The organism is Candidatus Methanoplasma cognatum (assembly GCA_009777615.1).
Taxonomy (GTDB): Archaea; Thermoplasmatota; Thermoplasmata; order Methanomassiliicoccales; family Methanomethylophilaceae; genus Methanoplasma; species Methanoplasma cognatum.
Map to the genome: position 1 here is coordinate 1 of WRLM01000004.1, position 115,343 is coordinate 115,343.

A 115,343-nucleotide genomic window follows, 5' to 3' on the forward strand; every position below is an offset into this window, starting at 1 on the left:
ATATCCTCATAGTAGAGTTCTGCTTCCCGGGAAGTGAACTCTACTATGAGGATATCGGATACCAGAGCTTCGCTTGCGAAGGTGAGAACTCGTTCCACTGGGGCGAGGAAGTGATGAAGTTCTTCAAGGCACACCCGAAGAATGAGGTGAAGACGACTGGATCTGTGCTCGCAGGCACATCACCCGGACACCATCTCTACACCTATGAGGGAATGCTGTTCGATCTGGAGATTCCGGAGCAGATACTTGACCGCCCGGTTGGACTTGTCATAGATCAGCACGGATACACCATGGACGCGGTACAGCAAAACAACGGAACCGACATGCAGAGGCTCGGACGGGAGTACGGATATGCAATACTCCAGCCGTCCATCCCCACAAGGAACGTTACCGTTGACTGGGATGAGCCCATATTCGAAATGGTCACCATCATCATGGAAGGGCTGAACATCGATACGGACCGCATACATGTGACCGGATTCTCTCAGGGAGGAAGGTTCTCATGGAGGTTCATAAGCGACCACTCTGATCTGTTGGCATCGGCAGCACCCGCGGCAAGCGGCATATCCCTCACGAATGCTGTACCCGGATGTAACTTCGTTGAAGGAGACATGCCTGAATTCGAGATACCCATCCTGCACATAGCCGGATACAGGGACAGTCTATACCAGGACTCTCTCCGCCAGATCGCTGCGATAAAGGATGCGTGGAACCTTGGGGATCCATACACTATCTCTGAAGATGACAACTACAAACGCACACGCTACTACAACGACAACGGCATCATAGTTGAGTTCATAGAGCACGACTATTCATCCAGCGCACCGTTCCTTGGCGGATCTGTGGGCGGCCACTGCTTCCCCGGAAGCACAGTGTTTTACGAGGATTATCAATCTCAGACATTTGCCTGTGAGGACGACGATATTGCGTTCCACTGGGGAGAAGAGGCGATGAAGTTCTTCGTGGCACACCCGAAGGGAACCGTACACGAGCAACCGACGTTTGTGGGCATAAACGTGTCTCAGGAACCGGACAAGGTCTCCTATGAAGTAGGCGAGGCTCTTGATCTGACCGGCATGACCGTTACCGCCATATACAGCGACGGAACCTACAGGATGGTCTCGAACTACTTTACGACCCCGGCAAGCGGCAAGATCTTTGACACTGTCGGAACAGAGACCATACTGGTGGCATATGTTGAGAACGGAGCACTCTTCGTTACGAACTTCAATGTCACAGTAAGCCTCCCGGCAGTGCTGGAAAGCATAGCCATAAGCGAAAATCCGGATAAGATGTCCTACTACCCCGACGAGTCCCTCGACTTGACGGGTATGGTCGTTACCGCCACATACAGCGACGGAAGCACCAAGGCCGTCACGGATTACTTCGCATACCCGGCTGAGGGAACGGTCTTTGACGCACTCGGAACAGTGATCATATACATCGCATACGCCGAGGATGACATTACCAAAATGACGGCTTTCGAGATCACGGTCGTCCCTGTCCCCGTATTCGTGGAAGGTATAGTCGTGAGCACGGACCCGGATAAGATGTCATACACTGTTGGCGAGACCCTCGACTTGACGGGTATGGTCGTTTCCATGACGTACAGTGACGGAAGCGCGGAGGCCATTGTAGGCTACGGATCATTCCCTCAGGACGGATCTGTCCTGGACAGCATCGGATCGGTGCCAATAGTGATCATGTATGTCAAAAACGGACTCCCCTATATAACGAGCTTTACCGTCACGGTGAGCCCGCCGGTAGTGCTGGAAAGCATCTCCGTGAGCGGATACCAGAATAGGATATACATTGTAGGGGATCAGTTTGACATGACAGGCATAGTCGTTACCGCCAAATACAGTGACGGAAGCACGAAGCCTGTTACCGGCTACATGACAAGCCCCGCTCAGGGTACGGTCTTGAACAATGCCGGAACACAGACGATCTACGTTGCATACTCTGAAGGCAGTGCCATGACGTTGGACTTCTTCAACATAACTGTAAGTGAGACCTTCCTTCCCGGTACTGCTCCCGGACACTACAACTATGCCTATGGCGGAATGATCTACGATCTGGAGATCCCTGAAGAGATCCTAGAGAGGCAGGTCGGACTGATCATAGACATGCACGGCGGCGGAATGACTGCACAACAGCAGGATTATGGGTCCAACATGCGCGCCCTAGGTCAGGAATATGGCTATGTCATACTCCAACCGTCGGCACCGAGAGGGATGATGGGCCTTGAGTGGGACGAACCGGTATGGGCGATGGTCAACGCGGTCATCGATGAACTGAACATCGACGAGAAGCGCATCCATGCGATGGGCTTCTCGGCGGGCGGAGCATGGACATGGCGCACCCTGCGCGACCACTCCGATGTGATCGCATCGCTGGCTCCTTTGAACAGCGGATATGGGACCGAAGCGATCAGATACGTCCCGAGCGAGGAAGACCCGCCTAAGGCGGAGATCCCGGTCTTTATCTCGTTCGGACTGAACGACCCGATAGTGCCGATGGATACCCGCGCGTGGCCAATACTGAACCCCTTGCTGGAGGTATGGGACATGGATGTGAACGCAGGCGTGGTGATCGCCGGAGATGATACTTACGAACGCGTTCGCTACACGAATGCGAACGGGAACGTCGTGGAAGTGATCTTCCACGAGTATGTCTCAACCGGTACCATGCCGAGTTCATCGACAGGCATGGCCGGCGGCCACTGCTTCCCGGGTGCAGATCCGCAATATGCACAGTACACCCCATACGGCTGCGAGGGCGTGAGCTCATTCCACTTAGGTGAGGAGGTCATTAAGTTCTTCATCGAACACCCGAAGCCCTGAGATCGAGGAGTACCCCTAACAAACCTCTTCCATAAACTTCTTCCATAAACTTCTTACAAAAACACTTCCATAAACTTCTTACAAAGAGGAGTGAATCATAATGAACAAGAAGGTCATAATAGCCGTCTTAGCAATATTAATTATCGGCGCCGTCTTAGCGGCGGCCTATTTTGTCCTATCGGACAATGAAAAGAATGAACCCGAGTTCACCGAAGAAGAACTGATCGCTTTCGGTGTCACGGTGTATGACGAAGAAATGAGGATCGTTCTTCATGATGTGACCACATTGGAGGGCGTTCCTTTTGACAGCGGCGACATTCCCAAGAAGTACGTCCTGCTGACCTTTTGGGCCACCTGGTGCCCTGATTGCGATGTGGAGAACCCGTCCTTACAGCGATTATACGACGAACGCGCAGACGATAAGTTCACTGTCCTGACGATCTCCATTGATACGTCTTTGAGTGCAGTAAAGAACTATCTTGAAGATAATGAGTACGATTTCCCGGTTCTGATCAATCTCAAGAACAACCTCTGGGAGGAGTACTTCCCTACGATACCCACAAGCTTTTTGCTAAATCCTGACGGGAAAGTCATCGCGAAGATAGTCGATAGCACAGACTGGGACAGTGAGGAAGCATCGCGGATACTGGACTATCTGATGAGCTTGTCATGATGCGGGAGATCTAAGCATATAGAAAAAACGCACAAACGGTCACAATAAGGACGTCGCGTCCAAGAAGGCGTCCTTATAATCTTACTTTAAGTAGTGTAGATGATGAACAGTAGGAGGTCCGAACCCCCTGCGGTGAGGTAAGGAGCCCATAGTGTTGTTCATAACAGTTAGGGATCATTTCCTATAACTTATATCATTGAAACTCCAACTCGCAAGTCGGAAGTATTTGTCTCCGCACGTCCGGACCCGGAGCAATGGCATGGGATCAAGATCGACATTCCTGTTCCAGGCCGTTATCCTTTATCCCCTGTCTGCATCTCATACATGCTCAGGACCTCGTTTGCCGTCATGCACTCTTCCGGACCCTTGTCGTCCCTTACGCGGCCGGTGAATCTCGGGAACCTGAGGCCGAGGCCCGCATCCTCTTTGACGATGTCCCTTGCCGCCGTATGAATCGGGCTCAGGCTGATCTCCGCGGCGACGACCTCAAGCACTATCGTAGGCAGGAACCAGACATCCGGTATCATCTGGGCATCCACCGTATGCGGGCGCCCTTCGCTGAGGTATCCGTCGAGCAGGTCCGGCAGACCGGCAAGGAACGCGTCGTCGAATCCCGTTCCTAATTTGCATACGGTGCAGTAATGTCCGGTCTCCTCATCGAACACCGCCATCAGAAGAGCGCCGTATTTCCCCGCTCTTTTACCCCTGCCGTGGAAGGCGCCCACTACCGCAAGGTCGAAGGAATCTGTCAACGCTTCCTCGTAATCCTTTTTGTATTTTATCCAAAGGAATCCTCTTGACCCAGCCCTGTATTCCGAGGACAGCGACTTTGACATTATCCCCTCGCATTTTTTGCCCAGCGCCCGGTTGAAGAAGTCCTCTCCCCCTTCCGGGGTGCTGATGATCTCCATCGTTGTGAGCTGCACCTTCTCCGACATGCCGAAGATCTCGGCAAGTCTCGACCTTCTTTCCTCGAACGGCCGGATGGTCATATCCTCACCGCCGGCAAGAAGCATGTCGAACATGAACATCTTGACCGGATGGTCCTCCACCGCCTTGTCCATGCCGTGCTTCTTCCTGCGGTGAGTGACATTCTGGAAAGGAAGCATTCCTCCCTCATTATCCACGGCCACGCACTCCCCTTCCACAATGGCCTCGTCCGCTCTGCATTGTTTTCTTAATTCCGCGGCGATGTCGGGGAAGTTGGAGGTAAGGTCCTCCATGCGTCTTGAGTATAACTTAACGGAATCTTTGCCGATGTGGGCCTGCACCCTTATTCCGTCGTATTTGAACTCCATAGCGCACTTTCCGCCCATCCGCTCCAGTATCATGGGTATAGACGGCAGGCGCTCGGCTAGCATGACCTTTATCGGGCTGCCGACGGCAACCTTCATTTCCCTCACGGCACCGACTCCGCCGACGGCGAGGGTCTCCGCAACGAGACCCAGGTCGCATGTTATGTTGAACGCCCTCTCTATCTCCGGGCGGTCCTCTTTAGTTCCGAAAGCATCGGCCAGCGCTTCAAGCATGGTCATCGACCCGGCCCCGATCCTCATTCTCCCGGTGACGATCCTGCACAGGTACCTTGCCTCGACCGGACCGGAGTCCATCAGAAGGTTCGATAGATATTTCATCTTCTTATCCTGCGAGTCCCGGCCTTCGGCGTTCTCTATGAGCGTCAGATTCTTAAGGACCTTCTCAAGGGTCAGAGGCTCTGAGAACAGCGCCGCCTGCTTCCGCTCCTTTATCAGAGCTTCGGCGATCGCTCCCGGGTCCCCCTTCTCTTTCCAAAGGCCGTCTATCTTTTTCTCCGACGCGCCGGACACGAATGCGATGGATCTCAGGACAAGCTTATCGGCCATGCCGAGCTCCGCGGCGAAGAAGTCCGGGTGCAGTTTTCCCTGTGAAAGGTACACAGTGTTCCTCAGCGAGGCCGGGTCGAGCTTTTTGAAGAAGTCGGAGAATATAGATGTCATCTCAAGACGGCTGCTCGTCCCTTCCAGCCTGTCGAACACATCCGCGATCTCAGAGAACAGCATGGCATCATCCGTATGTTATCGGCCTATTAGAAGTCTCCCAGTTTCATCTGGCCTTCTTCCGCTGATAGTGATAATTCTTTATTCAGCTTCTCCAGCCTTGAGCGCATTTGATCTTCCTTCCTCTTGCTGGAGCTTTCGAACACCTCGTCCATCGTCCCCTTCGCGACGAGGACGAACACTTCCCCGTCATTCTTTCTCCCGGTACGTCCGCGCCTTTGTATGGTCCTGATCTCCGACGGCACTGGTTCATAGAAGATCACGGCGTTCGTACTTGCGACGTCCAGCCCCTCCTCTCCGACGGAGGTCGCCACTATGACGTTCCTGGCGCCGCTCCTGAATTCTTCCAGGACTCCCATCTGCTCCTTCTGCCGGAGGCCGCCGTTGGATTGTCCGATAAGCTTCCCTACCTTTGCCCCCCCTATGGATGACAGTTTCTCCACCAGGATGTCGCATGTGTCTCGGTACTGAGTGAAGACCATGACCTTGGACGAAGGATCGGAACTCAGTATCTGGCTCACAAGACTCATGAGCTTCGAGACCTTGGGGTGCTCTGTCTTGCTCCCGGAGACCATGTCCCAGGCGTCAAGATATTCCTTTCTGGCGACAAGTTCCTTTCCGCCTTTGTTCCCCTTCTGCGCTTGCCCCTCCTCTATCAGTTTCGCCATGTACGACCTAAGCGAGCTCATTCCCTGGGTCTCGGCCAGATTGATCGCATGCAGTATCTTTATGCAGATCGATTGGACAGTGAGGCCGCGGTACAGGGTGGCGGATCTCTCCCCCCTTCTCAACCTTTTCTGGAGGCTCTCCCCGATCATCAGCATATGCGTTGTGGATGGAGGCCAATTCTCTTTTGTAAGTCTAAGGTCGGTGAGCTCCAGGAAATAGTGGTCAAGCAGCCTCTTTAAGAGATCGGATATGTCCAAAAGCTCCCTGGGCATGTTTACTTCTATCTTTTTGACGTATGTGTCGTGTATGTACGGCGCGACGTCCGGGTCCTCCTCGGTCCTGATATCGATCCGAACGAACCCGAGGTTCCTGCAGACTTCCTCCACCTTCTTGATGTCGCCGCCGGGCGACGCCGTGAGCCCGACGGACCGATTATCTTTGGTGCAGTGTTCCGCGACCGTCACATAGGCGTAGTTCCCCGTGCCCCTGTGCGCCTCGTCGTATATCACCAGTCCGAAATCCCCCATGTCGTACCTCCCGTTCTCCAGATCGTTGGCTATGCACTGGGGGGTGGATATGATCAGATCGTTCTCGTCCGCCATCTTCTTCCTCGTATCGGCTTTCATGAGGCCGTTCATGACGCCGATCTTCGTCTCGGCCAGAAGGTTAGAGAACACGGACGCATGCTGATCCACAAGAGGCTTCGTCGGTGCCATCAAAAGGACCTTTTTACCTTCCTGAAGCACCATGGCCGTCACGTAAAGGGCTATGATGGTCTTTCCGAGGCCGGTGGGGAGGACCACAAGCGTGTTGGCATTCAGGCAGTCCCTCGCCAGGGTCATCTGATACTTTCTTTCTTCCACCGTATCCGGGATTATCTTCGGATGAGAGATGTAGCCCATACTGAACCGCATTCGGAATAGAATAATAAAAAGTTGTTTGGGAGGTCGCCGAAAGTGACGCTTAACGGCAGCCGCCGCCGCAGGAGGAGCAGCCGCTGAAATTGGGGTCGCGTATGGTCAGGCCGGTCCCGAAATTGGGGTCGTCCACGAACTCTATGACGCAGCCCTCAAGCGCCTGCTGGGTGTCGCCGTCGTAGTATATCTCGAAGGCAGAGGCGCTCTTGTCGACGATGTCCCCGTCGGCGGTGCCCTGCTGGAAGGACATCCCGAACTGAGGCCCGGAGCATGCGATCCCGGAAAGGTAGATCTTGATACCGTATCCGGTTTTCTGGTTTTTCTCCAGGAGATCGGTGATGAACTTCTCCGCATCAGGTGTGATTTGTACCATAATGATCGCCACTGAATGGGACACGGGGTATAAATAATCAATCGGGCGGTAATATTTTGAGTAGAATCGACCGGCGGCGGTCATTTCTCGTCTGAAAACATCTCCGCATATTCCCTTAGCGCATACGACTGGGAACGGGTCATTGCCATGTAAGATCCTATGAGGATGCTTTCCAGTATCTCACCCTTCGTGGCTCCTGCCTGCGCGGCATGATGCATCTGGACCCTTACGCAATGCTGTCCGCCCAAAGCGGCCGCCGCGGAAACAGCGGCAAGATATCTTGTTTTCTGGTCGAGTTCCCCCCTTCCCTCCAGCACAGCTTTTCCGAGGTTCGCAGCGGGTATGAACATGTCCGGGCGTTCGGACAGGACCTGGTTCACGACCGGTATGAAACCGTACTGTTCCTCAATGGCCTTCAGTATCTTCTCGGTGATCTCCTTTTCTTTAAGATCTTCCTGCATGGTGCTTCATGGTGTTTGGTATTAACATACTTTGTCCGTTTGCTGATGCGCTGTTATTGATCAAGGCGCTCTTTCAGATCCATGATCCTTTTTTCTATTTGTCTTATTATTTTGATGAATTCCTCATCGCTCTTTCCGGCGGGGTCGTCAATTCCCCAATCCTCGCTGTGTTCGCAGGGGAGGAAAGGACATCGGACATCACAGCCCATTCTGACCGCAATATCCACGGTTGGAATGTCGGTCATCAGTTTCGGACATTGCGTTTTTTCCATATCGATATCGTACATATGTCTCATCAGCCGGACAGCGTCGCGATCGATATGCGGTCTGATCTCCGTTCCCGCAGAATATGCGTCGATCACACCTCCGGCAAGATGTCCGCAAAGGGCCTCCGCTATCTGAGAACGGCAGGAATTATGCACGCAGATGAACGCAACCCTGGTCTTTCTTGGCCTTGTGGCCATAGGGAGTTTTGGCGACTCAATTCCCATCGGGGACCCCTCTTTGCCTGTTGTCAAAGTACTTGCGCTTAAAGTACAAAGCGAGAGTGACCAGGGAGATCATCACAGGCACTTCTATCAGCGGACCTATCACCGCCGCGAACGCCTGAGCGGAAGCAATACCGAAAACCGCGACAGCTACCGCGATGGCAAGCTCAAAGTTGTTGCTTGCGGCCGTAAATGACAAAGTGACGCTCTGCTCGTAATTTATCCCCTGCCTATACGACATGAAGAAGCTGACGAGGAACATGATTGCAAAATAGATCAGCAACGGAATGGCTATCCTCACGACATCTAACGGCAGCTCGATAATGTACTCCCCCTTGAGCGTGAACATCACTATGATCGTGTACAGTAGCGCGATAAGTGCGATCGGTGAGATCCGAGGTATGAACTTCTCTTCGTACCACTCCTTTGATTTTTTCTTCACTATGATGTACCTCGTAAAGAATCCTGCAGCGAAAGGGATGCCTAAGTAGATCAACACGCTCTTCGCAATGCTCCAGATGGAAATGTCCAGCACTTGGCCGCCCCACGACAGGCCGAGCCATTCCGGGAGCACGGTGATGAAGATGTAGATGTAGACCGAATAGAATATGATCTGGAAAATGGAATTGAGGGCGACCAGAGCCGCGCAGTACTCATTGTCGCCTTTGGCCAATGTGTTCCATATGATGACCATAGCGATGCATCTAGCCAATCCGATCATGATGAGTCCCACCGCATAATCCGGCATATCCGGTAGCAGCAGCACCGCGAGGATGAACATGAGGACCGGACCTATGATCCAGTTCTGGACCAGCGAGAGGCCCAGCACCTTTTTGTTCTTTGCGACCTTGCCGATCTCCTCGTACTTTATTTTACATAAAGGAGGATACATCATCACGATCAGGCCGACAGCGATCGGCCAAGAGATGGCGTCCGAACTCATACCTTCCAACGCCTCAGAGAGGCTCGGTATCAAATATCCGAGAAGAACTCCCACACCCATCGCAATAAATATCCATACGGTAAGGAAACGGTCTAAAAACGACAAGCCTGTTTCGTTCTCTGTACTGTTCATTTCAGCACCTCGTAAAGCTGCGGACCTCACAGGCCTCACTTTTGTATAGATCTCTGCGGGACAAAGTATCTGGTATTATGTGCCCGTTCCTCTCTGAAAAAGTTTTGAAAGATCCTGTACTCTCAATGTATCTGCCACTCAAGCGATATCACAACACATAGATGATTGTCTATATGATATATATGTATTTAGGTGCCGATGCTTCCGCGAGCCAGTAGCATCGTGCAGAGGATTAGTGCCGATTTTTAAGTATGGTTTAGATATGATTCCTCTTGTTATTCACAACGATAATAGATTGTATTCCAGAAATGATCATCATTAAGCAGGCGGAAACAGCGAATGAGTTCTCTTTCGAAGAGCTACACGATATAGTTGCACTAATAGCTATGAAGCACGGGATGCTCGCATATACCTGTGCGGACCCATGGCGCACGGGAACAGCAGGAAAGACAGAGACTATGACTTCTGCAAACCGCTCCAAGAAATATGGACTGATCAGAACAGGGTCATTCTGCAGTGATCGACTAACTACCTAACTGTACTCTCCGCTTTTTATTGCGAATCTGTCCCGTCATTCAACCATACGATGGATATCGTTGGGAGAATAAGAGATGGAAACAGAAGGTGTCTTAAGGACCAAGTTCAAAGAGATTGGAAAAGAGTACGGTTTTGATAAAGTCGAGGCGGAGTTCGTCGCGTTCAAGGAATTCAAGGTAAGGTGGCAGAGGAGCTACAAATGGGCGGACTTCAAGGTCTCAGATTATCTGGCGGACGCGCCTCCGGAAGTGATCGAAGGGTTGTGCAATTCGCTGTTCTCGAAGATAACAGGAGAGGACGAAGGATATTCCGAGGAAATGTGCAGGTGGATAACCTCGCCGGAGTTCTCGGAGTATAAGCAGCCGGTGTACCTGAAGAGGAGCAGGAACCTCACGAGGTCCCCGAAGGGGGAGGCCAAGAGCCTTGATGCCGCATACGGGAGGCTTATTGAGATGGGGCTGACGGAAAAGGATCCGGCGCTCCATCTTACGTGGACGAAAGAGTCCAACGTAAGGAAGATCGGGCACTGTTCCGTTCTGATGAAAGTGATCTCGATATCGAGCGTGCTAGACACCGACATGATCCCGGACTTCGTCCTCGATTTCTGCTTGTACCATGAGCTGTGCCACATGAAGATAGGGTTCGACCCGTCCGCGAAAAGGCACGGGGAGGAGTTCTCGAAACTGGAGGCGAAGTATCCGAAAAGGGACGAGGCGGAAGAGTGGCTGAAGAGGCTCTGCCTTTACTTGTGAGCAGAGTCTGCGGAGGGGGCCGGAGTAAACAGAGCCGATAGCTCATGAACAGGCGTTCCTTCCGAGCCCTATTTTTTCAGTAATGATCGCGGACAGCAAATAGCGAATGAAGAAACCGCAAGGTGCTCAGAACAAGAAATATCGGATGTGCTACAATGACAAAGGAATCGGATAAACATCGTGTCGAAGGTTTCAAAGAGATCTTGGATATAATCGAAAGTGCAAAACTCAACGCATATCGCGCGGTCAACAGAGAGCTTATAAACATGTATCGGGCGGTCGGCGAATATGTTTCAAAGAAGGTCGAAACAGGCGCATGGGGGAAGGGAATCGTAAATGAAATCGCCGCATACATTCAGCAGAACAACCCCTGTATCTCGGGGTTCTCTCCGCAGAATCTTTGGCGGATGAAACAGTTCTATGAGACCTACAAGGATGACGAGATTCTCTCAACACTGTCGAGAGAATTAAGCTGGACCGTCAACACAAGGATAATGGCAGGCAAGACCGCCGAGGAGCGCGAATTCTACCTGAGAATGGCGACGAAGAATAATTATTCCTATCGGGAACTGAACAGGCAGATGAATAGCTGTCTGTATGAGCGCACGGCGCTTTCCAGGAATTCCTTCACAAACGCTTCATTCGTCGACAGGTACGATGGGCTGGCCGCGCTTAGGGACAGTTACGTTTTGGAATTCCTAGATATGCCGAAGAATTACAAAGAGAAAGATCTGCGGAAAGCAATAGTAGACAACCTCAAAGAATTCATACTGGAATTTGGAAGGGATTTCAGCTTTATCGGTGAAGAGTACAGGATTCAAGTAGGCGACAGCGATTTTTACATTGATCTGATATTTTATAACCGTGAGCTCAGCTGCCTCGTTGCTGTGGAACTGAAGACCGAACCTTTCAGGCCCGAGCAGGTCGGGCAAATGCAGTTTTACCTGGAGGCACTGGACAGAGATGTGAAAAAGAACAGCGAGAATCCGAGCGTCGGCCTGATACTTTGTACCGACAAAGACGATATGGTCGTTGAATATACACTTGCGAAAAGTTCAGCCCCAAGTCTGATCGCCGCGTATGAACTCGCGCTACCAGATAAAAAATTACTTCAGCAGAGGGTAAAGGAACTCACACTTCTCGCAGGGCGCGCAGAGGGCAGCGAAAGATCCGACAGGGCATATTGAAAAAAATCATGTCGCAGTATAATCCTAGTAAAAACTCTAACCTTCTGATGGCATCCGCGTGCAGGTTGAAAACGGGTGTCTCCCAGCGTTAACACACTTTTTCACGGTCCGGCGATGACGCCGGTCTCGAAGCACTGACTTACGCTGGGAGTATGTGTCGGACCCTGCGTTGGCTTCCGGTCACGGCCGCGATGACACATCGCTGCTACCGCAAGAGCCCCTTTTCAGGGACAGGGTCTCTGTAAGCCGTTCCGTGCACATAGCAATCACGAGTTCATGCTCCTACGCCGTCCCGGCTGCTGATTGGTATTATCTTGATATTCTTATATTTTCCACTCCCAAAATATCTAAAGCGAAGTGCTTATACGTCAATCAACGTACTTTATGGTATAAACCTCATACAATATCAAAAAAACATCTGTTTATTGTCGAAAATTTCCGAATTTCGTTAAAAATAAGTGAAAAAATACGAATATCGCAGTCGGATTGACGGGAAAATCATAGGCTTTACGAATTCTATGGTTAGCTTTATCTAAGAAGATTTAATATCGGCTCGTATGAAAGCATATTTCAGGCCGGACTCCGTTGCGATACTCGGCGCATCGGAGGACACGACAAAACTGGGCGGCATGCTTCTTAAGAACATGATTGACGCAGGTTATAAAGGAAAACTCTACCCGATAAACCCCAAAGGCGGGATTATACAGGGAGTAAAGGCTTACAAATCCATCACAGAGGTCGGCGAGCCGATCGAACTCGCGGTCGTTGCGATAAAGAACGTGCAGGCGGTCGAAGAGATGAAAGAGCTCGGCGCGGCCGGAGTCAAATATGTTTCGATGCTGACGGCAGGGTTCAAAGAGACGGGGCATGAGGGCGCCGTGCTTGAAGAGAAACTCATGGCCGAGGCGGAGAAGTACGGGATCAGGATCGCCGGTCCCAACTGTTTCGGCAACATGAACATAAGCCACGGGATGAACTTCACATTCACGCACATCCTGCCTCCGGTGGGAAACATATCCATGATATCTCAGTCCGGCGCGCTCGGATCGTCCATTCTGGAATGGTCCAAACACATCGACATCGGAATGGCCAATTTTATGACATTCGGGAACAAGTCAGATGTTGACGAAGCGGCGGTCATAGAGGAATTGGTCAATGACCCCAACACCAAGGTCATAGGCATATACTGCGAGGGCATATCCAACGGCGACAGGTTCGTCAAAGCGATCGAAGCGGTAAAATCCAAGAAGCCGATCGTAATATTCAAATCGGGGAAGACCGAGGCCGGCTCGGCAGCGGCATCATCCCACACCGGATCCCTGGCGGGTTCCGATGCCGTGAACGACGTCATTTTCAGCAAGCTCAATCTGCACAGGGCCCAGGACCTGGACGAGATGCTTGACGCGCTTTCAGTGTTCAGCACATGCAGTCCCATGAAGAAGGACGGCATAGCCATAATCACGAATGCCGGAGGGCTCGGCGTCATGTCCGCGGATGCGACGTTCGAAGCACCTTACATAGAGGCGGCGAAGCTGTCCCAGGAAACGCTGGATAATATAACGAAATCGGTACCCAACGTCGCCGGGCTGACCAACCCCATCGATGTGAGAGGGGATGCGAAAGCGGAGTACTTCAGAGGCGCCATAGAGGTAGTCATAAAAGATCCGTCTGTGGGCGGCCTGGTAGTTATGGGATCGCCCCTTGACACCGCCGACCTCGAAAGCATAGCCAAGATCCTCGTCGAAATGAGGGATGACATCCCCGTTCCGACAACATGCTGCTTCCCAGGCGGGGACAAATGCGAGAGGGCGAACAAGATCCTCCGGGAAGGGAAGATACCCTGCTACTCCACGCCGGACAGGGCGGTCCGCGCGCTCTCCATACTGAGGAAATACACAGTGAGGAGCCAGGAGAAGCACGACCCGATGATACAGCCCTCAGTTTCCGGAAAGGCAGTGGCACAGAAGATAATCGCGGACGCGAAAGCCGAGGGAAGGAAAGCCCTTACCGAAGCGGAGGGAAAGAAGATCTTCGCCGCATACGGTATGCCCACTCCCGGAGAAGCGACCGTTAAGAGCGCCGACGAGGCGGTAAAGGAATGCAACAGGATCGGGTATCCGGTCGTCATGAAGATCCTCTCCCCCGACATCGCTCACAAGACGGACGTAGGCGGTGTGGTGGTCGGAGTGAAGAACGCCGACGAAGCGAAAACGGCATATGATAAGATCATGGCAAACTGCAAAGCGGCAAAGCCCAACGCAAGGCTCGACGGCGTATCGATACAGCAGATGGTCTTCGGACAGGAGGTCATACTTTCAATGATAAGGGACGTTCAGTTCGGCCCCATCGTGTCCTTCGGGCTCGGAGGCATCTATGTGGAGATACTTGCGGAGATATCCCAGGCCCATGTTCCCATGAGCGAGCAGCAGCTTGACAAGATGATCACCTCCACCAAAGCATACAAACTGCTGGCCGGAGCGAGAGGCCTTCCGGTGGCAGACATCGATGCTATGAAGGATATGATCAGAAGGATCGTGATGGTCGCCGTGGAGAACCCCGAGATCTATGAGCTGGAGATAAACCCTGTCATAGTGGGAAAGAAAGGCCTCGGCTGCTGGGCGGTCGACGCCCTCTGCACCCTGAAATAAACACAACCGCCGGGGCAACCCGGCATATTTTTAATTCATTGGTTCTGAAAAGACGCCTATTCCGCAACCTGAGTGGAAACCGGTGCGCTCTGCCTGCGCCGGGATCGAAATGGGTCCGCCTTCGGCACAGGCTCGGAGCTCCGTCACCCGTTGTTCCCGAACGTTCGCTCACGCATCAGCATATCCCTTTCCGTCGAAAGCTCAAGGGCAAGTTCTTCCTCGGTCGGCAGATGAAGTTTGTACTTTGACGCGAATATCTGCTTATTTCCTTCTTCAGGGAATGTATACTTCACGACGCTTTCGTTCTTGTCCGCGCACAGTATTATGCCTATCGGCGGACCATCGCCCTCATTCATAAGTTCTCTTGTATGGTAGTTCACATACATCTGCATCTGTCCGATGTCCTGATGCGTAAGCTTACCTGCCTTGATGTCTATCAGGACGAAACATCTTAGGATGTAGTTGTAAAAAACAAGGTCTATGTAGAAATGGTCCCCATCGAGCGATATCCGCTTTTGACGCGCTTCGAAGGTGAATCCCTGTCCTAGTTCCAGCAGGAACTTCTGCATATGGTCGATAAGCCCCTGCTCAAGTTCAGTCTCGTAGTATTTAGTGTTAGGCCGCAGCCCAAGGAACTCCAACACATAAGGATCCTTTATGATATCCTCAGTCTTTTTCGGAGGTTCCTTTTGAACGGCCTCCTCGATAACACCGCCATCATCGCGGCCCGCCAGAAGCCTTTCATAGCAAAGGCTGTTGATCTGCCGCTCCAGTTGCCGGGTACTCCAAATTCCCTTGATGCACTCTTCCAGGTAGTATTCGCGCGCCTGTGGTTTTTCTACGCGCATGATCAGGCGGTAATGGGTCCAAGACAATTCGGTACGCAGTGCGTTCCGATTTGGCAATGTTATGTAAAACTGGCGCATGAACCGTAAATTACGTTCGTCAAACCCCCGTCCGTATTCGGATACAAGATGTTTTGACAGGCTTTTGATCAGGCCGTCCCCATAGGTGGCGCGTTCGGCACCGCCCTGTTTTTCTACTATTATTCTCCCGACGTCCCAGTACGCCTCGACCATTGAACTGTTGATAGCGGCGAATGTCTTTTTCCGGGCGTTATCCAACACATTTCGTACGTCGTTATAAAGCACCATGTCGACTGTTTCGTTCTTGCCCGCCGGTAAAATCTCTTTCTCACTCATCAGATCACATCCATAAATACAAAACAAATCCTCGTTGTCATCTGGGTGATTCAAGTATCGCAGAAGGTAAAAAGTCCGCACACTACATGTATACTACATATTCCTCGGCAGGGCATGCAAGCATTGAGCGGATGTCTTCTGACATTCCGAATTATGCCCGGCCGCATTGTCCTCACGGCCGTAATAAAGAGGCGGAAATCCAGGCTCGGTCTGCATAACCGTTTAATCCGATGATATCCATCATTCGCGCATGGTATCGGAGATCGTCTTCGTCGGGCTGGGGCTCAGCGGAACGGACGGGATGACCGTCAAAGGGCTGAACGCTCTGAAAGAATGCGATAAGATATACGCAGAGTTCTACACTTCCGCACTGATAGGCGCCGGCATAGGGGATCTAGAGTCCGTCATCGGAAAGAAGATCAGCATAGTGCACAGGTCGCAGGTGGAGGAAGACGATATCATAATCTCTGACGCGAGAACGATGAGGGTGGGGTTCGTCGCCGCGGGCGACACCATGCTCGCAACGACCCATGTGGACCTCAGGATACAGGCGGCAGAGGAGGGGATACCCGTCAGATTGGTGCACGGGGTATCCATATTCGGGGCATGTCCCGCATCACTGGGCCTTCAGCCGTACAAGTTCGGAAGGACAGTGACCCTTCCGTTCCTGGAAGCGGATTATCAGCCAAAGTCCCCCTACGATAACATCAAGCAGAACAAGGACCGGGGACTCCATACGATGATCCTTCTTGATATAAGAGCCGACGAACTCAGATACATGACCGCCCACCAGGCCCTGGAGTGGCTGATGGAAGGAGAAAAGAAATGGGCGGAAGGCCTGATCACCGACAGGACCGTTATCTGCGTCGCATCCAACGTCGGGTCGAAGGATGAGAAAATATTCGCGGGATATCCCCAGGACCTTCTGAAGAAGGACCTGGGAGCGCCGCTGCAGACACTGGTGATCCCCGGCGACCTGCATTTCATGGAAGCCTATGCGTTAGTGGATTTCGCAGGAGCCCCTAAAGAAATAATCGACGAAGAGGACAGATGATGACCAGGTGTATCAGGGTCCCAAAGAGAGAAGGGGAGCGCGTGAGAGCGGACCTGCTGTCCGAAGGGATACTGGACACAACAAGGAAGATAGGTTCCGACGAACTTTTCCTTTTCATTCCCATACTGACAGACAGATACGGCAGCTACGAAGCGGCCGATGTCGATTTGGAGATCATCGAACAAACGCCGGCCGACTACAAAGAGGTACTGGACATACCGGAGGAGTTCAGGCGGGAACTGCCCACCTCCTTTGACATCATCGGCGACGTGGCCATAATAAAGATCCCGGATGTCCTTGTGCCGTACAAGGACCGGATCGGCGGGGCGATGATGTCCGTAAACTCATCGATAAGGACGGTGATGATGGACTCCGGGGTCAAAGGGGACCTGAGAATAAGGGAGCTTGAACAGATAGCCGGCGAGGGAAGCTCCGAGACGGTGCACAAGGAATTCGGGGTCAGGATGATAACGGACCCGTCGAAAGTATACTTCAATCCGAGGCTCGCAACGGAAAGGGCAAGGGTGGCGTCCCTGGTAAAGGACGGGGAGACGATAATTGACATGTTCGCAGGGGTAGCCCCATTCGGATTGGTCATAAGCAAAAGAGCCAGACCGAAGATAATATACTCAATTGATATCAATCCCGATGCGGAAAGGTTCGCCAGAAGGAACACCGAGATCAACCGCATAGAGAACATAATCTCCATAACAGGCGACGCCGCCGAGGTCATGATCGGACTTCCCGAAGCGGACAGGGTGATCATGAACCTGCCCCAGACAGCCGACTCCTTTCTCGCGAACGCGCTTTCTAAGACAAGGGTCGGCGGCACGATCCATCTTCACAAAGTGATCGAAAGAGCTGAGCTCGATGATCTTATATCAAAGATAAAGGAAGGCGCCGGCTCCCTTGGGTTCGGGATATCCGTCGGCTGCATATCGGAACTGAAGACATATTCGCCTACAATGAGCGTCTATGTCCTTGATATCAGAAGAGAAGTTTGAATCACTTCTTCACGGGGTCAAGCGTAACGCCGGTCTGCCCCTGATAGTTACCGCTCCTTTGGGCATAGTCTTTTTCCGAAGCGCCGGTCAGCGTTTCGAATATCATCTGGCAGAACCTTTCTCCTATAGGTATCTCCACGATCTCATCGGTCGCGTTGTACGCACCGAGGGTCAGCGTTCCTTCGAAGCCCGCGTCTATCTTCCCAAACGCGCCGATGCACCCTTTCCTGATCCATGTGGTCCTCATCCACAGCTGTGCGCAGATGTCCTTGGGCATACGCACCCTTTCTATGGTGGAGACGTAGAACATCGTCCTCGGAGGTATCCTGACGACGCCTTCTTTCTTGGTCTCCGGATCTCCCCTTATCGATATCTCCGATATCCTGAGGTCGTATCCGTTAGGGGTCAGCCCCCTCTCGTGGTAATCGCTGATCCCCAGGTATCCCGATCTCATTCCGTCAAGTATGTCCTTATCTGAAAGTATCGCCATGTTGCTGAATATGTCATGTCGTTTATAATGTTTATAGAACGGGCGGGACGCCTGAATATAGGCCGCAGATATTCTTTGGGCAAAGTTTAAAAGAAATTGAGATTCATTTGGCATGCATATACTTATATATATCCCGCTCGACCTTATATTTCTTTAAGGGAAGACCCCTTTAGGTGATGAAAATGGCAAAAAAGACAGTCGCATTCCCAGCGGTCATCGTTGCCGTCTTTGTTATCTGCGCGGCGACCGGGTATATCGTATGGAGCAATGACAGAAACAGCACGTCCAGTGTAAATGAATATTGGTTCTATGTGGATTACGGGGGCGAAGCACCGAACGGGTGGATCTCCGCGAAAAGCGACAATGCGTACAGAGGGTTCATCAAAGCCTTGGATGAAAATGAGATCAAGTGTGACTTCGATGAAGACCACGATAAGTTCATAATCTCTATCAACGGCGTAAGGCCGGACACCGCGGCCGGTAAAAGCTGGTATGTTTGGGAGTGGACAAAGGTCGGCGGTTCAAATGCGGAATGGCGCGACAAGAACAGGATACTGGAACATTCGACGGAAACAATATTCTATCTGGGCGTGACTGGGTTCGTCTTCATCGAACATGAGATCAAGTTTGTTGTGCTTCTAGACCCTAATGTGCAGTCGGGGTGGCAGAACGGAGGCCCCTTTGCCTCATAAATGACAATGCCTCTTCGGCGTCAGCTTTATTTTTTCTATATAGGGGTAATAACATCGACTAATTGATCATGCAATGCTTAGGTAATAGCCAGATCATATGCCGATCTTCCAGGGGTTCAAAAAATACAATAGAAGTTACTATTATGAACTAGAAATGAATTTTTTAACGAGTTCAAAGTTAAATAAACAATTTGGCGTACCTACCAAAAACATTGTTGGATATATGGTACAAATTATATACCAATTGTGACACTTTTGTCCAGCAGGATAAATTATTCCTAGGTGATAAACATGGCAGGAAAAAGCAACATGCTTTTGTTCATTGTTGTAGCTATCGTGGCAGTTGTGGTAGTATGCGCGGCAGCTATTTACTTCCTGAACAAAGATAGTGATGACAAAGACGGTGATAATGGATCCGAAGTGACCACATATTGGTTATATGTCGATTATGGGGCCAATGAGACAACCACAGTGACCAATGGATGGATGTCCGGAGAGGGCAGCAATGCGTATGAAGGAGTCTGCGCAGCGCTAGAAGGAAAAGGAATACCATATAACATAACATCAGGCGGAGGCATGGATGGACTTATAGTTGAAATCAACGGTGTCGAACCTGATTGGAATGCTACCGGGGAAAGTTGGTCACAGTTCATATGGACAGGAGATACAGACAGTACGATTTCTGACGGTTGGGAAGCGATGGGAACAGGTATAACGGGCGTGACAACGTCACAGAATATATTCTACTTTGGCGTGACAACATTTGATCCAGATACTTATGAGCCAGACCTGGACCCGAATGCCAAGTCTGGTTGGAAAAATGGAGGGCCGTTCGCTTAAATAGCATAAAAACAGCCGCTTCGGCGGCTTTTTCTTAAATATGGAGGGCGGATATTGGAAGCTATCAGGTTGAAAACAGCACTTTCTCTTCTGATAGTGGCCGTTGGCGTTCTGACCGTCCCCTTTATTACATCAAATACAGAAGCACCTCATCCCCAGGCATCCGGATTCTTGATCGATTTTGGGGATTGGAATGTAACTTGGACAGAGATGGATATGCAGAAAGATTCTGACCCATACGATGCGCTGAGCACCGCCTGCGAAAATAATGGTTTTACATACACAGTAGACGGCGGAACAGTTGAAGAGATCAACGGCGTATCGTCGAACTATGCGTATACCTGGAATCTATGGACGATATCTAACCACAGCGTTATGTGGGTAAAGGAACAAGATCCAGAGAGCGTGGACCTCTCCCGTTACACAATAGCCGCATGGGCATATACCGACGAGAACGGAACGCCGACGGTAGCCGTAGATGAATCAGGAAGGTCGGTATACGGATATCCGCAGGCGCAGAGGGTCATAACCCTTTCTCCCGCGATGACGGAGATAATGGGCTCTCTCAGGGCGGTAGACGCCATTGTGGGGACGGATATGTACAGCATATATCCGGACTCGGTCGTTTCAGGTCAGAACAACGGCAAGATAAAGATAGTGGGGGACTACCTTAACCCAAGCTTTGAGCAGATCGCTGCCCAGAGGCCGGATATTGTGTTCTGTGACGGTTCTCTTTACACTCACCACTTGATTACGGACAGGCTTAGGAACATAGGCATCAACGCAGTGCTCATGTACGGCGGTGGCAATGTTCAGGAAATAATGTACAATATTTACATCGCAGGAGTGGCCATCGAGTACGACATGCGTGCCGCCGAGGTCATAAACTCCATCGAGTATGCGGTAAGTGAGATGACGGAAATGTTCTCCCTATCGCCGCAGACCAGAGATGTGAATGTGATGCTCGCACTGGCTCCGGATAAATCTCCATGGGTCTCAGGCTCATACACATATGTCAGCGATCTCACGTCCATCGTAAACGGGAACAACGTCTTTTCATCGTTGTCCGGCTGGGCACAGATAAATTCGGAGCAGATAATATCGGCGAACCCTTCTTTCATTGTCCTGCTAACAGTGGACTACATGTCCACATCGCAAGAATATGATTCGATGATCAGCTCGCTTCCGGCGGAATGGAAGACCACCGATGCATATAAAAATGGGAATATATACCTAGTAAGCGAGGCTGCAGGATATATGTCCACTCTTCCCGGGCCAAGGTTCATTCAGCTGATGGAGATAATGGCGCGCATACTGCACCCGAATGTTTTCACGGACCTTGAAATCCCGAAACATATTGGGAATGATTACGGGGACTTCCTCACCTTTACAAAAGATCTTGACTTTAAACAATAACTGGGGGATAAATATTAGGAACTACGTTCGAAAGACCGCACTGTTGGCCGCTGCGGCGTTGCTTATGATAACTCCTTTGATGGTCGTCTTTGATGCCAATGCCGACGAACCAAGCAACGAAAAGGTCCTTTTCGACATGGGGAACGGAAACACGGTCTGGTCGGACATCAATGCCGGAGGCACAATAGACGACGTGCTCCGTAATGCGGCATCAGGCTGCGGACTCGATTACAGTTCGTCTGCAAGCAAGATCACGCTGAACGGGGTATCTGAGACAACGATAGGATCGTCATCTACAGGAGGAAGCCTAAGCGCATCTGGCGCTACAGGGGTGAAGGTAACATCGAAATGGATCCCATATAAATGGGATGGCGGAAGATGGATAGCGATATCCGACACGTCCTCTCAATACACCGGCGGATATCTCGCTCTCGGATTCTATCCAAATGGACAGGTGCCCGTTGAGACGCCGGAAAACCCATCCGCTTGGACAATGATAAGAGGCAATTCTCAACAGAGCGGCGCTCAGGATACCGCTGCTCCTGGAGGAGAGGCGGAATTGAAATGGTCACGTCAGGATGGGGGCGGAGATGCGGGCGTTCAGGCAGGAGTTTTATTGGCACACGGCTACGTTTTTGTAAAGTACAACTCATCAAAATCTCCAGCGCATGCTACGGTCGCCTGTTATGATATGGAGGGGGCAGAGGTATGGGAGTTTAACTTCATGTACCCCAGCGTGGTGAATTTCGATCTGTCTACGCCGGTCATTGTCGGGGATTACATCTACATCCCCGCTTCATACGGATACATATTCAAGGTCCCTCTGAAAGAAGGTCCTGGACCCGGTAACGCAAACGTAATGACATTCAACAATAAAACATACGGCAGTTTAGACATAGCGAATCGACAGGGGGCGATTCCCAACACGACCGCGTCTCTTGCAGGAAGTACCTACAACACTGGTCCAGGCTCGCTTATATGTGATTCCGGCGTAATATACTGCGGCTCAACCAATGGAATGATTTACTGTTTCGATCTGGATCTAAATCTGATATGGTCGAGACAGATGGGAGGATCGGCATATTTCTTCTCTCACACAGTTTACGACGACTACATCTTTGCAGGTGCGTTGAATGGAACGCTGTATGCGATCAACAAGGTCAACGGGTCAATAATCGACCAGGCGTCTGTGTATACAAGAGTGGTCAACGGAAGAGATTATGGATCCGTTCAGCAGGTATCGGTGTTCGAAGAGAACGGAGGTTATGTGCTGATTTTCGGCGTGTCTGATGGGAGAGGCCTGAACGCAATGGTCGGAGGTATCGGCATATATACGTTCGACGGGAGCAAACTTTCGGAAAGGACACTCAATACGGATATGTTCGGCCTGGTTGCAAACTATGTTCTTCCCGTCGATAGCGATGGATTCAAGGGAGTTTATATCACGGCAACAAATGGTCTGGCAAGGGTTGATTTGAATGGGAATTATGAGCTGCTTAACACTGAGATTACCAATGTAAAGGCCCCGATGGTGCTGGTCAATGGCGACACGATCTACATACAAGGCTATTCCCTTAAGGAGCCTGTTTATGTGGTCTCTCTCGATGGAAATATAAAAGGAACGTTCATGATGCCTGATACGGCCCCGACGAATTACAGCATGGCTCCGCCGTTGGTGATCGACGGCTGGGTGTACGCAGGGAACGACTCTGGAGTTAATGCTGTGTACGGGAATTTCCCCTCATACGGAGGCATCGGAGGGGCGGAGAAACCTCTGATCTACGCTCTGGCTATCATACTTGCAGTGATATTGCTGATACTCGCCGCAGTATATCTGCTGATCAGGTTCGTTAAAAAAGAGGACAAACCGTTCAATTATATCTCAAAGAGCGTGAGGCATTACCTCGGCGGAGAGGACCTGAGGCATAACAAGCGCAGCAAGAACCGTCTTTTGGTAGTGCTGGTTTTTGGCATAACGGTCACGATCGCAGTTTTTATTACATGTCTATGTGTAGGTTATAACGCAACCATGTCCATAGGGGAGATGTTCTCGTCTTTGTTCTCAGCAATATCGCACGGCGGAGCGGATCCGTCGAACCTCAACGAAATAAGGGTGTTCGAATCCAGGCTACCGAGGACGCTCGCCGCGCTCGGCGTCGGGATAGGATTATCGGTCGCCGGGAGCATGTACCAGGCAATAATAAGGAACCCTCTCGTAGACCCGTATATAATGGGCGTATCTGCGGGAGCGGGGACGGCAGCCGTCGCCGTCATAGCATTTGATTTCACATTCTTCGGACTCTTTTCGTCGCATTCGATATATGCGACGGCTATAACGGCAATGATCGGAGGCCTGGTCGCGTTTGCAATAACCATGTTCATAGCAGAAAGAGCAGGCAGATCATCGATCAATTACGTTTTAGCCGGCGTGGTGGTCGGTTTAGCATTCTCCGCCATACAGACGCTGATGCTGTCTATGGCCGGTCAAAGCGTGAGCAACGCCCTGACATGGCTGTTTGGTTCATTTGCGAATGTTTCATGGAATCAAGTATGGCTTATTTTGTTGCCTGGGTTCGCAATGTCTCTCGTCCCGCTGATATGGGCGAAAGAGTTCAACCTAGTCTTATTAGGGGAAGATCAGGCGCAGCAGATGGGCCTCAATGTCCGAAGATTCAACAGACTGATGCTGATAATGGCGTCCGTACTCACGTCACTTTGCGTGGCGTTCGTCGGGATAATTGGATTCGTCGGATTAGTGATACCGCATCTCTGCCGCATGATGCTGGGAGGCGACCATAGGCTGGTGCTTCCGGCGTCTATCGCCTTCGGCGGGGCGCTGATGATGCTTGCCGACCTTGCATCAAGGACGCTCTATCTGGGCTTGGAACTGCCGGTCGGTGCCATAACAACGATGATCGGTGTGCCGGTCTTCGCATATTTACTGATAAGAAGGGGGAAGATGTATGAAGGATGATGCCCCTCTTTTAGAGCTCAAAGACCTGAACAAGGTATATGAGGACGGATTCCACGCGGTGAAGGATGTTTCATATTGCATAGAGCCGGGCATGCTTGTCGGACTGATAGGTCCGAACGGCTGCGGGAAGACGACGATGATGAGATGCATCAATCATATGCACAAGATATCGTCGGGCGATGTGCTTATTGACGGAGAGTCCGTTCTGAGCAAGACCCCGGCGGAGATAGCCCGAAAGGTATCCAATGTTCCAGCCGAGCTGAGGGCAAGCTTCGGTCTCACCGTCTATGAAACGGTGATGCTGGGACGTTACCCTTATCTGAAGAACGTCTGGTGGGAGACCGACGAGGACGAGACGCTCGTGGAAGAAGTTATGAAGAAATTCAGCGTATTCCATCTGAGGGACAGGCCCCTGAACATGCTGTCTTCGGGAGAGAGGCAGCGTGCCCTCATCGCCAAAGCCTACGTCCAGGAGCCTCGGCTTATGCTCGTGGACGAACCCACCTCCCATCTGGACATGAAATACAAGCTGGAAGTGATGGAGTATCTCACGGCCATGGTCAAGAAGGACATGTCGGTACTTGTCGCAGAACATGACATATCGCTTATGGCCAGATACTGCGACATGTGCATAATAATGAAACAAGGCAAGGTCTATGCCATAGGGGACCCGAAGGAAGTGATCACCGAAGAGCTTCTGCAGGAAGTGTACGAAGTGAGCGCGTCTGTCGGTCTCGACAAGGACGGAGAGCTCTTCGTGCTTCCCAAAAGGTACGCCGGAAGGTATTATTTCTGAGTCAGGGCCGCCGACCCAAACTGCCCGATCTCAGAGGAATAAAATATATAACACACGGCCAATGTGGATTAAGGAAGGTGCGAGTGACGGCCCCCGAAGGGACCGGGTTCTCAACGTGAACCGCTCGGTTGCCCTTTAAGGAATATCAAGATCGAGAATGATCTCAATATCTCTGAGGATGACAACGATCCTGATCCGGATCACACCGGACGGACGTCGCATAAATACGCACCTCCTACCGGGTCGGTTCCGGATTCGCCGGGGTAGAAAGGTCGGCGAATCCGAACTTCCCAACAACCGGTAATCTCAGCAAAACCAAGCTGGCATAATAAACCCTCATGCTACATGTATGCAGTTAGTGCGGCCAGCAGCAGCCTAAGGCGGGACGGCCGCCGGCACAACCGGAGATAGAAATGGAGAGCCAGATCTCAGAATTAAGATCCGTCATCAATGATTCAGACAATATCGTATTCTTCGGCGGTGCGGGCGTTTCCACAGAAAGCGGCATTCCGGACTTCCGCAGCACAGACGGACTGTATAATCAAAAGTATGCATACCCGCCTGAAACCATGCTGTCGCACAGCTTCTTCATGGAGAATACCGCCGAATTCTATCGTTTTTACCGGGACAAGATGATATATCCGGACGCAAAGCCGAATGCGGCACATTTCAAGCTGGCCGAGCTGGAGTCGCAGGGAAAACTGAAAGCGGTGGTCACACAGAACATCGACAGTCTGCACCAGACGGCCGGAAGCAGATGCGTTCATGAGCTGCACGGCTCGGTCCATCGCAACTTTTGTATGACATGCAAAGCGGCACATCCGCTGGAGCATATTTTGGAAAGCGGAGGCGTTCCCCGATGCGTATGCGACGGGATTGTCAAACCGGACGTGGTCCTGTACGAGGAGCCCCTGGACCAGAACGTGTTGGAGGAGGCCGTCAGCGCGATACGGGACGCCGACGTTCTGATAGTGGGCGGGACCTCGCTGAACGTGTACCCAGCGGCCGGACTTCTTCAATATTACCGCGGCAATAAACTGATCCTGATCAACAAATCGGAATTGTCCTGCGAGCGCAATGCCGCGCTTGTCATCCGCGGCAAGATCGGGGAGGTGCTGGAGCGGGTGTGATCATATGAGTGTTCAGAAACGCATCAGGGATCTGCTCGAGCCTCTTTTTATGGAATATGGGAAAGAAATACGCCCTGCGGACAAGACCGCGATCGATATACTCAAACGTCGCACCGCCGAAAGGAACATACCTGCGGAGGTCACGGAACAGCTCGTTGAGTTCTACATGATAACGAACGGCGTCCCTTGTCTGGACAGTTTTGAACTTCACGCATGCGACGATGAGATGATCTTCGAGTGGTGGGAATACGGAGAACTGTGGATAGCCCGGCGTGATATGGATGTTCTGCGGTGGGCGGGCGGCATATTCTGCCTCGGAGACGCAAGCAATGTCAGCTTTGGTGCGGAATACGAATTCGGGTCATTGGCAGAACTCTTGGAAGCCGCTTTCGTCTATCGATATCACTCCGGCAATGATGATTGAAAGGCGGCATTCTCGTTAAAAAAGATGAGGGATTTTATAGTAAACAATGGAATTATGTAACATAGGATTAATAATCCAACCACGATACAGCAGTGATATCAGATGAGGCGCGGAAGAGAGGCTCTGGGGGGGATCCCGAAGACCGTCCACGGCGGACAGGCATGGAAGATGGAGGGAATAGAGGATTACAGCCACAATCTGAACCCTTTCGGGCCTCCCGAATGCCTCCCGGAGATAATCGCGACGGCCATGGATGACATCGGACACTATCCGGATGACAACTGTACCGAGCTGAAGGATGCTCTCTCGAAGATATTCTCTCTCAAAGAGGAGAACATCGCAATAGGCGCGGGGTCGTCGGAGATCATAAGGAATTTCCCCAACGCATTCATTGAAAGGGGAGAGAGAGCGGTCATCAACAGACCGTCGTTCGCGGAATATTCCCAACAGTGCAGAGTAGCAGGCATTGATGTGGTTTACAACGAGCTTGCCGAGGAAGAGGACTTCAGAATGAACGGGGAGCGCATATCCTCCCTGCTGAAAAGCGGGGCCAGGGCGCTGTACATCTGTAACCCGAACAATCCGACCGGAAGGATCGAGCCGAGGCGGAAGATATTGGAGATGGTCAAAGAATGCAGTGACGAAGGCGTGCTGGTATTCCTTGACGAGACGCTCCTGGAACTCGTTCCTGACCACGAGGAGATATCATGCATGAAGTATGTAAGGGAGTACGACAACCTCGTCGTCGCAGGCTCCCTTACTAAATCCTTCGCAATACCCGGCATAAGGATAGGTTACGGCGCCGCATCCGCTCCCTTGATAGAAGAGATGGACAAGATAAGGATGACCTGGAACGTCGGCCAGATAGAGCAGAATGTCGCGAGGATCCTTATGTCTGAACACACAGGATACGTGAGGAAAGCCGCCGCGGTGATGGCTGAGGAATCAAAAGTGATGAATTCCCGTCTGAACGAGATAGGATTCCCGGCCGGGAAGATATCGGACTCCTTCTTTTACTTCTGCTCCCTGAAGGAACTGGGGATAAGATGCTCGGAGTTCCAAAAGCTCATGCTGAAAGAGAAAGTAATGGTAAGGGACTGTGCGTCCTTCGGCGGCAGATTCGATCATTACGTGAGATTCAGCGTTAAGGACAGGGAGCGCAACGAGATGTTCGTTAAGGCCGTCGGGAATTCCATGAGGCATTTGGAGTGAGACGATGGAGCTGTGGCTGTCCGCGGTACTGATAGTCGTCATCGCATTGGTCATCGACAGAGTGGGGGAATTGCCGAACAGGTATCACCTCCTAAGGTGGATAGGCAACTTCGTCGGCTTCCTGGATAAGAGGGTGAAGAACAGAACTTCCAAATGGACGAAAGCGAAAGGGTTCTTCTCATACATGCTGGTGTTCTTTGTTTTCTGGTTTGCCATCATGGTGATATGCAGCCTCGTCCGCAACTGCCTTGACGGATACCAGTGGGAGGCCGTCGGCATAACAGCGACCTTGGGGGAGATCGTTTGGATAATCGTCATCGCATTCATGTTCAAGATAACGTTTGCGGTGTTCTCTTTCCGCCACCACTGCGCTCCGATACAGAACGATCTGAGAATGGGAGACATCCGATCCGCAAGGGAGAAAGTGCAGATGATAGTCAGCAGGGACGCCGGCAGTTTGGATGAGGAGCACATAACCTCCGCATGCTGCGAGACCATATCCGAGAACCTGGTGGACAGCGCTATGTCCCCTGCGTTCTATTTCGGATTGTTCGGGATGACCGGAGCGGTCATGTTCAGGTGCGCGAACCTGATGGATGCGATGTGGGGCTATCTGAATGACAAGTATGGGAACCTTGGATTCTTCGTCGCGAAGTTCGACGATGTCCTCGGATTTCTGACGTCGAGGATATCTCCGGCGTTCGTCGCGTTGGCAGCCTGGATATTCGGTTATGATCATAAAGGAGTGTTCAAGGCAGCAAAAGAGGAACACTCAAAGACCCCCAGCCCGAACAGCGGATGGCCGATGACGGCGGTCGCATGCGCAATGGGGATATCCATGGAAAAAAAGGATGTCTATGTGATGGGAAGCGGGGACCTGCCGTCGATCGACGACGTGACCAGATGTTATAAACTGGTCGAACGTATTTCCATGCTGTTCATATTGACGGCAACGCTCCTGTTCTTTGTATTCATTGGAATACATATACAGGTGTTCATAGAGGATAGGATATTTGACCTGCTGAGGATGATAGTATGAGGTATGTGAAGGATGTAAAGATATTCGAGGACGGGGATATGGCAACGGCAGTCGTATACCTGACGGAAAGAATGGAGGTTCTGAGCAGTGCGGTAACGAACAGCGGACATACGGTCACCGACACACTTTTCATCATGCAGGTACCGCACCATTATGTTACCGACGATCCCCTTCCCGACGTAAAGAGGACGATGGAGAAGCATAAGATACCGGAACATGCGGTTGGGTTCATGACAGCCGCCGAGGTGAAGTATGTGTTCTCGACGGTTGAGACAGATCACGAAGGTTATGAGACGTTTGCGGCGGTGACGGCGGGACTGAGCAACCACGTCGTCGCCGGGGAGCTTCTGGAGAACTGGGAAGAAAGATTCAGGATCTCTCAGGAAAGGTACAGGATGCTGGTCGGCGGGACGATAAATATCATAGGGATATCTCCCGTGCCTCTGACGGACGCCGCAAAGGTCAACATCATGATGCCCATGATCGAGGCGAAATCCGCTGCGATGGGCATACTCGGGTACAGAGAGACGGGAACCACTTCGGACGCGATCGCGATAGTGTCGCCTGCAGGCGACGAGAAAGAGAAATATGCCGGCACCGGTGTGCCGCTGGGTATATCGATGGCGAGGTCCGTTAAGGCGGCCGTTATAAGCAATCTTGTGAAGAGAGGGGACTTCCCGTACATGGGCACGTTCCTGGATGTTCTGAAAGGAAGAGGTATAACGAAAGAGCTTATGTGGGAGGCCGCGCTGGAACTGTACATCCCTAACCCAGCGTGGGACACCGACGACCTGGAAAGAAGATTCGGGTCAAAGCTGGACATTCTGTCCAGCGATATCAATATCTCATCGCTCATCCAGGGCGCGGTCGCTCTGGAGGACATAGGGACCAAGGACTGCATATGCGCGATGCCGAGGGGGATGTTCGCGGAAGACCCCATCCACCTGATAGCCGACGAGATAATCGGCATGCAGATAGCCCAGTACATCGCAGGAACGAGAGGCGTATTCGAGTTCCACCGCTTCGACAGACACAAGCCGGGAGTGATATCGAAACTAGGTCCGTTCATGGATGACATGCTGTGCGGACTGATAGGCGGCGTGATGTCGTCGGTATATACGGATATGTTCGACGAGCAATTCTGATGGGAGGTATTATATTATCTCCAGTCGCTTTACATCTGGTAATATGCCAGATGAAACTAATGACCAGTTGGGGAACGAAGGCGCCTTCTCGGGCATCTCCGTTCAACATGATGATGGGTCCGAGGTTCAGAAAAAGACCGAGGATCAAGGGATGGATGGGCAAGTTTCAGCAAAAGATACCGCAGATGCAGCCAATAAGGAGCCGGATGCGGAAGCAGTAACACCTCCTGAAGAAGAGCCAGTAGGCGCCAGGAGGGAGCCCAGAGTCTTCAAGAAAATGAGCGCGGCAGATTTTAAGGTAAAGCCGGAGCCAAAACCGGAACCTAAACCTGAGCCCAAATCAGAGCCAAAACCGGAACCGAAGCCGGAACCGAAGCCGGAGCCTAAACAGGAAACCAAACCTGAGCCAAAACCGGAACCTAAACCTGAGCCAAAGCCAGAGCCAAAACCACCCGCACCGGAGCCGCCGAAACAAGCAGCACCGCAGAGACAGACGCAGCAGGCTCCGGCGCGCGAACCCGCGGCGGCGCCAGCCCAGCCAAGGCCGGAACCGAAACCCGCGCCAGTACAGCCGTCGAGGCCCCCGCCTCCGCCGGAACCGGTACGCACGGCGCCTCCGCCAGAGCCCGTACAGAGGCCGGCGTATGAGGAACCGGTGCAGAGGCCCGCACAAGAGCCCGAATACAGGCCCGCATATGAGGAGCCCGAGCAGAGGCCGGCATACGAAAGGCCGTCTCCGTTTGAACAGAAACAGGCGAAAGAGCCGCGAAAGCGCGAACCTCAAATGGAAGACGCGCCGGCCGGAGGGCCTTTGGATGCAATAAAAGGGGTCATATCATTCTTCACGTTGTTCAAATTGAACGTCGGCGGGAAAGAGATCAATGCCATGAACAAGAATCTCTACCTTATTCCGATCGCAGGGCTCATCATAGGTCTGATCGCCTCTGTCATCGGAGTTGTGTTTGTAGATCTAATACGCGCCGAAGCAATGGTCGCTGTTGCCATTCTGGCAACGATATACATCTTATCGAAGTTCCTTCATTTTGACGGACTCGTAGACTTCGGCGATGGGATGGTTGCCAGCGGAGACAAGGAAGACTGTGTCAAAGCCCTCAAGGACACAAGGATCGGCGCAGGCGGACTTGGCATAGCGCTTATAGTGGTCATTGCGACAATCTCCGCAATAAGTGGGATATGGGCCGCTTTCTTATTAGCTGCGGTTATAGTGATCACAGAGGTATTCGTAAAGAATGCCATTGTGGCGGCTGCGGCCTTCGGAGAACCAGGCACAGGAATGGCATCCGAACAGGTAAGGAATGCAAATTTCCAGACTCTGCTTATGTCAACCATCGTATCTGCAGGATTCGCATTCGCTGGATATTTGATAATGGGACTGATAGAGTCAAGCGCTGGTGTTAGCGGAATGTGGACCTCGGTGCCTATGATATCGGCCGCATTGCTCATAGCAGGGGCTGCTGTGTCCTCGATATTCGTAGGGTGGCTCGTTGCCTATCTATCGAACAAGAAGTTCGGCTTCGTGAATGGGGATGTCCTAGGCGCCGCCAATGAGATATCGAGAGTGATGATACTCTTCGTAGCACTGCTCATAGTAGGATTCTATACACTGCCGAATTGGCCGGGGTTGCTCTTCTGAGGTCACATGCAGGCATTGATCAACGCTGGAGGGAAAGGCACCCGGATGGGAGCATGCGGCATAGAGAAGCCCATGCAGATCATCGGGGGCAAGCCTGTCATCAAGAGAGTGATTGATGCGCTTTCAGGCTCCAAGAACATTGACAGGATCTTGGTGTCCGTAAGCGATAACACGCTTGAGACAGAGAAGTACCTGAAGGACATATGTGTGGAGACGACGATGACATCCGGAGAGGACTATATGGGGGATCTGCATGATTCCTTCAGGATCCTTGAGGGAAAATTCGTCCTCACATGCCCGTCGGACCTTCCCTTCTTCTCAACAGAGGAGCTGGACAGATTCATAGCGGCGTTCGATGCGAAGGATATGGAATCGCTTATTGCCATCATTGACAAAAGAGCTTTTGAAAAACTCAATATCAAACCTTCTTACACCAGAGACTATTATGGCTCAAGCTGTGTGGTCTCGGGTGTTTCCATTATGGACAGGGAAAAGACCCTCCGGGGGGTATATCTCCAGGAATCCTTCTATGAGACGGATTGCAAAGAGTTCGCCGTCAATGTGAACACTCAGGAAGAGCTCAATCAGGCAAGGAAGATCGTGGACCAAGCTGTACTGAGGTCCGACGTCGGAGCTTAATCGAAGTTCATTATTTTTCTGTAAATATCATGCACCCTGTCCAGCAGGTCCGTGCAGGTGACCTCTCCGGAACTTTGCACAATGGCCGCAACGGATGATCCCCCGCAGCCCACTCCTTCTTTGATATACCCCCATTCGTATGCCTGAAGTCCCTCGTACGGGCTTGAGGAATAATCCATGTTCACATAGACGATGGGCACGTCCGGAGATATGGAATCCATTATCTTGGACATGTTCGAGTTCGGGTCTTCCATCAGCCATCTTGTCGTGCCTTGGAATATGTTCCCCACGATGCTCGGGTCAAGCTTTACCGCAGCGGCGATGACAGCCGCCATCTGGGTCCCGCCTCCTATGATGACCGGGACGCGCTTGGCCGCTCCCAGTATGATCCCCACGTTCGCGGGCATCATCGGATCCCCCACGAGTTCGATCGCTTTCAGAGGGTTGTCCGCAAGATCTCCGACCTCTATGCCGGCGGCCTTCAGGCCTTCCGCGACCGTCTTCATCTTGAGTTCGCGCGGGTTGTTCGGCGAGCTGCTGCTGACAAGGTTTTCTTTTACGATCCCCATAGCCAGAAGGACTGCGAGCGCGGTCGTTGTCCCTCCGGCGCAGCTTTCGCTCACCACAATGAAGTCAGAACCGTGGGACAGCATCTCACCGAGGACCTTCCCGTTATCGAAGACTTTCTTGACATCAGAAACAGCCTTTCCGGACGTGACATAGTCGCCGCATTCTCCGCCCACCTCTATGCAAGGGAGATTAGGTCTGATCTTGCAGCCGCCGTTGACGATGAAAAAAGGCATGTCGGAGATCTCCAGTGCGGCCTTGGTAAGGGTTGCGGGAGTAGGTATCCCGCCCGGGTTTATCGGGATGCCCTTCATGCAGATCGTCTTCCCCAATACCAAAAGTTCCGCATCCGCCGCCGGAGTGAACATCGTCAGCTCCGGCGTATCTCCCGCATCGGATATCCCCGGTATGGTAGATGTCAGCGTGTTGGCGACGGTGCAGGTGAAAACCCCCCTCTTACCCCATATTCTGGAGAGTATATCCTTTGCGATCCTTTCGTTACCGTATATGCTAAGCGAGGGCGGCAGTTCCGTTTTCGACATTGGTTCACCTTATCTCATCAGCCGGGGAATGACCTGGTCGAGAGGGACCAACCCTTCTCCGGACATATCCGTCTCAATATTTGTCCAGAAAGGCACATTCATAATTATGTGTTCGCCCGTGACGCAGGATGTTCCGTGGTCTACGAAGTACACCACGCGTTCCGCATCATGGAAATATCTTTCCATAAGGCGGTCCGTCCTTTCCAGTATCTCTATCTTTTTGTAAGGGTCTTTCTGATGACTGTATTCGTCAACCTCGTCGATATGTAGGAAAACATTCCCCTTCTCCAGGGCTTTTTTCGCCACCGGGAATCTGTCCTCCACCTCATCGATAAGGTGTATCTCATGGCCCAATGACGCCGCCACACCCAGAGCGGTCGGGCTGTCCGATATCGCGGTCATGTTTCCGAGGCATCCGAAGGGGGGATACTGCTTAGTGAACCTGCCGCACCCCCAGGGGTAATCCGTTATCCCGTTCATATCTTCGGCCACCTTCATAACGAATCTGCCCAGGGCTCCGGGGACCTCCTTGAACGGGGCGTCCACAGGAGGCGCAGGCAGGTCCGGGATATCGTCGCATTCCATGGTCAGGACCGCCCTGCCGTTCAAGAAGAACTTGATCTCCGGATCATATTCGTCCAGTATGTGGAGGTTGTTCATCATCACTGGCATAAGCCTGTCGCAGAAAAGATGAGCATGATATGACCAATGTATCATCCCGTCCTTTATCTCCGCCGGACTCAGCCTGTATGCCGTCCGGCGGCCGGAGATGTCCATGCCGAGCCCGATCGCTTCCAGCACGGCCCTCGGCAGCTCCGGAGGGTGGCCGGTGAAGAATTCGTTGAGGAACAGCTGGGTATATCCCCTTCCGGTCGTATAGAACTTATGGCCCGCCTTTTCATACATGAAAGGCATCTTCGCCACTTCGAACGGCTTTTTTCCGTCGAGAACAGGATTAGGGTCATCCTCCATTCCGTCAAGAAGTACGAATAGGGTGTTCATTGTATCCTCTTAAGAGCTATCGCGGCTTGTCCGACCGACACTCCGCCGTCACCGTTGGGAACGTTCTGGTGGAATATTAATTCATGTCCGGAATCCTTTGCGATCTCCGAAAACATTCTGCATACGGACGAATTGTACGAGACCCCGCCGGTTATGCCGAGGGGGCCGATGCCTTCCGAATCGGCGGTGTCGACCGCGCTTTCAGTGAGACATTTCATCACGTTGTAGATGATCGAATAGGCAATATCCGCAGGGTCGTCATCCTTCCTGATCCTGGAGAACAGATCGGCCGTCCCCACTTCGCCCGCTTTGACCTCCGTCTCGAATCCAGGTATCAGTTTCCCGGATGCCAGCAGAGGTTCCAGTTTCATCGCGGGTTCCCCGTCGTACGTCCGGACGGAACATATCCCGAGCGAATATGATATCGCGTCCATCAGCCTCCCCATTGACGAGCATTTAACGCTTTTGTTCATCATTTTCATGAGAACATCCGCCTCGTTCTCTGGGAAAGAGTTGTTCTCTTCGCCGTTCATGGCGTCGATCGCAAACCTTAATCTCCTCAGATCGTACAGGGCTTTTTCAGATCCCAGAAGAGGTATGCCCTCCAGCCTTGCGACCCTGGAGAACGATGAAAGGTCTGCCGCGAGGACCTCGCCTCCCCACACTGTGCCGTCCGTTCCGTAGCCGCTGCCGTCCAGGGTCAGCGCCGCCACGCCGTTAATGTCATTGTCAGCCATGAGCGAAGCGGCATGCGCCCAGTGGTGCTGCACCTCGATAAGCTCCGAGCCGTATTCTTCAGAGAGCCTTTTCGCAAGCCCTCTGCTGACGTATCCAGGATGGAGATCCATGGCGACGATCTCCGGCCGGCACCCCAGCAGCCGGATGTGGGTCCTGATCGCTTCTTCCAAATAATCTGCGACCCCCACGCCTTCCCCGTCGCCGATGTGCTGCGTCGGGTGTATCCGCCCGTCGGCGGCTATCGATCCGGTCAGATTCTCCTGCGCCCCGACCGCCACAGCAGACCCCCTCAGTGCCGTCTGAATACATGAAGGGACATGTCCTCTGGATCTTCTTATGAAGAATGTCCTGTCGCCGAACATCCTGAGCACGCTGTCGTCGGCCCTGTTCAATATGCGCTGATCATGGATCAGGTACATGTCCGCGCCGAGTTCCATGATCTCATGGTCATCAACTATCATAGGTTCGCCCGGTATGTTCGCGGACGTCATTATCAAAGCATCGTCCTCCAAGTGCCTGAACAGGAGGTGCTGGGCCCCCGTATACGGAAGGAAGACGCCTATGTTGTCCAGGCCGGGAGAGAGGAGATCGGCGAGATCGGAGCGCTTCTTTCTTACCAGCACGATCGGCCTGTGGGGGGATCGTATGTTCTCCAATTCCTTATCAGTCGGGCTGCCGTATCTTAGAACGGCATCCTCGTCCCTTACCATGACCGCAAAAGGCTTTTGCTTCCTTCCGTACCATTCTCTCAGCCTCGTAATGTTGTTCAAAGCGCAGCATATGTGCATGCCGCCCCAGCTTTTCATTATCCCGATCTTTCCCCCGGAGAGCATATCTGCGAACTTTGTTATCGGTTCGCTGCGGATAGCCAGACGGCCCTTGCCGATCAGCCGGTAGGACGGCCCGCAGCTCGGGCAGCATACGGTCTGGTGATGGAACCTTCTGTCAGCCGGCCCCCCGTATTCCGAGCGGCATTCCGGGCACGGTTCGAAATCTTTCATTGAAGTGGAGACGCGGTCGTAAGGGAGACCGCCCAGCAGGGTGAACCTCGGTCCGCACTTCGTGCAGGATGTGAAGGGATATCCGGACCTTCTGCCTTTTATCATGTCTTCGAGGCAGTCTCCGCATACGGCGATATCCGAAGGTATGGACATACCGGACGAACCTCTTTGAGAAGCGGATATATGAAAGCCGCCCATGCGGGGAGCGGGCGTTTCTATCCTTACTATGTCGTCCAATCGTGCCAGGGGAGGAAGGTTCGGTAAGAACGAATCGAGGAATCTCTCTCCGTCATCCACGTCGACAACGGCATCGGAGCCGTCGTTCCACACCTTTCCCGAAAGACCCAGCTTTGAGGCCGTTCTGTAGACGGCCGGCCTGAACCCGACCCCTTGAACGATCCCTTTGAAGATTATTCTCATGAGTGTTATCAGAGGGCGCCGCATCCTTTGGCGGCCTCAATGCAATCGCAGTCGCTCTCCCCGATCCTCGGAAGGCCGAGCTCAAGGAGCCTCAGCACCTTCGCAAGGCATTCGTTCATTGTTTTTTTGACCATCTCTATGCTGACGTCTTCCTCATGCCATACGTCATAGTCGGTCACGGTCGCAAGGCTGCAGTAGCACATGCCGAGCTCTCTCGCAAGCTGGCACTCCGGAACGAGCGTCATTCCTATGATGTCCCCGAACTGTCTGAACATCCTGCTTTCTGCCCGGGTGGAGAACCTGGGCCCCTCTATGCATACATATGCTCCGCCAAGGTGGTGGCTGATGCCCATCTCTTCAGCGGCGGTATCGAATATCCTGTTCAGATAGCCGCAGAACGGGTCCGGCATAGATATGTGGATAACCTTACGGTCAAAGAACGTGTACTCTCTTTTCTTCGTGAGATCGACGAACTGTGTCGGAATGACAAGGTCTCCGGGTGCATACTCGATCTGGAGCGAACCCACCGCGCAGGCCGATATCACGAATGAACATCCAAGCTCCCTCAGTGCCCACATGTTCGCTCTGTACGGAACGCTTGACGGAGGATGCTGACCGGACCTCCCGTGGCGGAACAGGAACGCTACCTCGACGCCCGCGATCCTTCCGATCATTATCTCGTCGGAAGGCTTGCCGTACGGCGTGTCAGGAAAAACGGTCTTAATCGTCTCGAAGGAATCTGGGTTGTATATGCCGGTACCTCCGATTATGGCTATTTTGGGCATGTCCCGGGGATTCTAATAAGAATATAAAAGGACGATGTTTTGGCCGATAATGGCCAGAACATCAGGCCCCTTCTGTTTCGACGGTAATGATCCTTACCCGCGAACATACGCTGCCGATGCCAGTTTATATGGCATAACTGATATCCAGACCGCATTTTGGAAAAGCGCAAGACAGTCAGCGAAGTAAACGTTCCAATATGCAGAAAGTGGAAATATGACCGAGATAAACAGCGAGGTGGTGAAAGAGTACGGATTGAAAGCGGGGGCTGCCGTGGTCGGCATAGCCGCTTCCAAAGATTTCATTATGTCGCTGGATGGTTTCAAGCCCTCAGATCATTTAGAAGGGTGCTTGTCTGTGATCGTTTTCGGGGCGCCGTTCCCGCAGGAAGCTTTGAAGAGCAATGCCGAATATACACTGGCCCGCAAAGAGGTAATAGAAAAAACGAACGGCATAGCAAAAGAAGTGGCAAAACAGATAAAAAGCGACGGGTACAAAGCAAAAGATATAAGCGGCTGCGGGGGCAAGTTCATTGATGGCAAGAACTACGGCCACATCTCTCTGAAACATGCGGCGGAGCTGGCCGGGCTCGGGATCATCGGCCGAAACTATCTGCTCACCAACGACCGATACGGGAACCTCCTCTGGTTCACCGCCGTTCTGACCGATGCGGATCTGGTTCCGGATGAGAAAGCGCAATACAGGATCTGCGATAACTGCAACATATGCGTCGAGGCGTGCCCGTCGGGAGCATTGGGCGATCATGCTTCATTCGGGAATAAGAAATGCGACAACGTCTGTTTTAAGATGGTAGATAAAAAATGGGAAATGAGCTGCTTTTTGTGCCGTACGATGTGTCCCTACTGTTTCGGCAAAGAGACGGAAACATTATCGAAAAAAGAGATGTACGCCATGCTCCTGAAAGAATACGAGGAGTGCAAAGACGAGGGAAGGGAATGTTATCTCGAAGAACTCATCGAAGAGCTGAGAAAGGACCTGGAGTCCGGCTGACGCGGACTCACTTTATCAGGTGTTTGATCATTTCGTAAGGGGTGTCGTTGAGCGCCTTTCTGATCTCTTCCTCAGTGAGGCCGGCGCCCATCGCGACTGTCATCGCCATCCTTTCGTCCATGAGATTGCCTACGGTGTGTGCGTCGGAGTTGACCACCAGCTTTGCGCCGGACATTCTCGCGATGTTCGCGACATGTCCGTTGGTTATGTTATGTCCCGCGCGTCCGGTTATCTCTAGCGCAACGTTATTACCAGCGGCGAACTTGGCCTCCTCATATGTTATGAGGCCCGGATGTGCCAGTATGTCAACGTTGGGGCTCATTGCCGCTTTCAGGTTGGTCTTCGGAGGCACCGGTTCAACGACGGTCTCCCCGTGCACGACCACAATCTCAGCACCGAGGGCCTTTGCCCTTTTTGCCATCGTATCTATCTTAGACGGCGGCACGTACGTCAGTTCGACCCCCGGAATTACGGTGATGTAATCGCTGCTGAGTTCGGCGGCCTTGACCAGGCCGGGGACAACGATATCTATGTTTGTGGCGTCAACGTGGTCAGTAAGCGCGACCGCAGTGTGCCCGAGTTCCATGGCGCGGCACACGAGTTCGGAAGGCGTCAGCTCCCCGTCGCTGAATATCGTGTGGGTGTGCAGGTCTATTCTCATTTTTTCCTCTCCGCAAGTTTTTCGTAAACCTTTTCCATCGGAAGCCCGGATTTCGTCACGGCAACCATCGTGTGGTATATCAGATCCGCCAGTTCCCAGGCCGCAGCGTCATCGTCCCCGTCCTTGAGTGCCAGCGTGAACTCCCCGGCCTCTTCGATGACCTTCTTGCACATCTTGTTCTCATCCGAGTACAGGAGGCAGGTGTAGCTTCCTTCCGCAGGGTTCTCCAGCCTGTCGATAAGCACCCTCTTCAATTCCGGGATTATGTTCATTGTTTGGTCCAGCGATCCGTATATTGTTTCAGAGAAACACGACGGGGAGCCGGTATGACAGGCGGGGCCGGTCTGCTCCACCCTTACAAGCAGAGTGTCCACATCGCAGTCGGTCTGGATCGAGATGATCCTCTGAACATGTCCGGACTCCTCTCCTTTCATCCAGAGTTTCTGTCTGCTCCTTGACCAGAAGTGCGTGTTGCCCGTGCTTTTCATAAGCTCGAAGGCCTCTCTGTTAGCCCAAGCCACCATCAGTACTTCGTTGGTCAGGTGGTCCTGGACGACTACCGGTATCAGCCCGTCCTTGTCGAACTTCAGTTCGGCCATCTCACCGGAACCCCCATATCTTTCAGATATTCCTTCACTTCTCCGATCGTGAACAGTTTGTAGTGGAAAGCCGACGCGGCCAGCGCGGAGGCTACATCCGTCTGCGAGAACACTTCGTAGAAGTCCTCTATCTTCCCGCACCCTCCGGATGCCGTCACAGGTATGTCCACCTCGTCGGCGACGGCCTTGTTCAGCGGAATATCGTATCCGTCCTTCACGCCGTCCGCGTCCACGGACGTCAGCAGGATCTCTCCCGCGCCGAGGTCCTCGACCTTCTTAGCCCACTCCACCACTTCGAGACCGGCGGATCTTGTGCCTCCGTGGGTAACTACTTCCCAGCGGCCGCCGACCATTTTTGCGTCTATCGCGATCACTATGCGGTGTCTTCCGAACCTTTCCGCCGATTCCGAGATTATGTCAGGGTTTCCTATCGCGGCGGTGTTGATGGACACCTTGTCCGCGCCGGCGTTAAGGACCTCGCCCACATCGTCTGTGTTCCTTATCCCGCCGCCGACCGTAAAAGGGACGGACACCCTTTTTGAGGTCTCGGAGACCAGGCGGAGAGTGGTCTGTCTTCCCTCAAGAGAGGCCGCCAGGTCAAGGAAGGCCACCTCGTCCGCTCCCTGATTGCTGTAGTCCTCCGCCAGCTGCGGAGGGGATCCTATGTCCTTAAGGTCAACGAAATTGACGCCTTTTACGACCCTTCCGTCCTTCATATCAAGGCACGGGATGATCTTCTTTGCGGCCATTCAGCTCACCCTCGGTCTGTCCTTCGTACTGAGTTCCGTTTTTCTCTGTGTAGCGGCATTCCTCAGCGCCGTGCCGAGTGCTTTGAAGGTCGCCTCGATGATGTGGTGGTCATCGAATCCTCTCATCTGCACCACGTGCAGCGTTATTCCCGAAGACATCGCAAAGCTCCGCAGGAAGTGGCGGTACAGCTGATCGGGACAGTCGATGTCCGCGAAAGGCCTTTCGATTATATCCACCGACACCATCACCAAAGCATCGTCCATCGGGATGACGACGGTCGACATCCTTTCCACCGGTTTATCGTCAAGGGCCTTCTTGAAAGCCGTTCCCAGAGTTATCGCCGCATCCTCAATGATGTGGTGGTCGTCATCGCCGGATGCTTTCATGGAGATATCGAAAGAACCGTACCTTGCAAGCGTTTCCACCATGTGCTTAAGGAACTGTATGCCGCATTCGACGTCGAACCTGCCGCTGCCGTCGATGTTCAGTTTAACCGAAACGTTCGTTTCCCGCGTGCTGCGCTCCAATTCAGACATCCTTTCTGTCATATATTGTTCGAATAGGGGCTGTTATATAATAATTATCTCTTGGTCTGGTTCTTGGATGTTTATGGTTGTGATTCCGTTTATTTGTTCGGTTCTGAATACGATCAGTTCTTCCCGTGCACCATGTTCTTCGCACACTCTGTTATGGTTTTTCAAAGAGTGTTCATACATTCCAATATAATTCTTACGTTTTGCAGGATCATCCGGCAGAATGCTGTTGTATCGTTCAATCGCTGAAATAAGCGATTCCCTATGGACTTTTAAATCTGGCTTTATAGTTTTCCAAAACCCGAACGGGCATGCCTCCAGATAGTTCAGAAAGTGGCGGTCGACAGTAATGTTCTTTGTGAAATTGATAATATCTTGGTTTGTAATGAATTTTTCCTGCGCCACCTCATTAATAAGCTCCAGAACATTATCCGCAAGGACAATGCATGAATATTGGCAGGCTTGTTCCATGTCGTGGGCGGTTACCATTGCCGACCCCGTGAATCCCTCATCAGTAATGCGCAGGCGTCCTTTTACGATTGAACCTTTGATAAAAAGTCCATGGCACAGGGCCTCTTTCTGTGTTTTGGCCACGACATCACACAACATAAGAATCAAACCATGGTCACAGTCCCCCGTCTTGAAGTATATGTCGATAGTATCTCCATATAATCTGGCCTCAAGCTTGAAATCCTTTTTTCTGGATGCGTTTTGACGTCTGATTTCTTCGTTTGAAGTGGACAAAAGCGCTTCTATCGCATCGAAAACGTCATCTGTTCTAGGAACTGATTTTGATAGCGTTGAGAATGCAACGACGTCTATCCGAGCAAGAATGTATTCGTCGCCGCTCATGAAATTTACCTCAGCTGTGCGTCATTATTGCCTGCAGTGCCGACTATTATATTCTTTTTAACAACGCTGAATCCGTTTGTTGTTAGGCTGTTTATTATTTTTCCACAATTGTCTGCGATGAATCTTTCACTAAGGAGGAAGGGCAGGTTCTTAAGATCAATACCATCCACATCCTCGCAGATCGGGCAAAACATCGGCGTTACTACAATCTCTGAGTAATTCCCGTAAATCGATGCAGAGATTCTGAGCTTTGATATGTCCGTTTCGTAAGGGATCTTAAGCTCAGAAAGGTAACGGCATAAGCATTTTCCGTTAATATGTAAAGATACACGCCTCGTGTACATCGTATTGTCTACCTCATATGAACTGTTTTGACAGCTTTCTTCAATAGCACTAATGATCGAATCAGTCATGCTTTTGAGGTCTTTCGGTAAACCCCCCTCAACTGAAATAGAGAGGCTCTTATAATCCGGACTATAGTTCACGCTTAGGTTGCTTATATACGGCATCATAAAATAGGCATAATAATATGCCTGGCAGCCAGGAATGAGTTCTCCGTTATCTCCATACTTGTAATAGTCTTTGAATTTTTCAAGGTACTCAATCTCAATGCCGCATTCCTCTATTTTTTCCAAAGCTTCATCATTTATCGTTATGCACGCAGCACGAACATCATCTGTTTTATTAATTTTAGATAAAACATTAATGACACTTTGCCCACTATGAATAGAATCATCAAAAATAAGAATATTTTTGTCGAGAAGATCGGTCGAAGGCACTTTTTCAATATTTTCATTTGTGTAGTGTATAACTTTCAGGTTACGTATCTTAATAATGTCATCAATTATCCATGATCCCTTTCGCAGTGTGGATATTACCACATCCGTGTCTTTTTTTGTTATAATGTCTGTGAGGAATCTTCGTATTTCTATACATGCAACCGTAACTGCCGCCGGGGATTCTATATCTTCTATTGATGGAACGGTGTCCATATTCTTTGGCGATAATTTTCTCATACGCGGCCCTCTGTACTGTCAATCACCCTAATATGGAGTATTCTTTTAAAGACTTCCAAGAGGTACCTGAAAGTGGACTCGTTCTCTTTTCTCCTTTCAGCAGGGATGAACTGCAGAGATAACATCAGCAGAAGGTAGGATATGTTATTAAGATCGAGTTTGATAACGTTTATTAAAATCATAATGCATATTAGAACAAAACTAATTATATAAATTTAATAGTGTAATATTATAACAATCTATTTAATTAGAAAACACATAACTAAATACAACGAGTGTATCCACTCGTTAAACTGTGGATTTTTATGACGTGGCTCTGTTATAATTTCCGCAAAGAAAAGGAGGAAAAAATGGTACAGAAAGAACAAGTGTTATCAAATGACTTCCTAGTATGTACAAAAATTTATGAATTCAACAAAAATGGCGAAGACATATGGTTTAGTAAATTAGTGAAAGCCATGAATGGAAGTCCATCCCAGTCCACGATATCCAAATGCATAGACAGGCTGTTTGACAGAGGAATGATCGACGGCGATTGGAAAAAAGTCGGAGACCGCTGGACGAGAACTTTCAGAATCACTGGTGAATTCGAGGGTTTCGTCAAAGGATTGTATGACGTGACGGAAGAATGCGAAGAGTGATTGAAACCCTTTCCACTTTTTGACGATTTTTACACACTTTTGCCAACAGATCAGGCGAGAACCTACATAAGTGCATTTATTCAGCGGACCAAGGATTGTCCCACTCCCACGGCCTGATTCTTTCTGTGTATAACGCCAGCCCGACGACGGCGCCCGCCGCTCCCAGCTTGCTTAACGTCCTGCAGTCGGCCTCAGCGGTTATACCACCGGAGGCTATCACTTTGTGAGGGCATTCCGATATGAACCGACCCGCCTGGTCGGCGTCGATGCCTTTCATCTGCCCTTCCACGCTTACGTTCGTGTTGAGGACGCCGCTGAGAGGCATATCTCCGATGAGGTCGAACATCTTTTCCACGGTGATGTCGGAGGAACCCTGCCATCCGTTCACCGCCAGGGAGCCGCCCTTGGTGTCCATGCCTACCATGATCTTTCCCGGATGGTCATCCGAGATCTTTGAAAGCCAATCAGGTTCTTTGATCGCTTTTGTTCCGACTATCACTCTGTCGGCTCCCGATGAGATGAGGTCATCCACCAGGGCTTCGGACCTGACGCCTCCGCCTATTTCCACAGGAACTCCGCACTCTTTGATTATTTTTTTGAATATGTCTATGTTGTTCCCCTTTCCGAACGCACCGTCCAGGTCCACAAGGTGAAGGTACGGCGCCCCCTTCTCGACCCAGGACATCGCCGTGCTCAGGGGGTCCGGCAGCGTTATCTTTTGGCTGCCGATCTCCCCGCCCACGAGCTGAACCACCTTATGGTCAAGCACATCTACTGCGGGTATGACCATCATGCGTTATCCTCCCGTTCCAGCGCCGCGGTCAGCGGCGTTCCTCCAGTACGTCGGCGATTTTATCAAGTAGATCTTTATTCATTCCATCTGTCCCGACAGTGAAACGGACACAGTTCTCCATCCTCCTCTTGCTGCCGAAATCCCTTATCAGTATGCCCTTTTCCTTCAGAGCGCTTGTAAGGACGGCATGGTCGATCGGAGATCTCGCAAGGATGAAGTTCGAATCCGACGGAAAGGGCTCAAACCCGAGCTTCGAAAGGCCGGACGCTAGCTTCGGTCTTTCCGCAAGTACCATCTCTTTGCTTTTTCTTATGAAATCCTGATCCTTGACTGCCGCGATCGCCGCCCCTTCGCTAAGGCTGTTCAGGGAATACGGGATCTTCACGGAATTCATCATATCGGATATGTCTTTGTTGGCTATGGCATACCCTACTCTTAAAGCGGCCATGGCGTAGGCTTTAGAGAATGTTCTGACCACTATCATATTATCGAACTCGTTGACCCAGGGTATCATGGAATTGTCAGAATATTCTCCGTATGCTTCGTCGATGATGACGATGCCTTTGAACCTTGCCAGCAGGTCCTCTATATCATTCTGTCTGAAAGAATTGCCGGTGGGGTTGTTGGGGGAGGCTGCGATCACTATCTTCGCTTTCGAGGACACAATGTCATCGACATCGAGCTGAAAATCCTCCGTTAGTTCAGAGTACACCACGCTGCCGCCGTTCATCTGGGCGAAGTATTCGTACAAGGTGTATGAGGGATAGGGGACAAGGCAGTCGTCCCCCCATTCAGTGAACGTTTTGAAAGCAATGTCGAGTATCTCGTCCGACCCGCTGCCCACGACGAAATTCTCTGTTTCCAGGTTGTAAAGGGACGCGAGGGCGCATCTGAGGTTGTCGGAGTACGTGACGGGATAATCGTTCAGATCCGTATCCTGCTCTTTCAGGTACTTCATGGCGGCGGGGTTCGAGCCGAGGACATTTGTATTGGTGTCCAGCCTGACCTCGCCTTTGACGCTGGGACTGTAGTATTTCTTGAAACCTCTGGTAGTGCTTCTCATGATGTCCCTTGAGACCATCACTCCACCAGCCTGTCTATGGAAACAGAAAGTATGCCCTTTGCGCCGAGCCTTTTGAGGTCGTTGACCGCTTTGTATACATCTTTGGAGTTGATCACCACGTGCACGGCGACCATCTCGTCGTTGCCCGCGATGCTGAGGATGGTCGGCCCGCCTATTCCCGGGAACATCCTCTCCACGGCCTCCAGTTTATCCTTCGGGACGTCTGCCATGAGGTACTTCCGATCCTCGGCGGCCATAACGCTTCTTATGGAATCGACGACGTCGGCGATCTCTGAGCCTTTATTTTTGAACGAAGCCTCCGACGTGTACACGGCGGCCTGGGAATCCAGTATCTTGGCGATCTCTCCGAGACGGTTCATTTTCAGCGTCGATCCCGATGCCACAAGGTCCACGATAAGGTCTGATATCCCCAGATAAGGCATGATCTCCGCGGCGCCTGAGATCTCGATGACCTTCACATCCTTACCCATTGATTCGAAGAATTCTTTTGTGAGCTTTGGGAACGACGTCGCGACCTTCATGCCGTTGGGAACGTCGTCCATGCTCCTGATGCCGGAGGATTCCGGGGCTGCGACGGAAAGGCGGCAGAACCCGAACTCCAGGTCCATGAGTTTCCTGAGCCAGAATCCAGATTCCGCAACGATGTCCTCTCCCGTTATCCCCAGGTCTATGGCTCCAGATGCGATGAACGCCGGTATGTCCTGTGCGCGGACGAACATGATCTCCATATCCTGTTCCTTCGCCTTCACATAAAGCTTCCGCCCCCAGTCCTCTCCCAGGTCTATGCCTGATTTCAGCAGTAGTTCCACAGCCCGTTCATTGAGCCTTCCTTTGTTGGGGACCGCCATTTTTATTGCCATGGGTTGACCTCATCTATTCCAATGTAAAAGTAGTAGATAAGGTTTACACGCCGTCACAGCAGCCCTTTGGCTTTGAACAGCTCGGCGTTGAGCATTGACCCGCCCGCGCCGCCTCTCAGGGTGTTGTGGGAAAGCGCGAACATCTTGTAATAACCGTTGCTTTCCCTGATCCTTCCGACGGTGGACGCCATTCCCTTCGCCCTGTCCGGGCTTCCGGCAAGAGCGTCGTAGGCGGGCTGCGGCCGGTCCTTCTCTTTCCTGACGATGACCGGGACCTCCGGCGCGGAAGGCAGCTTCAGCGATTGAGGTTCCCCCCGGAACTTGGAAAGGGCCGCAGCTATCTCATCCAATGAAGGAGATGAATCCAGTTTGATGGCCAGCGCCTCCAGGTGGCCGTCTACCACCGGCACTCTGGCACAGTTGGCGATTACCTTGAAACCCGCGGGCTTGAAACCGTCTCCGGAGTAACCGCCGAGGATCTTAGCGAGCTCCGCCTCCATCTTTTCCTCTTCTTTGTCTATGAATGGTACAACGTTCCCGACGGCGTCCAGCGACGGGACCCCTGGGTATCCGGCACCGGAAAGGGCCTGGTAAGTGGAAACGAACACTTCGCGGAGTCCGAACGCCTTATTGAGAGCGTGAAGGGGGGTCGCGATACCGGTCGAAGTGCAGTTAGCGTTGGTCACGATGTAGCCCCCGCTGCCGTAAGTGTCCTGCCGTTCTATCGATGCGGCATGGTCCGGGTTGATCTCGGGTATCATTATCGGAACGTGCCTGTCCATACGGTGCGATCCAGCGTTGGTGAAGACAGCCACTCCCTTCTCTGCCAGCTCGGACTCGGCGGGCCCCGCGAGATCGGACGGTATCCCGGAGAATGCGATCCTCGCGTTCTTCGATATGCCGCCGATATCCATGGTCCTGATCTTCATTTCCGCAGTCTCTTCCGAGAACTTGTGATCCCTGACCTTGATGACGTCGCCGAACCTTTTTCCCTCCGACCTTTCGGATGCGTAGAGCCCCTCTATCTCAAAATACGGGTGGCCCTCAAGCATCTGTACGAATCTCTGGCCTATGGGGCCGGTAGCTCCTAGAACGGCGACATTGATCTTATTCATGCGAATTCTTCCTTTTTAAGTGAAGTGGTCAGGTGCCGCATGGTTATTATGTTTTCGGAGGGTCGGCCGCGATGAGGGACGCCCGCTTAAAGTAACATCAGCGCATTGGGTCTATGGGGTTTGTGAGGAAACGGATTGCGCAGGCCGCTTTCTTATCCGTATCCTCCACAGTATGCAAAAGGATAGAACGATGCATATTTTTATCCTTGGTTGCACATTACTAAGCATGAACCGCGTGAAGGAGGAATTCAGCAAATCGCCGTCACAGGAGAAGGTCGCGATGCTTCTCCTCAGGCACGGGATCAGGATCGAGAAGGGCATAGCGTACTGCGGCGGCATAGAGCAGTCCGATGCGGCGATAGCGAGGGCCGCCGGCGTAGACAGGAGGGTGGTGAGGTCCACTCTCGACAAGATATCCGAGAACCCCGAACTGGACAGACTGTTCTCGAAGCTCAGATCGATGCTGCTTCTTGCGGACGTTGCGCCGGAGATAGGATGCACAACGCTGGAGATAATCCCCACCGATGCAACGATACCGGGGATAGTCTCGGCGGTGACCGAGGTCATATACAAAGGCGGCCTCTCCGTCAGGCAGGCGGTGGTGGACGATCCGGGGATAAGGGCCGACTCCCATCTCATAGTGGTGGTGGACGGACAGCTACCCCCGAGGCTGCTGCCTGCTATAAAACAGTGCAGGGGAGTATCAAGCGTGATCCTCAGATAAGTGCGGTAACATGATGTTCGCGGCGCAGAGGAGAAATGGGAACCAAGTCTTTAACAGGGTTCTTTAATATAATCCCACATATACGCGCGCAGGTGCCTTTTTGGCTTAATATTAAATATCTCCACTTGCTACCTACTCTGTTCATAGGGTGCTATAAGGCACTTGTGGACAAGCCTTTCGCAGCCTGCGAAGAACGTGCCCGTACGTCGTACGGACGATACAGCCGGGGCGGAAACCGAAGGTAAGGGATGGAAAAAAAGACAGAGGGAGACGGGAAAGCAGAGACGCTGTCCCATCAAACGAAGTTGGAATCCCTTATGAGGTCTGCCTGTCTGCTGTTTGTTCTGCGGTCGCAGAAAGGCAGGAACAACATACTCAAAGAGGATGATTCCAAATGAATAAAGAAAAGAAAAAAAACAGTAAAGCGTTCCTCGCACTGTTTGTTGTCGCAGCTCTCGCAGCGGTATCTTTTGCAGGTATCGCGCTGAGCGATGATTCTGACGCCGCTACCATTCTTAATCCGATGGGCAACGGCGTTAACAGCACAACGATCATCGAGGATGGTAGCGATCTGAATGCCAGATTCTACCTGAACCTCGGCAGCAGCCAGGCATGGGGCGTACAATATGTAACGATTAAAGAAGGAATAACGGTTTCCGGAACGATAGCCATCGGCACTGCCGATGATGTCTACGGGAACAACTTCGTAGAGTACGCATCAGTGAAGCTCGAAGCAGTATCGGACGCAGTGTTCACGCTGATAATGGCGCCAGAACCGGTCTACGGCTTTAATGGAGTGATTCTGGTCGGAGACGAGGCAAAGGTCGACAGCTCAGCCGCAACCCCTGATGAAAAGATCACCGGCTATAAACCCGTAAAAGGGTCTATAGAAGTGACAAAAGGTTGGTTGATGGGTGGCGCAATGAGGCCCGGGGCACTGACAGAGGCACAGTGGAGCGGTGTTTTGAGCACTGGCCTGCTTAACACTGGCTTCTTCCAGAACTTCGATGCCATGTATGCCGCTGCACTGGATGGGCAGGTTGCGCCGTTCACCGGAACCTTCAAAGCCGGCACAGCCCAGGTCTCGACCGCATACACTATCGGTCTGGCAGTTGGGTACGCTGACGGAAGGGCAACGGTGTTCAATCAGGTAGTTGTCGATGAAAGGCACCTCCCATGGATCGAGGATCCCAACGTCCCTCTCTCATACATATGTGAGATTGAAGCATCGGACAGGATGGTCACATTTGAGTCCGGTGAGTTCAGCGTCGATTTCCCCGAGAATGTCTCAGGACAGGCTGGTTACACTCACGCCAACTTCGGTGTTGTAAATGTCAACATGGTAGTTGAGGAAGGTGCGACTGTCTTGGTCGGAGACAACATGCCGAGGCTTGCAGAGATCGTCATCGAAGTGCCTTTGACATCGGGTGCATTGACGACTGATACGTTGTACCTTATCCCTGATAAAGGAGAGGCCATCGAGTCGGACGTCCCCGGAGTCGTTAACGGTACGGTCATGGAGTATACCTTCCAAGGCGTACTGCTGAATCAGCAGTATAAACTGGCTGGTATCCTGGGCGGCGCGGCCGGCGATGCATTCATCGCAACGTTCTCCGCAGATGGGGCAGGCGTGAACTATGCAGTGGCCGTTGGCGGAAATGAGGTTGCTGGAGGCGCAGACACGGTTACGGCTCCTCTTATCTACAATGGTACAGAGATAGAGTTTGACTATAGTGACTACAACAACTGCATATACGCCGCAAGCACAAGTTCAGGTGAGCTCAGCATCGATATGAGCGGCAGCGCCGTTGGAAAAATAAAGGTTCCTGAGGGCGAATATGTGGTTCTTATCTTGGTTGACAGTTCTTATGATTATGTCCTATTCATTGGCAGTATGCCTAGTGGCATATATGTGACTCCGTTCACGTTGACCAACGATGCCGCTAGCGCAGCAGCCTCGACCGGGGCTTTCGAAGAGACTAAGATAACTCTCGAGAACATGAACAACACATTCTATGTGGCCACCGGATACGGTGAGACAGAAGATTTTACTCTCACAGTATATGGTGACATCATTTGCATATATACAAACGCCACTGTACGTGGGTTGTTCGATAACCGCACCGGCACATACGGAGCATCGACGGGTGTATACACCATCGACTTCGAAGACGCTGGAATGCTTACATATGGAACCACTCCCGCTGCAAGCCCGACCCTGGTTAACCACCCCCTGAGACTCGTGGATGGTCTCAACGCCGCGATCTACTTTGAGAACGTAGGCACCAAACCCGACAGCACAACATTCTACTACACATCAATACAAAATGCACTACTGAACAGCAACAACATAGCGATAAAGGGAAAAGTCATCATTAGAGAGGACACCACCCTTGTAGGACCCAACCCGGATGCTAACACAAACATCCTGATCCTGGCTCCGGACGGATGGCTCCAGATCGGAGAGAAGGTATATGATTCAGGCGGCAAGCTCATAGATGAGTACTCGCCCAAAGTATCAATACCGGCTAAGACGATCGTACAGAGACAGAACGCCACTGTAAAATACTTGGTTGAGAGCGGACAGGCGATCTATGACGTGAAGCCCACGAATGTTCTCCAGATACCCGAATCAGACGTATTGCTCGAAGGCGACAAATTCATCTACACAGATCTTTGGACAGCACTTGACATATCTGTCTCCGGACAGAAGATCGTACTGCGTAAGCCTGCTGCGTTGGACAAAGACGCAACCCTGAAACAGGGCGTGACAATGGAAGACGGCGACACAGCTGGCCTGACTGTCAATGTAGGCATTACCTTCACGGTGAATGGAACACTTACAATCTCCAAAGCTCCTGCGGTGATCAACGGTACGTTGAGAATCGTCGGCGAAGCTGTGTTCACGAATGCTGCAGGAACGTTAATCGGTCCGGAAGGCGTCATTGATGTAACGACGACCGGAGTACTCACCATCGGCGAAAGTGGTAAGATTACCAGCATGGCCGACGGATTGCCACCCGCAAACACAGGTGTGATCAACGTTGCAGGAAAACTCATCGTCGGCAGTGGATCCAATGCCTCTGCAGGCGAAGTGTCTGTGAGCGGTGAGGTCACACTTGATGGTACCCTTACGGCCACCACTAAGCTGGTGATCGGCGCGGTGCCGACCCTGTCTCCGATGAACGCGGACTACACGAACACAGCAGTGATCAACGATGCCATCACCCTTGGCACGTCTGCATACGCTTGCGTATATGGAACCTACAACATAACTGGGAAGCTGAGTGTAACTGGAACTCTTGTCAAGACAGAGTACATAGTAGAGGACATGCTCTATGCGACGCTCTACGGGCACACGGCATCCCCTGCGAACCTCGTGATGATCGATGACGATCTGCTGGACATAATCTTCCTGAACTGGTGGGAGAACCGCGAGTTCAGGGCAGGAGACTGGAATGTTCTGACGGGCAGTGCTACAGCTATCGGCGGTTTCGCTAAGGTCTATGCTGAGTACAAGTGGCGCACATACGAAGTGACCTTCTCCTTCCAGAGAGGCATGGAGTGGGTCGTTAACGGCGTTAACATCGGCAGCAGCGGCAAAGATACGTACAACTACGGTACGAAACTGACCGTCACAGCCGACGTCGTCCCCGGATATGAGGGAACTCCCGTACTGAGAGTGGATGGTGCTTCGTTCACCAACCCCTATACAGTAACGAAGAACGCCACGTTCACGGCGGCCGGTGTAGCGCAGGAAAAATCAGTAGTGGATAACAGTTTGACTCTGATTGAGATACTCTTGATCATCATAGTCATAATCATAGCCGTCATAGCGATAATCGTCGCGGTGAGACTACTGAGGTCTTGATCTGGTAAGAAGATAAAAGGAATCATCCTTAACAGAAAAAAATAAAACAGGGGAGCGATCCCCGCCTTAACCTTTTTTAATCATTTATCGTTCTATGAACATTATAAAATAACTTGATCCCATGCAGAAAGCATGCTTCTGAAAGCCCAGGCCGTCGCGAAATCATTCGGCCCCGTAAAGGTCCTGACCGACGCAAGCATCCAGATCAACGAGGGGGACAGCATCGGTCTGATCGGAATAAACGGCGCGGGCAAGAGCACTTTTCTGAAGATCTTATTGGGGGAGCTGAAATGCGACACGGGGGAACTGATAAGATATACGGATGACGTGGGATATCTTGAACAATTTCCCGAGTCATCCCCGCAGTTCACCGTAAGGGATGTTCTCGGAAGGCCGTATGGCCGCATCGAGAACATAAAGAGGAAGATGCGGGAGATAGAGGAAACAATGGCATCCGGAGGCAACGTCGACTGGAACAATCTGGCGGCAGAATATTCCCAGCTGGAAAGGGACCTCAAAGAATCAGGCATTCAGGATGAGGGCAAACTTGCCAGATCTCTAAAAAAAGTAGGTCTGTCCCAAGATATCATGGGGCGCACCATGGATTCCCTGTCGGGCGGCGAAAGGACGAAGGTCATGCTCTCAAGGATACTTGTCCAGGCGGATGACTGCGACCTGCTGGTGATGGACGAACCCACCTCACACCTGGATGTCGAGACCGTCGAGTGGCTCGAAGATTACCTTCTGAAGTCTCACTGTTCTCTGCTGGTGATAAGCCACGACCGCTACTTCCTGGACAAGGTGGCCGTCAGAATGACCGAGATATCGTACGGCAGGACAAGAGAATACAAAGGTAACTATACCGACTTTGTAACAAAGAAGATGCTCGATCTCGACCGGATGGAAAAGGAATATAAGAAATATGTAAACAATAAGAAAAGGCAGGAAGAGATAGCCGAACAGTTACACAAAGACCAGTGGTATCTCACCACACACAAAACAAGAGAGAAGCTGATATCGAAACTTGAAGAAAAAGAGAAACCCGAAGAGAACAAGGAGATAACGGTCAGGATACAATCCGCCCCCAAATCCGGAAAGAACGTTATCACCTGCAAAGGATTATCGGTGGAACTGGGAGGGAGAACGATCCTTGAGGATGTCGAACTCGACATACACAAAGGGGAGAAGATCGGAGTCTTCGGATCCAACGGGGAAGGCAAATCGACCCTCATCAAAGCTCTGCTGGAGGAGATACCCAGCAAAGGCGAGCTGTGGGTGGCCCCGGGAGCGAAGATAGGGTATTATTCTCAGAACCACGAAGGACTGGACCTCGGCCTGACGGCCGAGGAACAAATGCTGAAAATCATCGGCAAGGAGAGGAGAGGGGACGCGCGTTCGATACTGTCAAGGATGCTCCTCACCGGGGAAGATGTGGACAGACCGGTCAAGACCCTGTCCGGCGGACAAAGGGCAAGGGTCGCGCTGTGCATGCTTTTATTGGAGGAGACCAACCTCCTTGTTCTGGACGAGCCCACCAACTATTTGGACATTCCCGCAAGGCATGCTGTCGAAGAGGCGCTGAACGAATACGATGGAACAATAATAGCCATTACCCACGACAGGTATTTTTTGGATACGGTATGCACCAAAGTGGCGGAGGTCAAGGACAAGCATGTGAGGATGTTCAACGGCACGTACTCGGAGATGAGGGGCAGGCCGAACACGAAAGAAGTGGTCATGGACGCCGATGAGTACAAGGTGATATCACCCTTCACCAACTGGGTGACCGGAAAGAAGTATGCCAAGAACGACAAAGTACTGATAGCTCCGGCGGAGACCCCAGGTTTCCAATGGGCGCTTGACCAGGGCAAACTGAAAAAGACGGGCGGCCGTCAGAGGAAGAAAGTATCTACGACAAAAGACGAAGAAAAATAACACGAAGCGCCGAATAATTTTTTACTGATAAGATTATACGCATCTGGGTGTATTGTTGGAAGAGGTAGCAATTCTTTTGAATATGACGATCCTCCTGCTTGTTGCGGGGATATGTTCAGTCCTATTCATGAAATTGAAGATGCCTCCTATCATAGGATATCTCGCCGCCGGCATAATCCTTGCGAACTATTGGGCGGACGGGTCCGAAGAGACCGAGACCATCGTAAGCATCTTTTCCTCAATAGGACTGGTCCTCCTGATGTTCTGCGTCGGCATGGAACTCAATTTAAAGAAATTGAGGAAATCCGGAGCATTCGCCGTATTGATAGCTCTGATCCAGCTGCCGCTTATAATAATCGGAGCCTATCTTTTCGGTATTTTCATAGGATGGGATCCGATCCAATCTATCCTCTTCGGAGCCATCATCTCCGGATCCAGCACCGCTGTCGTAACAGCCGTTCTCAAAGGCCAGGGGAAACTTTCAAAGGAAGACGTGGAGACCATAATTCTGATCACTGTCATCGAAGACGTCGCACAAGTGATCATACTGTCCATGGCCTCGCCCCTGCTTGTGGGAAGCGTGATGGAATTGGACTCCATAGTGTGGATGTTCATGATAATCCTGATATTCATGGTCTCGGCGGTCTCGATAGGCATACTCTTCATTCCGCGCGCACTCGACTGGATAGCTTCCAAGATGCCGGACGAGATATTGCTGGTCACGGTCGTGGGCATGTGTTTCGCAATGGCGCTGCTGTCGGTCTGGATAGGAATGTCCATGGCCATCGGCGCATTCCTCATGGGGGTGGTGGTATCTCAGGCCAATTCAAGAACCACCATCGAACATGACGTGACGTCGATGAAAGACATCTTCATGGCCATGTTCTTCATTTCGGTCGGCCTGAAGATAGCTATCAGCGACATCGTCGATAATATCACCCTGATAATACTGATATTCGTAGTATATGCGGTCCTTAAGTCGTCAAGTCTGCTTCTTGCATACTTCATAGGGAACAAGCCTCTGCGTATAGGCTTCATGTCCGCCGTAAGCCTTGTGGCCATGGGAGAATTCGCCTTCATAATAGCGAAAGCTGGGTTGGACGCGGGAGTGCTGTCCGATTCTTTCTACGCTTCCGTGATATGCGCCGCGCTTGTATCGATGGTGGTCCTGCCGATCATGTCGCAAAATTCAGGTAAGATCTGTGACTTTGTATACGGTCATGCTCCGAAACCTGTTCTCAGCGCCGTCAGGAGAGCGGAGTCCATAAGGGATGACCACTATGCGAAGATAGCGCTTTCGTCCAAGTCAACCTCATCCAGATTCAAAGAGAGGGCCACGATCGCATATCTGGATGTCCTTTTGATATTGGCGATAGAGATAGTGTTCCTGGTATTCACGTCAGATATGACGAATTTCCTGCACGGCAATGTGGAGAATTTGTCTTTCAGTGCGTGTTATACGATAATTTTGGCGGTGAACTTCGTAGCGGTGGCGATCCCTCTGTATAATCTGATCAAAAATCTTAAGTTCGTAGAGAAGGTCCTTATCGACTCGGAAAGGAAGGCCGAGGCAAAGGGAGAAGGCAACCTTCAGCGCAGATCCATAAGATTCTATAAAGCGTTCGTGAGGATAAACAACTGGACGCTTGTGTTCCTCATTGACTTTGTGATATTGATCCTTGTGCCGAACAATGTCGGACTGATCGAACACATATGGGCAATGCTATGCGGAATCGGAGTAATAGTGCTGATCTATGCCTACAAACACAGAGCAGGCACAGATTGATCAGCGGTTTTCTTAATCGTCGAACGGGTCTTCGCCGGCCAGCATATCCTTGTACATTGTGTACAGTTCGTCGGAGGAGATGCTTCTGTGAAGCTTCACGGCGCCTTTCCTCACTCTTTCCAGGAGGTCGATGGCCTCCTGATCGGAGAGGGTGATCCCCCTGTGCGACAGGTCGGTGACGATGGTATTCCTTCCGGAGTGCTTACCTATCACGATCCTCCTCTCAAGACCTACCTCGCTCGGATCGTACGGCTCATAGTTCTTGGCATCCTTTATTATGCCGTCAGCGTGGATCCCGGCCTCATGCGCAAAGCAGTTGGCCCCCAGGAATGGTTTGGAGATGCCGATCTCCCTTCTGGAGGCCATCGACACGAACTCTGCCAGCGGCTTAAGTTTCAGCGAATCTATGCCGGTGTTTTTGTTGAACAGATGCTTGCATGCCATGACGGCCTCTTCGAGAGGCGTGTTGCCCGACCTTTCGCCTATGCCCATGACGGTCGTGCTGAGGAACCTTGCTCCTGCCTTGACCCCCGCTATGCAGTTGGCGGTCGCCATGCCGAAGTCGTCGTGGGTATGCATCTCAACCTCTATCCCGACCTCTTTGATGATACGCCCCACTCTTTCCGCGCATGTGAACGGGTCCTCCCTGCCGATCGTATCGCAGTATCTGAACCTGTCCGCGCCGGCGGCCTTGGCGGTCCTCGCGAACTCAAGCAGGAAGTCCATATCCGCCCTGGAGGCATCCTCCCCGTTGCATGAGATATATAAACCGTGGGATTTAGCGTGTGAAACGCATTTGTCTACCTGTTCAAGGATCCATTCTCTGCTTTTCTTCAGTTTGTGCTCGATATGGATATCTGAAGAGGACAGTGAGATGGCGACGGAATCGACGTCGCAGTCTATGCTTGTGTTTATATCGTCGATATTAGCGCGGTTCCATCCGAGCACCGAAGCATTGAGCTTCATGTGTGCTATGTGCTTGACCGCCCTCTTTTCATCGGCTCCCATCGCGGGAATGCCCGCTTCTATCTGCTGAACGCCCGCTTCGTCCAAAAGCTGGGCTATCCTGTATTTTTCTACGTTGGAGAATACGATCCCTGCCGCCTGCTCCCCATCTCTGAGCGTGGTGTCGCAGACGCACACGTCGAATTTCTCAAGTATGTTATTAACTTCTTCTGCCGTTTTCATTTTTCTAATTCCCCCTAGAAACCATCTGGTCAGAAAACATTCGGTTGGTTGATTAGTTGCTAAGGGTAGAGCGTGCGTATATGATTAAAAACTTTCTGATGCCCCCTCAAAACATGTAGTTGAATTTACAGGAAAAAGGTTCAGTATTGCTTATATCTCAATAATGCGCCCATCCCGCCTAGCGCTGAAAGCACTTTCCCGGAGTCATGCTGTCCGGATACGATCAGGACCCTCCCCTGCTGCGATTCCACAGTCCTTATGATATCGTCCATGTCCTGCTCCCTCAGCTTCGAGTCCAGGATGAGCAGGGTTTCCACCGCTCCGGCATTTGCGGCGTCCGCTACCTCGTTCGGGCCGTATGTTGCGAGGCCGTCCTTTCCGATCTCCGACATAAGCTTCTCTACCGCCTCCATCTCCATCCCGACCGAGGACTCCCTCAGTATCGCGGCGCCCATTCCAGTCTTGATAAGTTCGTTGACGCCGGCCATTCCCGACTGGCCGGTGTGGTGCACGTGTATCCCTTTATATCCTTGGCCCTTCAGGTCCTCGGCGAGGGATTCCTTTTCAAAACCCGGGCCGAGGAGCACTATCGGCATATCATCCGAAACGAGGGGCTCGATCTTCTGTATGATCTCTTTATGGTAGCCGTCCTCTTTGGTCTTTTCCTCGTATTGTTTCCCCGACCTCATTGATCTGATGGCGGCGATCTCCTTCAGCCCGAATTGTCTGAGCACGGCTATCACGGCGTCATCCTGGTCAAGGGAGATGAACAGTATCTTTGGTTTCCTTGATTCTTTTACCGCCCTGTCCAATCTGCCGATCTGCGAATCCTTCCATTTCGTCTTTGTTATCAGAAGGCTCTCTCCCACTTCGAATATCAGCGTATGATACTGACCTATGTCCTGCGGCCCGGTCTCGATCGTCCCCAGGACCCTGAGCCTGATGTCATCTTCCGAGAACTCGATCTTCTCCGTCCTTATGCCGAGGATCATTCTTTTCTTCTCGGACCTCTCCGCCCTCAGTTTGTCCGCCGGCTTATCTTCCCTTCGGGTAGTGGAGGCGGTGACCAGATCCCCCTTCTCCAGGACGTTGAAAAGGTGCCAGACGTCCTCGTCAGCCTCCAGCATGATGCTTATGCTCCCGTTGTCGGCGTCTTGTTCGAGGATCCGCATGAATATCCTAAAGAGCTCCCTCTTTATTCCTATTTCGTTCAAAATAAGGTGGTTTGTCGGGTATTGGACAAGAGAGGATTGAGGCTGTCAGGACCGTTCCCAAGATATTAAATAGGGTCGCCATCACTGGTTTATCCTCGATGGCGAAAAGTTATTTGGTCCTCGAGGACGGCAGCGTATTCGAGGGAGAGCCCTTCGGGCACAGGGCGCCGGCGGCGGGCGAGGTCGTATTCTCTACCGGCATGTCGGGTTATCAGGAAAGTCTGACAGATCCCGCGTCCAGAGGTCATATCATTGTCATGACCTATCCTCTGATAGGCAATTACGGGATAAACGATGATTTCTACCGGTCGGAGACCGTGCAGGTAAGAGGCTTGGTGGTTCGCGAATACTGCAAAGAGCCGTCGCCGATGTACGGCGGCAGGACCTTGGACGAACTTCTCAAGCGCGATAAGGTCCCGGGTATATCCGGAATAGACACAAGAGAGTTAGTGATAAAGATCAGGACCGCGGGGACGCTCAGAGGAGCCTTCACCGAAGATAAGGACAATATAGAGGATTTGATCAAAGAACTTAAACGCACGCCTTTCCCATCGGAAAGCGACCTAGCGGGAGAGGCATCATGCAAGCGCATTGAAAGACACAGTTTTGGGAAGGATGCCTGCGTGGGTATTTTGGACCTCGGGGACGGGAACGGGATAGTTAAGGACCTGGCTCAGAGATTCGACGTCATAACATTCCCTTACGATACCCCGGCGGATGTGATAACCGGCCATAAGGTCAGAGGCGTAATTATCTCAGGCGGTCCCGGGGACCCGTCGCATCCCGTGATGCTCAGAACGGCGGTCCGGGCGGCCTCGGAACTTTCTTCTCAGATACCTCTGTTGGGAATATGTCTGGGAGGCCAGGTCGCCGCGGCGGCTCTGGGAGGTAAGACCTATAAAATGAAGTTCGGCCACCACGGAAGCAATCAGCCCGTGAAGTTCGACGGCAGGGTGTTCATAACCTCTCAGAACCACGGATTCGCGGTTGACGGAAGCAGTCTTGAGAAGGACCTTATAGCCGACCAGATAAACGTCAACGACGGTACGGTCGAAGGCGTCAGGCACAGGGACCTTCCATTCTTCACGTCGCAGTACCGCCCGGAGGCGTCTCTCGGGCCGGGGGACACATCGTTCCTCCTCAGCAGATTCACTAAGGCGGTCAAGGAGGGGCGCACATGAAGAAGGATTACAAGAAGCTAATGGTGATAGGATCCGGCCCCATAGTCATCGGCCAGGCGGCGGAGTTCGATTTCTCCGGGAGCCAGGCTTGCCGCTCGCTGAAAGAAGAAGGCTACAACACCGTGCTGGTCAATTCCAACCCCGCGACGATACAGACGGACCCGGAGACGGCCGACAGTGTTTACATAGAGCCGCTCCGGGCGTCAGTGGTCGCAAAGATAATCGAGAAGGAGGGGGTGGACGGCATCCTTTCCGGAATGGGCGGACAGACCGCCCTGAACATATGTTCGGAGCTTGCGGACAGCGGGGTGCTGGAAAGCCTGGGCGTATCGCTGATAGGGACCCAGCCGGACGCAATCGCGATGTCGGAGGACCGTGAGCTTTTCAAGGAGACCATGGAGAGGATAGGGGAACCGGTCCCTCTGAGCAGAAGCGTGAACACCATCCAGGAAGCCATCGAGGCCGCGAATTTCATAGGGAAATACCCTCTGCTGATCAGGCCGGCATATACGCTCGGCGGAACGGGAGGCGGGATAGCGTATGACGAGCAGGAGCTCATAGAGATATGTGCCAGAGGGCTTGCTTACTCACGCATACATCAGGTGCTGATAGAGGAGAGCGTCCTCGGATGGAAAGAGTACGAGTACGAAGTGATGAGAGACTCCAAGGACAACTGCATCATCGTATGCAACATGGAGAACCTGGACGCAATGGGTATACACACGGGGGAGAGCATCGTGTGCGCCCCGTGCCTTACATTATCGGATAAGGACCACCAGAGGCTGAGGACGGCCTCTCTGAAGGTCATAAAGGCGCTCGGGATAGAGGGAGGATGCAACGTACAGTTCGCTTTCAACCCGGAGAACGGAGATTACAGGCTGATAGAGGTGAACCCCCGCGTATCAAGATCGTCTGCTTTGGCGTCGAAGGCAACCGGATATCCCATAGCGAGAGTGGCGACGAAGGTCGCGGTCGGGTACACACTGGATGAGATACAGAACAGGATAACCGGCACGACCTACGCCGCTTTTGAACCGGCCATCGACTATGTCGTTGTAAAGATACCCCGCTGGCCCTTCGACAAGTTCAGAACCGTAGACAGACACCTGGGGACGCAGATGAAGAGTACCGGGGAGATAATGTCCATCGGCCGTACTTTCGAGGAGGCGCTCCTGAAAGGATTAAGGTCATTGGAGATAGGCGTCAAAGGCCTTGACAGCGTCGATATGACCGATGAGGAGATAGCCGCCGAGCTCACCCACGCCACAGATAAACGCATATTCGCGATGGGGGAGGCGCTGAGAAAAGGCTGGGACCCTGAAAAGGTCGCCGATATGACAAAGTGGGATATCTTTTTTGTAAGAAAGCTCGGCAACATAGTCGCAATGGAGAAAAAGATCAAGGACGGGCCGCTCACCCCCGGTATTCTGAAAGAAGCAAAGTATATGGGATTCTCCGACGAGAAGATATCGGAGCTCACTGGAGCACCGGAGCCAGACGTAAGGAAAAGAAGAACATCTGATGGTCTGACGCCAGTATACAGGATGGTGGACACCTGTGCGGCCGAATTCGCCGCCGGGACGCCGTACTTCTACTCAACGTACGGAATATCCAGCGAGGTCAAAAGGGACGACAGCAGAAAGAAGGTCCTGATCATCGGCGGCGGCCCGATAAGGATAGGCCAGGGGATAGAGTTCGATTACTGCTGCGTGCACGGTGTGATGGCCCTTCAGGAAGAGGGCGTCAGAGCGGTAATAATCAACAACAACCCCGAGACGGTCTCCACCGATTACGACGTATCCGACTGCCTGTATTTCGACCCAATAACAATGGAGGATGTCCTGAACGTCATAGAGGCGGAAGATATCGACGGCGTCATCGTGCAGTACGGAGGGCAGACGAGCGTGAATTTGGCGGTGGATCTGGATGAGGCGCTTGCCGGAACAAAGACCAAAGTGCTCGGTACCAGTCCGGATAATATGGACGTCGCCGAGGACAGGAGAAGGTTCTCGAAACTGATGGACGATCTGAGAATAAAACAGCCGATGTCCGGCACCGGCTACTCCTTCGAAGAGGCAAAGGGTATAGCGGAATCCATAGGATACCCGGTACTGGTAAGGCCGTCCTATGTTCTGGGCGGAAGGGCGATGGAGATCGTGTACTCAACGGGGGAGCTGCAGACGTATGTGGAGACCGCGGTCAGAGTGTCCAGGAACCACCCGATACTCATTGACAAATACCTCACGGAGGCGATAGAGATCGACGTGGATGTGGTCTCCGACGGCAAGGACGTGTACATAGGCGGGATAATGGAGCACATCGAGTATGCGGGCTGTCACTCCGGGGACGCGACGATGGTGCTTCCTCCTTTCACCCTGTCCAAAGAGATAATCGACGGGATAGTTGAGATAACATACAAAGTGGCTTTGGCGCTGGAGATAAAAGGCCTTATGAACCTTCAGCTGGCGGTCAAGGACAACGAGATATACATGATCGAAGCGAACCCGAGGGCGTCGCGTACGGTCCCCTTCATATCAAAGGCCACGGGGATCCCGCTGGCTAAGATAGGAACGAAGATCATGCTCGGAAAGACCCTGAAGGATTTCGGGCTGTCCGGATATAAGGAGATAGATCACTATGCGGTCAAAGCTTCCGTCTTCCCCTTCCTGAAACTGCCAGGTGTGGACTCCATACTCACGCCGGAGATGAAAAGCACGGGCGAGGTCATGGGCATCGACCAGGACTTTGACATCGCTTACTACAAGGCCCTGACAGCCGCCGGGAACAAGCTGCCGACGGAAGGCGGGGTCTACGTCACGGTCAATGATTCCGATAAGGAGAGGGTGCTGCCCGTGGCCAGAGAGCTCTCGGAGATGGGCTTCACCATCTACGCGACCAAAGGCACGTCAACGCATCTCAGGGAGAACGGAGTGGAAACGACGACCGTCTTCAAAATAGACGATAACATGAAACCCAATGCCATCGGGCTGATGAGGGAAGGCAGGATAAATCTCATTATCAACACACCGTCTCAGAAATCCGGGCCGGTAAGGGACGGGCATAAGATGAGAAGGCTCGCCGTTGAACTGGAGATACCTTTCCTGACGACCATACAGGGCGCGGATGCGGCGGTAGGCGCGATCAAGGTCGCCAAGGATCAGAACTTCATGGTAAGATCTATGAAAGAGTTCCACACTCTCTGATCATTTGGCCTTCTTGCCTTTATTTTTGAGTGCAAAGAAGAACGCAAAGGCAATGAGGACCAGTATCACCAGTATGAGCAGGAGCGGAATGAGAATGTTGTCGCTCTGAGCAGAACGACCGCCGGAAGTGGTGAATGATGTTTCTCCCGCAACGTTGAAGGAGGCCCCGGGTGTGAACTGGACCCCGTTCATGTATATGGTCGGCAGGTCGGAGTATCCGGGCGCCGACCTGATGCTTATTTTGTAAGGTGCGCCGTATACGCCGAATTCCTCAAAGGAGCTTCCCTGTTCTATGTCATTTACCACCCACCTTATGCTCTCGTTCTCAGTTGAGAATATCCTGTAGGTGCGAGGGGTCACTCCTCCGTAGACGTTGGTGCTTCCGATCTGTATGTCGGAAGTTTCCGTCACCGCCTTGCCGGAAGAATCCGTCCAGCCGGTAAGAATATAGTCCCTCAGGTCAGAGGTCGAGGGAAGCACAATGTTCCGTTTCCCAGTCTGGTCTTTATATTCTGTGGCGTAGACCTTACCGCCTAAAATGAATTGAGTGGATGTATTTGCATACCAGATGTTCTTCGAAGCGAAGCTTGATTCTCCGTAGGCCAGGACGTACGCTGCGCTCTCAAGGATCACTCTTCCGGATATCAAGGCGCTGTTCCCCAATTCTGTTGTGAGGACAGGGGCGTTCCCTATGGTCAGAACATCATGTATCCTGAAAGTGCTCCCTTCGGAGATATCCAGCTTTCCCGTGACAACAGTGTTATTGGCGTTGACGGCGGAATTCAAAGCACCGCGGCCCACAGTCATTGTCCCCTCGATGAACAGTCTCCCCATCCCTAAGCTTGACAAAGTGCTGATCTTCCCGGAGCCGATGCTGAAGGTACCCCCTTCCTGTACCGTTAACGAACCCGACACAGAGGCGGTATTCCCTTCGTTGTCTATCGCCATCATACCTTCGCTGGCCACAACGACGGAGCCTATGACCGTGAGATTCCCTGAGGAGATGAGCGTTCCTTCTACGATCAGCGTTATGTTTGCAGAGATTCTGAGTGGAAAGCCCGCGTCGTCCAAAATGACGCCGGACCTGATCACGGCGTCTCTTGAGAGCACCGTGTCCTCAGGCAAAGTTACCGTATCTCCTGTGACGGCGTTCTCAAGCGCCGCAGCAAGGTCGATGGGGGCCGCATCGCTTCTGTCCGCAGCATCATCGCTGAGAGATACGAAGGCTATCGACCCTACCAGTGCGATAAGGCCGAAACAGATCAGCAGACTTTTTTTCCCGAGCACATTCCTTCCCTTAAAGCGGGTATTGCCATGCACATATAAAAATACTTAACGGCGGCCTCAAAGCATCTTCAGTTCGCCAGTTATCTTATCCAGAACGGAGGATGCGGCGGGACCTATCCCGAGGCACGTATATGTCCCAGGCTCCAATTGAGTTCTCCCCGCGTCGCAGACGACCGAGTTATTCAGGCCCTGGACGTCGGCCACCGCCTTGAAATCGAAAAGCTCCCTCTCGGAGTCAACCCTCAAGACTATCTTTGTCTGGCCGCTCAGCATCCATTTGTCGAATGCTGAGGAATCCTTCTTCTTGATGCTGAGGGCGCAGTTTACGGCCGCGTGCGCAGCCTGTGCAGCGATCTTCCCTCTGCCCATCTTCAGGTCATTTCTCATCAGTATGACCATTTTGAAGTCTTCATCGCGCAGACCCAAGATGCGGAACATAGAGGGAAGAATGCGGTGGTTGATGATAAAGCTGTCAGTATGTCCGATCAGCCGGACGGTCGGGATCCGAGCGCAAACTAATTAAATAAACGTGAGACGATGCTATATATGAAAATAGCGGCTCTCACAGAACGGCGGGGCGTGGTTTTCAAAGGGCGGTGATGGGTACTTATGTCTAAAGCAGCTTCGATTATCTCTTTGGTCTGTGCGCTTTTGCTTATGGGGGGCATAGGAGGATATGTCGTACTGGTCGAAGATGGCGAACATGATCATGAAGAAACGAAAGTGACAGTAATAGAGGACAATGATCTTACCATTCACTTCTTGGAGTTAGGAAATAAATACACAGGAGATTGTGTCTATATCAATTACGGTGAGGTGGACATCCTCATTGACGCAGGTTCGCGCACGAGTTCATCGGAGACGATAATCGACTACATCAATGAACACATACAAGACGGTAAAATAGAATACGTCATAGCGACGCATGCGCACCAGGACCACATTGCAGGGTTTTACAGTACAAAAACCAGCGCGGGAGCCCCTCTTACTGAGGGAGTCCTTGACGCTTTTGAAATAGGGACAATCATAGATTATTCTATGACGAACAGCACCAGTGCCACACGCAGTAATTACGAAAATACAAGGGATGGTCTGGTCGCCAATGGCACCGAACATTACACCGCGTTGCAATGTTACAAAGAATCGAAGGAGGGTGCACAGCGCGTATATGAGCTGGGTCCCGGCGTGACAATGGAGATCCTATATCAGCGCTACTATGAGAACAAATCGAGCAGCGAGAACAACTATTCTGTCTGCATAATGATCACACAGAACGGCAATCAATATCTGTTCACAGGTGATCTGGAAAAAGAAGGAGAAGACGCACTAGTAGACTATTATCAGGAAAATCACGGAGGCCTGGGTCACTGTGTACTTTTAAAAGGCGGGCACCATGGCTCATCTACCTCATCCCATCCGAAGCTGCTTGAGGCCATTACTCCTGAATATGTCATAATCTGCACCTGTGCCGGCTCGTCAGAATATTCCTCCACCATTCCGAATCAGTTCCCCACGCAGCAATTCATCGACAGGATCGCAGAATACACAGACAAGGTCTATATCACCACCCTCATAGTCAACTACAGCGGCGGTGTGTATGAGCCGTTCAACGGCAACGTCGTCTTTATGATGAAGGACGGGGAAGTGACCATCACATGCAGCGGCAACGATTGGGTGCTGAAAGACTCCGACTGGTTCAAGGATAATAGGGCCGCCCCGGACGCTTGGAAGTGATAAAAAGTGTAGCACCTATATACTTTTAATCGGTAAACCCGTTGACGTATCATGGCCATGATCGACATAGAATACAGGCATTCGTCCGAACCTCCGGAAGATGAGAACTTGAGAAGGTGGTCGATAGAGGAGATGTCGGATTATCTCAGGGGCCTTGTGAGCGAGATGCTGCTTTCCGACATATCCTCAAAATTCATCAGCACCGAAGGGGAAGGACCGAACACGCTGTTCATAAACGGGAAGAATATAACGGACATCCTCAGCGGGTTGGATATCAAAATGCTCGATTCGGAGGAAAGCTGCGACCAGGGGAAGGTCAATATTGTGAGCTTCGGACGTCCGACCCTTGACTGGAACAAAGATGTGATCGAGGATATACCCGACGTCCTGGTCAAGAACGCGATATCGAAAGCCTACGCGGACGTAGTAAAAGACAGAATCCTTTAATTGGGTGACCATATCTACGCCTGATGTTCGAGACAGTAAGAAGAGACGGACTTGCCAGGATAGGAAGGCTGCAGACCAGGTCAGGGGTGCTGGAGACCCCCGCGCTTCTCCCCGTGATCAATCCGAAGATATGCACTGTTTCCCCCAGGGAACTGTATGATGAGTTCGGCTTCTCCGCAATTATAACGAATTCTTACATCATAAAGAACACGCCGGACCTGAAAGCAAAGGCCCAGGAGACGGGGCTCCATGATATGCTTGACTTTCCCGGAGTGATAATGACCGATTCAGGAACATTCCAGAGCCATATGTACGGCGAGGTCGAGGTCACGAATGAGGAGATGATCGAGTTCCAGAAAAGCATCGGGACGGACATCGGGACGGTCCTCGACATCTTCACCGAGCCCTACTGGACAAAGGAACAGACGGCGCAGTCCATCGAGATAACGCTTGAAAGGACGAAGGAAGCCTGCGATATCAAAGGGGAAATGATGATCAACGGAGTGGTCCAGGGCTCCGTATATCAGGATCTGAGAGAGGACTGCGCAAAGAGGATGGCCCCGATGGACGTCGACGTCCATCCCATCGGAGGGGTCGTCCCCCTTATGGAACAATACAGATACCTTGAGCTTGTCGATGTTGTGATATCCTCCAAAAAAGGGCTGAACCCGAACAGGCCGGTACACCTCTTCGGCGCGGGACATCCCATGGTGCTCGCACTCGCGGCACTGATGGGATGCGATCTCTTTGATTCTGCGTCCTACGCGAAGTTCGCAAGGGACGACCGGATGATGTTCATAGACGGAACCTACCGCCTGCAGGATATGCAGTCCCTGGACTGCAACTGTCCGGCATGCCGGGGACTTAGTTTGGAAACGATCAGAAATATGGACAGGAAGAAGAGGGAAGGCGTCATCGCGAGACACAATCTATACCAGATAGCGGACGAGCTGGCACTTGTTAAAAGGTATATCTGTGAGGGCCGTCTTTGGGAGCTGGCCGAGATCAGATGCAGAGCGCATCCCGCAATGCTCGACGCGCTGAGGCGGCTGGAGGAACATCAGGAGTTCATGGAAAGGTATGATCCGATCAGCAGGGACGGCGCCATGTTCTATACCGGGGCGGAAACAAGAGGGAGGCCGGTGTTCGGAAGATACATATCCAGGATAATGGAGAGATATGTTCCCCCGACAGAAAAGGCAGCCCTTTTCTATGACGAGGGGAGCAAGCCGTACGGCAGGGCGATGGCGGCGGATTTCGACAGAGCGAGAAGGGCAGGGTACACGCCGGTCGTCATCTCGCCGTTCGGACCGGTCCCCGCCGAGCTGGATGAGATATATCCGATAGCGCAGTCCGTGTTCCCGAGGGTGCAGGATGTGGACACGCTGATGGAATCGGAGTCCTCCGCCGTCAGATTCCTCGAATGCAAATTCCGCGAAACGGCGAACGGCCGCGATATCGGCGACGGCGGAACAGAAGAATATGACGCGGACATGATCCGGGCCAAGGCCGTGTCCAGATATCAGTTCGGTATCGAGGCCACCGACGCTCTTTTCACTGGGAAGATAGAGTTCGTCATCAGCAAGAACACAGGGAAGATAAGGAACGTCATTTCGGACGGGGAACACATCCTTTCCATGCGGGCGGGGGATGGGCTGTATACCTTAAGAAAAGAAGGGGCGGACAGGATAGCGTCCGCCGTTCCCGCGCCGTTCATGAGGGTCAGGGTTGCGGACGACGCGGTTCCTTTCGTATCGGAAGGGAGGAATGTGTTCTGCCAGTTCGTCACGGAATGCGACGGCGGCCTGAGGCCTATGGAAGAGGTGATGGTCACCGACGCAAATGATAAAGTGATAGCCACGGGCCGCATGATGCTGGTGGCGGATGAGATAAGGTCATTCAAAAAGGGAGTCGCCGTCAAGGTCAGGAGCGGGGCCGGAGACGAGGCCTGAGGCCTCCTCGGCGGCCTTCACGCAAGCCATAAGATCGTCCGCGGTATTCCGCATGGTGCCGGCGTTGTCGGCGGTTATCTTCATGATCAGCATACTCCCGCACAGCTCTGTCGAAACATACCCTTCGTTGTCAGGGGATACGGAATCGAAAACGGCTTTCGCCGTTCTTTCGTCATCGTATTGAATGCGGAGGTCCAGCTTGATCACGGTTCACCTCTTTTGTTCCAGTATGTATTTGCAGATAGCTTCTCCGGCTTCTCCGGTGGTCAGTTTCCCGCCCAGGTCCGGCGTGGTGAGCTTGTTGTCAAGGCAGTATCTCACCGATCTCTGAAGCATCTTTCCCTCTTCGGGGTAGCCTTGGTTCTCGAGCAGCATCTGCGCGGCAAGCACGGCGGCTATCGGATTGGCCTTTTTCTGACCCGCGATGTCGGGGGCGGATCCGTGTATGGGCTCGAACATGCTGACCCCTTTCGGATTTATGTTGCCGCTCCCACCCATGCCCAGGCCTCCCTGGAGCTGTGCGCCCAGGTCGGTGAGTATGTCCCCGAATAAATTCGGGACCGCTACGGTGCCGAAGGTCTCCGGTCTGACTATCATCGCCATCGCCATCGCATCCACGTACATGAAGTCCAGACCCATCCCGTACTCCTTGGACTTCTCTTCGAATATCGCCCTCTGCATCCCGTAGATGTGGGTGCAGACGTTCGCTTTATCCACGAGCGTGATCTTATCCTGGCCTCTCGCCTTGGCATAGCTGAAGGCATAGTCCGCGAACCTTGTGATGCCTTTCCTTGAAAGCAGCCCTATCTCGAATGCGAAATCGTCGTTGTTCGAAGAATTGGTCCTGAGCTCCATCTCAAGATCGTACATCTCCCTTTTGACCCTGACATGCGCATCCTTCCGGCTTCCGCTGAAGGTCCCTCCCGCGCCCATATAGAAGTCCTCGGTGTTCTCCCTGAGGAAATGTATGTCGAAGGGGACCTCCCTCTTCAGCGGCACCAGCGGGAACCAGGACGTCACCGGCCTCAGGTTGATGTATTGGTCGAACACCGCCCTCATCTTAAGGAGGATGCCCTGTTCCAGTATTCCCGGTTTGACCCTCGGATCCCCTATGGCCCCGAAGTATATCGCATCCTTCCTCCTAAGCTCGGCTATGTCCTCGTCGGTGAGAAGCTCGCCCGTATCCAGATACCTTTCCGAACCTATGTCGAACAACTCTCCGTCATAATCGAAAGATGATATCTCACAGACGGCATCCAGGACGCTCATCCCGGCATCGATCACTTCCTTTCCGATCCCGTCGCCGGGTATTATCGCAAGATGCTTCAAAACTTACCCTCCCTGACCATGTTGACCAGCCCTCCGCACTCCATCAGCTGCGCTATGAACGGAGGATACCGAGGGAATACGGATTCCTTTCCCGTGTCAGTGTCCCTGACCTTTCCGCTGTCGGTGCACACCTCCAGCGTACCGCCTTCCCTGACGTCGGTCCCGCATTCGATAAGCAGCAATCCGATGTTCATCGAGTTGCGATAGAAGATGCGCGCGAAGGATTCCGCCACGATGCAGGAGAATCCCGCCTGTACCAGCGACAGCGGAGCGTGCTCTCTGGACGATCCGCATCCGAAGTTCTTTCCCGCCACCAGTATGTCGCCTTTCCCTATCTCTTTCGCAACGCCGGGCCTTACTTTTTCGAATATAAAATCGTTAAGATGGGTGAGATTCGCGGACACCAGACGCTCCGCCGGTATTATCTGATCAGTGTCAACGTTATCCTCAAACCTCCAGACCTTTCCCTGTATGTTCACCATCAGCATCCCTCCAGTTTATCCGGGGTGATTATTCTGCCGGCTATCGCAGAGGCCGCTACGACCTCCGGCCCTGCCAGATAGACCTCTGAATCCTTGTCCCCCATCCTTCCGATGAAGTTCCTGTTCGTTGAGGAGACGGCCTTCTCTCCCGCTGCCAGAATGCCCATGTATCCTCCCAGGCATGCGCCGCAGGTCGGGCCGGAAATGAACGCGCCCGCGTCCAGGAATATCTGCATCAGCCCTTCGTCCAGCATCTGCCTGTATACTCTCTGGCTTGCTGGGACGATTAAGAACCTCACGTCCGGGTGCACTTTCTTCCCTTTCACGATCCTCGCCGCTATGCGCATATCCTCGATGCGCCCGTTTGTGCAGGATCCCAGATACGCCTGGTCTATCCTCACGTCGGCGTCCTTCACGGCACGGCCGTTGCTGGGCAGGTGGGGGAATGCCACCATGGATTCTATTTCGGAAAGGTCGTATCTCAGGACACGGCAGTATTCCGCGTCCGGGTCCGCTGAAACGGGAGAATATGCGCCCCTCACGGTGCCTTTGATGTATTCTTCGGTCAGGCCGTCGCAGGGGAATATTCCCGCTTTCCCTCCGGCCTCTATCGCCATGTTCGAAACGGCCAGTCTGTCGGACACGCTCATGTTCCCTACGCCGTCTCCGTGGAACTCGAACGCTTTGTAGTTTGCTCCGTCCACTCCTATGTCGGTTATGATCTTGATTATCAGGTCCTTTCCGCCGACATCCTTTTTGAACTTGCCGGAGAGCTCCACTTTGATCGTTTCCGGCACCTTGAACCATAGCTTTCCCGTTGCGAACGCGACCGCAGCCTCAGTGGAGCCGATACCGGTCGAGAACGCATTGATGCCGCCGTATGTGCACGTATGGGAATCGGCGCCCACTATGAGCCTTCCGGGAGCCGCGAATCCCTCCTCGATCATGAGCTGGTGGCACACTCCGCCCTTCCCCACTTCGAAATAGTTGTCTATCTCGTGTTTCTTGACGAAAGTCCTCATCTCCTTGGCCTGCTCCGCAGAAGCGACGTCTTTGTTGGGGACGTAGTGATCCGGTATGATGACCATCCTGTCCTTGAGCATCTTCTTCGATCCGATCTTCTCATATTCCCTGAATGCGATGGGTCCGGTGACATCATTCACCATAACATAATCAATTTCCGCAATGACTATCTGTCCTGCTTTAGCATCTGTCCCAGATCTGTTTGAGAGTATCTTCTCGGCGATCGTCTTACCCATTATGCATCCCTCCTTCTCGCGAAGTCTCTGTTTATGGCGGCCATCATCGCATCCACGGATGTCTCCACGATATCCAGGCCGACCGCTTTTCCTACGGATAAAGCACCGTCGTTCTGCACGTCCCTGACCGCCACGGTCACTTTACAGATCGAATCGCTCTTACCGGTTATTGCGCTCAGATTGTATTCCTCCATGGTTATCTTGTCGTTGATAGCTTTCCGTATGGCGTTTATCGCCGCGTCCACAGGCCCGACGCCCGTATCGGCGGCCGTCCTTTTATCATCGCCGCCTATCGTAACCGTGACGACGGCCGTGGATGTGGTGTTCTTTCCCGTCAGTACCGTCAGCTCGTCCAGAGAGACGGTGTTCGTTTTGGTGTCGTTCTTCCACATGATGTTGTCCACTATCGCCAGCAGTTCGGCATCGTCGATCATTTTGTCGCCTATGGCGATCTTCTTGGTCATAGCCAGCAGTTCCGGCATACTGTCCGCGGGGAACTCGACGCCCAAGGCGTCCAGTCTGCTCTGTATCGAATGTGCGCCGGAGTGTTTACCTATGATTATTGCCCTGTCCGCGCCCACCATCTCCGGCAGGAAGGGTTCATATGTCAGGGAATTGCTCATCACGCCGTGCACATGTATCCCCGACTCATGGGCGAAAGCGTTCCTTCCGACGATCGATTTATTGCCCGCAATATTGAAACCGGTGATCCTTTCCACCAGTTTCGACGTCTGACCGATCTTGCTCATATCTATTGTCTGTATGCCGTAGTTGGCGAACAGGTTCACCGCAACTTCTTCCAAAGCGGCGTTGCCGGCCCTTTCGCCTATGCCGTTCATACAGACATGGCAGATCGTCGCCCCCGAATCGATGGCGGCCAAGGAGTTGGCTACAGCCAGACCCATATCGTCGTGGCAGTGCACAGAGATAGGCACATTCACTGCGCTTTTCAGCTCGCCTATCAGATACCCCATCGCGCGGGGCGTGATGACGCCAACGGTATCAGGTATGTTGATCGAATCCACACCGGCATCCTGAACATCTTTCAGTATATCTTTCATGAAACCCAGGTCGGACCTCGTTGCATCCTCGCATGAGAACTGCACCTCCAGGCCGTGGGCCTTGGCGTATTCGACAGTCTCCACTGCCCTGGCCTTTACCTGTTCCGGCGTCATCTTCAGCTTGTACTTCATGTGCAGATCGGAAGTCGCGATGAAGGTGTGCACCATACCCGCCCCGGCGTCGATAACGGCGTCGATATCGGACCTTACGGCACGTGCCAGACTGCATATTTTTGTATTCAGATTGGATCTCGTCAGCTCTGATATTATCTCTTTTTCCGTTTCGCCCGAAGCGGCGAATCCAGCTTCTATGATGTCCACTCCGAGGTCATCAAGGGCAATGGCTATGCGTATCTTGTCCTCCGGGCTCAATGCGATCCCAGGGGCCTGCTCACCGTCCCTCAGAGTGGTATCGAAGATTGTAACATCCTTGATGGGGCCCACACCGGAGAGCGCAAGCTGGTTGTAATGGCTCACAGCCAACATTTTTTCCAAATTCTTAGCGCTTTCACTGGTTTGTTGCGTTTTCATAAAAACCACCAAACCGTCACTGCTTTCACTGATTTACTTAAGAAGAATAAGTTCAGTCTTTAGCTTGAAGATCATTTTAGACCTCTGACGGTAGCACTCCATTGGAGAAACTGTATTTAAAAGTTAGCCATCTTTTTGTTCCCATGTGGGAAATAGAATATACTTTTCGTTCTCTATTTTAATATGGCCGCTTATTGGCTTACCGTTATAAACCCATCCCGCAAAAATGTAACCTTCTTTGCTTATAGTGGGTTCAGGCATTATATTGTAGCCACATCCTATTATTAGAGGATCTACTGGACCATCTCCTACTTCTGTCTCAAAATATCTCACATATGTAACGCCGGGGAATGAACAATTTTCTATAATATCATAATATCCGTCTCCATAAACAGCAACACCACTTTCCGGCCCATAGCCATCTGGCAAAGGCAAATCAAAAGGAGTGTGTATTCTAACCTTTTCATCAGATCTTACTTGTATGATTCGAGGGGCGTTTTCTGCATTTCCTTCTTCAAACACAAAGCACTTATTTCCAACATCCACAATTAGATTTGGTCCAAAGAACACATCATGTGTCATTGGATCCCAAATAGACCTTATAGACAGGTCGCTCCTCACAGACGATGAGGCAATATCCCAGCCAGCAAAATAATATGCAATCCTTTTGGGGGCATTCTGCGGTAAAGGAATCGCCGCTCCGCCTATAACAAAGAATGTTTCATAAACAGAATTATGGCTGTTGAACACGACCTTATATATCGAAGGGAGCGCGGCGTCTTTACTGAATGTGAATCCCTGGGCGGAATACGCCGCCCCGTCCAAGCCCCTTATTGTGTCCATATAGTTGCCCGGCATACTGTATCCGGTTGACGCGGAGATAGTTATCCTGTCGCCGGGGCAGACGAAGACCGTTTTGGCGCTACTGCCGTTCATCGTTACATTGTCTCCGGCTGTGACCTTTGATACGGACGGGAAGGCGGTATTGCCCGTAATGCGGTACCCTTTCCCCTCCGCTTTGAACCCGCCCGTTATCTGGCCGTTGAATGTGCTCGGTATGATGTATCCTTCGGCAGGCTCAATTAGGATGAGGTCCTCCACGGTCGCTCTGGACACCGGTGCCCCGTTCACAAATGCGGTTATGTTCTTCCCAGCGGCGATGCTGTACTGGACCAGTTCGACGCCTGTAACGGTTATGACATGGTTGTCCCTCACGTCCTCTACCAATACCGCTCCGTCGATCGGCCTTTTCACATCCACTCCGTTTATATGGATGCCGAAATCGGATGTCTCCCCCCATCCCGGAAGAAGGGTGTACTGCATAGAATACGGTTCTCCGTGGTGGACGCTTTCCGCCGATGATGTCAGGATGTACCCTCTCTGCGGCTCAGGCAGGGTTATGCTGTGCATACGCCTGTCGTGCACCCCGGTGACGGTGACGATCTTATCCTCTTGTATATCGAAAAGATGTATCTCCTTCAGCGCGTCCAGTTTCATGGGGTTGCCGTTGACGGCGATGACCAGGTCATAGTCGACATGGCTGGGCAGAAGGGAGTACGTGAGTATCGAGATGCCGCCTTTGGCCACCATCATGCGGTCCGCCGTTATGGTGTATCCGTCCTGTTTTTCCGGAAGTATAATGGCGTACATATTGGAATTGATGAACATTGCGTAAAAGGAGAGGTTACCTTCCACTTTCAGCTTCGCCCCCGACTGGAATATCGTGCCCGACAGGTCCGGTTTGGTGTTCCAGCCTAAGAATCTCTCAGAAGCGCCGTTCGCGTCGATATCATCCTCGACCACTATGTAAGCTCCGGCAGGCACCTCCAGATCCCGGACCATCTCTCCGTTTTTGTAATATCTTAGTTCATAATTCGTAGCAACGGATGCGCTCCCGCCCTTATTGTCAGGCGGGCCGTTATCGTTCATGAGGAAAAGCACGCCAGCTAAACCTAATACCGCTGCGATGGCGGCGACGCCGATCAAGATAGCGATCGCATGCCTCCTGCTGATCTACTCCCCCCCTGCTCCGTATCCGGCGCGAGACGTGCGTCGGCTGAGCTGTATGGTATGGATATGATATATATTTAAAAGAGGAGTATAACGGATCGATCAGGGTCGGAGATCAATCCTTTTTCTCCGGGTCTTTGACCGTTTCAGGCTCCGGCACCTCTGCGGTTTCCTCCGGCGCTTCTGTTTCGGCAGCAGCATCGTCGTCGGCCGCTTCCTCTTCCGGCTCTATGGCAGGTACATCTTCGGCCAGAGGCTCTTCCGCCCCCTTTTTCTTTTTCTTTCCCTCTTTGACCCAGGCCTCATCATCGAAGGACCCTTTTCCGATCCTCTTCTCAGCTTTCTCCTCGTATATAAGTTCGCGGAGCTTCTCCCTGTCCCTCTCCTCGCCCTCTTTCCTCTTCCTGATAGATTCTTTCAGCTCCTCCTTTGCGGCGGCGCGTTCTTCTTTTGGAAGGGCTTTGATCTCCGTCTTTCGGTTAGATTCATACTTTTTTGCAAGGTACTTGTCGGTATCGATCTTTTTCTTAAACGAATCGATCTCGTCCTGCTTTGTCTTAGTAATTTTAGCATGCCTTGCGGTTGCCTTTGGCTGGTATCCCTTCTCACTGGCTTTGGGAGTGTCTTTCTTTTTTGACGCCATGATCATAACTCCGAAGATCGATGATGCTTAATGCGTGCGGTAATTGCCGTCCGCCGATTTAAAACCAACAGGCGGAAAAATCGGGACGGCCGTCTTTGGGACGGCCTAAGGTTCACTGGGCGGATTTCCAGTATTTGTGGAGGTTGCAGAGTTCCCACGCGACGACGACATTCGCATCCGTCTTGAAGAACGCTTCCGGCGCGTCGCCCGGTTTGAGGTATTTCCTCATCAGGATGCCGTCCGCGCATATCTCGATGAACACTATGTAATGTTCGGGCGTCATGGGGTGGGGCGTCTCTTTACCGACCTTGACAAGCACTCCTCCGTCCTTCTTTTCGATGTAAGGAACATGCTTCTCCTTTGTGAAATCTGCGGTCTGAGGCTCCAGTTTCGTCATCTCTTCCCCGCAGCACTCAGGAATGGGTCCTCCCGCCGAGTATAACCCCTCCACATGGTTCTTGCAGGTCTCGCACATGTATATGGCTCTTTTCTCTACCTTTGATATTTTAATCACCGCCTCCGAATCTTTCTATAGAGTATATTACTCATTCGTTGCACTTAAACGGTTTATAGTGCTTAGGACATGTACATTCATGGAGATACCTGCTTTATATTCTGTTTTCAAGAACGGCGAGGTGAGGTCGGCACCGGTGAGGTTCGACGGCACCCGCATATCTTTTGAGACGGAGCCGGCGCCGCCGGCATATTCGGCGGATGAGACGGAGGACAGGATGCCGATCCTGGTTGTGGATATGAGAGGGCTCGGCAGAAAGGAGATGGACGACCGCCTCATCACCGATATGAAGTTCCCGGGAAGCGATGTCTGGCTCATGACCCACATCAAAGACGTTGAGGACGTCTTCGACTCTTTCATGGGCGATATAGTAAAGCTGCTGATCCCCTACCATACCACAAGGAATGATCTCGTCATGAGCGAGGCCTATGAAGTGTCCGAGCACTGCATGCCTGTTCTGTTCGTCTCCCAAGGAAGGGTGCTGTGCAGAGGGGAACAGACAACGGATATCAGGGAAGCGATGGAAGGGCTGGCTGGGAGGGGATTCCTGGAGACCGCGGTCCTGGATACGGATTCTCTTTTGAGGGCGGAGGACTGGGCATACCTTTACGACAGGTTCCCGGAGCTGATACCGTTCGTCAGGAAGAAGGACGGGCCGGCGGGAGACATAGGGTTCCAAAAGATCATTGTCGATCTTTGAACAGGGCCAGACCGATCTCGTTCCCGTAATCGAAGGACGGCTTTGTCACGTCCGAGATCTCTTTCTTGTCCGTGTTTGTTATCTCCAGATGTCCGAGCCATTCCATACCGGTCGTGTTGGAGAATGCTTTGAAGATGGACACAGTGTTCGAAAAACGGGGGGACGGCCCTCCTCCGGAGAGCAGCGCGGCCGCGAACGCCGGGTGCCCTTTGTCCTTGAACCAAGCGGGCTGGAATCTGTCGATGACGGTCTTGACCGCCGACGACGGGCCGCTGAAATGCGTGGGCGTCGCCAGAACGAGCAGACAGCTTTCTCTGAAGTATCGATAGATTGCATCCATATCGTCGGATATGTTGCATTCCCCCTCGGCGGAGCAGGCGCCGCATCCTGTACAGTGTTTTATGTCCATTTCTATGGGAAAAATGATCTCCGAGGTTATGTTGTGAACGGCCAGACCTTTTGAGAAGGAGCGGCACATCTCGGATGTGAATCCTCCGTCCCTGCTTCCGCAAACGATCAAGGCTTTCATATGATGCAATAATATGATGCACTCCTTTTATATGTTCTGAGTGATTCTGGCAGTTGTAAAGTGGGATCATGGCAGCTTTTCCTAAAAGAAGATCAGTTAGTCCTCCGGAGACATTGCTTATGGGAAATGACAGTTTCTCCAAAAGAAAAGCGATGGATTTTCCAAGGACCGTACTTTTAGGGCATGATATCGTGGACCAGGTCGCAGACGCCTGCAAGGCCCTCCAATTCGGTAAGAGAGGGATGATCGTGACCGGCACGGACACCCATAAAGCCGCCGGGAAGAAGGTCGAGGACCTCGTGTCAGAAAAGTATGATGTGGCCGTTTCGCTCACAGGCACCGCCACCCTGGACAATCTCAGGAAGGTCGAGGAGGAGGCAAAGGAGCACAAGGCGGCATTCCTGCTGGCAGTGGGAGGCGGAAGCAAGATCGACATCACTAAGATGGCCGCCAACGATCTCGGCATACCCTTCATAAGCATACCCACCTCCGTAGCGCACGACGGGATCGCGTCGGACCGCGCCTCCATAAAATCGGACGGCAGGTCCGTGTCGGTAAGCGCGGTATCCCCCAGCGGAATAATCGCGGATACCAAAGTGATCAACGACGCGCCGTTCAGATATCTGGCGGCGGGCTGTGCGGACGTCATATCCAACCTCACCGCGCTCAGGGATTGGGAGATCGCCAACAAAGCGAAGGGCGAGGAGATAAGCAGTTCCGCCTGCCTTATATCGAGATATGCCGCAGAGGAGATAATATTCAACTGCGGGGCCATAAAACCCGGGTACGAAGAGAGCGTGTGGCTTGTCCTGAAGCCCATAATAGCGTCCGGACTGTCAATGGGCGTGGCCGGGAGCTCCAGACCCACCAGCGGTTCCGAGCACATGTTCTCCCACGCGCTGGATGTCATAAGGCCGGAGACCGCCCTTCACGGGGAACAGTGCGGAGTGGGGTCGATAATGATGATGAAACTCCAGCGCGGCAACTGGAAAAGGATAAGGGATTCTCTTAAGAGCATCGGCGCCCCGACCACCGCAAGGGAGCTCGGGTTCACCGACGATGAGATAATAGAAGCATTGGTCAGGGCGAAGGGCATGCGCGAGGACAGATACACTGTGCTTAGGGAAAAGGGGCTGACACGAAGGGCGGCGGAAAAGGTAGCTAAGGATACCGGAGTGATCTGAGACATGGCGGCTATAACGCTGATAAGCGAGGCGCAGGCAAAGGAAGGCAACCGGTTCTATTACATCGGGCCGCAGCTGGAATGCAGGGAATGCAGGCTTAAAGGGGTATGTTTCAATCTCGAACACGGCTCCATGTACGAGATCACAGCGGTGAGGGAACAGACGCACGACTGTGAGTTCAACGAGGACAGGGTGCGTGTGGTTGAGATCAAAAAGGTCGCTCAAAGACTGGTCGTGCCGAAGAAGTCGGCGATAGAAGGCAGCATAATAACGTTCCAAAAGCCGGGATGCGGGATGCTGGATTGTGAGATCTATCTGTTATGCCACCCCTATGCCTCGGAGAACGGCAAGAAGTATTCCGTGATCGAGATCGAAGGGGATGCGGAGTGTCCCATCAACGAGGATCTGGTGTTTGTGAAATTATTCTGACGGGGACGTTCCGCGGCAGCCTGGATCAAACGGGGAGCGTACCGATAAGAAGCTGGATCGCGGCGTTGACCGCGCTTGTCCGTATCTCTTCTCTGCTGCCGTCAAAGTTGAACTTTCTGGCGAACGATCCGTTCTCCGAAGAGATACCGATCCAAACGAGCCCGACTGGCTTGGCGGCAGTGCCGCCTTCGGGGCCCGCTATGCCCGTCACCGACACGGCGACGTCCGATCCGAACAGCTCCCTCGCGCCCTCGGCCATTTCGACGGCGGTCTTTCCGCTCACTGAGCCGTTCTCGATCATCGTGGCTTTTTTGACATTCAGAAGATCTTCTTTCGACTCGTTGCCGTATGTTATCGCTCCGCCGAGGAAATATCGGGATGATCCCGGGACCGAGGTGATGACCGATCCGAGCATCCCTCCGGTACATGATTCTGCGACCGACAGCGTGATATCGTTCCTGGAAAGGATCCAGGAGAGGTCCTCCGCAAGGGTCATTTCACTCTCCTCCCGATATCTCTCTCAGCCTTTCAACGCCGTCCATATAGTCGATGACTTCGGCCACCTTCCTTGGCACGAGGGGGCGCCAATCGTCGCCTTCGATCATTTTCTTCCTCACTGCCGTTCCAGAATAGACCTCCCGGTTGTAAAGGGGGGTCTCTCTCAGCTCATACCCCGCCTCTCTGAACAAACGCCTGGTAAGGGGATTGTTGCTGTACACTATCGAGAACGGAGGGGAAAGGGATTCGACCTGGGCCACCCATAAGGAGTATCTGTTGATGTCCTCGATCGGCACGATGCAGTAATTCGTTATGCCCTCGTCCTTCATCACTTCGTCTATCATCAGGTACCTTTCCCCCGCTGTGAAGGGGTTGTCGCGTTCGTGCGAATACTGGGCGCTGCCGATGCCTATAGTAAGGTTCTCGGATTCCGCCGCGCATTTGCGTATAACTTCTAAATGTCCGTTATGGAGGGGCTGGAACCTTCCGACCATCAGCGAATAATCGCCGAAATAGCGCTTGGAGACCATGGTACCCTATCGGCGTCAAAAGATAAAATATTCCTTCCCCGGATTAAATGAAAATGACCGGAAAGCGCCGGCGTGAGCTTTCCGGTCGGAAGTGATCAAGGGTGTTTCGTTCCGTCCTCCACCTCGTCCTCTTTTCTCCTGCGCCACAGCAGCAGAAGCAAAAGTAAGATCAGGAACAATGCAATCCCAGCTATCAGCCAGGGGAAGCCGCCGCCATCCTCAGTGAAGTACAGGTCCAGACCTATGGACGAATTGACCTCCAGAGATATCTCCGAACTGGCGTATACGGCTGCTCCCTGCCGCCACTCCTTGAACTGGTATCCGTCGCCTGCGTATGCTCTCAGTTCGACCGAGGAACCTCCCTGCAGGGAGACCGTCTCCGTGTATGGTACGAAGGGCGACCCATTTATGCTGTATTCCACGCGGCCGTCTCCGTCCTTTATTTCGATCGAAAGAGTGACGACCGCCCTCGGGCCGGTACCTCTGGCATCAATGGTGTGGCTCATCGCGACATTGCGGAAGGTGTAGTATCCTTTCGCAACATCTTCCGGAGAGAGGGGCATGCCGTCCACCGTTACCGTAGCGGCGGAGAAGAAGAATGTCGCACTCCCTCCTCTGCTGACAGTAACTTTCCCTTCCGGAGACATGGTCGCGCCCTGGCTGGATGTCGCGGTTATGATATATTGCGCGGTGGTCAAGGAGGGGACGACCCTCTGTTCCAATAGGTGGGAGGCGGAAGCGTTGAAGTTAGAGTTCCCAAGATACTCTGCGGTAACAGGATGGATACCCAGACCCAGCGCCGCCGTCGCAAGGGTCGCTTTACCGGAAGCGTCCAACGCAGCTGTGCCGATGAGGACGCCGTCATCATAGAACTCGACCGTGCCGACAGGTATGCCGGTGCTGGGCAGTACGGCGGTGACGGTGGCAGTGAAGGTGACCGATGCGCCTGTCAGCGAAGGATTCGGGGCCGATATTATCGAGGCAGTGGTGTCTGCAGGGCTTACCATAAGGCTCACTGGGGCGGACCCTGAGGTCGCGTAACAGTAGTCCCCCCCGTAGACTGCGGTGATCGTGCGGGCGCCGGCGTCCAGAGCAGACGTTGAGAAAACAGCTATGCCGCCTGCGCTGAGTATGCCGCCGCCGATCGGGACGCCGCCGTCATAGAATTCGACCTCATCACCCGGTATGCCGGAACCGGGGCCGATGACGGTCACCGTTGCGGTGAATGTCACGGTCTGCCCATGCACCGACGAGGCCATGTTCGAGGAGAGCGTGGTCACTGTGTCAGCTTTGCTCACTGTGTGGTCAAGCGCGGATTCGGAGGCGTTGTAGTAACCGTCGCCGATGTAGGCCGCTTTGACCGGACGGATACCTACACTCAGCGCAGCCGTCGAGAATACAGCTTCGCCGTTGATATCGAGAGCAACGGTATCCGTCAGAATGCCGTCGATATAGAAGCAGACATCCCCTGTCGGCGTACCCGCGCCGGCAGCGGTCACCGTTGCGGTGAATGTCACGGTCTGCCCATAGACAGATGAGATAAGGTCTGAGGAAAGTGAGGTCGCCGTATCCTCTTCGCTCACTATGTAGCTCAACGAGACGGTTCCTGAGGTGTTGTATTCGGCGTCTCCCCCGTAGACGGCCGTGATCGGATGGGTGCCTACGATCAACGCTGCAGTAGATAGGACGGCCTTTCCGTTGATATCAAGCACGTCGCTACCGATCAGCGAGCTGCCGTCATAGAACTCGACGGTGCCTGTAGGCGTACCGGAGCCGGATCCCGCGGCCTCCACCGTGGCTGTGAAGGTAACCGTGCCTCCGAAGACAGATGATGCCGGGTCCGCTGAAAGCGATGTCCCGGTGTTCGCTTTGGTCACTTCGTGGCCCAACGAGGCGGGCCCGGAAACGTCATAATTGCCGTCTCCGATGTAAGATGCGGTGATCGTGCGGCTGCCTACGCTTGACAATATTACGGACAAGGCCGCTTGGCCGGAAGCGTCCAGCGGGGCCGTGCCGATAGGAACGCCGTTGTCATAGAACTCGACGTCGCCTGTCGGCACGCCTAAGCCTGTGCCTATGACGTCCACACTGGCGATGAAGGTCACTTCCTGCCCATAGGCGGAAGAGGCAAGGTCCGCCGTCAGTGATATCGCGGTGTCCGCCGCGATCACCGTATGGACCACGCCGATGTTATCTTGTGAGGTGTCGTAATTGTCATCTCCCATATATTCGACGGTTATGGTATGGGGGCCTGCGCTCAACGCTGACGTAGAGAAGGCCGCTTGGCCGGAAGCGTCCAAAGTAGCCGTGCCGATAGGGATGCCGCCGTCATAGAACTCGACGTCACCCGTCGGTATGCCTAAGCCTGTGCTTGCGTCGACCACTGCGGCGCTGAACGTCACGCTCTGCCCGTAAACAGAAGACAGGGCAGGGCCGGTCAGCTGGGTATCGGTCGTTGCTTTGTTAACTACGTAAGCGGTACTTGCGGAGGCGGAAGACAGTAAGCTTGCGTCCCCTGCAAATTCAGCGGAGATCGCATGGCTGCCTACGCTCAGCTGTATCGGTATCAGAAGAGAAGCGACCCCGGACAGATCACATGAACCTGTTCCGATAATATCCGCGCCGTCATAGAATATGATGGTCTTGCCGGACAGATCTCCTTCGCTGCCAGGCAATACAACCGAAAGCGTCGCGGTGATCGTTACGCTCTGTCCGTACACCGCCGGGGAAGCAGGCGCAACGGCGATGCTGACCCCGGTCTGCGCTCTGTCCACATCATGCTCGGTCTTTCCCGTGCTTCCGTTCATGTTCACGTTGCCGTCGTACTTGGCGGAGATCGTGTTTATGCCAAACGGCAGAGGAACAGAGATAGAGGCAACCCCTAAAGAGTTGCAGTTATCTGATCCGATGACCGTTGCGCCGTTATAGAAGATAATGAGTTTCCCGTTCGCCGTGTCGCCGATGATATCCAATATCGAAAGCGTCGCGGTTATTGTCACAGTCTCTCCATGCACGGAAGTGCCAGGTGTGACAGAGACGCTTACTTCGGTATCGGCTTTGTATATGTCGTATACGAAATTCGCCGATTCGGTCCCGTTCAGATAGGCGCTGCCCTCGAACACGGCTTTGATAAGGTGTTCGCCGACAATCAATATTCCCATATCGATCAGATCGACCATACTGATGGTGAAGTAAACGCCGCCTGTGCCATCGCTGTTGCTTTGGCCCAGAAGTACGCCGTCCACGTAGAAGCTGACCGTCTTGCCCGCCAGCGTATCGTAGCCGGGGGGCACCACCGCCAGATGCGCGATGGCCGTTACCTGAGTGGTCTCGACTATTATGGCGGCTACGACAAGGGCGGTATCCGCTTTGTTCACTGTATGCGGCACTCCCGCCGCTGAGGATGAGCCGCTGTAGTAGCTGTCGCCGCCATAGGCCGCTGTGATGTTGTGGCCTCCGAGAGACAGACTGTTTATCAAGAGGGAAGCAACGCCGGATTCATCGCAGGCCGCGGTCCCTATGAGCGCACTCCCGTCGTAGAAAGTGACTGTGCCGGAAGGCACGCCGCTTCCAGCATGACCGGGGGTCACGTGGGCATAGAAAGTGACATCTTCCCCATACATGCTCGGGCCGCCGCCGGAGGTCACCGCAGTCAAAGTGCTGTCCGTCACTGTGATGTTCAGGCAGGTGCCTCCGGTGGTTGTTACACCCAGGAAGGTGAAGTGGACCGGTTTGTCTCCGACTGTGTGGGTGTCTACGCTTTCGGAGGTGTTGGTCATGCCTGGCTCTGTGTAAGAAACGCCGCTGTCGGTACCGTTTGTGTACTCCAGGGTCAGCAGCGTTCCGGTAAGGTCGATCGTTTCTCCGATGGCATATGTTGTTTTTGCGGGATCGGTGCCGACGGCGATGCCGATAAGCGAGTTTGCGCTCTCCTCGACCGCACCGTAGGTGACGGCGCCGGCTTTCGCGCGATCCGCGCCGGTTTGATCAAAGGCAAGAGCTGCTAGGGCATTATCCACAGCCATTCTTTCGCCTGAGGAAAGGGTCGAATAGCCAAGGATATCGGAGATGGTGACGGCGGCGGCCGTTCCTGCCGCGATGCCGTTTGTAAGCACATTCTTGGTGCCGGTCGCCGGGTCGAATACGTTAAGTCCGAAGACCCGCCTGTGAGTGGTGGGGCCGCTTTGGATCGGTATCCCCTCGATCAGGTTCCTTCCGGCGGTATAGTTGACGGTGCCGCCTCCGTAGGTCTGCAAAAGTGCTGTTCCGGCCGCGTTGGTGTTGCCGGTGACTATACAGTTGTACAGGTATGCGGTTCGCCCGCTGTCAGCGTAGATCCCCCCGCCCCTGTTGTTCGTTATCGTGAGATGGAAAAGATATGTCTTCGTTGCACAGTCGATCCCCCCGCCGTCAGTCGCTGTGTTATCGGTGAAGGTACAGTTGGTCAGGACCATCAGCGAGCCATTGTGCGCGCTCACCCCCCCGCCGGCGACCCTTGCCGTATTGCCTGCAAATACGCAGCCGGTAAGGAAGGCGTTGTTATTCGTCCATATGCCGCCGCCGTTGCCGTTTGTCGCGTTGGTGGTCTCGTTTCCTGTGAAGATGCAGTCGGTGGCCGTTACGGGGCCCCATGAACGCACCCCGCCGCCGTTGCCGCCGGTCGCCCTGTTGTTGGTGAAGGCACAGTTGGTCAGGCTGGTGTTGCTGTTCCCGTAGACCCCGCCGCCCGCGGAGGTCGATCCGTTGCCGGTGAAGATGCAGTTCTCCAGGACGGCGGTGCCTCCTGAATAGACCCCGCCGCCCGAAGAACTCGCGTTGTTGCCGGCGAAGATGCAGTTCATCAGCGTAACGGCGCCTCCGGCATAGATCCCGCCGCCGGTGGAGCCTGTCCTGTTGCCGTCGAAGTCGCAGTTCTGTGCGGTGACGTTGCCGTTGCTGTGTATCCCGCCGCCGCTGTTAGAACCGGTGGTCCTGCCGTTCTTGATGGCCAGGCCGAAGTATTGCGAAGATCCGGAGTCGATCTGGTTGAAGACACGCCACGTCTTGTATGTCGCGTCCACGGTGATCTCCGGGGCGCCGTCAATGCCGAGGCGCCCGTAGATAACAATGTCTTTGGAGAATATGATCTCACTCCCCGTCTGGATATTGAACGTACTGCCGCCGGTCGAGGAATCATGGCTGTCAAAATAAACCACACGCCAATTCTCCGCTCCGCCGTCGTTATCGGCGTCGGTCACGCATTGGCGCAGGGAACCGGCCCCGCCGTCGCTGCTGTTCGTGACGATCCAGCTCTTTGCGGTCCAGTTGACGGCGCCGAAGAGGCAGTTGGCTGAGGCTCGCAGGTTCCCCGCCGCATCTCTTTCATGACCCGTGATCACCGCCGCGCCGCCCGCAATACCGGACAGCGGCATGATATAGCCGAATGTGAAGGTGTTGTTCCCGAACCATGCCGCATAATCGTCGGTGCCGGTTCCGAGCAGGTTGCTGCCGCCGAGGGGGAGGTTGCAGTTTCCTTTCAGCAGATCTTCTGTCATCAGGCAGTTATCGGCTGAGACAGAAGAGCCGGCGTATACATTGTACACATTATTGTTCACCTGTTCGTTGCAAGTGAACGTGCAGTGGCGCAGGACCGCGCTGACGCCGGCATCCACGACGCCGGTTTCGGTACCGGGGCTCGCAATGGAGTTCGCAAAGAAAGTAGTGTTGTCCGCAATGACGTTGTCTGAATAGACCGTGCCGTACAGTGAACTGTTATCTGCAAAGCCGCAATTTATGAGCGTAATGGAGCCGCCGGCATATATCCCGCCGCCGCTGGTCGCCGTGTTGCCGGTAAATATGCAGTTGGTAAGCACGGCATCGGCGACCGCCCGCACCCCGCCTCCGTCGCCGGATGCGGCGCCGTTCTCGATCGTCAGCCCTTTAAGCGTCAGCGTGCCCGCGGGCGCCGTACTGTTCAGCAGGCGGAAGCTGGATGCACCGATGCGCTGTATGGTCACGCCGGCCCCTCCGTCTATAGTTATGTCAGGCAGATCGAATAAGATCTCGCCGCTTGTCAGCGTGACAGCGGTCACTGACGGATCGAATCTGATGGTATCGCCGTCTTCCGCGGCAGTGAGGGCCGCACGCAGGGAGCCGTCGCCGGCGTCATTGCCGTTGGTGACGACAAGTGCATTCCCCGCCCCAGCTCCCTCCGCCATGGGGGAGGGCAGGCCGAGCATGGCCGTGGCGGTGAATAACATCAGGATTATCAGCATTACCGCCGGTATATGTCTGGGTGTGTTCGTTTTTGTTTTCATCGTCATCTCCTCTCTGGAACGTTTCCTATCCCCCTATATATCCAAGAATGGCGCTCTATAAGTTTTATACTTGTGTATTTACAAAATCAATGGATAAAGGTACTTGCTTCTCAGATCACTGAAATAAAGATGCACCGCGCCAGCCTCTTTTCAGCCGGAGCGGAAAGAAAAAATGGTGTTTAAGCAGTTTACAGTGGGCAGGGGTTGCCGTCTTTCGGTATGGTCCTTTCCGTGATCGTCGCGGTATCCTCGACCTCTTCCGGTAGGGGTTCCGTCTTAGGGGGATCCTTTCTTTCCTCGTGTTTTGCAGTGATTACGTACTCAGGCGGAGGCTCGATCTTCTTTACCGTGGACACCCCGCCCTCGGTCAGAGGCAGAAGCTTGGTCATCAGATCCTTCTTTTTCGGACAATCGACGAAAGCATATTCAACGACGTCGCGGAAGTTCTCCACAGAGTAGACGTCCATATCCTTGTAGAATTTGTTCAGGATCATCACGTCGTTAGAGTTCGCTTCGGGTATCAGCGCCATTTTTATTCCCGATGCCGCCGCCGCCTCCAATTTAGCGGTCACGGCGCCTACTGGGAGCACCTTCCCTCTGACGCTGAGACTTCCGGTCATCGCGAGGTCCTGCCTTATAGGTATTCCCTCCATCGCGGATAAGATGACGGTCGCCATCGTTATGGATGCGCTGTCTCCTTCTACTCCGTCATATGTCCCTATGTATTGAAGGTGTATGTCGTAATCGGATATCGATTTCGAGGTATAGTTCTTGATCACCGCCGATATGTTGTCGACGGCCTCCTTTGCGATATCGCCAAGGCGTCCGGTGGCTATCAGCTTCCCTCCCTTCTTTGTCTGGGGCGGTGCTATGGCCGCTACGATCGGCAATACTATTCCTGAATATTCTGCCATGCCGGAGTCTGCGCCCAGAGCGGCAAGGCCGTTGATCATCCCGATCTCGGAACCGCTCGTTTCGAACAGAGAGTACTTCTTGCTGTTCTCTATGTGGCGGTCCGCTATCTGCTGTTCGAGGCTGCGTGCGGTTCCCTTGGCGGAAAGCACATCGTCTATCGTGACTATGTCAGACCCTCTTTCGACGGCCACATCGCCGGATACGCGGACAAGGCCTCCGAGCTCCCTCATCCTGAGGGTGAGCTCCCCCTTTCTTCCTGCGCGGCGCTGGGCCTCCTTAACGATCTCTCCCACAGCGTATTTGTCGAACGGAGGTATCTTTTCGTCTTTTTTGACTTCCTGCGCGACGAATCTTGCTATGTCGTAGCGGTTCTCGTCCGTATCAGGCATAGTGCTGCGCATGTATACTTCGTAACCGTACCCCCTTATTCTGGATCTTAACGCGGGGTGCATCCCGTGGATGGCGTCCAAGTTGCCGGCGCAGACGAGAATGAAATCGCACGGGACCGGCTCGGATTTCACCAGCGCGCCCGAGGACCTCTCCGACTGGCCGGTGATGGACATCTTCTTCTCCTGCATTGCGGTCAGAAGCGCCTGCTGGGACTCTATCCTGAGCAGGTTTATCTCGTCGATAAAGAGGACGCCTTTGTTTGCTTTGTGTATCGCGCCGGACTCCAGCCTGTCGTGGGACGGGGTCTCCAGACCTCCGCTCTGGAACGGGTCGTGTCTAACGTCTCCCAGCAGCGAACCCGCATGCGCGCCCGTCGCATCTATGAAAGGCGGCATATCGTCGGGATTATGTCCCACCAGCAGTTTCGGCACGATGGCCGTTTCCGTTCTCTGGTTGGGCGTCCTTGTGAAGAGCCATATGATTATTATCACAAAAAGGCATACGAGCAGTATCTCCCACTGTCCGAAGATGTATACTCCCATTGCCCCTATCAATGCCACCAGGATGCATATGTAAATGAAAAAGGAGCCTTTCTGGTTCTTCATCGCCGCGGCGTGTGCTTTTTGCTCGCTCACGACCGCTTTGCCCCTTCCGGCCGGGAATTCGCGTATCCTGGGCTCGTTGACATCCTCAGGATTGTGATATGAGACAATATCCTGAAGCGCTTCCTTGGGAAGATACTCCACCATGGAGTTGGCCAGCATCGATTTTCCGGTGCCGGGTTCACCGATAAGCATGACATGCCTTTTTTGGAAGGCCGCCTTCTTCATCACTTCCACGGCTTTTTCCTGACCTATGACACGGTCTGACAGTTTCTCCGGTATCTCGATGTCTTTGGTAGTGCGGAAGGTCTGCCGCTCTACCCAATCTTCGAGGAGTGATGGTTTTTTATTGACAACTGTTTCCATGCATTCCCTTCCTAACAGTGTTAGTTTGTACTCGTATATAATTGTTGTTCATCAACCGCTCCTTTTTGCATATCTGTACAAAGCCACTGACAGCAACGCTACTATCGCGAATGCCATCACCCACGCATAACTCATATACCACGCAGGGGGCCCGGAATCGTACGAGGTGGTGCTCAGGACAGGATCCTCGAATGGATTAGGCAGATGGCCGCTTCCTAGATACGTTCCCTGGTGGTGCGTCTGGAAGAATGTGTCTGAGCCCTTCAGGAAATAGGAATTGTTGGTGTTGTCATTCCAGGTCACATCTATGGCATACCATTTCCCGTCATCCATCAGGACATAGTTCCAGGCGTGGTTGACCATATCTACTAGGGATGTTCCCGATACCACCACGCACTCTATGTTCTCTTTCTCACACAGGAGAAGGAATGCTTTGGAGTAGCCGTCGCATACCGCATAGTGGTTCGGATCGACAAAAACGCCATAGGCGTCGTGGGAATAGATGCTTATTTTTTTGTCATCATTCCAGTTCGGATCATATGTAGCAAGTTTGGTAATGTAGTTATTTATGTCCAAGACCTTGCCGCGGACGGTCGTACTTTCCGTAGAGAATTTGTCCACTGCGGCGTTGAGGTCGTCCAGCATTTTCTGTATGCCCTGGAACTCTCCCGTCACCGGATCTTTTGGATAGCTTGTTAAAGATACCTGGAACGAAAAGGTCGTCACCGTCGCAGTGTTACCTGCGACCGTAATGTCGGCCGCGGGATATGAGAACGAACTCGCCCCCCAGCCCCAATACGCCATCGGCGAGCTGGACCTGAGAGCATCGGCCGCATCATCGACGATCTTTTTGATTATACTCAAAAGATATGCTCTGGCATCATCGGGGTTGTCCGATGTCGCGCTCAGTTTAACAGGGAGATCAACAACAAGGCTGCTGGTATAAGCGTCTGCCGAATTCATCGCATCAAATACGGCCTTGCCGTTGGCATCCAGCTGGTCATAATATGAGACGAACTCGTAAGTATCGTCCGATCCCGCCGCATAGATCGCTCCGGCGGTCGGAACGAGAAATACGGCGGCAGTGAACATGACCATTAATATCTTTAGAGATTCTCTCATATCTTTTTCAATTACTCCATATTTCCGCCGTATTTAAACTGAATGCATAAACGTCCGACGAACGCATAAATAAACCATGCTCGATAGAGAACCGCCCATGAAGGTCGAGGAGTTAGAGGTCGATAAGGAGGTCAGGGAGATCCTGATCAAAAGCGGGTTCGTTGAACTCTACCCGCCGCAGGCGGAGGCCCTGCCTATCGCAATTTCTGGAAGGAACCTCATCGCGGCGATGCCCACTGCAAGCGGCAAATCGCTCATAGGTTTCATACCGGCCGTAAGCACCGTGCTGAAAAAGGGCGGAAAGGTGCTGTACATAGTTCCGCTCAAGGCCCTGGCTTCGGAGAAGAAGGACGACCTTGATAAATTCTCCGCGCTGGGCGTTAAGGTCGTGATGAGCACGGGGGACCTGGACTCCGACGACGGAAAACTTGCGGATGCGGACATAATCGTGGCGACGTCCGAAAAAGCGGACTCCATGATGCGCCACGGAAGCATATGGATGGACGACGTGAGACTGGTGATCGCGGACGAGATACATCTGATCCACGATCCCGGCAGAGGCCCCACACTTGAGATCATACTGACAAAACTCATGCGTAAGAACAGGGACACGCAGATGATCGCGCTGTCGGCGACCATCTCCAACGCAGAGGACCTCGCCCGCTGGCTGAAAGCGGATCTTGTGACAAGCGATTGGCGCCCCATACCTCTGAGGGAAGGCGTCTATTACGATGGGGAGATAACCTTTGAGGACGGATCCTCCATAGAGGTGCCGCAGAGCAAGGACAGCGTCTGGGACATGATAAACCAGACCTTTGCGGAAGGCGGACAGTGCATGATCTTCGTGAACACAAGGAGGTCCACCGAATCGCTTGCGGCGAAGTATTCCGGCAAGATGGGAGCCCTTGCCGGAAGGGAACTGTCCGAGAAAGAGGCGGACATCCTGGAGGGGGATTCCGAGACGACGTCGCTAGGCAGGAAGCTGCTGTCCTGCGTAAAATGCGGAATGGCGTTCCATAACGCCGGGCTCACATACAAGCAGAGAAGGTATGTTGAGGATAACTTCCGCAGCGGCGGCATAAAATGCATTGTCGCCACACCGACGCTCGCGGCGGGCATAAATCTGCCCGCAAGAAGGGTCATAGTGAGGGATACCCACAGGTACGACTCCAACGCAGGTAATGTTCCGATCTCCGTCATGGAGGTGAAGCAGATGTGCGGAAGGGCCGGAAGGCCCGGGTACGACCCTTACGGAGAGGCCGTGCTTGTCGGCAAAAGCCTCGGCGATTTCGATCACCTCATGGAAGACTATGTGATGCATGACACGGAGAGGCTGACGTCCAAACTCAACAACGAAACGGTTCTCAGAAGCCATATCCTGGGGTTGATCGCGACCGGCGACGCCGGCACAGAAGAAGGCATAGTGGACTTCATGCGCGATACGTTCTTCGGGAACACCTCTCAGATGTACGGGATAGAGAGCGTCGTCGAGAGCGTGGTGGATTTTCTGGAAAGGGAAGAGATGGTCGCGAGGGAGGGAGGATCGCTCCGAATACTTCCGTTCGGAAAGAGGATATCCGATCTGTACATAGATCCGAAATCGGCGGTCATCCTGAGGGATGCGGTAATGAGGATAAAGGACGACACGGAAGATCTCATGATACTGCACGCGGCGGCCTCCACCCCCGACGTCCTCGGCCTTTACCCCAAGAAGAACGACTTCGACAGGCTGTCGAAGCTGGAGATCGAGCATTCAAGGGATTTCCTGGCGGAGCCGGCGGATGAGGAAGATGACTTCATGTTCGAGAGTTTCATGAGCGACCTGAAGGTGGCCGTTCTCATGGATGATTGGATCAGCGAGGTCTCCGAGGAAGAGATAACATCTTCCATGGGCATCGGGCCAGGAGACATAAGGTCCAGGGTGGAGATGATCGACTGGCTTCTCTATTCGATGAACGAGGTGGCGTACATCTTCAAGCCGGAGGCGACAAAAAGGATCAAACCGCTGCTAACCCGCGTGCGATACGGCGTGAAAGAAGAGCTCCTGGGACTCATATCGTTAAGAGGGGTCGGAAGGGTAAGGGCAAGGGTGCTTTATGACAACGGCATACGCTCAAGGTCGGATATCATCACAGCCGATGTCGACTTCCTGTCAAGGCTGCCTAAGATCGGCCAAGCTCTCGCGAACAGCATGAAGGCGCAGTCAGGAGGCACGACGGAAAGGAGAGAGGCTCCGGCTGTGAGCGAAGAGGAAGAATACATGCTGGATAAGATGGCGGAAGAGTATGTCCGTGAGAAAATGGGCCAAACCGATATCCAGAAGCAATCGAGGATACACGATTATTGATCACTCTGAAAGTATCCTCTCGACATCCTCCACAGAGTTCTTGCACGGTATCGGCGAAGGGGAATTCTGTATTATCGTATCGGGGTCCTTCAGTCCGTTCCCGGTGCAGATGCAGACCACCCTCTCGCTCTTGTCAACGATCCCCATGGACAGAAGCTTCCTGAGCCCCGCCACGGAAGCGGCGGACGCGGGCTCAACGCATACTCCTTCAGTCTTTCCGAGAAGCCTCTGGGCGTTTATGATCTCCTCGTCCGTGACAGTGGTGCAGTATCCCCCTGTGTCGTACATCGCGCGGAGCGCCCTTCTTCCGTTCACGGGGTTCCCTATCCTTATGGCGGTGGCGACCGTTTCAGGATTATCCTCGGGTACAAAGTCTTCCTTTCTCTCCCCGAACGCTCTCGCGACCGGCGGCGCGCCGGCGGCCTGTATCCCGGTGAGCATTGGAATTTTGTTTATCCATCCAACTTCTTCCAGTTCCTGCACCGCTTTATGGACGGCCGTGATGTTGCCAGCGTTGCCGACCGGGAGGATTATCCTGTCAGGGACGTCATATTCCAACTGATCCATTATCTCGAACAGCACTGACTTCTGCCCTTCCGGCCTGTATGGGTTTATCGAGTTCAGGAGGTAGAGCTTTCTTTTCTCGGCCATCTTTCTTGCAAGGTCCAAAGCCTCATCGAAGTTGCCGTCGACCGAAAGGACCTTTGCGCCGTAGAACAGCGCCTGGGCAAGTTTTCCGGCCGCGACCTTTCCTGACGGAAGGAACACGGCGCACTTCATGTCTGCCTTGGCGGCATATGCCGCCAGCGACGCGGACGTGTTCCCGGTGGAGGCGCAGCCGACCACCTTCGCGCCGAGTTCTTTGGCGCGGGATACTCCGACAGTCATCCCCCTGTCCTTGAACGAACCGGTCGGGTTAAGGCCGTCGAATTTAACATGTACCTCTGAGACGCCGATCTCTCCGGCCAATCTGTCGGTCCTGTAAAGGGGAGTGCCTCCCTCCTGTATCGATACTTTATGAGAAGGGTCCACTGGCATGAAGGGGGCGTATCTCCATACGCCCAGCATCTCTTTCCTGAGGTCCTGCGGTCTCATCTCCTTTACGGGTTCCAGATCCATTTTCACCGAGAGGAGCCCTCCGCATCTCGGACACAAGTACACGTAGGGGTCATCGACGTCAGCGCCGCAGTCCCAGCAGACAACTTTGTGATATGCCATGTCAGATCCTCCTGCAGCCGGTGCCGGGTTTCGTTACCCACGTATCGCATTTGATGTTGTTGTCCGTATAAACGGCCTTCACTCTCTCAGCTATGGCGCCGCCGATATCCATCTTCGCATCGTAGAATGACATGATGCATGGTCCGGACCCGCCCAGGAAGGACACCAGCGCGCCGTTGGACATCGCTTCTTTCTCGGCCTCTTTCAGGTGCGGGACGAGCTTTGCCCTCGCGGGTTCGAAGACGGCGTCCTTCACCGACCTGCCTATGATCTTCAGGTCTCCTGTCATCATGCCGTAGACCAGCGTAGAAGCGTTGCCGACATGGAAAACAAGGTCCTTAATAGGAACTTCCCTCGGAAGCACCTTTCTAGCGTCACACGTTGCGACCATTACGTCTGGAAGGACGACGACCATTCCGAGGTCTTTGGGGGGATCTACCCTGATGACGTCGAATGGTTCATACGACCTTATGATGGTGAACCCGCCCAGGATGCACGGGGAGACATTGTCTGCGTGAAGTCCGCCTGATATAACGTCCTCGGCGTGGGCGGCGCAGAGTATCACTTCGGTGGGGCCGAGCTTCTCTCCGCACATGATGTTCGCAAGGAACGCCCCTCCGGCGGCGCTCGCTCCGGATGAGCCCATCCCGCTGCATGGCCTTATTCCTTTTTTTATCTTCAGCTCTATTCCGAAATCCGCGTTGCACCTTTTCAAGACCTGTTCCGCGGCAATGCTCACGGAATTGATCTTTGGGTCGGTCGGTATGCCCTCGGACCCCGGGCCGGAGACCTCTGTTATAATGAAACCTGAATCGATCTTTCTTCCTTCGATGATATCGCACGGCTCGCTCATCGCGAGCCCGAACGTGTCGAACCCCGGACCGATGTTCGAGGTGGTGGCGGGGGCCGCGACCCTTATCCATTCGCCTGACATGCTACACTTTCCTGTCTTTCCGTACAGCAGTCCATTTGATAAAGGTTTTCAGGCGAGGACATGCGGCCTCGCCCCACCTGATGGCATGGGCGGCTGTATATAGGGCGCCGTCCTCCCTCCTGATGTCAAGACAGGCACGCCGTGCCGGCACGGCGGATTCCGTCGAAACTGTTTTATCTTCTCTATATAAGTACGTAATAAAAAGCAGGCCGGCCTCCGGGGCCGGGAGGAATGTGTTATTCATGCGAACAGACAAAAAGAAAGTTATAGGGAGGGGAAAATGCTCATCAAGTAAGCTGTTGCTGACAGCGGCGCTCGCGGTGGCGATGCTAGCGGTCGCCGTCGCGGCGCTTATGGCGCCGACGGCGGTCGCCGCCTCCGGGGACGACGTCCCTTATATGGATGAGAATGGAGTAATGCAGATTTGCCCGACGGCCATCGTGCTGGAGGGCGGCGGTGCGACTGTGCTGAGCGACGGGTGGTATCTCGCGAGCGGCATGGTCAGCTATGACACATTGACAATAAGCGGCAGCGATGTCCACCTGATACTTGAGGACGGTTGCGACATGACCGTGATGTCCCCTGCCGGCGCGGGCATCCTCGTCACAGGGGCTGATAGCCTGACGATATACGCCCAGTCGGCAGGGACGGGTATGCTCACAGCCAACGGCGGTAGCGACGGCGGCGCGGGCATCGGCGGCTCCGGCGGCGGCAACGGCGGCGCGATAACCATCAACGGTGGTGTCGTCACGGCCACCGGCGGCGGCAGCGGCAGCGGCGGCGCGGGCATCGGCGGCGGGCAGGGCGGCAACGGCGGCGCGATAACCATCAACGGCGGCATCATCACGGCCAACGGCGGCGGCAACGGCGGCGGCGGCAACGGCGGCGCGGGCATCGGCGGCGGCTCCGGCGGCAACGGCACCACCACCATAATCAACGGCGGCGCGGTCACGGCCACCGGCGGCGGCAACGGCGGCGGCGCAGGCGGCGCAGGCATCGGCGGCGGGCAGAACAACGGCGGCTCCGGCGGCTCCGGCGGCACCATTATCATCAACGGCGGCACGGTCACGGCCAACGGCGGCGGTTCCAGCGGCTCCGGCGGCGCGGGCATCGGCGGCGGGAGGAACACCAGCGGCGGCCCCAGCGGCTCGGTCGCCATCACCGGCGGCACGGTCACGGCCACCGGCGGCGGCCCCGGCAGCGATGGCATCGGCGGCGGCAACGGCGGCGCGGGCGCAACGGTCAGGATCATAGGCGGCAGCGTCCTCGCCACCGCGGGGCCAGGCGGCGACCCTGTTGACGTCAGGCCGACGAACTACGCTCTGGACGACCTCTACTTATTCACAGTCACAGTGGACCCCGCTCTGGGGGGCAGGGATGTAATCATCACGGACCTGACCGGCGCGGCATCATACTATATCTTCAAAGACATCGTGACGGACTCGGCGGGCAAGATATACCTGTGGCTCCCGGTGGGGATCACGAACATGAGCCTGGCGGTTGGCAGCAAGATATACGACGCGACCATGACCGTGCCCTTGGTGTCACCAGATGATACAGGCGCGCTCACGGCGACCCTGTCTTCGCTCGTGCCCTACGTCGACGTGAACGGCGACATGCAGGTTTCGCCCTCAGCGCCCTCCGTGCTGACGCCGGGCGCCCATGGCGCCACGGCGCTGGCAGCAGGATGGTACTACGCCGACGGCATCTTCACCTACTCGGGCACCATCACTATCAACGGCGACGTGCACCTAGTCCTGGCGAACGACGCGGTGATGAACACCTGGGGCGACTATACGATCTTTGAGGGCGGCTTCACGGTCACGCCGGGGAGCAGCCTGTCTATCTACTCCCAGCCCGAGGAGGCCGGCTACGACATGGGCAGGGTCGTAGAGCAGAACGGGGATGCCGTCTTACTGCTCAATGGCTCCGCGCTCCTCAACACCGCCCACATATCCGCCGTACTGTCTTCATACTTTGGCGTATGGGGGGACATTGCTGCCGCGGTCGCCGTCACCAACGGCGTCACAGGCACAATCCAAGGCGGCGACACTGGAATCCTCATCGATGGCCGCGCCTCGGTGGTCAACATGGGGGCGGTGACCGGGGCCAACGGGGTCTGGTTAGCGGGATTCGACGGGTCGGCGGGGGACGTCTTCTCCAACTATGGCCTTATACAGGGCGCAACGGGAGGCACCGGGGTGTACGTCCAGAGCGGGACGGACGTACTCCTCGAGAACTATGGCACCATCACGGCCGGCGAAGCCGGCATCTTCCTCATCGTCAGCGGTGAGGTCGAGAACCACGGATACATCGCGGCGACCGACGCGACCGACAGCTATGGCGTGTACGCTTACGCCTCAACCACTGTCAGCAACACCGTGTCGGGCGCGGGCACAGGCGTGATCACAGGCGCCTATGGGGTGTTCATCAGAGTGGGGAACGCCTCGGACACTATCACCAACACCGGCGGCCTGATCGAGGGCACCGACCCAGTGGTAGGGGTAGGCGTCAAGGTCGAAGGAGGGGCAGGCATGCTGGTCACCAACATCAACCGCCTCCCTGACATTGGCACGATCATCGGCGCGTTGCACGGCATAGAGATGCCGAGCGGGGCGGTCGACAACGAGGGCCGCATCCAGGGCGGTTCCGCGGCGAGCCAGTACGGAGTGTACGTCACAGGCTCCGCGACCATTGACAATGCCGCCAACGCGACCATAACCGGTCACGGCGGGGTGCGCATCGGGAACTTCGTCGGCGGGCCGGGGAACGACACGTTCGCCAACAATGGCCTGATAGAGGGCACGACAGGCGACGGGGTGCACATCGACGCCGGGTCCGACGTCCTCATTACCAACAACAGCGGCGGCGAGATCAAAGGCGGTAACCACGGTATCTACCTCGCCAGCGGCATAGTGGGCAACAATGGCTATATCGAGGGCGGCACGGCGGCTGGCCAGTACGGAGTGTACGTTACCGGCTCTGCCACGATAAACAACCCAGCCGGCCACATGATAACGGGCCATGGCGGGGTTTACATCGGGAACTTCGTCGGCGGGCCGGGGAACGACACGTTCGCCAACAGCGGCCTGATCGAGGGCACGTCGGGGAACGGTGTTCAGATTGATGCTGGGACAGATGTCCTGATAACCAATAACGGCGTGGTCACAGGAGGCACCAACGGTATCTACCTCGCCAGCGGCACAGTGGGCAACAATGGCTATATCGAGGGCGGCACGGCGGCTGGCCAGTACGGAGTGTACGTTACCGGCTCTGCCACGATAAACAACCCAGCCGGCCATACCATAATGGGCCACGGCGGGGTGTACATCGGGAACTTCGTCGGCGGGCCGGGTAACGACACGTTCGCCAACAACGGTCGTATCGAGGGCACGTCGGGAATGGGCGTGCAAGTCGTGAGCGGGACAGATGTCCTGATAACCAATAACGGCGTGGTCACAGGAGGCACCCACGGGGTCGCCATTCAGAGCGGGGCGGTCGTCAACAACGGCTCGATCGTCGGTGTCGTCAACAACGGCGTCACCGGCTCCTCTGCTGAGGTCAGCAACAACGCAGGAGGCTACATAAAAGGCGGTGAGATCGGCATCTCCATCGGCAACGGCTCTGTGGACAACGCGGGCTATGTCGAGGGCGGCGCGGGGTTCGACCACTACGGCTTGTACGTAGCGGGGTCGGCGACGATAGACAACGCCGCCGGCGCAACCATCACGGGCCGCGTCGGAGTGTATATCGGCGACTTCGACGGCGGGGCGGACACCTTTGACAACTCCGGCCTGATCGAGGGGATATGGTCTGACGGCGTGCAGATAGACGATGGAACAGACATCCTGATAACCAATGACGGCTCGATTACGGGCTTGGGCGGCGGCCATGGAGTGTACCTCAACGTCAGCGGCGCTGTTCACAACGAGGGCGGGATCGCAGGTCTCAGCACCGGAATCTACGCCGAGGCCTCCGCCGATATATACAACGCCGCTAGCGGGGTGATCTCAGGCTACACGGGGGTACGCATAGAGGACTTCGTCGGGTTCGACGGGACGGCAGGCGACACCTTCGTCAACTACGGTCTGATAGACGGCACTTCCGGGAGCGGCGTGTTCATCGCCGCCGGGAGCGACGTCCTCGTCGAGAACGGCGCCGGCGGTGTCATCAACGGCATCAACAACGGGATAGAGATGGCTGAGGGCACGGTGTACAACTACGGCACTGTCTACTGCGCCCCCGGCGGCGAGTACGGCATCCGCATCGGCGGCGCTGGCTCGGTGAGAAACAACACGGGAGGCTACATCGAGGGCCCCAGCGGCATCATGGCCGGCTGGCTAGACTACGGCGACTACGAGATAACCAACTACGGCACCATCAAGGGCAGCCCGAGCAACGGCATTGAGGTCGCCGATGGGGACATACCATTCGTAAACAACTACGGCACGATCATAGGCGACTCGTCGGGTATAGTGTTCGTCTCGTACTCCTTTTATGCAAGGGTGGACAACTCCAACGCAGGTTCCATCACAGGCGGCGACGACGGCATAGCCTTCATGGGCGTCAGCGGAGGCGTGGTCAACAACTACGCCCCGACCTCGGTCATCGTGGGCGGGAACAACGGGATACTTGCCAACACCGCGGGCAGCTTGACAGATGTGATCAACAACGGCTCCATCACCGGCACGGCAGGCGACGGCGTCCAGCTCGCCGGCGGGGGCCTAATCGAGAACCACGGGGGCATAACCGGAGGGGCCAACGGCATAGTCGCGGCAGACGCGGCCGACTTCATGAACGACAGCACGGTGTCCGGCAATGTCGTGCTGAACGGCACCGGCAACTTCGTGGTGTCCGTCCCAGGCAGTGTGATCACGGGTGATCTCTCCCTTGGCCCGCTGTCGTCGCTGTTGTTTGTTGACACCCCCGGCGCCCCCCCTGTCTACTTGACAGTTGGCGGCAACACGGACATAGGCAACGCGGTCGTCGACATCGACCCGGTCGGGCTGCCTGCCGGCCTTGTCCCCGGCGATACCCTCGTCCTCATCGACGGGAGCGCCGGGACTATGACGGGGACGCCTGCTAACACGACGCTCGCCGTCGGAGGATACAACTTCCGGATAGAGGTGAATGGCGATCAGCTGACCGCCGTGGTGTTCATACCTGCCACGTCCCCCACTTCAAGGACGTACTACGTGACCGCGACGTCGGACTCGTCCTCGAGTCTATCCCCTGTCGGAAAGGTGGCTGTGACCGGCGGGACGAGCCAGACGTTCGCTTTCTCGGCGAACGCCGGCTATGTCGTGTCTTCAGTGACCGTGGACGGCATGGCGCTCTCGCAGGCCGACATAGACCTGGGGCAGTACACCTTCCGTAACGTGGGCACGAATCACTCCATAGACGTGAAGAGCAGGGTGGCCGGCAACGTGCCCATCAGGATAGGCACGGGCGACGGCGGCCACGCCGAGTACAGCGTGAACGGCGGCGCGTTCCAGAGGTACACAACAGGGACAACCTTCCCGGAGGGCTCCCAGGTGACCCTGAGGGCGGTCGCCGACGACGGCTACGAGTTCGAGGAATGGGTTATCGGCGGCGCTTTCTACTACACACAGGAGATTACCCTCGACAGCAGCATGCTGGCAGGGGACATCCAGCTCTACTTCACCGGCGGCCCCGACGACGGCTACCTGATATGGATAGTCATCGCTGTTGTGATCGCCGCGCTGATACTGCTGACGATCATATTTGTGCTGTACAGGAGGAAGGGCTCGGAGGCCGGGCGCAGCTGACGGAACACAGTCAAAAACCATGAGGGGCCCCGGCCCCTGTCAAACCGTTTCCCAAACATTTATGCGCCGGGGCCTGTCCCCGGCGCCCCCTTCTTTTCCGCACCTCCTATGCTCACTCTCACCCCCGTCTGCAGGATCCGCCCGCAGTTAGGATTAAAGAATACGACGATATTACGAAACAATGAACGTTCAAGTCATCGGTATCAAGTGCGATATAGGATTCGACGAGATAGTCCGGCACTTCACGGAGATGGGAGGGGACGTAGTACTTTTGGATCCTGACATGGTCTGCGGCAGGGACCACATCATTTCGGCCGCGACGCATGCGGAAAGAGCGTTCAGGAATGGCACGAACAGGTCGAAAACGCTGCTGACAGAAACGATCTTATACGCAGCGGGCGAGAGGCAGATAGGCCGCGCGATGGAAAAGATGAGGCCTAAAGAAGGCAGGTATGAAATGGTCGCCGTGCTGTTCGGCACAGATGATCCGAAGCTCGGCCTGATAGGTGCGGAAAGATGTGACGTCATCATGGAAGCGTCCCCGGAAAAGGTGAAGAACCTCGGCGCGGATCTGTTTGACGGAATATCATGCGAAGATGCCGCTTTGGAGCATGTGGCTATGTCAGACCTTTTGAAACCTTGATCCCGTTGCGACCGGCGGTGCCTGCACTACATGGTCAGTTTTTTCATGGTCACTTTCGGTCGATTCGGAGACCCCCTAGTCAACCTTTTAAGCAAAAAGGAGCATCAAAAACTACTCTCAGAATGGGGACAGGTCCAGCACCTTTTTCAGAAAAGGCGGACCAAAGCCGCCAGGCAGAGGGGAGGGAGAACATGCAAAGAGAACCGAACAAAGAAACAATGGCAAAAGACCATTCCGATTTCAAAGAGATCTTATCCATCATCGAACGTACTCGCGAGAACGTTTTTCGCTCCGTGAACCGTGAACTCATCTCAATGTATTTGGATATCGGGCAGTATGTCAGTGAAAAGGTTGCCGCCGGTAATTGGGGAAAGTCTATAGTGCAGAGCCTTTCACAATCAATCCAATCGCATTTTATGGGAATAAAAGGCTTTTCTCCCCAGAATATATGGCGCATGAAACAGTTCTATGAGTTGTATAAAGGGAATGAAAAACTCTCGCCACTGGTGAGAGAAATCAGCTGGACCAACAACATCCTGATAATGATGGCGGCGAGAACTGACGAGGAGCGGGAATTTTACCTGTTACTCTCGGCAAAGAACAACTACTCCAAACGCGAGCTGGAGCGGCAGATCAGCAGCAGTCTGTATGAACGGACAATGATCTCCGCAGAGAGAGACCAACCCGCCCTCTTTCAGAACACCCAGCATGCCTTATTGCGCGATAGCTATGTGCTTGAGTTTCTGGACATCCCCGAGCGTCACAAAGAAAAAGAACTTCGCAGGGCGATCATAGCCAACATGCGTGACTTCATCCTCGAATTTGGTAAAACCTTCACATTCGTCGGCGAGGAATACCGCATACAAGTAGGCAGCACAGACTTCAGCATTGATCTGTTGTTCTATAACCGCGAATTGTCATGCCTTGTTGCCGTCGAGCTGAAGGCCGGCCATTTCAAGCCGGAACATATGGGGCAGCTTGAGTTCTACCTTGAAGCTCTCGACCGTGATGTGAAAAGGCCGGACGAAAATCCAAGCGTGGGACTCATACTTTGCACGGGAAAGGATGACGCCGTTGTGGAATATTCCATGAGCCGCAGCATGTCCCCTGCGCTCGTGGCCGCATACCAGTTGTGCCTTCCCGATAAGGCTTTGCTTGAAAGCAAGCTACGAGAACTGAAAGAGTTCGCAGAGTTAGAAGAAAGCGACGAGGAAGAGAATTAGGATAAAGAATGCAGGCCGCAGGCCTTATGAACCTCCGACGAAACCATGAGTAGTAAGAGTTCCCCGCAGATAGATCAAGGAAGCAGTCCGAGCCCGGAAAGCTACGGCAAGCTCATACCTTCGGCGGAAATGTCCGCCTTATACAAGGGGAACTCACTCGATCTTAAAGTCCTGCGAACTGAAGTTTGAGTAGTACCTTCCCATGTTCGCAGTGAACCTCAGAACGCAGTAGTCCGGGTCGCTGACCCCTTGAGAATAATACATTGTGTACTTATCACCCCACAGCATCTCTTTGCTTGCAGCGTCCTCCAGCACCTCCATCGTACCTTTCAGCATCACGCCTCTGAAGAACCTTTTGTCGCAGAAGTAGATGCATGCTTTGGGATCCTTCCGGTACTGAGATACCCGCATTGATGAAGTGTTCGTGTGGTAATAGAATGTCTTTATTCCCTCGCGCCTGCTCGGCGGCAGCATGGCCTTCGTGTTGGGAAAACCGTCTCCGTCCACCGAGCTTATGAATGATACTCCCTGTTTATCGATCAGGTTGCCGATCGTCTGTTCTGCGTCCTTAAGCATTCTTATCACCTGCCCGTATTCACATATGGGTTAAGACATTTATAAGTGGTATTCTGGCCGCATATATTCTCAGAAAAAATAAAAGATGCCCGCCGAAGCGGGAAAAGGATTTACACGATGGGTACGAACTTGAATCCGTAGTTTATGACGCCTGCCGCCCCGTCCTCGTCCAGTTTCCTGAGGACCGCGCGCACCGGCATGCCGATGGCGATCTTCTCCAGCTCCACGTCGACGAGCTGTCCGGAAATCAGCACCCCGTCCTTGGTCCTGACCATCGCGACGGCATACGGCTTAAGGAAGCTGTTGCACGCCGGGGCCTCGTAGATGACCGAGAATGAGAATATCTCTCCTTCCCTCTGCACTTTGTGCTTCTGCATCTTCCCGATCCCTTCCCTGCGGCACTTCGGGCAGAAGTCGCGCTTAGGGAAGAACACCGTCCCGCAGTTCCCGCATTTCGTTCCCTCAAGGTTGTATTTACCCGGGAACTCTCTCCATGCTCTTGCTACCGATGACATCAGACCGCCTCCATTATGCTCACGGTGACGGCTGAACCTGTTCCGCCGACACTCTGCGCAAGCCCGTATTTAGCGTTCGCAACCTGCCTCTTATCCGCTTTGCCTCTCAGCTGCTCGGCGATCTCCACTATCTGTGCGACGCCGGCCGCCCCGATGGGGTAACCTCTTGCCTTAAGGCCGCCGGATGTGTTGATGGCGACCTTTCCGCCGCCGACCCGTGTCTCTCCGTTGAGGAACGCCTTACCGGCCGTTCCTTTCTTATAGAATCCGAGGTCCTGCAGCGCAAGTATGCCGGCAATGCTGAAGTCGTCGTGTATCTCTGCGACGGAGATATCGGATGCGGTTATGCCCGCCATCTCATATGCTCTCTTGGAGGCGGCGACGGTGGCTCCGAATGTGGTGATGTCAGGCCTCTGGGACAGTGCCAGGGTATCGCTGCCCTGCGCGAACGCGGATACCTTCACATAACTGTCTGTGTGCTTCTTCGCTTCCTCCAGCGGGCACAGGACGACCGCCGCTGCGCCGTCGGTGATGGGCGCGCAGTCGAACATGCCGAGGGGGTCTGCGACCGGGCCGGATTTCATTACCACCTCTAAAGCTACCTCTTTTCTGAACTGCGCTCCGGGGTTGAGTGCGCCGTGGAAGTGACTGTTCACCGCGACTGAGGCGATCTCTTCGCGGGTCGCCGTGCCCTCGTGCATGACCCTTCTTGCGATCATCGCATACAGGGACGCAAGGGTAAGACCCATTCCGGCCTCCCACTCCGCATCTGCGGTAGCGTCCATGGCGGTATTGATCGAAGTGTCATCCTGGTCGGTCATCTTCTCCGCGCCTCCTACGAGCACGGTGTTGTGTATTCCGGAGGCAACTGCCATCACCGCCTGTCCGAACGCCACTCCGCCGGACGCCCCTCCAGCTTCTACCCTTACTGCGGGTATGTTGTGTGTCGCCATTCCCGAATAGTCGGCGATCAGGGCGTCGATGTGCTTCTGGTTGATGAAACGTCCGGCCGACATATTCCCTATGAAAAGGCCGTCTATCTCGCTGCCGGAGAGGTTGGCGTCCTCTATCGCTTTCATTCCGGCCTCTATGCCGATGCTCCTGAACGAGTTGTCCCAAAGTTCTCCGAACTTCGTCGCTCCCACTCCTATTATCGCTACTTCTCTCATGTTCATCCCTCCGGCATCACGATCATCTTTCTGAACTTCGTGTATAATCCGTAGTCAACGTAGACGGGGTTCTCCATCACTTTCGCGACTGTCGGTGCGTTCTGTCTCTTGTAATTCTTTATCTCATCGGTGACCGTGATATCGAAGGCGTCGCTTCCGGCTCCGGAGCCGTATGACGTGACGAATATCCTGTCGCCGGGCTCGGCCTTGTCCAGAACGGCGGCGAGACCCAGAGGGACGGCTCCGCTGTATGTGTTCCCGATGTTGGGCGTAAGCAGGCCGGCTTCTATCTGCTCCTGCTCGAATCCCACCATTCCGGCTACCCTTGTGGGGAACTTTCCGTTGGGCTGGTGGAATATGGCGTATTTGTAGTCTTTAGGAGTGGTGCCCATCTCCTTGAGAAGCATCTTCGCTGCGGACGTTATGTGCTTGAAGTATGCCGGGTCCCCGGTGAACCTTCCTCCGTGGAGAGGGTACGGCTGCCCCTCCCTCCTCCAGAAGTCGGGGGTGTCGGTGGTGAAACTGACCGTCTTATTGATCTTGGCGATGACCTTCTCGCTGCCTATCAGGAAGGCCGCCCCTCCGGCGGATGCGGAGAACTCCAAAGCGTCCCCCGGCGCTCCCTGGGCCGTGTCCGCGCCGATCGCAACTCCGTATTTTATCATGTTGGACGCCACCATTCCCATGCAGGCCTGGATTCCGGCGGTCCCCGCCTTGCATGCGAACTCCAGGTCGGCGGCCGTCAGGGCCGGCGTCGCTTCTATTGCCTCGGCGACTATCGTCGCGGTCGGCTTGACCGCATATGGGTGGGATTCGGACCCCACGTACAATGCGCCGATATCGTGCGGGTTGACCTCCGGGACCCTCGCCATCATATATCTGGCGGCCTCGGTCGATATCGTTATCACATCTTCGTCTATACCGGGAACGGACTTCTGGTAGATCATCAGTCCTTTCCCCATTCCTTTGCCGTCCACTCCCCAGATCCTTCCGAGCTCCTCGGGTTTGATCCTGTAACGGGGGATGTACGCGCCGTAGCTTACAATTCCTACATCCATTTATTTCCCTTCCTTAAGTATGTTCATTTTTTCCACAAGTTCTTCAACGCTGAGCTTGGTAACGACCAGCGGGATGCTCTCGAGCTTTGCCAGCTTTATCGCGAGCGGATCCGTTTTTTCTGGTTGCTGGTACACGACCATTGCCGGCGTGAGGGGGTGTGCCCTTATGGCGACCATGGGAGAGCGTCCGAAGTGCACGTTCGTAAAGATCAGGGCTCTTTCGATGCTCCATCCGTATATCTTCAGGTAATCTTCCGAACCCAGGCTGAGGATGGCCTTCAGAGAGTCCACGATGGTGTATCCGTAGACCCTCTTGGCAGGCATCTTCTCCGTGTTCAGGTTCCTACCGCCGATCGCCTCTATGAACCTCTGCTCATCAATGCCCCCTAAGAATTCATCCATGGCAATGATGCATTCGAGCTTCATTTCGGGTAAGTAGCGCGAGGCCACAGGAGAGCCGTTCTCAGAGTCCAGTTTTATGAAGGCGTCCACCATCTTTTTGATGACGTTGACCCCAGGCGATCTTCTGCGTCCGGACTCATAATCACTTATCACGGAATGCGAGATGCCCATAGCATCCGCAAGCTGGTGTTGGGACAGTTTGAATTCCTCCCTCCACTTGCGGATGGTCTTTCCCGGCTCGGAGGACAGGGTTATCTCCCCTGCGATTTTCTCCTTGAACTCATCGACCATTGGTGGAAGATATACTGGCATTATTTAATAATGTCGAATCTGTAAAACGTCAATCGACGGATACAGATATCATGACCTTAGCTCTTTCTTCAAAGTTTCGGCCACCGTCTTAAGGACTTTGACCCTTGCGTATTTCTTGCTATTGGAGTCGACGACCGTCCAGGGGGCGTATTCGGTGTTGGTGGATTCTATCATGACGTCCACGTGCTCGTCGTACTCCTTCCACTTGGAGCGGTTGCGCCAGTCCTCGTCGGTGAGCTTCCACTGTTTCAGCGGGTCTTTGGCTCTTTTCTTGAATCTCGCCAACTGTTCGTCGGGCGTGATGTCCATCCAGAACTTCAGCAGTATGGCGCCGTTGTTGACCAGCATCTTCTCAAAGGCATTGATCTCCAAAGGAGACCTTCTGTACTCTTCCTTCCGGCAGAAGCCTTCGACGGACTCCACCATCATCCTTCCGTACCATGTCCTGTCAAAGACGGTGATGTGGCCTTTTTGGGGGATCCCTCTGCAGAATCTCCACAGATAGGTATGCTTCAATTCCTCTTCTGTGGGGGCTTTGGTCTGAAGCACCTCGTAACCTCTCGGGTTGAGAGCGTGGCAGAGGTGCTTTATGCACGAACCTTTTCCGGCGGCGTCCCACCCCTCGAAACAAATGACCATCGAACGGTCGCTGAGGGAAAGGTCCATCTGCAGTTCGCCGAGCTGCTCGGACAGTTCATTCATGATCTCGCCGTACGGCTTGCAGTCCTTCTTGGTTCTAACATCTCTGCGCGGGTTGGCATATATGCGTTTGATCTCCGGCACTGCATACGCCGCAGGCTCCGAACTCAGCCTTTCCCTGATCTTCCTGATGATGGTCTCAGTGGTTTCAAGGACCGTTTCTCCGATGTCCCTCACCATTATCGTGTTCCAGGGGGCATATTCCGTGTCAGTCCTCTCGCAGATCCTGTTGTCGTACATCATCTCCCTGTACTTTGCGGGGTCGATGTGGTCCAGGGAAAGGAACGATTTCTTCGGCGTGTTCGGACCGTACTGCGGACCGTATTCGTTCACGGCGGACTCATCCGCCCCGAGGACGATCTTGATAAGCAGGACCCCGTTCAGAGCGAGGTATCTTTCGAAATCGTTGCACGCGTCGAGCTTCTTATCAAGATTCTCTTTACATTCATCCTCTTTGCACCTTTCTATCATCATGGAGTACCAGGACCTGTCGCAGAGGCCCAGCTGCCCTTTGCCCGGTGTACGCTGGAGAAAGTCCATTATCGATCCCGGGCCGCCGGCGTCGGAAGGGTCGAAATGAGTGTACAGCACGCCTCTGGGCTCAAGACATCTTATGAGCTCGCTGTTAACCCTGCCTATGACCCTTCCGCTGCTGCCTTCGAAGATGATGAGAACAGGCAATCCTTCTGCGAGGATGCTTTGCTGCAGCTGGTTCAGCTCGCTCTCAAGACAGTTCGGCATCAGCGCCTGCATGCAGTGCCTATCGCCATATCGCATATAAACAGGATGCGGGCAGCAATTTCTATATAACATACAAATAGATGCCTGTATCATGCCATGCAACGATCCCGACAAGCATTACTGTGAGATGTGCAGCGACATGGGAGGGTTCGCGCCGGACACTCTCAAGGGGATAAAAGAGCTTAACCCCGGGTTTCTGGAGAACCTGCACATGATGGAAAAGTTCATGACCGAAGATAAAGCGCTGGACAGGAAGACCAAAAGGCTGATCGCGCTTGCATGTGTCGCCATAAGGATGTGCGACGACTGCATCTATCCTCAGGCAAAGGTCGCCAAGAACTACGGGGCGAGCAAAGAGGAGATAATCGAAGCGATACAGGTAGCGGTGCTTACCGGCGGGGTCCCATGCTGGTCCTCCGCAAAGGAAGGTATCGCGAAGCTTTTCGCGGAATGGGACCGGACAGATCTGTGAAGTACGGCTAAGGGCCGTGCACGCTGCTCCTCCGCTCCTGACATTTCCCTGCCGCATTTTTGCCGGCCGTATCGGAAGGAACAGTCATACCGGTCAGGCCGAAGGCATCTATCATACCGCCGGGGAAGGCTCGCCGGCGGGAGAGGATACGATGTCCTTCTGTTTCGTGACGAACGCGTCATTGCTGCCCTTCCCGTTCACGCCGGACCAGTCGCCGTTGCCGAAGGAACCCGAAGCGGATTCTCCCGCTGTGACGAAACCGCCGGACACCGCCGTCACCGATTGATAAGCATCGCTGCCTGACCCTCCGAAGCTTCTCTTTCCCGTGATATTTCCGTCGCCGTCATACTTCACGGCGATCGCATCACTGTCCCCCTTACCGTTCACGCCGGACCAGTCGCCGTTGCCGAAGGAACCCTCTTCAGAATACCCTGCGGCGGTGAAACCGCCGGGCGCCGCCGTTACCGATCTGAAATAATCGCCGTCCGCCCCGCCGAAGTTCTTCGCCCACAACACGTCGCCGTTGTTATCATACTTCACGATGATCGCGTCATTGCCGCCCTTCCCGTTCACGCCGGACCAGTCGCCGTTACCGAAGGAATCCTCTTCAGAATACCCCGCGGCAACGAAACCGCCGGGCGCCGCCGTTACCGAATAATAGTAATCGCCGCCCGCCCCGCCGAAGTTCTTCGCCCACAACACGTCGCCGTTGTCATCATATTTCACGATGATCGCGTCATTGCCGCCCTTCCCGGTCACGCCGGACCAGTCGCCGTTACCGAAGGAACCGTTCCCCGAATACCCCGCAGCGATGAAACCGCCGGACACCGCTATTACCGAATGGTAGTAATCGCCGCCCGCCCCGCCGAAGTTCTTCGCCCACAACACGTCTCCGTTGTCATCATACTTCACGATGATCGCGTCATTGCCGCCCTTTTTGGTCAAGCCGGATAAGTCGCCGTTACCGATGGAACCGGAATCTCCGGCGGCGACAACGCCGCCCGGCACAGCCGTTACAGACTGAAAGAGATCAACGTCCGACCCGCCGAAGTTCTTCGCCCACAACACGTCGCCGTTGTCATCATATTTCACGATGATCGCGTCATTGCCGCCCTTCCCGGTCACGCCGGACCAGTCGCCGTTGCCGAAGGAACCGTTCCCCGAATACCCTACGGCGACGAAACCGCCGGGCACTGGCGTTACCGAGTTAAAACAATCATGGCCGGATCCGCCGAAGTTCTTCGCCCACACCATGTCGCCGTTGTCATCATATTTCACGATGATCGCGTCATAGCCGCCCTTCCCGGTCACGCCGGACCAGTCGCCGTTGCCGAAAGAGCTGTTCTCCGAGTACCCTACGGCGACGAAACCGCCAGGTATCTCTGCCACCGAATAATATATGTCGGTGCCGGATCCGCCGAAGTTCTTTCTGTAAACGACATCTCCGTCCGCCCCTCTGACAGAAACGACGGCTATGATCAGGACCAGCGCCGCTGCCAGAACCAGCAGGACATAGATCATCCTTTTGCTTTTTGTCTGCATTTCTCTTCCCCCTTGTTCACGCTCTCAGCATATAGTAAAGGTGACGGCCCGCCATACTGCGGAGGTCATATCTATAATCGGATACGCATATCTCCATATTATAATGATTACATGCGGCCCGCCGGACCTGGCTTTACTTCTTTGGCCGATCGTCGTATCTCCGGTCCGGAATGTACCACGATGAGGACGCCCCGCGCCCCGCCGGAGAAGGGATTCGGGCAGGGCCGCCTTCGGTCAAATTTGATATATCTATTCTTTATTAGCAAAGTCACGTGAGAACAATGTCGGATATAAGCGGCTGCACCAAAGAACTGATGACGGACGAGGGCAACATCACAATATACAGCCTCAGGGAACTGGAGAGGCAGGGTGTGATAAAGGACCTCGGGAAGATGCCGTATTCCATAAAAGTGATAACGGAGTCGATGCTCAGGAATCAGGACGGAGAGGTGATCACCGGTGACGACGTAAAAGCGATAGCGTCATGGGATCCAAAAGGGAACGCCGGCCGCGACATACCGTGGATGCCGGCAAGGGTGCTGCTCCAGGACCTTACCGGAGGCGCAGCGGTGACAGATCTGGCGTCTATGAGGGAAGCGGTTTCCATGATGGGGAAAGACCCGGAATCGATCAACCCCCTGGTGCCTGTGGACCTGGTTATAGATCACTCGATACAGACAGATTTCGCAGGCAGAGGGGACGCTCAGGACCTGAACGAGGAGCTCGAGTTCAGAAGGAACAGCGAGAGGTACGCCCTGTTCAAATGGGCGCAGAAGGCGTTCAGGAACTTCAGGGCGGTCCCGCCGGGGAACGGAATATGCCATCAGGTGAACCTGGAGTATCTTTCTCCGCTCATACATGTAAAAAAGGAGAACGGCGTGCTGACGGCATACCCCGACTCTTGCTTCGGGACCGACTCCCACACGACACAGATCAACGGTCTGGGAGTGGCGGGATGGGGCGTAGGGGGGATAGAGGCGGAGGCCGTGATGGTCGGCCAGCCCAGCTATATGGAGATCCCGGAGGTCATAGGCTTCAGGCTGACCGGTAGACTTTCCCCAGGGGTGAACGCAACGGATCTTGTGCTCACCGTTGTCCAAATGCTCAGGAAGAAGAAGGTCGTGGGGAAGTTCGTCGAGTTCTTCGGACCGGGATATCAGAACCTGTGCCTTGCGGACAGATCCACAATAGCCAACATGGCCCCTGAGTACGGCGCGACGATGGGATACTGCCCCATAGACAGCAAGACCATCGAATATCTGAGGCTCACGGGAAGGGACCCGAAGCACATAGACGCCGTGGAGAAGTATGCGAAAGAACAGACCCTCTGGTACGAGGGGGAGCCGGAATACACAGACACGCTGGAACTTGATCTGTCCACAGTAAGGCCGTGTCTCGCGGGATACAAAAGACCGCAGGACCGCATTCTTCTTCAGGATATGAAAAAGGAGTTCGCCGAGGTCCTGAAAGCGTTTGATATCAAAGAACAGAGGATACCGTCGGGAGAGAGGATGGGCGACGGTTCGCTGGCGATAGCGTCGATCACGTCCTGCACGAACACAGCAAATCCGTCAGTGATGATAGCCGCCGGACTTGTAGCAAAGAAAGCCAGCGAGCTCGGGCTTAGGCCGAAAAGATATGTCAAAACATCGCTTGCCCCCGGCTCAAAGGCCGTCACAGAATACTTGAGGAACTCCGGACTGCAGGAGCATCTTGATGCCATGGGTTTCCAATGCTGCGGATACGGGTGCATGACCTGCATCGGGAACAGCGGACCGCTCCCGGACGCGGTCGCCAAGGAGATAACATCCAGTGATCTGGCTGTAGCGGCGATAGCCTCAAGCAACAGGAACTTTGAAGGGAGGATACACCCGCTGGTGAAAGCGAATTACCTGGCGTCCCCGCCGTTGGTGGTGGCGTTCGCGATCGCGGGACGTGTGGATATTGATATGGAGAACGAACCTCTTGCATCCGTTAAAGGCAAGGACATATTCCTCAGGGACATCTGGCCCGCCGACGAGGAGATCCTGGCACTTACAGAAAAATACGTCACCGGCGAAACTTTCTCATCACAGTACAGGGACATATTCAAAGGGTCCGCAAGATGGGAGGATGTCGAAAGCAGGGACTCTCCCTTATTTGACTGGGATGAGAGTTCCACTTACATCAGGAACCCGCCCTTCTTCGACGAACTGTTCGAAGAACCGGAGATCAGGAGCATAAAGGGGGCGAGGTGTCTCGCAATGCTGGGGGATTCGATAACCACAGACCACATCTCTCCGGCCGGTTCGTTCGATTCCGGATCGGACGCCGGAAGGTATCTGATATCTTTGGGAGTGAAGGAAAAGGATTTCAACTCGTACGGTTCGAGAAGGGCTAACCATGAGGTCATGGTAAGGGGAACGTTTGCCAACATCAGGCTGAAGAACCAGCTGACGCCTGGGACGGAGGGAAGCTCGTCCAAGTATTTCCCGGAGAACAGAGACGACACGATCTTCGAAGTATCCAGATCGTATTATGAGGACATGACGCCTCTTATCATACTTGCCGGAAAGGAATACGGCACCGGAAGTTCTAGGGACTGGGCGGCAAAGGGCCCGAACCTCCTTGGGATAAAGGCAGTGATCGCAGAATCGTTCGAAAGGATACACAGGTCGAACCTTGTGGGAATGGGGATAGTCCCGCTGCAGTATCTGGAAGGGCAGAACGCTGGCACATTGAAGCTGAACGGCTCGGAAGTGTTCGATATCGATCTGGATGAGATCGAACCTAAAGGAGCTGTAAGAGTAACAGCATACAGGGACGGCAAGAAACTGGAGTTCGACACCATATGCAGAGCGGATGTTCCTATCGAGGTCGAATACATCGCGAACGGCGGGATACTCCAGTATGTGCTTAGGAACATGACCGGGTAACGATACATTTAATAGCAGGATGGAAATCATCCTGCTGAAGGGGCCCGTGGGGTAGCTTGGTATCCTTGTAGCTTCGGGAGCTATTGACTCCGGTTCAAATCCGGGCGGGCCCACTATCCTGCTCTACCCAGGCGTAGTTTTTCTGAACCTAATAAATTTTAGGCCATTTCATCTTTATTTCACCAAAGCGCGTCTCACTCGAACTTCAATAAAAATTTAACATAATAACAATGTCGCATTGGTGTTAGTATGCTGGTTAGGCGACTATTCAGAAAAAACATTGTTATATTTAAGCTAAAAACAGCTCATATTTATGTTATTATCACAACTATTACTTTTGTCATGTGTCATTAATTAGTTGATATTATTTCGATAAGAAAAAGACATCATTTTGCGCACGCTCCAAACCTCATATGTGATGCCTAATTTCATTGCCGGGGTCACATTCTTCAATAAGCTCGAAGCGGCGAAGAAAAATTGTACATCGCACTAAAAACATCAACCGATAAGTTCAACATATTGAGATCCTTGGAGAAGGTCTGGCACCTTCTTTTCAGTCTTGCCATTCTGCTCCTGATGGTCAGATTCATTCGCTCTATCGCAGACGTGTTCAGATACTCCCACGGGACAGAACCTGATATGTTGATGTATTCTACAGATTCCAGTTTCTTGCCCTGTCTGGTCTTTACGACCTGCCCGTGGTTCAGATCATCCGGAAGACGATATTTCCAAACGGGAGGCCTCCCCCTTCCTCGAATGGTTCCTTGGACCATTTCCCGTAGATGCGTTCTATCGCTTCGCTGTGCACACGATATCCGTCGGTCATGAAATACGGTCTGTGGTTCTCAGACATCTTGGATGTAGTTTCGGTAACAAATGAATATCCGGCAGTTGCACCGCGTTCATCCGCATGCATATTGAGAAGATATTTGGAGAAAGGGTCCACCGAGGTACATATCCACAGGCCCTCGGAAGTGAAATGTTCCCCGACAAAACTCAGTTTTTTTTAAGGGTGCCCATCATCACATCGAACTGAACGCCATCCGGGGCGAGGTCATGCTCGAATCTTTCCATTACCGCCTTTGCCTGGTGTCCCGATCTGGAGGTCCATTTCTTAACCGTGTTCACACTGCATCCTGCGGTCCGTGCGGTCGCTCGGACACCCATGCCTTCGTTCAAACACTTGACGACAAGATCGAACTTATCCTGAGAACTGCGGAGACCCTCGTACGCAGTACCTGTGCGGCTGTTGAACACCTGTCCGCACTCTCTACAGATGAATTTCCTCACGGTACCGGCGCTTGTCTCATACGTCCCGTTGCCGACGACATTACCTTCGTTCACTAGATCGTACTTCTTACATTTCATATTAGGACACGAAACGTCCACGAATTGTTGTTTAGGGCCTCTTTCTCCCATCTTGATGACCTCAATGGAGATAATGCCTTATAAATATTTAATATCAACTAATTGCTGATACACGACCAATAAAAATGGGGTATTTAAATGAAGTCAGTTGTAAGAAGTATTTTGAAATGGCAGCCAATGCCTTTAAGATTTTTTGAACTAATTATTGTTTGGTTATCTGCCTGTACTAGTAATCCTTAAATGGCAGAGTAATCAATACATCCTTCACTTTTTCGTATGTTGTTGCTCTTTTACATATTTCTTCGCATCGAGTTTAATCTTAGTTTTCTCAATGTATGTACTCCCATTAAGGTTGAATTTACTGGTCTCAATGGACCCCATAACATCTTTGTACCTGCTTTCTATGGCATTTTCTTCTGAAGTAAGTACCCTGTAAACAACATCGTTGTAATGCGTTAGATCGCTAGTTTGGTTACTGAAATATTTTTCGCGAAAATCACGCCAAACGGCAAAAATAGAATCAATAGCAGTCTTATGTACATCTGTCAATTCAATTTCTCTTTCTTCAATGCTCTTTAAGGTCAGTCCCATTTGAGAATAAATTTCTACAAGGTCTGTTTCTATTTCTGAATACATCATTGATATATTCTTTGCAAGTAAGACCTCTATTTGTATGTCATCCATTTTTGTTCGAGATTCCATAGACTTCTTTCTGATGCTATGTATTGCACTTATTGTTAAGTCATGCATATGTTTTTGAATTTTTGCATGCTCCATATTATTGAATCGCACTCAAATTATTTTAACTTAGACGCCGACACTGCACCATCCAATGACACATAGCCACCGCTTACGTAAAACCATGGAGAAAACTCTATTTTTAATCTGAACAGTTCTCTCTCGAGTCTATTTCTTTCTCTCAACAGTGTGAAGTATATTTGCAAATCAGAGTAGATAGAGAAAGTGAAGGCGTTGAATCCCCCTTTGTTGTTAATTTCTGTTGTTAATTTATTTAGCTTATTTCTTGTTTGTTTTAGCTCATTACGAATATAATTAAGTAGGGTAAGTTCCTCGACATAACCCAGTTTCTCAAGGAACTTCTTCCCCATCATATCACGTTGGTTATGAAGCGACTGATTGAGATGTGTGTTCAAACATACAGCTTGCTCATGGGTCATGTTGTCAAGGTCTGAGATATCAAGGCTGATTGACTTCATTACATACTTGAAAGCATAGGCGAATCCGCCGGCAGAGATTATTGCGTTTATTTTACAATGCGAGCCTGCGATACGTTCCCAAATGGCTTGGATCGAGTTCACAAGACTTCGGTCATAAGATTGACCGCCGAGGGCCATTGTTTCTTGTAGCGATGCGCCAGCATAGGTTTATCGAATAGGATTATCAGGTGAGGGGCGGGGTACATGTCTGCACATCCTTCTTTGACAAGACAGGAGCCGTATGAAGATTGTTTATTGTTTTCTTCATTTAGTTCCAAGTGGTATTCTCCGACGATCCTTGAGAGCTCCATCTTGAATTGATTTACTAAGGGAGTTATAGATTTCCAAGCATCGTATGAATTCCATTTTTTGATGGGAAAGCCTTGTTTGGTATGTTCTTCGTTTGAGTAATCTCTTGTGTATGAGGAGGTTATCATCAGGGCATGCACTTGGCGTACTTCAGATGGGCGCATACCTTTAACGGGTCTTGAGAATTCTTTTTCCGCAAAGGCATCGATGATAGGTTGCATCCTTTTACGTTTCTTCCGCGAGTGTGCTTTGTTACCTCTAAAAGGAGTCATGGGGAAGATGTATTCTCCCGTCACTTCATTCCTTATTATGCTGTATTTGGCATCCTTCATTTTATCGATGAAAGATGATTGCATCGTCTTAATGAAGTTTGGATCGGAAAGAAGACTTCTGTCGCCCATGTTGTTTATCTCGTCTTTTAGATCGTTCCACTCAAGATAGTAAAATGGAGCATAATGGGATGTTGAATCCTCCAGTTCAAATTCAGGGCGGTATTCAAAGAACTCATAATCAAGAGAGTTCAGATTATCACCCCCACAATGGCAAACCACAGGTTGGAAGGCGGCCATGGCCGTACCTTCCACCCTGTGGTTTGCAGTCAAAGGCACCTGATGAAAAGCGGAAGATTCTGCTACGTACCCCAC

Annotated in this window: 94 protein-coding genes and 1 tRNA gene; 41 read left to right on the forward strand and 54 right to left on the reverse strand. The window is 53.2% G+C overall.

What is annotated here, in order from left to right:
• Positions 1 to 2,843 (forward strand): bacterial Ig-like domain-containing protein (locus FWG96_05365; GenBank protein ID MCL2032677.1); only part of this gene is annotated, 2,843 nt, incomplete at its 5' end.
• A 100-nt stretch (positions 2,844 to 2,943) separates the two neighbouring features.
• Entirely contained in the window at positions 2,944 to 3,516 is a 573-nt protein-coding gene (locus FWG96_05370; protein ID MCL2032678.1) for a TlpA family protein disulfide reductase, read from the forward strand.
• A 293-nt stretch (positions 3,517 to 3,809) separates the two neighbouring features.
• Here the strand turns inward: FWG96_05370 and FWG96_05375 are convergent, their stop codons facing one another.
• From FWG96_05375 to arsB, 6 genes are all read right to left on the reverse strand, one after another.
• Positions 3,810 to 5,555: an ATP-dependent DNA ligase gene (locus FWG96_05375; protein MCL2032679.1), complete on the reverse strand. Its 1,746-nt coding sequence runs from the start codon at positions 5,553 to 5,555 to the stop codon at positions 3,810 to 3,812.
• Positions 5,556 to 5,581: 26 nt separating this feature from the next.
• Positions 5,582 to 7,123, reverse strand: coding sequence for a DEAD/DEAH box helicase family protein (locus FWG96_05380; protein MCL2032680.1), 1,542 nt, complete (start codon positions 7,121 to 7,123; stop codon positions 5,582 to 5,584).
• A 61-nt stretch (positions 7,124 to 7,184) separates the two neighbouring features.
• Positions 7,185 to 7,511, reverse strand: coding sequence for an iron-sulfur cluster assembly accessory protein (locus FWG96_05385; GenBank protein ID MCL2032681.1), 327 nt, complete (start codon positions 7,509 to 7,511; stop codon positions 7,185 to 7,187).
• Positions 7,512 to 7,591: 80 nt separating this feature from the next.
• Positions 7,592 to 7,972, reverse strand: a complete 381-nt coding sequence (locus FWG96_05390) for a carboxymuconolactone decarboxylase family protein (GenBank protein MCL2032682.1) — start codon at positions 7,970 to 7,972, stop codon at positions 7,592 to 7,594.
• Between the two features lie 53 nt (positions 7,973 to 8,025).
• Positions 8,026 to 8,463 carry a hypothetical protein gene (locus FWG96_05395; protein MCL2032683.1) on the reverse strand — a complete coding sequence of 146 codons (438 nt, stop codon included), beginning with the start codon at positions 8,461 to 8,463 and terminating at the stop codon, positions 8,026 to 8,028.
• Positions 8,453 to 9,535 (reverse strand): ACR3 family arsenite efflux transporter, encoded by a 1,083-nt coding sequence (gene arsB, locus FWG96_05400; GenBank protein ID MCL2032684.1) that lies wholly within the window; start codon positions 9,533 to 9,535, stop codon positions 8,453 to 8,455. Before arsB ends, FWG96_05395 begins: the two co-directional genes overlap by 11 nt.
• Positions 9,536 to 10,146: 611 nt before the next feature.
• Between arsB and FWG96_05405 the strand changes: the two genes are divergently transcribed.
• The 3 genes from FWG96_05405 (at position 10,147) to FWG96_05415 (ending at position 14,659) form a co-directional block, all read left to right on the forward strand.
• Positions 10,147 to 10,824 carry a hypothetical protein gene (locus FWG96_05405; GenBank protein ID MCL2032685.1) on the forward strand — a complete coding sequence of 226 codons (678 nt, stop codon included), beginning with the start codon at positions 10,147 to 10,149 and terminating at the stop codon, positions 10,822 to 10,824.
• 155 nt (positions 10,825 to 10,979) lie between these two features.
• The gene (locus FWG96_05410) at positions 10,980 to 12,011 is read left to right on the forward strand and encodes a PDDEXK nuclease domain-containing protein (protein ID MCL2032686.1); all 1,032 of its coding nucleotides are present in this window, start codon (positions 10,980 to 10,982) and stop codon (positions 12,009 to 12,011) included.
• A 557-nt stretch (positions 12,012 to 12,568) separates the two neighbouring features.
• The gene (locus tag FWG96_05415; GenBank protein MCL2032687.1) at positions 12,569 to 14,659 is read left to right on the forward strand and encodes an acetate--CoA ligase family protein; all 2,091 of its coding nucleotides are present in this window, start codon (positions 12,569 to 12,571) and stop codon (positions 14,657 to 14,659) included.
• A gap of 143 nt (positions 14,660 to 14,802) precedes the next feature.
• Here FWG96_05415 and FWG96_05420 read toward each other — a convergent pair whose 3' ends face one another.
• The gene (locus FWG96_05420) at positions 14,803 to 15,861 is read right to left on the reverse strand and encodes a PDDEXK nuclease domain-containing protein (GenBank protein MCL2032688.1); all 1,059 of its coding nucleotides are present in this window, start codon (positions 15,859 to 15,861) and stop codon (positions 14,803 to 14,805) included.
• A gap of 250 nt (positions 15,862 to 16,111) precedes the next feature.
• Between FWG96_05420 and dph5 the strand changes: the two genes are divergently transcribed.
• Both dph5 and FWG96_05430 read left to right on the forward strand, forming a co-directional pair.
• Complete coding sequence (gene dph5 / locus FWG96_05425) at positions 16,112 to 16,915, forward strand: diphthine synthase (GenBank protein MCL2032689.1); 804 nt, start codon at positions 16,112 to 16,114, stop codon at positions 16,913 to 16,915.
• The gene (locus FWG96_05430; protein ID MCL2032690.1) at positions 16,912 to 17,919 is read left to right on the forward strand and encodes a class I SAM-dependent methyltransferase family protein; all 1,008 of its coding nucleotides are present in this window, start codon (positions 16,912 to 16,914) and stop codon (positions 17,917 to 17,919) included. The genes dph5 and FWG96_05430 overlap by 4 nt, the downstream gene beginning before the upstream one ends.
• A 1-nt stretch (position 17,920) precedes the next feature.
• On the opposite strand, the gene dcd is transcribed toward FWG96_05430, so the two are convergent.
• Positions 17,921 to 18,409 (reverse strand): dCTP deaminase, encoded by a 489-nt coding sequence (gene dcd / locus FWG96_05435; protein MCL2032691.1) that lies wholly within the window; start codon positions 18,407 to 18,409, stop codon positions 17,921 to 17,923.
• Between the two features lie 182 nt (positions 18,410 to 18,591).
• On the opposite strand from dcd, the gene FWG96_05440 reads away from it, so the two are divergent.
• The 12 genes from FWG96_05440 (at position 18,592) to FWG96_05495 (ending at position 32,370) form a co-directional block, all read left to right on the forward strand.
• Positions 18,592 to 19,101: a hypothetical protein gene (locus FWG96_05440; GenBank protein MCL2032692.1), complete on the forward strand. Its 510-nt coding sequence runs from the start codon at positions 18,592 to 18,594 to the stop codon at positions 19,099 to 19,101.
• 291 nt (positions 19,102 to 19,392) lie between these two features.
• Positions 19,393 to 19,941, forward strand: coding sequence for a hypothetical protein (locus FWG96_05445; protein MCL2032693.1), 549 nt, complete (start codon positions 19,393 to 19,395; stop codon positions 19,939 to 19,941).
• Between the two features lie 54 nt (positions 19,942 to 19,995).
• The gene (locus FWG96_05450) at positions 19,996 to 21,357 is read left to right on the forward strand and encodes an ABC transporter substrate-binding protein (GenBank protein MCL2032694.1); all 1,362 of its coding nucleotides are present in this window, start codon (positions 19,996 to 19,998) and stop codon (positions 21,355 to 21,357) included.
• Between the two features lie 64 nt (positions 21,358 to 21,421).
• Complete coding sequence (locus FWG96_05455; protein ID MCL2032695.1) at positions 21,422 to 24,331, forward strand: iron chelate uptake ABC transporter family permease subunit; 2,910 nt, start codon at positions 21,422 to 21,424, stop codon at positions 24,329 to 24,331.
• Positions 24,321 to 25,127, forward strand: coding sequence for an ABC transporter ATP-binding protein (locus FWG96_05460; GenBank protein MCL2032696.1), 807 nt, complete (start codon positions 24,321 to 24,323; stop codon positions 25,125 to 25,127). The genes FWG96_05455 and FWG96_05460 overlap by 11 nt, the downstream gene beginning before the upstream one ends.
• A gap of 413 nt (positions 25,128 to 25,540) precedes the next feature.
• The gene (locus FWG96_05465) at positions 25,541 to 26,257 is read left to right on the forward strand and encodes an NAD-dependent protein deacylase (protein MCL2032697.1); all 717 of its coding nucleotides are present in this window, start codon (positions 25,541 to 25,543) and stop codon (positions 26,255 to 26,257) included.
• A gap of 4 nt (positions 26,258 to 26,261) precedes the next feature.
• Positions 26,262 to 26,681 carry a hypothetical protein gene (locus tag FWG96_05470; protein ID MCL2032698.1) on the forward strand — a complete coding sequence of 140 codons (420 nt, stop codon included), beginning with the start codon at positions 26,262 to 26,264 and terminating at the stop codon, positions 26,679 to 26,681.
• Between the two features lie 102 nt (positions 26,682 to 26,783).
• Positions 26,784 to 27,893: a histidinol-phosphate aminotransferase family protein gene (locus FWG96_05475; GenBank protein MCL2032699.1), complete on the forward strand. Its 1,110-nt coding sequence runs from the start codon at positions 26,784 to 26,786 to the stop codon at positions 27,891 to 27,893.
• A gap of 4 nt (positions 27,894 to 27,897) precedes the next feature.
• A complete protein-coding gene (gene cbiB / locus FWG96_05480; GenBank protein ID MCL2032700.1) occupies positions 27,898 to 28,932 on the forward strand; it encodes an adenosylcobinamide-phosphate synthase CbiB in 1,035 nt (344 codons plus the stop codon).
• On the forward strand, positions 28,929 to 30,077 hold the full coding sequence (gene cbiS, locus FWG96_05485) for a bifunctional adenosylcobinamide hydrolase/alpha-ribazole phosphatase CbiS (protein ID MCL2032701.1): 1,149 nt from the start codon (positions 28,929 to 28,931) through the stop codon (positions 30,075 to 30,077). Before cbiB ends, cbiS begins: the two co-directional genes overlap by 4 nt.
• Before the next feature lie 784 nt (positions 30,078 to 30,861).
• Positions 30,862 to 31,731 (forward strand): adenosylcobinamide-GDP ribazoletransferase, encoded by an 870-nt coding sequence (gene cobS, locus FWG96_05490; GenBank protein ID MCL2032702.1) that lies wholly within the window; start codon positions 30,862 to 30,864, stop codon positions 31,729 to 31,731.
• Between the two features lie 6 nt (positions 31,732 to 31,737).
• On the forward strand, positions 31,738 to 32,370 hold the full coding sequence (locus FWG96_05495; GenBank protein MCL2032703.1) for an NTP transferase domain-containing protein: 633 nt from the start codon (positions 31,738 to 31,740) through the stop codon (positions 32,368 to 32,370).
• On the opposite strand, the gene FWG96_05500 is transcribed toward FWG96_05495, so the two are convergent.
• The 4 genes from FWG96_05500 to mtnP are packed head-to-tail and all read right to left on the reverse strand — an operon-like array spanning position 32,367 to position 37,425.
• Positions 32,367 to 33,479, reverse strand: coding sequence for a TIGR00303 family protein (locus tag FWG96_05500; protein ID MCL2032704.1), 1,113 nt, complete (start codon positions 33,477 to 33,479; stop codon positions 32,367 to 32,369). The two genes, FWG96_05495 and FWG96_05500, sit on opposite strands and share 4 nt — an antisense overlap.
• Before the next feature lie 9 nt (positions 33,480 to 33,488).
• Positions 33,489 to 34,481, reverse strand: coding sequence for a phosphoglycerate mutase (locus FWG96_05505; GenBank protein MCL2032705.1), 993 nt, complete (start codon positions 34,479 to 34,481; stop codon positions 33,489 to 33,491).
• Positions 34,478 to 36,640: a carbamoyltransferase HypF gene (hypF, locus tag FWG96_05510; protein MCL2032706.1), complete on the reverse strand. Its 2,163-nt coding sequence runs from the start codon at positions 36,638 to 36,640 to the stop codon at positions 34,478 to 34,480. Before hypF ends, FWG96_05505 begins: the two co-directional genes overlap by 4 nt.
• Before the next feature lie 8 nt (positions 36,641 to 36,648).
• Positions 36,649 to 37,425: an S-methyl-5'-thioadenosine phosphorylase gene (gene mtnP, locus FWG96_05515; GenBank protein ID MCL2032707.1), complete on the reverse strand. Its 777-nt coding sequence runs from the start codon at positions 37,423 to 37,425 to the stop codon at positions 36,649 to 36,651.
• A gap of 214 nt (positions 37,426 to 37,639) precedes the next feature.
• On the opposite strand from mtnP, the gene FWG96_05520 reads away from it, so the two are divergent.
• Entirely contained in the window at positions 37,640 to 38,434 is a 795-nt protein-coding gene (locus tag FWG96_05520) for a hypothetical protein (GenBank protein ID MCL2032708.1), read from the forward strand.
• Positions 38,435 to 38,441: 7 nt separating this feature from the next.
• Here the strand turns inward: FWG96_05520 and FWG96_05525 are convergent, their stop codons facing one another.
• From FWG96_05525 to FWG96_05550, 6 genes are read right to left on the reverse strand one after another with little or no spacing between them, the layout of a single operon-like run.
• Positions 38,442 to 39,095 carry a histidinol phosphate phosphatase domain-containing protein gene (locus FWG96_05525; GenBank protein MCL2032709.1) on the reverse strand — a complete coding sequence of 218 codons (654 nt, stop codon included), beginning with the start codon at positions 39,093 to 39,095 and terminating at the stop codon, positions 38,442 to 38,444.
• Complete coding sequence (hisIE, locus tag FWG96_05530) at positions 39,092 to 39,694, reverse strand: bifunctional phosphoribosyl-AMP cyclohydrolase/phosphoribosyl-ATP diphosphatase HisIE (protein MCL2032710.1); 603 nt, start codon at positions 39,692 to 39,694, stop codon at positions 39,092 to 39,094. The genes FWG96_05525 and hisIE overlap by 4 nt, the downstream gene beginning before the upstream one ends.
• Positions 39,682 to 40,443, reverse strand: coding sequence for an imidazole glycerol phosphate synthase subunit HisF (hisF, locus tag FWG96_05535; protein MCL2032711.1), 762 nt, complete (start codon positions 40,441 to 40,443; stop codon positions 39,682 to 39,684). Before hisF ends, hisIE begins: the two co-directional genes overlap by 13 nt.
• On the reverse strand, positions 40,444 to 40,992 hold the full coding sequence (locus FWG96_05540; protein MCL2032712.1) for an imidazoleglycerol-phosphate dehydratase: 549 nt from the start codon (positions 40,990 to 40,992) through the stop codon (positions 40,444 to 40,446).
• 21 nt (positions 40,993 to 41,013) lie between these two features.
• Positions 41,014 to 41,829: a hypothetical protein gene (locus tag FWG96_05545; GenBank protein ID MCL2032713.1), complete on the reverse strand. Its 816-nt coding sequence runs from the start codon at positions 41,827 to 41,829 to the stop codon at positions 41,014 to 41,016.
• A gap of 5 nt (positions 41,830 to 41,834) precedes the next feature.
• Positions 41,835 to 42,845 (reverse strand): hypothetical protein, encoded by a 1,011-nt coding sequence (locus FWG96_05550; protein ID MCL2032714.1) that lies wholly within the window; start codon positions 42,843 to 42,845, stop codon positions 41,835 to 41,837.
• 458 nt (positions 42,846 to 43,303) lie between these two features.
• Here FWG96_05550 and FWG96_05555 point away from each other — a divergent pair, with 458 nt between their 5' ends.
• Positions 43,304 to 43,486: a hypothetical protein gene (locus FWG96_05555; protein MCL2032715.1), complete on the forward strand. Its 183-nt coding sequence runs from the start codon at positions 43,304 to 43,306 to the stop codon at positions 43,484 to 43,486.
• Between the two features lie 76 nt (positions 43,487 to 43,562).
• On the opposite strand, the gene FWG96_05560 is transcribed toward FWG96_05555, so the two are convergent.
• From FWG96_05560 to asd, 4 genes are read right to left on the reverse strand one after another with little or no spacing between them, the layout of a single operon-like run.
• Complete coding sequence (locus FWG96_05560; protein MCL2032716.1) at positions 43,563 to 44,279, reverse strand: HisA/HisF-related TIM barrel protein; 717 nt, start codon at positions 44,277 to 44,279, stop codon at positions 43,563 to 43,565.
• 28 nt (positions 44,280 to 44,307) lie between these two features.
• Positions 44,308 to 45,360, reverse strand: coding sequence for a histidinol-phosphate transaminase (hisC, locus tag FWG96_05565; protein MCL2032717.1), 1,053 nt, complete (start codon positions 45,358 to 45,360; stop codon positions 44,308 to 44,310).
• The gene (gene hisG, locus FWG96_05570) at positions 45,360 to 46,223 is read right to left on the reverse strand and encodes an ATP phosphoribosyltransferase (GenBank protein ID MCL2032718.1); all 864 of its coding nucleotides are present in this window, start codon (positions 46,221 to 46,223) and stop codon (positions 45,360 to 45,362) included. Before hisG ends, hisC begins: the two co-directional genes overlap by 1 nt.
• Before the next feature lie 53 nt (positions 46,224 to 46,276).
• Positions 46,277 to 47,338 (reverse strand): aspartate-semialdehyde dehydrogenase, encoded by a 1,062-nt coding sequence (gene asd / locus FWG96_05575; GenBank protein MCL2032719.1) that lies wholly within the window; start codon positions 47,336 to 47,338, stop codon positions 46,277 to 46,279.
• A gap of 226 nt (positions 47,339 to 47,564) precedes the next feature.
• Between asd and FWG96_05580 the strand changes: the two genes are divergently transcribed.
• The 5 genes from FWG96_05580 (at position 47,565) to FWG96_05600 (ending at position 55,654) form a co-directional block, all read left to right on the forward strand.
• Entirely contained in the window at positions 47,565 to 48,062 is a 498-nt protein-coding gene (locus FWG96_05580) for a regulator of amino acid metabolism, contains ACT domain protein (protein MCL2032720.1), read from the forward strand.
• A 248-nt stretch (positions 48,063 to 48,310) separates the two neighbouring features.
• Positions 48,311 to 48,460, forward strand: coding sequence for a hypothetical protein (locus FWG96_05585; GenBank protein MCL2032721.1), 150 nt, complete (start codon positions 48,311 to 48,313; stop codon positions 48,458 to 48,460).
• Positions 48,457 to 51,933, forward strand: coding sequence for a hypothetical protein (locus FWG96_05590; protein MCL2032722.1), 3,477 nt, complete (start codon positions 48,457 to 48,459; stop codon positions 51,931 to 51,933). The genes FWG96_05585 and FWG96_05590 overlap by 4 nt, the downstream gene beginning before the upstream one ends.
• Positions 51,934 to 52,065: 132 nt before the next feature.
• On the forward strand, positions 52,066 to 53,868 hold the full coding sequence (locus tag FWG96_05595) for an ATP-binding cassette domain-containing protein (protein MCL2032723.1): 1,803 nt from the start codon (positions 52,066 to 52,068) through the stop codon (positions 53,866 to 53,868).
• A gap of 55 nt (positions 53,869 to 53,923) precedes the next feature.
• Positions 53,924 to 55,654: a cation:proton antiporter gene (locus FWG96_05600; GenBank protein ID MCL2032724.1), complete on the forward strand. Its 1,731-nt coding sequence runs from the start codon at positions 53,924 to 53,926 to the stop codon at positions 55,652 to 55,654.
• 12 nt (positions 55,655 to 55,666) lie between these two features.
• Here the strand turns inward: FWG96_05600 and nifV are convergent, their stop codons facing one another.
• Positions 55,667 to 56,842, reverse strand: coding sequence for a homocitrate synthase (gene nifV / locus FWG96_05605; protein ID MCL2032725.1), 1,176 nt, complete (start codon positions 56,840 to 56,842; stop codon positions 55,667 to 55,669).
• 140 nt (positions 56,843 to 56,982) lie between these two features.
• Positions 56,983 to 58,056 (reverse strand): mRNA surveillance protein pelota, encoded by a 1,074-nt coding sequence (locus tag FWG96_05610; protein ID MCL2032726.1) that lies wholly within the window; start codon positions 58,054 to 58,056, stop codon positions 56,983 to 56,985.
• Positions 58,057 to 58,154: 98 nt separating this feature from the next.
• Between FWG96_05610 and carA the strand changes: the two genes are divergently transcribed.
• The gene (gene carA / locus FWG96_05615) at positions 58,155 to 59,237 is read left to right on the forward strand and encodes a glutamine-hydrolyzing carbamoyl-phosphate synthase small subunit (GenBank protein MCL2032727.1); all 1,083 of its coding nucleotides are present in this window, start codon (positions 58,155 to 58,157) and stop codon (positions 59,235 to 59,237) included.
• Positions 59,234 to 62,440 carry a carbamoyl-phosphate synthase large subunit gene (carB, locus tag FWG96_05620; protein MCL2032728.1) on the forward strand — a complete coding sequence of 1,069 codons (3,207 nt, stop codon included), beginning with the start codon at positions 59,234 to 59,236 and terminating at the stop codon, positions 62,438 to 62,440. Before carA ends, carB begins: the two co-directional genes overlap by 4 nt.
• On the opposite strand, the gene FWG96_05625 is transcribed toward carB, so the two are convergent.
• The gene (locus FWG96_05625; GenBank protein MCL2032729.1) at positions 62,441 to 63,727 is read right to left on the reverse strand and encodes a hypothetical protein; all 1,287 of its coding nucleotides are present in this window, start codon (positions 63,725 to 63,727) and stop codon (positions 62,441 to 62,443) included.
• A 57-nt stretch (positions 63,728 to 63,784) separates the two neighbouring features.
• Complete coding sequence (gene pth2 / locus FWG96_05630; protein MCL2032730.1) at positions 63,785 to 64,165, reverse strand: peptidyl-tRNA hydrolase Pth2; 381 nt, start codon at positions 64,163 to 64,165, stop codon at positions 63,785 to 63,787.
• Positions 64,166 to 64,336: 171 nt separating this feature from the next.
• Between pth2 and FWG96_05635 the strand changes: the two genes are divergently transcribed.
• From FWG96_05635 to tgtA, 3 genes are read left to right on the forward strand one after another with little or no spacing between them, the layout of a single operon-like run.
• The gene (locus FWG96_05635; GenBank protein ID MCL2032731.1) at positions 64,337 to 65,461 is read left to right on the forward strand and encodes an MBL fold metallo-hydrolase; all 1,125 of its coding nucleotides are present in this window, start codon (positions 64,337 to 64,339) and stop codon (positions 65,459 to 65,461) included.
• A 51-nt stretch (positions 65,462 to 65,512) separates the two neighbouring features.
• Positions 65,513 to 65,908, forward strand: a complete 396-nt coding sequence (locus FWG96_05640) for a hypothetical protein (GenBank protein ID MCL2032732.1) — start codon at positions 65,513 to 65,515, stop codon at positions 65,906 to 65,908.
• A gap of 23 nt (positions 65,909 to 65,931) precedes the next feature.
• Positions 65,932 to 67,860, forward strand: a complete 1,929-nt coding sequence (gene tgtA / locus FWG96_05645) for a tRNA guanosine(15) transglycosylase TgtA (GenBank protein ID MCL2032733.1) — start codon at positions 65,932 to 65,934, stop codon at positions 67,858 to 67,860.
• Here tgtA and FWG96_05650 read toward each other — a convergent pair.
• From FWG96_05650 to FWG96_05685, 8 genes are all read right to left on the reverse strand, one after another.
• Complete coding sequence (locus FWG96_05650; protein ID MCL2032734.1) at positions 67,804 to 68,067, reverse strand: hypothetical protein; 264 nt, start codon at positions 68,065 to 68,067, stop codon at positions 67,804 to 67,806. The genes tgtA and FWG96_05650 overlap by 57 nt on opposite strands.
• 3 nt (positions 68,068 to 68,070) lie before the next feature.
• Positions 68,071 to 69,189 carry an isocitrate/isopropylmalate family dehydrogenase gene (locus tag FWG96_05655; protein MCL2032735.1) on the reverse strand — a complete coding sequence of 373 codons (1,119 nt, stop codon included), beginning with the start codon at positions 69,187 to 69,189 and terminating at the stop codon, positions 68,071 to 68,073.
• Positions 69,186 to 69,671 carry a 3-isopropylmalate dehydratase gene (locus FWG96_05660; GenBank protein ID MCL2032736.1) on the reverse strand — a complete coding sequence of 162 codons (486 nt, stop codon included), beginning with the start codon at positions 69,669 to 69,671 and terminating at the stop codon, positions 69,186 to 69,188. Before FWG96_05660 ends, FWG96_05655 begins: the two co-directional genes overlap by 4 nt.
• Positions 69,671 to 70,930, reverse strand: a complete 1,260-nt coding sequence (locus tag FWG96_05665; GenBank protein MCL2032737.1) for a 3-isopropylmalate dehydratase large subunit — start codon at positions 70,928 to 70,930, stop codon at positions 69,671 to 69,673. Before FWG96_05665 ends, FWG96_05660 begins: the two co-directional genes overlap by 1 nt.
• Complete coding sequence (locus FWG96_05670; protein MCL2032738.1) at positions 70,930 to 72,477, reverse strand: 2-isopropylmalate synthase; 1,548 nt, start codon at positions 72,475 to 72,477, stop codon at positions 70,930 to 70,932. The genes FWG96_05665 and FWG96_05670 overlap by 1 nt, the downstream gene beginning before the upstream one ends.
• A gap of 168 nt (positions 72,478 to 72,645) precedes the next feature.
• Positions 72,646 to 74,508, reverse strand: coding sequence for an InlB B-repeat-containing protein (locus FWG96_05675; protein ID MCL2032739.1), 1,863 nt, complete (start codon positions 74,506 to 74,508; stop codon positions 72,646 to 72,648).
• A gap of 139 nt (positions 74,509 to 74,647) precedes the next feature.
• Positions 74,648 to 75,175: a hypothetical protein gene (locus FWG96_05680; protein ID MCL2032740.1), complete on the reverse strand. Its 528-nt coding sequence runs from the start codon at positions 75,173 to 75,175 to the stop codon at positions 74,648 to 74,650.
• A gap of 112 nt (positions 75,176 to 75,287) precedes the next feature.
• Positions 75,288 to 75,689, reverse strand: coding sequence for a desulfoferrodoxin (locus FWG96_05685; GenBank protein ID MCL2032741.1), 402 nt, complete (start codon positions 75,687 to 75,689; stop codon positions 75,288 to 75,290).
• 79 nt (positions 75,690 to 75,768) lie between these two features.
• Here FWG96_05685 and FWG96_05690 point away from each other — a divergent pair, with 79 nt between their 5' ends.
• Complete coding sequence (locus FWG96_05690) at positions 75,769 to 76,389, forward strand: hypothetical protein (protein ID MCL2032742.1); 621 nt, start codon at positions 75,769 to 75,771, stop codon at positions 76,387 to 76,389.
• On the opposite strand, the gene FWG96_05695 is transcribed toward FWG96_05690, so the two are convergent.
• Positions 76,373 to 76,918: a flavodoxin family protein gene (locus FWG96_05695; GenBank protein MCL2032743.1), complete on the reverse strand. Its 546-nt coding sequence runs from the start codon at positions 76,916 to 76,918 to the stop codon at positions 76,373 to 76,375. The genes FWG96_05690 and FWG96_05695 overlap by 17 nt on opposite strands.
• A gap of 68 nt (positions 76,919 to 76,986) precedes the next feature.
• Here FWG96_05695 and FWG96_05700 point away from each other — a divergent pair, with 68 nt between their 5' ends.
• Both FWG96_05700 and FWG96_05705 read left to right on the forward strand, forming a co-directional pair.
• Positions 76,987 to 78,102, forward strand: a complete 1,116-nt coding sequence (locus FWG96_05700; protein MCL2032744.1) for an NAD(P)-dependent glycerol-1-phosphate dehydrogenase — start codon at positions 76,987 to 76,989, stop codon at positions 78,100 to 78,102.
• A gap of 3 nt (positions 78,103 to 78,105) precedes the next feature.
• Positions 78,106 to 78,531 carry a UPF0179 family protein gene (locus FWG96_05705; GenBank protein ID MCL2032745.1) on the forward strand — a complete coding sequence of 142 codons (426 nt, stop codon included), beginning with the start codon at positions 78,106 to 78,108 and terminating at the stop codon, positions 78,529 to 78,531.
• A 25-nt stretch (positions 78,532 to 78,556) separates the two neighbouring features.
• Here the strand turns inward: FWG96_05705 and FWG96_05710 are convergent, their stop codons facing one another.
• The 5 genes from FWG96_05710 to FWG96_05730 all read right to left on the reverse strand — a co-directional run bounded on the left by FWG96_05710 (position 78,557) and on the right by FWG96_05730 (position 89,250).
• Positions 78,557 to 79,027 (reverse strand): CinA family protein, encoded by a 471-nt coding sequence (locus tag FWG96_05710; protein ID MCL2032746.1) that lies wholly within the window; start codon positions 79,025 to 79,027, stop codon positions 78,557 to 78,559.
• Between the two features lies 1 nt (position 79,028).
• On the reverse strand, positions 79,029 to 79,559 hold the full coding sequence (locus tag FWG96_05715; protein ID MCL2032747.1) for a nicotinamide-nucleotide adenylyltransferase: 531 nt from the start codon (positions 79,557 to 79,559) through the stop codon (positions 79,029 to 79,031).
• A 95-nt stretch (positions 79,560 to 79,654) separates the two neighbouring features.
• Entirely contained in the window at positions 79,655 to 85,855 is a 6,201-nt protein-coding gene (locus FWG96_05720; protein ID MCL2032748.1) for an Ig-like domain repeat protein, read from the reverse strand.
• Positions 85,856 to 86,043: 188 nt separating this feature from the next.
• A complete protein-coding gene (lonB, locus tag FWG96_05725; GenBank protein ID MCL2032749.1) occupies positions 86,044 to 88,128 on the reverse strand; it encodes an ATP-dependent protease LonB in 2,085 nt (694 codons plus the stop codon).
• A gap of 51 nt (positions 88,129 to 88,179) precedes the next feature.
• Complete coding sequence (locus tag FWG96_05730) at positions 88,180 to 89,250, reverse strand: hypothetical protein (protein MCL2032750.1); 1,071 nt, start codon at positions 89,248 to 89,250, stop codon at positions 88,180 to 88,182.
• A 97-nt stretch (positions 89,251 to 89,347) separates the two neighbouring features.
• Between FWG96_05730 and FWG96_05735 the strand changes: the two genes are divergently transcribed.
• Complete coding sequence (locus tag FWG96_05735) at positions 89,348 to 91,597, forward strand: DEAD/DEAH box helicase (GenBank protein MCL2032751.1); 2,250 nt, start codon at positions 89,348 to 89,350, stop codon at positions 91,595 to 91,597.
• Here the strand turns inward: FWG96_05735 and thrC are convergent, their stop codons facing one another.
• Together thrC and FWG96_05745 are read right to left on the reverse strand one after the other, a co-directional pair.
• Entirely contained in the window at positions 91,598 to 92,815 is a 1,218-nt protein-coding gene (thrC, locus tag FWG96_05740; GenBank protein MCL2032752.1) for a threonine synthase, read from the reverse strand.
• 1 nt (position 92,816) lies between these two features.
• Positions 92,817 to 93,749: a homoserine kinase gene (locus FWG96_05745; GenBank protein MCL2032753.1), complete on the reverse strand. Its 933-nt coding sequence runs from the start codon at positions 93,747 to 93,749 to the stop codon at positions 92,817 to 92,819.
• Between the two features lie 242 nt (positions 93,750 to 93,991).
• Here FWG96_05745 and FWG96_05750 point away from each other — a divergent pair, with 242 nt between their 5' ends.
• From FWG96_05750 to FWG96_05760, 3 genes are all read left to right on the forward strand, one after another.
• Positions 93,992 to 99,538, forward strand: coding sequence for a right-handed parallel beta-helix repeat-containing protein (locus FWG96_05750; protein ID MCL2032754.1), 5,547 nt, complete (start codon positions 93,992 to 93,994; stop codon positions 99,536 to 99,538).
• Between the two features lie 181 nt (positions 99,539 to 99,719).
• Positions 99,720 to 100,181, forward strand: a complete 462-nt coding sequence (locus FWG96_05755) for a hypothetical protein (GenBank protein MCL2032755.1) — start codon at positions 99,720 to 99,722, stop codon at positions 100,179 to 100,181.
• Positions 100,182 to 100,399: 218 nt separating this feature from the next.
• A complete protein-coding gene (locus FWG96_05760; protein MCL2032756.1) occupies positions 100,400 to 101,404 on the forward strand; it encodes a PDDEXK nuclease domain-containing protein in 1,005 nt (334 codons plus the stop codon).
• A 153-nt stretch (positions 101,405 to 101,557) separates the two neighbouring features.
• On the opposite strand, the gene FWG96_05765 is transcribed toward FWG96_05760, so the two are convergent.
• The 6 genes from FWG96_05765 to FWG96_05790 all read right to left on the reverse strand — a co-directional run bounded on the left by FWG96_05765 (position 101,558) and on the right by FWG96_05790 (position 106,888).
• A complete protein-coding gene (locus FWG96_05765; protein ID MCL2032757.1) occupies positions 101,558 to 101,980 on the reverse strand; it encodes a pyridoxamine 5'-phosphate oxidase family protein in 423 nt (140 codons plus the stop codon).
• Positions 101,981 to 102,090: 110 nt separating this feature from the next.
• A complete protein-coding gene (locus FWG96_05770; protein ID MCL2032758.1) occupies positions 102,091 to 102,495 on the reverse strand; it encodes a Zn-ribbon domain-containing OB-fold protein in 405 nt (134 codons plus the stop codon).
• Entirely contained in the window at positions 102,495 to 103,664 is a 1,170-nt protein-coding gene (locus tag FWG96_05775) for a thiolase domain-containing protein (protein ID MCL2032759.1), read from the reverse strand. Before FWG96_05775 ends, FWG96_05770 begins: the two co-directional genes overlap by 1 nt.
• A gap of 2 nt (positions 103,665 to 103,666) precedes the next feature.
• The gene (locus tag FWG96_05780) at positions 103,667 to 104,722 is read right to left on the reverse strand and encodes a hydroxymethylglutaryl-CoA synthase (GenBank protein ID MCL2032760.1); all 1,056 of its coding nucleotides are present in this window, start codon (positions 104,720 to 104,722) and stop codon (positions 103,667 to 103,669) included.
• The gene (locus tag FWG96_05785; protein ID MCL2032761.1) at positions 104,723 to 105,415 is read right to left on the reverse strand and encodes a helix-turn-helix domain-containing protein; all 693 of its coding nucleotides are present in this window, start codon (positions 105,413 to 105,415) and stop codon (positions 104,723 to 104,725) included.
• Between the two features lie 69 nt (positions 105,416 to 105,484).
• The gene (locus FWG96_05790) at positions 105,485 to 106,888 is read right to left on the reverse strand and encodes a hypothetical protein (protein MCL2032762.1); all 1,404 of its coding nucleotides are present in this window, start codon (positions 106,886 to 106,888) and stop codon (positions 105,485 to 105,487) included.
• A 79-nt stretch (positions 106,889 to 106,967) separates the two neighbouring features.
• On the opposite strand from FWG96_05790, the gene FWG96_05795 reads away from it, so the two are divergent.
• Positions 106,968 to 107,348 carry a carboxymuconolactone decarboxylase family protein gene (locus tag FWG96_05795; GenBank protein ID MCL2032763.1) on the forward strand — a complete coding sequence of 127 codons (381 nt, stop codon included), beginning with the start codon at positions 106,968 to 106,970 and terminating at the stop codon, positions 107,346 to 107,348.
• Between the two features lie 111 nt (positions 107,349 to 107,459).
• Here the strand turns inward: FWG96_05795 and FWG96_05800 are convergent, their stop codons facing one another.
• Complete coding sequence (locus tag FWG96_05800) at positions 107,460 to 108,890, reverse strand: hypothetical protein (GenBank protein MCL2032764.1); 1,431 nt, start codon at positions 108,888 to 108,890, stop codon at positions 107,460 to 107,462.
• A gap of 281 nt (positions 108,891 to 109,171) precedes the next feature.
• On the opposite strand from FWG96_05800, the gene acnA reads away from it, so the two are divergent.
• Positions 109,172 to 111,805, forward strand: coding sequence for an aconitate hydratase AcnA (acnA, locus tag FWG96_05805; GenBank protein MCL2032765.1), 2,634 nt, complete (start codon positions 109,172 to 109,174; stop codon positions 111,803 to 111,805).
• 40 nt (positions 111,806 to 111,845) lie between these two features.
• Positions 111,846 to 111,918: transfer RNA gene (locus FWG96_05810), tRNA-Pro, on the forward strand.
• A gap of 590 nt (positions 111,919 to 112,508) precedes the next feature.
• On the opposite strand, the gene FWG96_05815 is transcribed toward FWG96_05810, so the two are convergent.
• The 5 genes from FWG96_05815 to FWG96_05835 form a co-directional block, all read right to left on the reverse strand.
• On the reverse strand, positions 112,509 to 112,658 hold the full coding sequence (locus FWG96_05815; protein MCL2032766.1) for a hypothetical protein: 150 nt from the start codon (positions 112,656 to 112,658) through the stop codon (positions 112,509 to 112,511).
• A gap of 143 nt (positions 112,659 to 112,801) precedes the next feature.
• On the reverse strand, positions 112,802 to 113,224 hold the full coding sequence (locus FWG96_05820) for a hypothetical protein (GenBank protein ID MCL2032767.1): 423 nt from the start codon (positions 113,222 to 113,224) through the stop codon (positions 112,802 to 112,804).
• A gap of 213 nt (positions 113,225 to 113,437) precedes the next feature.
• Entirely contained in the window at positions 113,438 to 113,950 is a 513-nt protein-coding gene (locus FWG96_05825) for a hypothetical protein (GenBank protein ID MCL2032768.1), read from the reverse strand.
• A 20-nt stretch (positions 113,951 to 113,970) separates the two neighbouring features.
• Positions 113,971 to 114,282 (reverse strand): hypothetical protein, encoded by a 312-nt coding sequence (locus tag FWG96_05830; protein MCL2032769.1) that lies wholly within the window; start codon positions 114,280 to 114,282, stop codon positions 113,971 to 113,973.
• A gap of 206 nt (positions 114,283 to 114,488) precedes the next feature.
• The gene (locus FWG96_05835) at positions 114,489 to 115,268 is read right to left on the reverse strand and encodes a hypothetical protein (GenBank protein ID MCL2032770.1); all 780 of its coding nucleotides are present in this window, start codon (positions 115,266 to 115,268) and stop codon (positions 114,489 to 114,491) included.
• Between the last annotated feature and the right edge of the window lie 75 nt (positions 115,269 to 115,343).

Coding starts and splice junctions, on each gene's coding strand:
- FWG96_05370 (MCL2032678.1), top strand. CDS start 2,944: ATGAACAAGAAGGTCATAATAGCCGTCTTAGCAATATTAATTATCGGC.
- FWG96_05375 (MCL2032679.1), bottom strand. CDS start 5,555: ATGCTGTTCTCTGAGATCGCGGATGTGTTCGACAGGCTGGAAGGGACG.
- FWG96_05380 (MCL2032680.1), bottom strand. CDS start 7,123: ATGGGCTACATCTCTCATCCGAAGATAATCCCGGATACGGTGGAAGAA.
- FWG96_05385 (MCL2032681.1), bottom strand. CDS start 7,511: ATGGTACAAATCACACCTGATGCGGAGAAGTTCATCACCGATCTCCTG.
- FWG96_05390 (MCL2032682.1), bottom strand. CDS start 7,972: ATGCAGGAAGATCTTAAAGAAAAGGAGATCACCGAGAAGATACTGAAG.
- FWG96_05395 (MCL2032683.1), bottom strand. CDS start 8,463: ATGGGAATTGAGTCGCCAAAACTCCCTATGGCCACAAGGCCAAGAAAG.
- arsB (MCL2032684.1), bottom strand. CDS start 9,535: ATGAACAGTACAGAGAACGAAACAGGCTTGTCGTTTTTAGACCGTTTC.
- FWG96_05405 (MCL2032685.1), top strand. CDS start 10,147: ATGGAAACAGAAGGTGTCTTAAGGACCAAGTTCAAAGAGATTGGAAAA.
- FWG96_05410 (MCL2032686.1), top strand. CDS start 10,980: ATGACAAAGGAATCGGATAAACATCGTGTCGAAGGTTTCAAAGAGATC.
- FWG96_05415 (MCL2032687.1), top strand. CDS start 12,569: ATGAAAGCATATTTCAGGCCGGACTCCGTTGCGATACTCGGCGCATCG.
- FWG96_05420 (MCL2032688.1), bottom strand. CDS start 15,861: ATGAGTGAGAAAGAGATTTTACCGGCGGGCAAGAACGAAACAGTCGAC.
- dph5 (MCL2032689.1), top strand. CDS start 16,112: ATGGTATCGGAGATCGTCTTCGTCGGGCTGGGGCTCAGCGGAACGGAC.
- FWG96_05430 (MCL2032690.1), top strand. CDS start 16,912: ATGATGACCAGGTGTATCAGGGTCCCAAAGAGAGAAGGGGAGCGCGTG.
- dcd (MCL2032691.1), bottom strand. CDS start 18,409: ATGGCGATACTTTCAGATAAGGACATACTTGACGGAATGAGATCGGGA.
- FWG96_05440 (MCL2032692.1), top strand. CDS start 18,592: ATGGCAAAAAAGACAGTCGCATTCCCAGCGGTCATCGTTGCCGTCTTT.
- FWG96_05445 (MCL2032693.1), top strand. CDS start 19,393: ATGGCAGGAAAAAGCAACATGCTTTTGTTCATTGTTGTAGCTATCGTG.
- FWG96_05455 (MCL2032695.1), top strand. CDS start 21,422: ATGATAACTCCTTTGATGGTCGTCTTTGATGCCAATGCCGACGAACCA.
- FWG96_05460 (MCL2032696.1), top strand. CDS start 24,321: ATGAAGGATGATGCCCCTCTTTTAGAGCTCAAAGACCTGAACAAGGTA.
- FWG96_05465 (MCL2032697.1), top strand. CDS start 25,541: ATGGAGAGCCAGATCTCAGAATTAAGATCCGTCATCAATGATTCAGAC.
- FWG96_05470 (MCL2032698.1), top strand. CDS start 26,262: ATGAGTGTTCAGAAACGCATCAGGGATCTGCTCGAGCCTCTTTTTATG.
- FWG96_05475 (MCL2032699.1), top strand. CDS start 26,784: ATGAGGCGCGGAAGAGAGGCTCTGGGGGGGATCCCGAAGACCGTCCAC.
- cbiB (MCL2032700.1), top strand. CDS start 27,898: ATGGAGCTGTGGCTGTCCGCGGTACTGATAGTCGTCATCGCATTGGTC.
- cbiS (MCL2032701.1), top strand. CDS start 28,929: ATGAGGTATGTGAAGGATGTAAAGATATTCGAGGACGGGGATATGGCA.
- cobS (MCL2032702.1), top strand. CDS start 30,862: ATGGAAGACGCGCCGGCCGGAGGGCCTTTGGATGCAATAAAAGGGGTC.
- FWG96_05495 (MCL2032703.1), top strand. CDS start 31,738: ATGCAGGCATTGATCAACGCTGGAGGGAAAGGCACCCGGATGGGAGCA.
- FWG96_05500 (MCL2032704.1), bottom strand. CDS start 33,479: ATGTCGAAAACGGAACTGCCGCCCTCGCTTAGCATATACGGTAACGAA.
- FWG96_05505 (MCL2032705.1), bottom strand. CDS start 34,481: ATGAACACCCTATTCGTACTTCTTGACGGAATGGAGGATGACCCTAAT.
- hypF (MCL2032706.1), bottom strand. CDS start 36,640: ATGAGAATAATCTTCAAAGGGATCGTTCAAGGGGTCGGGTTCAGGCCG.
- mtnP (MCL2032707.1), bottom strand. CDS start 37,425: ATGCCCAAAATAGCCATAATCGGAGGTACCGGCATATACAACCCAGAT.
- FWG96_05520 (MCL2032708.1), top strand. CDS start 37,640: ATGACCGAGATAAACAGCGAGGTGGTGAAAGAGTACGGATTGAAAGCG.
- FWG96_05525 (MCL2032709.1), bottom strand. CDS start 39,095: ATGAGAATAGACCTGCACACCCACACGATATTCAGCGACGGGGAGCTG.
- hisIE (MCL2032710.1), bottom strand. CDS start 39,694: ATGGCCGAACTGAAGTTCGACAAGGACGGGCTGATACCGGTAGTCGTC.
- hisF (MCL2032711.1), bottom strand. CDS start 40,443: ATGGCCGCAAAGAAGATCATCCCGTGCCTTGATATGAAGGACGGAAGG.
- FWG96_05540 (MCL2032712.1), bottom strand. CDS start 40,992: ATGACAGAAAGGATGTCTGAATTGGAGCGCAGCACGCGGGAAACGAAC.
- FWG96_05545 (MCL2032713.1), bottom strand. CDS start 41,829: ATGAGCGGCGACGAATACATTCTTGCTCGGATAGACGTCGTTGCATTC.
- FWG96_05550 (MCL2032714.1), bottom strand. CDS start 42,845: ATGAGAAAATTATCGCCAAAGAATATGGACACCGTTCCATCAATAGAA.
- FWG96_05555 (MCL2032715.1), top strand. CDS start 43,304: ATGAATGGAAGTCCATCCCAGTCCACGATATCCAAATGCATAGACAGG.
- FWG96_05560 (MCL2032716.1), bottom strand. CDS start 44,279: ATGATGGTCATACCCGCAGTAGATGTGCTTGACCATAAGGTGGTTCAG.
- hisC (MCL2032717.1), bottom strand. CDS start 45,360: ATGGTCTCAAGGGACATCATGAGAAGCACTACCAGAGGTTTCAAGAAA.
- hisG (MCL2032718.1), bottom strand. CDS start 46,223: ATGGCAATAAAAATGGCGGTCCCCAACAAAGGAAGGCTCAATGAACGG.
- asd (MCL2032719.1), bottom strand. CDS start 47,338: ATGAATAAGATCAATGTCGCCGTTCTAGGAGCTACCGGCCCCATAGGC.
- FWG96_05580 (MCL2032720.1), top strand. CDS start 47,565: ATGAACCGCGTGAAGGAGGAATTCAGCAAATCGCCGTCACAGGAGAAG.
- FWG96_05585 (MCL2032721.1), top strand. CDS start 48,311: ATGGAAAAAAAGACAGAGGGAGACGGGAAAGCAGAGACGCTGTCCCAT.
- FWG96_05590 (MCL2032722.1), top strand. CDS start 48,457: ATGAATAAAGAAAAGAAAAAAAACAGTAAAGCGTTCCTCGCACTGTTT.
- FWG96_05595 (MCL2032723.1), top strand. CDS start 52,066: ATGCTTCTGAAAGCCCAGGCCGTCGCGAAATCATTCGGCCCCGTAAAG.
- nifV (MCL2032725.1), bottom strand. CDS start 56,842: ATGAAAACGGCAGAAGAAGTTAATAACATACTTGAGAAATTCGACGTG.
- carA (MCL2032727.1), top strand. CDS start 58,155: ATGGCGAAAAGTTATTTGGTCCTCGAGGACGGCAGCGTATTCGAGGGA.
- carB (MCL2032728.1), top strand. CDS start 59,234: ATGAAGAAGGATTACAAGAAGCTAATGGTGATAGGATCCGGCCCCATA.
- pth2 (MCL2032730.1), bottom strand. CDS start 64,165: ATGTTCCGCATCTTGGGTCTGCGCGATGAAGACTTCAAAATGGTCATA.
- FWG96_05635 (MCL2032731.1), top strand. CDS start 64,337: ATGTCTAAAGCAGCTTCGATTATCTCTTTGGTCTGTGCGCTTTTGCTT.
- FWG96_05640 (MCL2032732.1), top strand. CDS start 65,513: ATGGCCATGATCGACATAGAATACAGGCATTCGTCCGAACCTCCGGAA.
- tgtA (MCL2032733.1), top strand. CDS start 65,932: ATGTTCGAGACAGTAAGAAGAGACGGACTTGCCAGGATAGGAAGGCTG.
- FWG96_05660 (MCL2032736.1), bottom strand. CDS start 69,671: ATGGTGAACATACAGGGAAAGGTCTGGAGGTTTGAGGATAACGTTGAC.
- FWG96_05665 (MCL2032737.1), bottom strand. CDS start 70,930: ATGGGTAAGACGATCGCCGAGAAGATACTCTCAAACAGATCTGGGACA.
- FWG96_05670 (MCL2032738.1), bottom strand. CDS start 72,477: ATGTTGGCTGTGAGCCATTACAACCAGCTTGCGCTCTCCGGTGTGGGC.
- FWG96_05680 (MCL2032740.1), bottom strand. CDS start 75,175: ATGGCGTCAAAAAAGAAAGACACTCCCAAAGCCAGTGAGAAGGGATAC.
- FWG96_05690 (MCL2032742.1), top strand. CDS start 75,769: ATGGAGATACCTGCTTTATATTCTGTTTTCAAGAACGGCGAGGTGAGG.
- FWG96_05695 (MCL2032743.1), bottom strand. CDS start 76,918: ATGAAAGCCTTGATCGTTTGCGGAAGCAGGGACGGAGGATTCACATCC.
- FWG96_05700 (MCL2032744.1), top strand. CDS start 76,987: ATGGCAGCTTTTCCTAAAAGAAGATCAGTTAGTCCTCCGGAGACATTG.
- FWG96_05705 (MCL2032745.1), top strand. CDS start 78,106: ATGGCGGCTATAACGCTGATAAGCGAGGCGCAGGCAAAGGAAGGCAAC.
- FWG96_05710 (MCL2032746.1), bottom strand. CDS start 79,027: ATGACCCTTGCGGAGGACCTCTCCTGGATCCTTTCCAGGAACGATATC.
- FWG96_05715 (MCL2032747.1), bottom strand. CDS start 79,559: ATGGTCTCCAAGCGCTATTTCGGCGATTATTCGCTGATGGTCGGAAGG.
- FWG96_05720 (MCL2032748.1), bottom strand. CDS start 85,855: ATGAAAACAAAAACGAACACACCCAGACATATACCGGCGGTAATGCTG.
- lonB (MCL2032749.1), bottom strand. CDS start 88,128: ATGGAAACAGTTGTCAATAAAAAACCATCACTCCTCGAAGATTGGGTA.
- FWG96_05730 (MCL2032750.1), bottom strand. CDS start 89,250: ATGAGAGAATCTCTAAAGATATTAATGGTCATGTTCACTGCCGCCGTA.
- FWG96_05735 (MCL2032751.1), top strand. CDS start 89,348: ATGAAGGTCGAGGAGTTAGAGGTCGATAAGGAGGTCAGGGAGATCCTG.
- thrC (MCL2032752.1), bottom strand. CDS start 92,815: ATGGCATATCACAAAGTTGTCTGCTGGGACTGCGGCGCTGACGTCGAT.
- FWG96_05745 (MCL2032753.1), bottom strand. CDS start 93,749: ATGTCAGGCGAATGGATAAGGGTCGCGGCCCCCGCCACCACCTCGAAC.
- FWG96_05750 (MCL2032754.1), top strand. CDS start 93,992: ATGCGAACAGACAAAAAGAAAGTTATAGGGAGGGGAAAATGCTCATCA.
- FWG96_05755 (MCL2032755.1), top strand. CDS start 99,720: ATGAACGTTCAAGTCATCGGTATCAAGTGCGATATAGGATTCGACGAG.
- FWG96_05760 (MCL2032756.1), top strand. CDS start 100,400: ATGGCAAAAGACCATTCCGATTTCAAAGAGATCTTATCCATCATCGAA.
- FWG96_05765 (MCL2032757.1), bottom strand. CDS start 101,980: ATGCTTAAGGACGCAGAACAGACGATCGGCAACCTGATCGATAAACAG.
- FWG96_05770 (MCL2032758.1), bottom strand. CDS start 102,495: ATGTCATCGGTAGCAAGAGCATGGAGAGAGTTCCCGGGTAAATACAAC.
- FWG96_05775 (MCL2032759.1), bottom strand. CDS start 103,664: ATGAGAGAAGTAGCGATAATAGGAGTGGGAGCGACGAAGTTCGGAGAA.
- FWG96_05780 (MCL2032760.1), bottom strand. CDS start 104,722: ATGGATGTAGGAATTGTAAGCTACGGCGCGTACATCCCCCGTTACAGG.
- FWG96_05785 (MCL2032761.1), bottom strand. CDS start 105,415: ATGGTCGATGAGTTCAAGGAGAAAATCGCAGGGGAGATAACCCTGTCC.
- FWG96_05790 (MCL2032762.1), bottom strand. CDS start 106,888: ATGCAGGCGCTGATGCCGAACTGTCTTGAGAGCGAGCTGAACCAGCTG.
- FWG96_05795 (MCL2032763.1), top strand. CDS start 106,968: ATGCCATGCAACGATCCCGACAAGCATTACTGTGAGATGTGCAGCGAC.
- FWG96_05800 (MCL2032764.1), bottom strand. CDS start 108,890: ATGCAGACAAAAAGCAAAAGGATGATCTATGTCCTGCTGGTTCTGGCA.
- acnA (MCL2032765.1), top strand. CDS start 109,172: ATGTCGGATATAAGCGGCTGCACCAAAGAACTGATGACGGACGAGGGC.
- FWG96_05815 (MCL2032766.1), bottom strand. CDS start 112,658: ATGTCTGAGAACCACAGACCGTATTTCATGACCGACGGATATCGTGTG.
- FWG96_05820 (MCL2032767.1), bottom strand. CDS start 113,224: ATGGGAGAAAGAGGCCCTAAACAACAATTCGTGGACGTTTCGTGTCCT.
- FWG96_05825 (MCL2032768.1), bottom strand. CDS start 113,950: ATGGAGCATGCAAAAATTCAAAAACATATGCATGACTTAACAATAAGT.
- FWG96_05830 (MCL2032769.1), bottom strand. CDS start 114,282: ATGGGGAAGAAGTTCCTTGAGAAACTGGGTTATGTCGAGGAACTTACC.
- FWG96_05835 (MCL2032770.1), bottom strand. CDS start 115,268: ATGGCCGCCTTCCAACCTGTGGTTTGCCATTGTGGGGGTGATAATCTG.